This window comes from Bacillus sp. JZ109 (assembly GCF_053903135.1).
This window is the reverse complement of sequence record NZ_CP096388.1, coordinates 229,665-345,007: the sequence shown is the minus strand read 5'-3', so window position 1 is coordinate 345,007 and position 115,343 is coordinate 229,665. Positions and strand designations below refer to the sequence as shown.

114 protein-coding genes, 1 pseudogene and 1 other annotated feature (2 of these 116 cut by a window edge) are annotated in these 115,343 nt (G+C 45.8%); of the genes and pseudogenes, 33 read left to right on the top strand and 82 right to left on the bottom strand.

Annotated elements, in window-relative coordinates; all coding sequences use genetic code 11:
• The 4 genes from M1D94_RS01795 to pta all read right to left on the bottom strand — a co-directional run.
• Positions 1–390: the start of a carboxylate/amino acid/amine transporter gene (locus M1D94_RS01795; RefSeq protein WP_264379378.1), read on the bottom strand. It extends 501 nt beyond the left edge of the window; only the first 390 of its 891 coding nucleotides appear in the window; the start codon lies at positions 388–390; the stop codon falls past the left edge of the window.
• Between the two features lie 167 nt (positions 391–557).
• Entirely contained in the window at positions 558–1,403 is an 846-nt protein-coding gene (ywfL, locus tag M1D94_RS01790; RefSeq protein ID WP_021480904.1) for an octanoyl-[GcvH]:protein N-octanoyltransferase, read from the bottom strand.
• 48 nt (positions 1,404–1,451) lie between these two features.
• Positions 1,452–2,351, bottom strand: a complete 900-nt coding sequence (cysL, locus tag M1D94_RS01785) for a cysJI operon transcriptional regulator CysL (RefSeq protein WP_014481233.1) — start codon at positions 2,349–2,351, stop codon at positions 1,452–1,454.
• A 144-nt stretch (positions 2,352–2,495) separates the two neighbouring features.
• Positions 2,496–3,467, bottom strand: coding sequence for a phosphate acetyltransferase (pta, locus tag M1D94_RS01780; protein WP_003235941.1), 972 nt, complete (start codon positions 3,465–3,467; stop codon positions 2,496–2,498).
• Between the two features lie 269 nt (positions 3,468–3,736).
• Between pta and hemQ the strand changes: the two genes are divergently transcribed.
• Entirely contained in the window at positions 3,737–4,501 is a 765-nt protein-coding gene (hemQ, locus tag M1D94_RS01775) for a hydrogen peroxide-dependent heme synthase (RefSeq protein WP_003242896.1), read from the top strand.
• A 131-nt stretch (positions 4,502–4,632) separates the two neighbouring features.
• Positions 4,633–5,412 (top strand): NADPH-dependent reductase BacG, encoded by a 780-nt coding sequence (gene bacG, locus M1D94_RS01770; RefSeq protein ID WP_103803665.1) that lies wholly within the window; start codon positions 4,633–4,635, stop codon positions 5,410–5,412.
• Positions 5,413–5,426: 14 nt separating this feature from the next.
• Here bacG and bacF read toward each other — a convergent pair whose 3' ends face one another.
• The 23 genes and pseudogenes from bacF to spsA all read right to left on the bottom strand — a co-directional run bounded on the left by bacF (position 5,427) and on the right by spsA (position 30,263).
• On the bottom strand, positions 5,427–6,626 hold the full coding sequence (gene bacF, locus M1D94_RS01765; RefSeq protein WP_041850400.1) for a transaminase BacF: 1,200 nt from the start codon (positions 6,624–6,626) through the stop codon (positions 5,427–5,429).
• Positions 6,627–7,811 (bottom strand): bacilysin exporter BacE, encoded by a 1,185-nt coding sequence (gene bacE / locus M1D94_RS01760; RefSeq protein ID WP_019712823.1) that lies wholly within the window; start codon positions 7,809–7,811, stop codon positions 6,627–6,629. It lies immediately after the preceding gene.
• Positions 7,808–9,226, bottom strand: a complete 1,419-nt coding sequence (gene bacD / locus M1D94_RS01755) for an alanine--anticapsin ligase (RefSeq protein ID WP_003242921.1) — start codon at positions 9,224–9,226, stop codon at positions 7,808–7,810. Before bacD ends, bacE begins: the two co-directional genes overlap by 4 nt.
• 18 nt (positions 9,227–9,244) lie before the next feature.
• A complete protein-coding gene (gene bacC, locus M1D94_RS01750) occupies positions 9,245–10,006 on the bottom strand; it encodes a dihydroanticapsin 7-dehydrogenase (protein ID WP_003243359.1) in 762 nt (253 codons plus the stop codon).
• A gap of 2 nt (positions 10,007–10,008) precedes the next feature.
• A pseudogene (gene bacB, locus M1D94_RS01745) lies at positions 10,009–10,717 on the bottom strand (3-((4R)-4-hydroxycyclohexa-1,5-dien-1-yl)-2-oxopropanoate isomerase).
• Positions 10,707–11,321, bottom strand: a complete 615-nt coding sequence (gene bacA, locus M1D94_RS01740; RefSeq protein WP_009968341.1) for a prephenate decarboxylase — start codon at positions 11,319–11,321, stop codon at positions 10,707–10,709. Before bacA ends, bacB begins: the two are co-directional and overlap by 11 nt.
• Before the next feature lie 151 nt (positions 11,322–11,472).
• Positions 11,473–12,711, bottom strand: coding sequence for an MFS transporter (locus M1D94_RS01735; RefSeq protein ID WP_321541435.1), 1,239 nt, complete (start codon positions 12,709–12,711; stop codon positions 11,473–11,475).
• Positions 12,712–12,920: 209 nt separating this feature from the next.
• Entirely contained in the window at positions 12,921–14,333 is a 1,413-nt protein-coding gene (locus tag M1D94_RS01730; RefSeq protein ID WP_021480909.1) for an amino acid permease, read from the bottom strand.
• Complete coding sequence (locus M1D94_RS01725; protein WP_163138414.1) at positions 14,333–16,033, bottom strand: M20 family metallopeptidase; 1,701 nt, start codon at positions 16,031–16,033, stop codon at positions 14,333–14,335. Before M1D94_RS01725 ends, M1D94_RS01730 begins: the two co-directional genes overlap by 1 nt.
• Before the next feature lie 73 nt (positions 16,034–16,106).
• Complete coding sequence (pruA, locus tag M1D94_RS01720; protein ID WP_031315430.1) at positions 16,107–17,654, bottom strand: L-glutamate gamma-semialdehyde dehydrogenase; 1,548 nt, start codon at positions 17,652–17,654, stop codon at positions 16,107–16,109.
• Positions 17,655–17,880: 226 nt separating this feature from the next.
• On the bottom strand, positions 17,881–19,155 hold the full coding sequence (gene rocG / locus M1D94_RS01715) for a glutamate dehydrogenase (protein WP_456270395.1): 1,275 nt from the start codon (positions 19,153–19,155) through the stop codon (positions 17,881–17,883).
• A 176-nt stretch (positions 19,156–19,331) separates the two neighbouring features.
• Positions 19,332–19,796, bottom strand: coding sequence for a biofilm surface layer hydrophobin BslB (bslB, locus tag M1D94_RS01710; protein ID WP_014478326.1), 465 nt, complete (start codon positions 19,794–19,796; stop codon positions 19,332–19,334).
• Between the two features lie 324 nt (positions 19,797–20,120).
• Positions 20,121–20,576 carry a dTDP-4-dehydrorhamnose 3,5-epimerase family protein gene (locus M1D94_RS01705; protein WP_003222100.1) on the bottom strand — a complete coding sequence of 152 codons (456 nt, stop codon included), beginning with the start codon at positions 20,574–20,576 and terminating at the stop codon, positions 20,121–20,123.
• A complete protein-coding gene (rfbD, locus tag M1D94_RS01700; RefSeq protein WP_015250965.1) occupies positions 20,569–21,420 on the bottom strand; it encodes a dTDP-4-dehydrorhamnose reductase in 852 nt (283 codons plus the stop codon). The genes M1D94_RS01705 and rfbD overlap by 8 nt, the downstream gene beginning before the upstream one ends.
• A 13-nt stretch (positions 21,421–21,433) precedes the next feature.
• Positions 21,434–22,381, bottom strand: coding sequence for a dTDP-glucose 4,6-dehydratase (rfbB, locus tag M1D94_RS01695; protein ID WP_456270394.1), 948 nt, complete (start codon positions 22,379–22,381; stop codon positions 21,434–21,436).
• Positions 22,381–23,121, bottom strand: a complete 741-nt coding sequence (locus M1D94_RS01690) for a sugar phosphate nucleotidyltransferase (RefSeq protein ID WP_014478328.1) — start codon at positions 23,119–23,121, stop codon at positions 22,381–22,383. Before M1D94_RS01690 ends, rfbB begins: the two co-directional genes overlap by 1 nt.
• Before the next feature lie 24 nt (positions 23,122–23,145).
• Positions 23,146–24,165 (bottom strand): PseG/SpsG family protein, encoded by a 1,020-nt coding sequence (locus M1D94_RS01685; RefSeq protein WP_124047840.1) that lies wholly within the window; start codon positions 24,163–24,165, stop codon positions 23,146–23,148.
• Positions 24,166–24,167: 2 nt separating this feature from the next.
• On the bottom strand, positions 24,168–24,890 hold the full coding sequence (locus tag M1D94_RS01680) for a glycosyltransferase family protein (RefSeq protein WP_032725144.1): 723 nt from the start codon (positions 24,888–24,890) through the stop codon (positions 24,168–24,170).
• Positions 24,883–26,004 (bottom strand): N-acetylneuraminate synthase family protein, encoded by a 1,122-nt coding sequence (locus M1D94_RS01675; RefSeq protein ID WP_038828099.1) that lies wholly within the window; start codon positions 26,002–26,004, stop codon positions 24,883–24,885. The genes M1D94_RS01680 and M1D94_RS01675 overlap by 8 nt, the downstream gene beginning before the upstream one ends.
• On the bottom strand, positions 26,004–26,873 hold the full coding sequence (locus M1D94_RS01670) for a GNAT family N-acetyltransferase (protein ID WP_003243179.1): 870 nt from the start codon (positions 26,871–26,873) through the stop codon (positions 26,004–26,006). The genes M1D94_RS01675 and M1D94_RS01670 overlap by 1 nt, the downstream gene beginning before the upstream one ends.
• Positions 26,874–28,043, bottom strand: a complete 1,170-nt coding sequence (locus M1D94_RS01665) for a DegT/DnrJ/EryC1/StrS family aminotransferase (RefSeq protein ID WP_048654797.1) — start codon at positions 28,041–28,043, stop codon at positions 26,874–26,876.
• A gap of 20 nt (positions 28,044–28,063) precedes the next feature.
• Positions 28,064–29,488, bottom strand: coding sequence for a CDP-glycerol glycerophosphotransferase family protein (locus M1D94_RS01660; RefSeq protein ID WP_326153582.1), 1,425 nt, complete (start codon positions 29,486–29,488; stop codon positions 28,064–28,066).
• A gap of 4 nt (positions 29,489–29,492) precedes the next feature.
• Positions 29,493–30,263, bottom strand: coding sequence for a spore coat dTDP-glycosyltransferase SpsA (spsA, locus tag M1D94_RS01655; protein WP_070548022.1), 771 nt, complete (start codon positions 30,261–30,263; stop codon positions 29,493–29,495).
• A 319-nt stretch (positions 30,264–30,582) separates the two neighbouring features.
• On the opposite strand from spsA, the gene gerQ reads away from it, so the two are divergent.
• Positions 30,583–31,128, top strand: a complete 546-nt coding sequence (gene gerQ / locus M1D94_RS01650; RefSeq protein WP_014481253.1) for a spore coat protein GerQ — start codon at positions 30,583–30,585, stop codon at positions 31,126–31,128.
• Between the two features lie 43 nt (positions 31,129–31,171).
• Here the strand turns inward: gerQ and M1D94_RS01645 are convergent, their stop codons facing one another.
• The 3 genes from M1D94_RS01645 to M1D94_RS01635 all read right to left on the bottom strand — a co-directional run bounded on the left by M1D94_RS01645 (position 31,172) and on the right by M1D94_RS01635 (position 33,264).
• Positions 31,172–31,543: a DUF423 domain-containing protein gene (locus M1D94_RS01645; protein WP_003227446.1), complete on the bottom strand. Its 372-nt coding sequence runs from the start codon at positions 31,541–31,543 to the stop codon at positions 31,172–31,174.
• 61 nt (positions 31,544–31,604) lie between these two features.
• Positions 31,605–32,927: a purine/pyrimidine permease gene (locus tag M1D94_RS01640; protein WP_015384975.1), complete on the bottom strand. Its 1,323-nt coding sequence runs from the start codon at positions 32,925–32,927 to the stop codon at positions 31,605–31,607.
• 19 nt (positions 32,928–32,946) lie between these two features.
• The gene (locus M1D94_RS01635) at positions 32,947–33,264 is read right to left on the bottom strand and encodes a YwdI family protein (RefSeq protein ID WP_003243806.1); all 318 of its coding nucleotides are present in this window, start codon (positions 33,262–33,264) and stop codon (positions 32,947–32,949) included.
• Between the two features lie 167 nt (positions 33,265–33,431).
• Between M1D94_RS01635 and M1D94_RS01630 the strand changes: the two genes are divergently transcribed.
• Positions 33,432–34,802 carry an aldehyde dehydrogenase gene (locus M1D94_RS01630; RefSeq protein WP_456270393.1) on the top strand — a complete coding sequence of 457 codons (1,371 nt, stop codon included), beginning with the start codon at positions 33,432–33,434 and terminating at the stop codon, positions 34,800–34,802.
• A gap of 24 nt (positions 34,803–34,826) precedes the next feature.
• Here M1D94_RS01630 and M1D94_RS01625 read toward each other — a convergent pair whose 3' ends face one another.
• A complete protein-coding gene (locus M1D94_RS01625; protein WP_015384978.1) occupies positions 34,827–35,504 on the bottom strand; it encodes a uracil-DNA glycosylase in 678 nt (225 codons plus the stop codon).
• Positions 35,505–35,517: 13 nt separating this feature from the next.
• A complete protein-coding gene (locus M1D94_RS01620; protein WP_169037622.1) occupies positions 35,518–36,324 on the bottom strand; it encodes a glycosyltransferase family 2 protein in 807 nt (268 codons plus the stop codon).
• Between the two features lie 191 nt (positions 36,325–36,515).
• On the opposite strand from M1D94_RS01620, the gene M1D94_RS01615 reads away from it, so the two are divergent.
• Complete coding sequence (locus M1D94_RS01615) at positions 36,516–37,331, top strand: bifunctional hydroxymethylpyrimidine kinase/phosphomethylpyrimidine kinase (RefSeq protein ID WP_249852373.1); 816 nt, start codon at positions 36,516–36,518, stop codon at positions 37,329–37,331.
• Positions 37,332–37,420: 89 nt separating this feature from the next.
• Here M1D94_RS01615 and M1D94_RS01610 read toward each other — a convergent pair whose 3' ends face one another.
• The 3 genes from M1D94_RS01610 to scrA all read right to left on the bottom strand — a co-directional run bounded on the left by M1D94_RS01610 (position 37,421) and on the right by scrA (position 40,584).
• Positions 37,421–37,669 carry a hypothetical protein gene (locus M1D94_RS01610; protein ID WP_003243437.1) on the bottom strand — a complete coding sequence of 83 codons (249 nt, stop codon included), beginning with the start codon at positions 37,667–37,669 and terminating at the stop codon, positions 37,421–37,423.
• Between the two features lie 93 nt (positions 37,670–37,762).
• Positions 37,763–39,202, bottom strand: coding sequence for a sucrose-6-phosphate hydrolase (sacA, locus tag M1D94_RS01605; protein WP_456270392.1), 1,440 nt, complete (start codon positions 39,200–39,202; stop codon positions 37,763–37,765).
• Positions 39,199–40,584 carry a PTS system sucrose transporter subunit IIBC gene (gene scrA, locus M1D94_RS01600; RefSeq protein WP_029318665.1) on the bottom strand — a complete coding sequence of 462 codons (1,386 nt, stop codon included), beginning with the start codon at positions 40,582–40,584 and terminating at the stop codon, positions 39,199–39,201. Before scrA ends, sacA begins: the two co-directional genes overlap by 4 nt.
• A 301-nt stretch (positions 40,585–40,885) precedes the next feature.
• Here scrA and M1D94_RS01595 point away from each other — a divergent pair, with 301 nt between their 5' ends.
• Positions 40,886–41,656, top strand: coding sequence for a formate/nitrite transporter family protein (locus M1D94_RS01595; RefSeq protein WP_003243563.1), 771 nt, complete (start codon positions 40,886–40,888; stop codon positions 41,654–41,656).
• Between the two features lie 38 nt (positions 41,657–41,694).
• Here M1D94_RS01595 and sacT read toward each other — a convergent pair whose 3' ends face one another.
• On the bottom strand, positions 41,695–42,525 hold the full coding sequence (gene sacT / locus M1D94_RS01590) for a sac operon transcriptional antiterminator SacT (protein WP_032725139.1): 831 nt from the start codon (positions 42,523–42,525) through the stop codon (positions 41,695–41,697).
• 39 nt (positions 42,526–42,564) lie between these two features.
• Positions 42,565–42,867: a hypothetical protein gene (locus tag M1D94_RS01585; RefSeq protein WP_003222155.1), complete on the bottom strand. Its 303-nt coding sequence runs from the start codon at positions 42,865–42,867 to the stop codon at positions 42,565–42,567.
• Between the two features lie 529 nt (positions 42,868–43,396).
• On the opposite strand from M1D94_RS01585, the gene vpr reads away from it, so the two are divergent.
• The gene (gene vpr / locus M1D94_RS01580; protein WP_257434060.1) at positions 43,397–45,817 is read left to right on the top strand and encodes a serine protease Vpr; all 2,421 of its coding nucleotides are present in this window, start codon (positions 43,397–43,399) and stop codon (positions 45,815–45,817) included.
• Between the two features lie 37 nt (positions 45,818–45,854).
• Here vpr and M1D94_RS01575 read toward each other — a convergent pair whose 3' ends face one another.
• The 4 genes from M1D94_RS01575 to M1D94_RS01560 form a co-directional block, all read right to left on the bottom strand.
• Positions 45,855–46,856, bottom strand: a complete 1,002-nt coding sequence (locus M1D94_RS01575) for an LLM class flavin-dependent oxidoreductase (protein WP_064671804.1) — start codon at positions 46,854–46,856, stop codon at positions 45,855–45,857.
• A gap of 173 nt (positions 46,857–47,029) precedes the next feature.
• Positions 47,030–47,779 (bottom strand): oxygen-insensitive NADPH nitroreductase, encoded by a 750-nt coding sequence (gene nfsA / locus M1D94_RS01570; protein WP_003244098.1) that lies wholly within the window; start codon positions 47,777–47,779, stop codon positions 47,030–47,032.
• A 105-nt stretch (positions 47,780–47,884) separates the two neighbouring features.
• Positions 47,885–49,069 (bottom strand): FtsW/RodA/SpoVE family cell cycle protein, encoded by a 1,185-nt coding sequence (locus tag M1D94_RS01565; RefSeq protein ID WP_212128918.1) that lies wholly within the window; start codon positions 49,067–49,069, stop codon positions 47,885–47,887.
• Between the two features lie 208 nt (positions 49,070–49,277).
• Entirely contained in the window at positions 49,278–50,423 is a 1,146-nt protein-coding gene (locus tag M1D94_RS01560; RefSeq protein WP_321541432.1) for a GNAT family N-acetyltransferase, read from the bottom strand.
• A 225-nt stretch (positions 50,424–50,648) separates the two neighbouring features.
• On the opposite strand from M1D94_RS01560, the gene ywcE reads away from it, so the two are divergent.
• Positions 50,649–50,912 (top strand): spore morphogenesis/germination protein YwcE, encoded by a 264-nt coding sequence (ywcE, locus tag M1D94_RS01555; protein ID WP_003227411.1) that lies wholly within the window; start codon positions 50,649–50,651, stop codon positions 50,910–50,912.
• Between the two features lie 41 nt (positions 50,913–50,953).
• Here the strand turns inward: ywcE and qoxD are convergent, their stop codons facing one another.
• The 4 genes from qoxD to qoxA are packed head-to-tail and all read right to left on the bottom strand — an operon-like array spanning position 50,954 to position 54,900.
• Complete coding sequence (gene qoxD, locus M1D94_RS01550) at positions 50,954–51,328, bottom strand: cytochrome aa3 quinol oxidase subunit IV (RefSeq protein ID WP_003227410.1); 375 nt, start codon at positions 51,326–51,328, stop codon at positions 50,954–50,956.
• Position 51,329: 1 nt separating this feature from the next.
• Positions 51,330–51,944 (bottom strand): cytochrome aa3 quinol oxidase subunit III, encoded by a 615-nt coding sequence (qoxC, locus tag M1D94_RS01545; protein WP_003227409.1) that lies wholly within the window; start codon positions 51,942–51,944, stop codon positions 51,330–51,332.
• Between the two features lie 13 nt (positions 51,945–51,957).
• Positions 51,958–53,907 carry a cytochrome aa3 quinol oxidase subunit I gene (gene qoxB / locus M1D94_RS01540; protein ID WP_003227407.1) on the bottom strand — a complete coding sequence of 650 codons (1,950 nt, stop codon included), beginning with the start codon at positions 53,905–53,907 and terminating at the stop codon, positions 51,958–51,960.
• 27 nt (positions 53,908–53,934) lie between these two features.
• Positions 53,935–54,900: a cytochrome aa3 quinol oxidase subunit II gene (gene qoxA / locus M1D94_RS01535; protein ID WP_010886637.1), complete on the bottom strand. Its 966-nt coding sequence runs from the start codon at positions 54,898–54,900 to the stop codon at positions 53,935–53,937.
• Between the two features lie 515 nt (positions 54,901–55,415).
• Between qoxA and M1D94_RS01530 the strand changes: the two genes are divergently transcribed.
• On the top strand, positions 55,416–55,661 hold the full coding sequence (locus M1D94_RS01530; protein ID WP_009968363.1) for a GlsB/YeaQ/YmgE family stress response membrane protein: 246 nt from the start codon (positions 55,416–55,418) through the stop codon (positions 55,659–55,661).
• Between the two features lie 70 nt (positions 55,662–55,731).
• Here M1D94_RS01530 and galT read toward each other — a convergent pair whose 3' ends face one another.
• From galT to slrC, 4 genes are all read right to left on the bottom strand, one after another.
• Positions 55,732–57,273 carry a UDP-glucose--hexose-1-phosphate uridylyltransferase gene (gene galT / locus M1D94_RS01525; protein WP_321541431.1) on the bottom strand — a complete coding sequence of 514 codons (1,542 nt, stop codon included), beginning with the start codon at positions 57,271–57,273 and terminating at the stop codon, positions 55,732–55,734.
• A gap of 3 nt (positions 57,274–57,276) precedes the next feature.
• Complete coding sequence (locus tag M1D94_RS01520) at positions 57,277–58,449, bottom strand: galactokinase (RefSeq protein WP_161621135.1); 1,173 nt, start codon at positions 58,447–58,449, stop codon at positions 57,277–57,279.
• Between the two features lie 82 nt (positions 58,450–58,531).
• On the bottom strand, positions 58,532–58,915 hold the full coding sequence (locus M1D94_RS01515; protein ID WP_032725134.1) for a GtrA family protein: 384 nt from the start codon (positions 58,913–58,915) through the stop codon (positions 58,532–58,534).
• Between the two features lie 17 nt (positions 58,916–58,932).
• Complete coding sequence (gene slrC / locus M1D94_RS01510; protein ID WP_014478350.1) at positions 58,933–59,604, bottom strand: transcriptional regulator SlrC; 672 nt, start codon at positions 59,602–59,604, stop codon at positions 58,933–58,935.
• 354 nt (positions 59,605–59,958) lie between these two features.
• Between slrC and slrA the strand changes: the two genes are divergently transcribed.
• From slrA to M1D94_RS01495, 3 genes are all read left to right on the top strand, one after another.
• Complete coding sequence (slrA, locus tag M1D94_RS01505; RefSeq protein WP_014478351.1) at positions 59,959–60,117, top strand: transcriptional regulator SlrA; 159 nt, start codon at positions 59,959–59,961, stop codon at positions 60,115–60,117.
• Between the two features lie 442 nt (positions 60,118–60,559).
• Complete coding sequence (locus M1D94_RS01500; RefSeq protein ID WP_003222190.1) at positions 60,560–60,868, top strand: DUF485 domain-containing protein; 309 nt, start codon at positions 60,560–60,562, stop codon at positions 60,866–60,868.
• Complete coding sequence (locus M1D94_RS01495; RefSeq protein ID WP_003227390.1) at positions 60,865–62,406, top strand: solute symporter family protein; 1,542 nt, start codon at positions 60,865–60,867, stop codon at positions 62,404–62,406. The genes M1D94_RS01500 and M1D94_RS01495 overlap by 4 nt, the downstream gene beginning before the upstream one ends.
• Positions 62,407–62,417: 11 nt before the next feature.
• Here M1D94_RS01495 and M1D94_RS01490 read toward each other — a convergent pair whose 3' ends face one another.
• The 7 genes from M1D94_RS01490 to cidR form a co-directional block, all read right to left on the bottom strand.
• Positions 62,418–63,038, bottom strand: a complete 621-nt coding sequence (locus M1D94_RS01490) for a DsbA family oxidoreductase (protein WP_021480940.1) — start codon at positions 63,036–63,038, stop codon at positions 62,418–62,420.
• Positions 63,039–63,128: 90 nt separating this feature from the next.
• Positions 63,129–64,379, bottom strand: coding sequence for an iron uptake transporter deferrochelatase/peroxidase subunit (efeB, locus tag M1D94_RS01485; protein WP_305090735.1), 1,251 nt, complete (start codon positions 64,377–64,379; stop codon positions 63,129–63,131).
• A gap of 18 nt (positions 64,380–64,397) precedes the next feature.
• Positions 64,398–65,555: an iron uptake system lipoprotein EfeM gene (gene efeM, locus M1D94_RS01480; RefSeq protein ID WP_424934878.1), complete on the bottom strand. Its 1,158-nt coding sequence runs from the start codon at positions 65,553–65,555 to the stop codon at positions 64,398–64,400.
• On the bottom strand, positions 65,552–66,997 hold the full coding sequence (efeU, locus tag M1D94_RS01475) for a ferrous ion permease EfeU (protein ID WP_424934877.1): 1,446 nt from the start codon (positions 66,995–66,997) through the stop codon (positions 65,552–65,554). The genes efeM and efeU overlap by 4 nt, the downstream gene beginning before the upstream one ends.
• Positions 66,998–67,153: 156 nt before the next feature.
• On the bottom strand, positions 67,154–67,822 hold the full coding sequence (thiE, locus tag M1D94_RS01470) for a thiamine phosphate synthase (RefSeq protein ID WP_173614361.1): 669 nt from the start codon (positions 67,820–67,822) through the stop codon (positions 67,154–67,156).
• A complete protein-coding gene (gene thiM, locus M1D94_RS01465; RefSeq protein ID WP_456270391.1) occupies positions 67,819–68,637 on the bottom strand; it encodes a hydroxyethylthiazole kinase in 819 nt (272 codons plus the stop codon). Before thiM ends, thiE begins: the two co-directional genes overlap by 4 nt.
• 7 nt (positions 68,638–68,644) lie before the next feature.
• The gene (cidR, locus tag M1D94_RS01460) at positions 68,645–69,550 is read right to left on the bottom strand and encodes a cidABC operon transcriptional activator CidR (protein WP_456270390.1); all 906 of its coding nucleotides are present in this window, start codon (positions 69,548–69,550) and stop codon (positions 68,645–68,647) included.
• Between the two features lie 105 nt (positions 69,551–69,655).
• Here cidR and M1D94_RS01455 point away from each other — a divergent pair, with 105 nt between their 5' ends.
• The 4 genes from M1D94_RS01455 (at position 69,656) to M1D94_RS01440 (ending at position 72,238) form a co-directional block, all read left to right on the top strand.
• Complete coding sequence (locus M1D94_RS01455; protein ID WP_133954696.1) at positions 69,656–70,042, top strand: CidA/LrgA family holin-like protein; 387 nt, start codon at positions 69,656–69,658, stop codon at positions 70,040–70,042.
• Positions 70,024–70,701, top strand: coding sequence for a CidB/LrgB family autolysis modulator (locus M1D94_RS01450; RefSeq protein WP_003227371.1), 678 nt, complete (start codon positions 70,024–70,026; stop codon positions 70,699–70,701). Before M1D94_RS01455 ends, M1D94_RS01450 begins: the two co-directional genes overlap by 19 nt.
• A gap of 103 nt (positions 70,702–70,804) precedes the next feature.
• A complete protein-coding gene (locus tag M1D94_RS01445; protein WP_103803649.1) occupies positions 70,805–72,007 on the top strand; it encodes an MFS transporter in 1,203 nt (400 codons plus the stop codon).
• 33 nt (positions 72,008–72,040) lie between these two features.
• Positions 72,041–72,238 carry a YwbE family protein gene (locus tag M1D94_RS01440; protein WP_032725123.1) on the top strand — a complete coding sequence of 66 codons (198 nt, stop codon included), beginning with the start codon at positions 72,041–72,043 and terminating at the stop codon, positions 72,236–72,238.
• Positions 72,239–72,272: 34 nt separating this feature from the next.
• Here the strand turns inward: M1D94_RS01440 and M1D94_RS01435 are convergent, their stop codons facing one another.
• Positions 72,273–73,463: a class I SAM-dependent rRNA methyltransferase gene (locus tag M1D94_RS01435; protein ID WP_456270389.1), complete on the bottom strand. Its 1,191-nt coding sequence runs from the start codon at positions 73,461–73,463 to the stop codon at positions 72,273–72,275.
• A gap of 120 nt (positions 73,464–73,583) precedes the next feature.
• Between M1D94_RS01435 and glxA the strand changes: the two genes are divergently transcribed.
• Complete coding sequence (gene glxA / locus M1D94_RS01430) at positions 73,584–73,964, top strand: glyoxalase GlxA (protein ID WP_003243380.1); 381 nt, start codon at positions 73,584–73,586, stop codon at positions 73,962–73,964.
• Positions 73,965–74,001: 37 nt separating this feature from the next.
• Here the strand turns inward: glxA and M1D94_RS01425 are convergent, their stop codons facing one another.
• Complete coding sequence (locus M1D94_RS01425; RefSeq protein WP_456270388.1) at positions 74,002–74,679, bottom strand: DUF2711 domain-containing protein; 678 nt, start codon at positions 74,677–74,679, stop codon at positions 74,002–74,004.
• A 78-nt stretch (positions 74,680–74,757) separates the two neighbouring features.
• Positions 74,758–76,092, bottom strand: coding sequence for a PTS cellobiose transporter subunit IIC (gene celB, locus M1D94_RS01420; protein ID WP_153529934.1), 1,335 nt, complete (start codon positions 76,090–76,092; stop codon positions 74,758–74,760).
• Between the two features lie 227 nt (positions 76,093–76,319).
• Here celB and epr point away from each other — a divergent pair, with 227 nt between their 5' ends.
• From epr to sacY, 3 genes are all read left to right on the top strand, one after another.
• Positions 76,320–78,257, top strand: coding sequence for a minor protease Epr (gene epr, locus M1D94_RS01415; RefSeq protein ID WP_456270387.1), 1,938 nt, complete (start codon positions 76,320–76,322; stop codon positions 78,255–78,257).
• Between the two features lie 427 nt (positions 78,258–78,684).
• Positions 78,685–80,064 (top strand): SacY negative regulator SacX, encoded by a 1,380-nt coding sequence (sacX, locus tag M1D94_RS01410; protein ID WP_003243800.1) that lies wholly within the window; start codon positions 78,685–78,687, stop codon positions 80,062–80,064.
• Positions 80,065–80,117: 53 nt separating this feature from the next.
• Entirely contained in the window at positions 80,118–80,960 is an 843-nt protein-coding gene (sacY, locus tag M1D94_RS01405; protein WP_003227349.1) for a transcription antiterminator SacY, read from the top strand.
• A 52-nt stretch (positions 80,961–81,012) separates the two neighbouring features.
• On the opposite strand, the gene M1D94_RS01400 is transcribed toward sacY, so the two are convergent.
• Together M1D94_RS01400 and M1D94_RS01395 are read right to left on the bottom strand one after the other, a co-directional pair.
• Positions 81,013–81,873 carry a glycosyltransferase family 8 protein gene (locus tag M1D94_RS01400; protein WP_015250924.1) on the bottom strand — a complete coding sequence of 287 codons (861 nt, stop codon included), beginning with the start codon at positions 81,871–81,873 and terminating at the stop codon, positions 81,013–81,015.
• A gap of 109 nt (positions 81,874–81,982) precedes the next feature.
• Complete coding sequence (locus M1D94_RS01395; protein WP_003227346.1) at positions 81,983–82,696, bottom strand: YwaF family protein; 714 nt, start codon at positions 82,694–82,696, stop codon at positions 81,983–81,985.
• A gap of 149 nt (positions 82,697–82,845) precedes the next feature.
• Here M1D94_RS01395 and ywaE point away from each other — a divergent pair, with 149 nt between their 5' ends.
• The 3 genes from ywaE (at position 82,846) to ywaD (ending at position 86,376) form a co-directional block, all read left to right on the top strand.
• A complete protein-coding gene (gene ywaE, locus M1D94_RS01390; protein WP_019712840.1) occupies positions 82,846–83,361 on the top strand; it encodes a tyrZ transcriptional regulator YwaE in 516 nt (171 codons plus the stop codon).
• Positions 83,356–83,570: a binding site (T-box leader), on the top strand. Its footprint overlaps the gene before it by 6 nt.
• A 41-nt stretch (positions 83,571–83,611) precedes the next feature.
• Positions 83,612–84,853, top strand: coding sequence for a tyrosine--tRNA ligase (gene tyrS, locus M1D94_RS01385; RefSeq protein ID WP_080351463.1), 1,242 nt, complete (start codon positions 83,612–83,614; stop codon positions 84,851–84,853).
• A gap of 155 nt (positions 84,854–85,008) precedes the next feature.
• Positions 85,009–86,376 carry an aminopeptidase YwaD gene (gene ywaD, locus M1D94_RS01380; protein WP_456270386.1) on the top strand — a complete coding sequence of 456 codons (1,368 nt, stop codon included), beginning with the start codon at positions 85,009–85,011 and terminating at the stop codon, positions 86,374–86,376.
• 29 nt (positions 86,377–86,405) lie between these two features.
• On the opposite strand, the gene ywaC is transcribed toward ywaD, so the two are convergent.
• The 3 genes from ywaC to M1D94_RS01365 form a co-directional block, all read right to left on the bottom strand.
• The gene (gene ywaC / locus M1D94_RS01375; RefSeq protein ID WP_003244564.1) at positions 86,406–87,038 is read right to left on the bottom strand and encodes a GTP pyrophosphokinase YwaC; all 633 of its coding nucleotides are present in this window, start codon (positions 87,036–87,038) and stop codon (positions 86,406–86,408) included.
• Positions 87,039–87,179: 141 nt separating this feature from the next.
• Positions 87,180–88,115 (bottom strand): 1,4-dihydroxy-2-naphthoate polyprenyltransferase, encoded by a 936-nt coding sequence (locus M1D94_RS01370; protein WP_015250916.1) that lies wholly within the window; start codon positions 88,113–88,115, stop codon positions 87,180–87,182.
• Between the two features lie 162 nt (positions 88,116–88,277).
• Positions 88,278–88,412: a hypothetical protein gene (locus tag M1D94_RS01365; RefSeq protein ID WP_021480955.1), complete on the bottom strand. Its 135-nt coding sequence runs from the start codon at positions 88,410–88,412 to the stop codon at positions 88,278–88,280.
• 149 nt (positions 88,413–88,561) lie between these two features.
• Between M1D94_RS01365 and M1D94_RS01360 the strand changes: the two genes are divergently transcribed.
• The 7 genes from M1D94_RS01360 (at position 88,562) to M1D94_RS01330 (ending at position 94,937) form a co-directional block, all read left to right on the top strand.
• Positions 88,562–88,711 carry a teichoic acid D-Ala incorporation-associated protein DltX gene (locus M1D94_RS01360; RefSeq protein WP_003227330.1) on the top strand — a complete coding sequence of 50 codons (150 nt, stop codon included), beginning with the start codon at positions 88,562–88,564 and terminating at the stop codon, positions 88,709–88,711.
• 17 nt (positions 88,712–88,728) lie between these two features.
• Positions 88,729–90,240, top strand: coding sequence for a D-alanine--poly(phosphoribitol) ligase subunit DltA (dltA, locus tag M1D94_RS01355; RefSeq protein WP_085185439.1), 1,512 nt, complete (start codon positions 88,729–88,731; stop codon positions 90,238–90,240).
• Entirely contained in the window at positions 90,237–91,424 is a 1,188-nt protein-coding gene (gene dltB / locus M1D94_RS01350; protein WP_003227327.1) for a D-alanyl-lipoteichoic acid biosynthesis protein DltB, read from the top strand. The genes dltA and dltB overlap by 4 nt, the downstream gene beginning before the upstream one ends.
• Before the next feature lie 16 nt (positions 91,425–91,440).
• On the top strand, positions 91,441–91,677 hold the full coding sequence (gene dltC / locus M1D94_RS01345; RefSeq protein ID WP_003227325.1) for a D-alanine--poly(phosphoribitol) ligase subunit DltC: 237 nt from the start codon (positions 91,441–91,443) through the stop codon (positions 91,675–91,677).
• Entirely contained in the window at positions 91,677–92,855 is a 1,179-nt protein-coding gene (dltD, locus tag M1D94_RS01340) for a D-alanyl-lipoteichoic acid biosynthesis protein DltD (protein WP_003227323.1), read from the top strand. The genes dltC and dltD overlap by 1 nt, the downstream gene beginning before the upstream one ends.
• A 90-nt stretch (positions 92,856–92,945) precedes the next feature.
• The gene (locus tag M1D94_RS01335; RefSeq protein ID WP_003242574.1) at positions 92,946–93,704 is read left to right on the top strand and encodes an SDR family oxidoreductase; all 759 of its coding nucleotides are present in this window, start codon (positions 92,946–92,948) and stop codon (positions 93,702–93,704) included.
• A gap of 141 nt (positions 93,705–93,845) precedes the next feature.
• Positions 93,846–94,937, top strand: coding sequence for a branched-chain amino acid aminotransferase (locus tag M1D94_RS01330; protein WP_085185437.1), 1,092 nt, complete (start codon positions 93,846–93,848; stop codon positions 94,935–94,937).
• 33 nt (positions 94,938–94,970) lie between these two features.
• On the opposite strand, the gene licH is transcribed toward M1D94_RS01330, so the two are convergent.
• From licH to M1D94_RS01295, 7 genes are all read right to left on the bottom strand, one after another.
• A complete protein-coding gene (gene licH, locus M1D94_RS01325) occupies positions 94,971–96,299 on the bottom strand; it encodes a 6-phospho-beta-glucosidase LicH (RefSeq protein WP_085185435.1) in 1,329 nt (442 codons plus the stop codon).
• A complete protein-coding gene (licA, locus tag M1D94_RS01320) occupies positions 96,296–96,628 on the bottom strand; it encodes a PTS lichenan transporter subunit IIA (protein ID WP_014478379.1) in 333 nt (110 codons plus the stop codon). The genes licH and licA overlap by 4 nt, the downstream gene beginning before the upstream one ends.
• 18 nt (positions 96,629–96,646) lie before the next feature.
• A complete protein-coding gene (gene licC, locus M1D94_RS01315) occupies positions 96,647–98,005 on the bottom strand; it encodes a PTS lichenan transporter subunit IIC (RefSeq protein WP_003227311.1) in 1,359 nt (452 codons plus the stop codon).
• Positions 98,006–98,020: 15 nt separating this feature from the next.
• Positions 98,021–98,329 carry a PTS lichenan transporter subunit IIB gene (licB, locus tag M1D94_RS01310; protein ID WP_003218755.1) on the bottom strand — a complete coding sequence of 103 codons (309 nt, stop codon included), beginning with the start codon at positions 98,327–98,329 and terminating at the stop codon, positions 98,021–98,023.
• Between the two features lie 128 nt (positions 98,330–98,457).
• The gene (gene licR, locus M1D94_RS01305) at positions 98,458–100,383 is read right to left on the bottom strand and encodes a transcriptional regulator LicR (protein WP_283857100.1); all 1,926 of its coding nucleotides are present in this window, start codon (positions 100,381–100,383) and stop codon (positions 98,458–98,460) included.
• Positions 100,384–100,545: 162 nt separating this feature from the next.
• Complete coding sequence (locus tag M1D94_RS01300; RefSeq protein ID WP_009968374.1) at positions 100,546–100,704, bottom strand: hypothetical protein; 159 nt, start codon at positions 100,702–100,704, stop codon at positions 100,546–100,548.
• Between the two features lie 28 nt (positions 100,705–100,732).
• A complete protein-coding gene (locus tag M1D94_RS01295; protein ID WP_003227303.1) occupies positions 100,733–101,323 on the bottom strand; it encodes a DNA-3-methyladenine glycosylase in 591 nt (196 codons plus the stop codon).
• A 128-nt stretch (positions 101,324–101,451) separates the two neighbouring features.
• Between M1D94_RS01295 and katX the strand changes: the two genes are divergently transcribed.
• Together katX and M1D94_RS01285 are read left to right on the top strand one after the other, a co-directional pair.
• Entirely contained in the window at positions 101,452–103,095 is a 1,644-nt protein-coding gene (gene katX, locus M1D94_RS01290; RefSeq protein WP_032725113.1) for a catalase KatX, read from the top strand.
• Between the two features lie 104 nt (positions 103,096–103,199).
• Positions 103,200–104,402, top strand: coding sequence for an MFS transporter (locus M1D94_RS01285; RefSeq protein WP_032725112.1), 1,203 nt, complete (start codon positions 103,200–103,202; stop codon positions 104,400–104,402).
• Here M1D94_RS01285 and M1D94_RS01280 read toward each other — a convergent pair.
• From M1D94_RS01280 to sigY, 6 genes are read right to left on the bottom strand one after another with little or no spacing between them, the layout of a single operon-like run.
• Positions 104,399–105,175, bottom strand: a complete 777-nt coding sequence (locus M1D94_RS01280; RefSeq protein WP_032725110.1) for an ABC transporter permease — start codon at positions 105,173–105,175, stop codon at positions 104,399–104,401. The genes M1D94_RS01285 and M1D94_RS01280 overlap by 4 nt on opposite strands.
• Positions 105,172–106,059 (bottom strand): ABC transporter ATP-binding protein, encoded by an 888-nt coding sequence (locus M1D94_RS01275; protein WP_032725109.1) that lies wholly within the window; start codon positions 106,057–106,059, stop codon positions 105,172–105,174. Before M1D94_RS01275 ends, M1D94_RS01280 begins: the two co-directional genes overlap by 4 nt.
• Positions 106,060–106,065: 6 nt before the next feature.
• Positions 106,066–106,254, bottom strand: a complete 189-nt coding sequence (gene yxlE / locus M1D94_RS01270; RefSeq protein WP_003227293.1) for a sigma Y negative regulator YxlE — start codon at positions 106,252–106,254, stop codon at positions 106,066–106,068.
• Entirely contained in the window at positions 106,251–106,457 is a 207-nt protein-coding gene (gene yxlD, locus M1D94_RS01265; RefSeq protein WP_014481311.1) for a sigma Y negative regulator YxlD, read from the bottom strand. Before yxlD ends, yxlE begins: the two co-directional genes overlap by 4 nt.
• The gene (locus M1D94_RS01260; RefSeq protein WP_021480964.1) at positions 106,454–106,774 is read right to left on the bottom strand and encodes a YxlC family protein; all 321 of its coding nucleotides are present in this window, start codon (positions 106,772–106,774) and stop codon (positions 106,454–106,456) included. Before M1D94_RS01260 ends, yxlD begins: the two co-directional genes overlap by 4 nt.
• Positions 106,767–107,303, bottom strand: a complete 537-nt coding sequence (gene sigY / locus M1D94_RS01255; RefSeq protein ID WP_003243678.1) for an RNA polymerase sigma factor SigY — start codon at positions 107,301–107,303, stop codon at positions 106,767–106,769. Before sigY ends, M1D94_RS01260 begins: the two co-directional genes overlap by 8 nt.
• 211 nt (positions 107,304–107,514) lie before the next feature.
• Between sigY and M1D94_RS01250 the strand changes: the two genes are divergently transcribed.
• Positions 107,515–108,888 (top strand): cytosine permease, encoded by a 1,374-nt coding sequence (locus M1D94_RS01250; protein WP_032725108.1) that lies wholly within the window; start codon positions 107,515–107,517, stop codon positions 108,886–108,888.
• A gap of 14 nt (positions 108,889–108,902) precedes the next feature.
• On the opposite strand, the gene M1D94_RS01245 is transcribed toward M1D94_RS01250, so the two are convergent.
• The 5 genes from M1D94_RS01245 to cydA all read right to left on the bottom strand — a co-directional run.
• Positions 108,903–109,733, bottom strand: a complete 831-nt coding sequence (locus tag M1D94_RS01245) for an NAD(P)H-hydrate dehydratase (protein WP_003227282.1) — start codon at positions 109,731–109,733, stop codon at positions 108,903–108,905.
• Positions 109,734–109,818: 85 nt separating this feature from the next.
• Complete coding sequence (cydC, locus tag M1D94_RS01240; RefSeq protein ID WP_282627177.1) at positions 109,819–111,546, bottom strand: thiol reductant ABC exporter subunit CydC; 1,728 nt, start codon at positions 111,544–111,546, stop codon at positions 109,819–109,821.
• Positions 111,543–113,246 carry a thiol reductant ABC exporter subunit CydD gene (gene cydD / locus M1D94_RS01235; protein ID WP_167568432.1) on the bottom strand — a complete coding sequence of 568 codons (1,704 nt, stop codon included), beginning with the start codon at positions 113,244–113,246 and terminating at the stop codon, positions 111,543–111,545. The genes cydC and cydD overlap by 4 nt, the downstream gene beginning before the upstream one ends.
• Entirely contained in the window at positions 113,246–114,262 is a 1,017-nt protein-coding gene (cydB, locus tag M1D94_RS01230; protein ID WP_456270385.1) for a cytochrome d ubiquinol oxidase subunit II, read from the bottom strand. The genes cydD and cydB overlap by 1 nt, the downstream gene beginning before the upstream one ends.
• Positions 114,246–115,343, bottom strand: partial view of a cytochrome ubiquinol oxidase subunit I gene (gene cydA / locus M1D94_RS01225; RefSeq protein ID WP_003243795.1) — the 3' portion only. It continues 309 nt past the right edge of the window; only the last 1,098 of its 1,407 coding nucleotides appear in the window; its start codon lies beyond the right edge, outside the window — the gene reads right to left on this strand; its stop codon occupies positions 114,246–114,248. The genes cydB and cydA overlap by 17 nt, the downstream gene beginning before the upstream one ends.

Here is a 115,343-nt window from a genome sequence, read left to right as displayed (position 1 = left end):
TAAAGCCAGCACAGTCGCAATCCACCAGGAGTTTCGCGGGCGTTTCTTCAATACAGCCCATTCGAGGGTCCCGGCAATGATAGGCGCACTGCCGATGGCAATCACAGTTCCCACTGCAATTCCCGTTTCTTTAACCGCTGTGAAAAACAGCGGCTGGTAACACGCCATACAAACAGCGGCTAAAAATACGAGCGGCCATGACCAATTTTTCACGTGAAGCTCCCGGCTGATCCAAACCGCAAGCAGCATGGCGCTTCCTCCTATTAATAACCTGAACGCTCCAAATGCCAGCGGTGTGGCGCTTTCTGGAGCCAATGCCTGAACGGTTCCCGTGGTCCCCCAGAAAAAAGCCGCAATCAATACAAAAAGGCTGTAAATATTCCCTTTCATCTGCCTCTCCCCTTTAATATGGATGCTGATGTCATTTTATCGTTTTTCTTTTTGCTGTGGTTATCTGTATGTAAGAAGGATTTATCTGAAAATAAGATTATTGGGGTAAAATGCCGCTTGTGATAAAAAATGCATGCCGGCATATACAGCCGGCATGCGAAGAACGTTCACCCAAATACCTTTGCATTCCGCTCAGCCATCCGGACGAGGTTTTTCTCAAATTCCATTTCCTCATCAGTGGACAGTCCGGCAGAGTAAAGATGAGTGCTTAACGCTTTTAATTCCGTCAATAAAGCGAACATTAAGTCTTGTACGGAGATGTCTTTTTGCAGAAGCTCACTTAAGGACGCCATCGTTTCCGGACGTATTTCCGGATAGACGCCTTTTTTATCGTTTTGTTTGTCTTTCAGCGCCGCTTGATAGAATCGTCTGATCAAGTCGGCCCTTTCACTGCCGCTTTTATCCGCACAGAGATAAATTTGAACAGCGACTCCGCCGCGAACGCGTCTCTGAGAGATGCCGGCGAACTTTTTGCCATTTATACTGAGGTCATAGCTGCCGGGACAATAAGACCCTTCAATTTCATAGGCTTCGATCTTTGCGTTGTACGGTCTCAGCATTCGTCTCATCAGCTCGACCATCGCTTCATATCCTTTGTCTATATCGATGCCTTTCTTTTCGTCCTCGAATATGAGAGAGATATTTAAAACACCGTCATCCAATACGACGGCAAGACCGCCGGAATTGCGTACGATCACACGGTATCCTTCGCTCTCCAGCAAGGAGATGCCATCCTGCAAAAACGGGAGGCGTGTATCCTGTATTCCAAGGACAATTGTATCGTGGTGCACCCATGAGCGCGCTGTCGCCGGCGACACGCCTTTTCCGACGGACATGCACAGCGTATCATCCATTGCGAAGGATTGCTTCGCATCAAATAAAGGGCCGAGACTGGATTGGTCAATGACTCTCCATTTCGGCTGCATCAGTAAATCAATCGGTTGGTTTGCCATCTATGTAAAACCCTTTCATGTTAGGCTTATTGAACGAAAACTATTATATCATTTCAGCAGCTGTGATTGATAATTGCTTTTCAGCATCGTAATAAAAATTTCTTTATTTTTTGTATTCTCCATGAGAGGAGAATGAATGTAAGACAGCTTGCGCTTTAACGAGAAATCTTTAATATGCAGAATTGAAATTTCGCGGTGGATCAAATCCTTATGCAGTACGCTTCTGGATAGAACAGAAAGTCCCATGCCGTTAATCACCGCTTCCTTTACACCTTGATTGCTGCTGATGGTGAACATTGATTTCGGCCGAAGTCCATTTGAACTGAGTACATGATCGAGATATTCTCTCGTCCCGGAGCCTTTCTCTCTTGTCACCCACGCTTCGTTCTGCAAATCGCTGATCGAAATCTCTTTCCGCCCGGCGAGCGGATGCTGATTTGGAGCGGCAATGCACATTTCATCCTCCATGAACGGTTCAATTTCCAGCTCATTCTCGTTTGTATGTCCTTCAATCAGCCCGATATCAGCCTGAAGCATCCGCACACGCTCGCTGACCTCCTCTGTATTGCCAATCATGACATCGAGGTTCAGCTCTGGATACAGCTTTTGCAGCTGGGCCAATAGCGGCGGAAGAATATACTCACCGATTGTAAAGCTTGCAGCTATTTTCAATTCACCCTTCACATAGTGATGATGCGCATAGATTTCAGCCTTGGCTTGTTCGTAGAGAAACACCATTTGCTTTGCTCTTTGATATAAAATGTCTCCTGTCGGTGTTGTCGTAAAGTGTTTTGGCGACCTGTTCAGAAGAGCCGTTTGAAATTCTTTCTCAAGATTTTTGATATGCAGACTGACGCTGGGCTGGGAGATCATCAGCTTTTCCGCCGCTTTTGTGAAGTTTTTTTCTTCTACCACCGCTATAAACGTTTTCAGCACGTCGTAATACAAAAACCCCACCCCTGTCATTAATGAAATATATGGTTATGATTAGTTTTCTTTATTGTACTCATATCATCCGTCTTGGTAAAGAAGGCTATACGGAAGCGCAAAAAGGCAGCCCTCGGTCGAGAGCTGCCATCGTCTTCATTTTTATTACAGTGCTTGCGCCGCTGTAATTAATGCGAGATTGTAAACATCTTCAGCGTTACATCCTCTTGAAAGGTCGTTTACAGGCATATTTAAACCTTGCAGGATTGGTCCTACCGCTTCAAAGTTGCCCAAACGCTGAGCGATTTTATAGCCGATGTTTCCTGCTTCAAGGCTTGGGAATACGAATACGTTAGCGTCCCCTTTGATCTCAGAATCCGGCGCTTTTTTCTCAGCTACAGATGGAACAAATGCAGCATCAAATTGGAATTCGCCATCAAGAGTCAGTTCAGGCGCTTTTTCTTTCGCGATTTTCACTGCATCCGCTACTTTTTCTGTTTCATCAGATTTTGCTGAGCCTTTTGTAGAGAAGCTGAGCATTGCCACGCGAGGCTCAATGTCGAACATTTTTGCCGTATTGGCACTTTCGATCGCAATCTCGGCAAGATCTTGGCTGTCAGGCGCAATGTTGATCGCACAATCTGCGAATACGTATTGCTCTTCTCCGCGAGCCATGATGAACACGCCGGAAGTCTTTTTCACGCCTTCTTTTGTTTTGATGATTTGAAGAGCCGGGCGGACAGTGTCAGCAGTTGAGTGAGCAGCTCCGCTTACAAGTCCGTCTGCAAGTCCTTTATACACCAGCATTGTACCGAAGTAGTTCTCGTCTAATAATGCTTTACGAGCCTGTTCTTCAGTCGCTTTGCCTTTGCGGCGTTCTACGAATGCTTGTACAAGGTCTTCCATGCCTTCATATGTATGAGGATCATAAATCTTAACGCCGTCCAGCGTAAGGTTCAATTCTTTTGCTTTTGCTTGGATCTCATTTTCATTGCCGATCACAATCGGATTCAGCACTTTGTTTCCTGCAAGCTTGCTGACCGCTTCTAAAATACGCTCGTCTAAGCCTTCAGGAAATACAATTTTAACGTCTTTTCCAGCTACTTTTTCTTGCACTGTTGAAAATAAATCTGCCACAATAAAACCTCCTCAAAAAGTTACAAAAACGCTTTCTTTTACTAGCATACTCTTCTTCCAATCAAATTCAAACAGCCAACTTTCATTATAGCGCTTTCATAAAAAAATCTTATTTTTCTAACTAATTTAAGTGACTCAATCTTCCTTTATAGGTTCTTCTATTTTGTTGGAGTTATACGGAAGGGATGTTCAAGGTTTCTCCACAGTAGAATCGGATAAACTATGGTATAGTGAAGGCAATCATGAAAAGATAATGGGAGTGAAGATAAATGAGTGAACAGCAAATGACGAATGAAGCGGCAAAAACGCTTGACGGCTGGTATGCGCTTCATGATTTCCGCACAATGGATTGGGCTTCCTGGAAGCTTCTGTCCAGTGATGAGCGCCAATCTATCATACATGAATTCACCGGGTTGCTTGAAAAATGGGGCGTAGCCCAAAAAGAAGGAAAAGGATCGCAAACTCTTTACAGCATCGTCGGCCAAAAAGCTGATTTTATGCTGATGATCCTTCGTCCTACAATGGAAGAATTAAATCAAATTGAGCTTGAATTCAACAAATCAAGACTTGCTGAATTCACCATTCCGGCATACTCCTACGTATCAGTGGTAGAGCTGAGCAACTACTTGGCAAGCGGTGACGGCGATCCTTACGAAAATCCGCATGTGCGCGCGCGCCTTTACCCTGAACTGCCGGAATCAAAATATGTATGCTTCTATCCAATGGATAAAAGAAGATCCGGCAACGACAACTGGTATATGCTTTCAATGGAGGAACGCAGAAACTTGATGAGAAGCCACGGTTTAATCGGCCGCAGCTATGCGGGCAAAGTCAAACAGATCATCACCGGCTCTGTCGGCTTTGACGATTACGAGTGGGGCGTTACATTATTCAGCGATGATGTCCTTCAATTCAAGAAGCTAGTGTACGAAATGCGTTTTGACGAAGTCAGCGCTCGCTATGGCGAATTTGGTTCATTCTTTGTCGGCAATCACCTTTCGCTTGATACACTTCCTCAATTCCTATATGTATAATATCCCCTCCCGCCCATCCGGCGGGAGTTTTTTAATTCTCCTTTATCAGAATTTAAATAAAATTTGCTATTTTCTTCGTTTTTTCTTACGATGTAGATAATAATCCAATTTTTTCAAAGGGGTGCAGTTATTTGTCAAAACGAACCGCATTTGTTATGGGAGCCAGTCAAGGGATCGGGAAAGCAATCGCTCTGAAATTAGCAGACCAGCATTTTTCCCTCGTCATTAATTCGCGAAATTTGGATAATATTGAATCTGTCAAAGAAGACATTTTGGTCAAGCATCCTGAGGCGAGCGTCATTGTCCTTGCGGGCGATATGTCTGACCAGCATACGAGAGCGGCCATTTTTCAGGCAATCGAATCTCAATGCGAACGGCTTGATGTTCTGATTAATAATATCCCGGGCGGCGCGCCTGACACATTTGATAACTGCAATATAGAGGATATGACGGCCACGTTCACTCAAAAGACCGTTGCCTATATTGACGCAATCAAGCGTGCTTCCTCACTGATGAAACAAAACGAGTTTGGCAGAATCATCAACATTGTCGGAAATCTGTGGAAGGAACCCGGCGCCAACATGTTCACAAACAGTATGATGAATGCCGCTTTAATTAACGCCAGTAAAAATATTTCCATCCAGCTTGCTCCTCACAACATTACTGTCAACTGTCTGAATCCTGGTTTTATCGCTACAGACCGTTATCATCAATTTGTGGAAAATGTGATGAAAAAGAACAGCATATCCAAACAGAAAGCAGAAGAACAGATTGCTTCCGGGATTCCGATGAAACGGGTCGGATCAGCCGAAGAAACCGCAGCGCTCGCCGCATTTCTTGCCTCTGAGGAAGCCTCCTACATCACGGGACAGCAAATTTCCGCTGATGGCGGCAGCATGAAAAGCATATAAAAACATCCCGCTTTTTAGCGGGATGTTTCTTGTAATGACCCGAACGGCAGGTTCAGCTTTTGAATCCGCATGACAAATTCCCTCAGATCCTCCTGCTTCGACACCATTGAGATTCTGACATGCCTTTTTCCGTTGCTTCCAAAAATTTCGCCCGGTGTGACTACGACATGGGCATGCTCCAGCAAGTAATCGGAAAATTGGTGAGATGTCTCAAACGTATTCGGAATTTCAGCCCATACGTAAAAGGTTCCTTTTGGCTTTTCCATCTTCCAGCCCAGTTCCTTTTCGCAAAGCGCCGTAAAAAAGTCAATTCGTTCCTTATAAATTCGTTTCAACGATTCCGTATGCTCCGGATCTCCAGAAAGCGCCGCACTCGCTGCCTGCTGCAGCCCGCCGAACATGCCGACAAATACATGATCCTGAAATTCATTGACAGCCTGAATGATCTTTTCGTTCCCAACCGCAAACGCCATTCTCCAGCCGGCCATGTTAAATGTTTTTGAAAATGAATAAAGCTCTGCTCCGACAATTTTGGCATCCTCTGCCTCAAGAAAGCTGGCCGGTTTTTGATCGAATTCAAACGCTCCGTATGCAAAATCATGAATCAAATGGATATGATGCTCTTTTGCAAAAGCAGCAGCTCTTGCATAAAAAGCCGCATCAGCCACAGCTCCAGTGGGGTTGTTCGGATAGTTTAAAAACATAAGCTTCGCTTTTTCCAGCACGGCTGGATCAATCTTTTCAAAATCCGGCAGATAGCCATTTTCTTCATACAGCGGCATTTCGTAAAGCTCAGCTCGCGCCATCGTAATCCCTGATAAATATTCAGGGTAGCCTGGATTCGGGACTAAAGCGATGTCTCCCGGATTGAGCAGGCATTGTGTCAGCACATACAAACCGGCTTTCCCGCCTCCGAAAAGCGCGACCTCCGTTTCAGGATTGATTGTCACGCCGTATTCTCTTTTATAGAAAGCAGCGATTGCTTCCTTCAAAAAAGGATAGCCCCTGAAAGGGCCGTATCCATGAAACGAAGGATTCAAGGACGCCTCCCGCAAAGCCTCCACAATATGCGGCGGAGTGGGAAGGTCAGGGTTCCCCTGTCCGAGATTAATGATATGGGCCCCCGTTTTTTCCAATTCCTTTACCTTTTGAAAAACGAGAGAAAACTCCTGCCTTGGAAGTGTCTTGATGACATCGGACGGTGTTATTTCCATCTAAAAGACTCCTTTTTGCTCCGTTTTGTTATCCCGTTCCAAAAACGATTTGTTGACGAGCTTCGTATGCAGAAACAAACCGCATACGATCACGACAATCAGCCCCATAATGACCGGAGCGCTGAGGATGTTAATGAACATTGAACCAATAGAAATGCATAATCCGATAGACGCTTCAGCCACTGAAAAAATGCGCCCTTGAATCTGGTTTGCCGCATTTTCCTGAACCTTCACTTTTGCAAGCACTTCCCCGTATTCCATCGCGATGAAAAAGAGGATCGCCGCGATGACAGAAACAGCGAAAATCGGCGTGAATAAAAACAGCGCCAGCGAGACAATGGATAAAACGGTAAAGTACGTCAGGCCTCTATTATTGTTAAAGCCCCATTTGCCGACAAGCGCCGCTCCGATAAAGCCGCCGAAACCGATGCAGAACGTGAGAATAAAGTTGCCGATTTCCCCGTCACCCAAAAAGCGGCTGACAATCGGAAAATAGCTGTACACAACTCCCCACAGCAAAGCCATTGTAATCATCGTAAACATGGCGTTTAATACGAATGCATTGGTTTTGATTTCCTTGAGTCCTTCCTTAAAAGACTGAAAGGCCTCTTTAATGTTTTCAGATTGAATCGGCACAAATTGCAGCTTGATACGGCTGATAAAAAATGCCGAAACCAGGTATGTCACACCGTTAAAGGCAACAGCCAGCTCTACAGATCCCCCTAACAGAAAGAGCCCTCCGGCAGCCGCCCCGACGATAATGGAGATGGTTGTCGCTTTTGCAAATAACGTGTTGATGCTTTTAATATCTGATTCCAAGGACGACATGACAGCGAGACGGGCGGGATTAAAAAACACGCCGCTTCCATAAGAAATAAACAGCAGGGCCAGAAAAATCAGCGGATACTCGCCTTTTGGAAGAAATGTGAGCCCCAAAAAGATGATGCCTCTGATGATATCCGTCCACAGCATGATCTTAATTCTGTCTAACCGGTCGACCAGAACCCCCAAAAACGGCTGAAACACCATCGGAATGCTTCTGACCACGATGACCCCGGACGTCACCCAATAATCGTGATAATATGTAGACAAAATGAGCAGGGCAGGGAGAACACAATAGTCTCCCATGAACGATAGCGCCTGCCCGTAAAGCAAGTATTTAGAGTTGGGTTTCAGCTGTTTCATACTGGCAGCACATACTTTGCCGTCAGCTTTGCATGCTGCTGAATTTGTCTGATTGATTCAGCCACATCCTGTGAATTACTGCCTTTCAGTTCAAATGCAGCAATGGAATTGAAAGCTTCAAACAATGTCAAATCAACTGAAGTGCCTGGTGCTGCGGCCGAAAAAGAAACGATTTCAGTATCCCCTTTTAAAAGCCCGTCCGGAATATCGATCGCTTCAATGACCAAATCCTCAGCAGTTTCAGGAATTTGGCCATTTTGTTTGAAATGCTGCGGGTACAAATGGCAGTCGGCAACATAATAAGGCTCTTGATCCAATAATCCGTCCGGCAGATCGGCGTCTTTTCCGAAACAGAGGACATCTAATAATAATTGCGCCATATCAAGGCCGAAAACCTTTTTAATGTTAGGGATCATATTCCAGCCGGCAAATCTGGCTGCCGATTCAATTAAACCCGGTTCTCTGTTTTTCATTAGCTTGATCTCTGTATGTGTTGCGCAATTTTGCAGGCCAAGCCCTTCATTTGCCTTTTTGGCAGCTTCGACAATTTTCTTTTTTGCCTCTTCATCCAGAATGGACGGCGTAATGTGGGATGTCTCTGTAAACCCGATTTGCGGCGTTTTATCATGAATGGCGATCGGGAAATACTCACCGTCAGCCATGATGCCTTCTATACTGATATAGTCGGAGTACCCTTCTGTTTGATACCAGTCTCCGTACTCACCCTGTAAAAATTCTTCAGCGATAAACGGCGCTTCAAACGTAACCGCCTTTGGCACGTTAATTGATTTCAGATAGTCATTGACTCTGTTAAATTCATCTTCTGCCGTCTCAGTGTCCGTAATCAGCGTTACACCGATTGAACTCGCTAAGTATGTAGGCTTTAAGATAAGAGGTGTGCCGATCTCTTCAAGAGCAGCACGGAAATCTTCGAGAGTTGTGACTCGTTTGTTTTTGATCGATTTGACTCCGGCCTTATTAAAAGCGTCCCTCATTTTATTTTTATCTCTGGCATTTTCGGCTGCCTGCACGCCGGCACCTCTCAGGCCCAGACGTTCACAGGCTTTCGCCATCGGAGCAATGAATAATTCATTGTTTGTTGTGATGGCATCCGCCCCAAACATTTCGGCAACCTTGACGATTTGCTCGACGACCTCTTCCTCAGGCTTGTTATGATCCTCATGCGCCCAATAAATGGAGTCAGGATGCTCAAAATCAGCTAAACTCTTAAAATAGTCTTTATCTTTTATGACCGCGACCGAGTATTTTTCAATCAATGCTGCATGGGAGGCTGTAATTGCAAAAGGTCTTGGAATAAAGCTGACCAGGTTATATTTTTCAGCAGCGCTTTTATAAAACATGTGCGGCGGGCAGCCTCCAAGATCAGCGATGACCAATACTGTTTTTCTCTCCATATGTAAAACACTCCTTCTCTATTGTGCGGTGTATCCTCCGTCTGCGGTGATGGCGCTTCCGGTCATATAGCTTGATAAATCCGAGGCTAAAAACAGCATCACGTTTGCGATTTCTTCAGGTTTCCCAAGCCTCAGCAGCGGATTTACCTTCGCCTTTTCTTTTTTGATCTCTTCAAGTGTGCCTTCGTTATTTTCAAGGAATGATTTTTCATTCAGCGGTGTGTCGATGATCCCCGGGCATACGCAGTTCACGCGAATTTGATGCTTCGCATAATCAACGGCCATTGATTTAGTCAGCTGCAAAACCCCGCCTTTGCTGGCGTTATAGGCAGGAATATCAGGCCATGCCACGAGTCCGCCGACAGAGCACGTATTAATGATGTTGCCCTTGCCGGCGGCCAGCATATGCTTGAGTGCATGTTTGCTCATTAAAAACATGCCGGTCAAATTGACTTGCAGCACCTTGTTCCAATCGCTGAGCTCCATCTCGTGAATAGGCGCCACGATTTCGATGCCTGCATTATTAATCAAGACATCGAGTCCGCCAAATGTATGAACCGCCGATTCAACTGCGTGCTGGCAGGCAGCTTCGTCTGTAATGTCCGTTTGCACAAAGTGCAGCCTGTCATTATTTTCTTTTCGTACCATTGCTTCTCCCTGCGCTTCATCAATATCCGCCACAACCACATTGGCCTGCTGGCCCAAAAAAGCCTGAACCGCAGCATAACCAATGCCTGATGCGCCTCCTGTTATGAGGACGGTTTTATCGGTGAGGTTCATGATCATTCATCCGCCTTCATTTTTTTTTGCTTTTGCTCTGTTGTAGCGCGGCGGGAAGAAGATATTAATCGATTTTGATTCTTTTTCCGAACGGTTGATGGCACCGTGATCTTCACGAGGCTCACAGAAATAGGCTGTGCCGAATTTCATCTCGACTGTGCAGCCTTCGACCGTCATGTCATAGCCGCCGCCGATGCAGATGCCGATTTGTTCATTCCGATGTTTATGGAAAGGCATTTCTCCGCCATTTCCAGGGATTTTGGCAAGCATAATTTCTACCCAATCCTCAACAAAGAACGTGACTTCCATGCCCGGCAGCAGGTCTCTTGTTTTGAAAATATCCAAAAAGTAGTCCTCAGGACTTGTATATGTTTCATCAGCTTTCAGCCGCTTGATATCAATAGCAATCACTTCTTGGTCTGTGTCGTTTCTTGCCCCGTGAGGCACATGCGGCGGCGCGATATAGGCAGATTCCAAGGCTGTCATTTTTCTTGTCACATCTCCGACAGTCATCATCAGCTCGCCAGAAACGACCATGCCGATTTGGACCTCCTTATGCTGATGGGGTTCAACATTGGTATGCGGCGGGACGTAAGACATTAATACTTCAGTATCCCCTCGTACGGTTGAATACTGCCTCACTCCGTTTTCCCATTCAATTAATTTCGGTGTCGGGAAATAAAGCTCCTGCATATCTTCTTTAGTTTTCATCATCAACGTCTCCTTTTCCAAATAATGACCAGCTCATTGGAATGCTTTTGAATGTTTTTACAAAGGTTAGCCCGTACTTTTGCCGTGCAAGCTCATTGGTTAAGGCAATGTCATACAAACCTTCTTTTACTTTTCTTGCGGCTTGACTGGTTGAATTGACTAGTTTGAAACGAACATCTTTGCGGGTAAAATATTTTATTAAATTAATAGGTGAAGGATGTGAAACAATAACAGATGTATCAAGCATATCGTCTCTGAATTCAAAATCAGGACGAACAGCCAGGCCGTACATCGGTGTATCGCACCTGAAGATCTGCAATAGCTGCAAATCCGGCCTCATGTAGAAATGCTTAATGCCATCGTAAGCATGTGGGACGATGGTATATTCCAGCGGGCTTTGGAGCGTCCTTTCGATGCATGATTCAAAAGTATCATGCAAGGACAATTTACTGTTCAGCCCTTGTAGAAGAGTAAAATTGGAAATGAAATGCTTTGCTGCGTACTCACTGCTTGTCCCCTCAGGGCCGAGCGTGTTGACTGTAATGAGTTTGGATAGTGAATCAGTTCTTTTTTTTGTCTGAATGCTATTATCCAATATAATCATGAGCACCAACCAATCTTTTAAAATTTTAAGTAAATTTTATCCAGCGGCAATTGAACTGTCAATGTTTTTTGAAAATATTGATAATTATTCCCATACAAACAAAAAAACCCTTTATAAAGGGTTTTTAATTATAGGAGTTTAGAAACTTTGTTTATTGAGATAAGGACTGATCGGCCTTCTGCTCAAGTTTGCCGTACTTTTTATATGCGAATATACTGAGCACAAATCCGAGGACTGTGATGGCTGCGCAAATCAATCCGACAGCTGCATAGCCGTATGCCACATAAACGGGTCCCATTAAAGCAGAACCTAATGTCACGGCCAGATTCGAGGCGAGGCTGTAAAACACCATGACTTTTCCGCGATGACGCTCTGAGCAGTTACTCAAAATGGAGCTGAGCAGCGTCACCGTCAAACTTTGCATTAATCCCCAAATAAATAGGCTGACGATTAACAGAAACATTGACGCCGGCGCATATGGTAAACACGCCAGCAGTACGCTGATGACCCCCAACGCAATCAAAAGGGAGCGCATTTTTCCGATGCGGTCGGCTATCCTTCCTGTAATCACACTCATGGAAAACCCGATTCCATAAATCATGATAAATAAGCCCGCAGCCGTGTTTCCTCCGGTAAAAACGTCCTGAAGATAGGTGCCTAAAAAGGAATACATACCGTAAAAACCAATCATATTACAAAAGGTTATCGTGATATAAACAGGTACACGAGGAACTTTCAGCGCATCCCGGAATGTTCCTGCCGGCTCTTCTATTTCTTCCTTGCCGCTGTTTTTATGTTGGGCATGGCGGCGCATTTCAAGGAGAATCAGCAGGACAACTAAAACGCCCATCAAGGCGAAAATCCAAAACGTCCATCTCCAATGCAGGACGCCGCCGATAAATGATCCGAGCGGCACTCCGAAAATCAGCGCCAGCGACCAGCTTGAAACGATCAGTCCCATCACCTTGCCCCGGTATGTATAAGGAACACGATCACCGACAACTGCGTATGCGGTCGGAACAAACGCTCCCGCAGCCAATCCCGAGAGCGCCCGGCCTAAAAAGAAGAAAAAAATATTTTGAGCCAAAGCGCATATCACCGTTCCTATGATAAAGATCATAAGCCCGGCCAATAAGCTCAGTTCTCTGGAGTATTTATCGCCTAATGGAACCAAAAGCGGCGCACCGATAAAAATCATAATGCCGTAAATACTGATAGATAATGCAAGGACACTGACATCTGAGCTGAAGGCTTTTGCTAAATCCGGCAGCAGCGGTGAGATCACAAGCTCTTCAGATCCGGCTGCAAATACCCCCATCGTTAAAGCCAGTGCCAACAATAACGGAAAATGATGTTTTGTTTTGATGTCATTGTTTTGATTGCTGTTCATTCTTTCTCAAACACCTCTTCCATAATCTTCTTATCATAAAGTTGTATTATAGTTTAGCATTGTTTTTTCATTATTTACAATTCGAACGAAATCTTTATAACATTTATTATTTTCATTTAAACCCCATTATATATTTCTATATTTCATTCTAAAAATACATGAGGATGTAACACGTAGAAAAAGCTCTCCGGCCTCCCGGAGAGCTTTTTCTATTGCGCCTCTGTCTGCTTTTTTTCAATCGGTTCATGATTTATACGCTTTTTGATGCTTAGATGATAGTATGCATAGCAGAAAATAATGATCGGCACACCGCAGTATAAGCCGATTCTTTGATCCGGAATGAAAATAAGGCTGATCAACACGCAGCCATATAAACAAAATCCGAGCATCGGGACTAGCGGATAAAGCGGCGTTCTGAACTCCAGATCATTCACATTTCCGCCTTCAGCAAGGAAACGTCTGCGAAAGAAAAATTGCGACGCACAAATGGACATCCACGCGACAACTGTCACCATGCCCGAGATTGAGATACACCATAAATACACTGTTTCTGCGGCCATGACACTTGTCAGCAGCGAACAGCCTGAAATGCCCAACGTAATCAGCAGGGCATTCATCGGCACGCCTTTTTTTGTCAGTCTGGTGAGAAAGGATGGACCCATTTGATTTGATGAAAGTGACCACATCATACGCGACGCCGCATACAACCCCGAATTAGCAACAGATAAAATGGCTGTTAAGATGACAAAGTTCATGATATCTGCCGAAAATGGGATGCCGATTTGATCGAGTACCGCTACAAATGGGCTTTCAATCACCCCCGCCGTTTTGTACGGAAGGATGGCAACCAAGACGAACATAGCGAGCACAAAGAAAAACAGCGTGCGCCAAATGACATTTCGAATGGACTTTGGCAGTGTTTTTTCCGGGCTTTCACTTTCCCCTGCCGCAATGCCGACAAGCTCCGTTCCCTGAAAGGAGAAGTTCACCATGACCAGCGTAAACATAACGGCCAGCACCCCATTAGGGAAAAGTCCTCTATCAGTCATAAAGTTAGACAAAAAGGGTGTCTCCTGTCCGCCTTTAAAGTCAATCAAGCCAAACACAGCGGCTCCGCCAATCACAATAAATAATATGATCGCCGCCACTTTGATGCTTGAAAACCAAAATTCCATTTCTGCAAAGCTTCTGACAGAGAGCGCATTAATCAAAAAGATGACGATGCCGAACACGAGGCACCATATCCAGATCGGAACGGAGGGCAGCCACCTTTGCATCAAAATGCCTGCTGACGTCAGCTCTAACCCCACTGTATTCGCCCAGCTGAACCAATACAGCCAGCCAATCATAAAGCCTGTCGACGGTCCCAGAAATTTAGTGGCGTAGGCCTGAAACGATCCGGCCACCGGCATGGCAACAGCCAATTCTCCTAAACAAAGCATGACGAGATACATTAAAAATCCGCCGATGATATAAGCGGCAATGGCGCCGAGCGGTCCCGCCTGGCTAATGGTAAAGCCAGAGCCTAGAAACAGCCCAGTGCCAATCACCCCTCCCAAAGCAATCATAAACAAATGCCTGCTTTTCATGCTGCGCTGCAATTCATTTTTATGATTCTGCATCATCCTTCCCCCTTTGATTCTTTTGCCGTGATGGTCATCCGGTAGCTCTGCAAAAGGTGAACGGTGGTTTGCTGTATGAGGAGAGGCAATACATGAAATGTGTACGGTTTATAGACTCGTTCTGTCCATTTATGGCCGTCTTTTCCGTACACACCCATATTAATGGATGGAATATTCAGCTTGCGTATGTCTTTGAACGGAATGGTCCCAATCCTATTCCACCCAGGAAAGTTCCTGATAAAAGAATCAATTTCGCCATCGGTTTCGTGCAGTGATAAAAAACTGCCGTCTGCCAAGTAGGGGAAAAACTTTTTGAAGACAAATGTTTCGCCTGTCGATTCAGCTGTTTTGTCAGCCGCTTCTTTAATCACATGCTGCAAAAGCTGATCTCTTGTGCTATCTTCTTTCAAATAGTTATGCGGCAGGTAAGGAGGTGCGTAAAATAGAATGACTTTTGCGCCTTGATCGGGGTCAAGCTTTTGAAGCTCTTCGATTGCCTGAAAGCATCTCATGCGAAGTTCAAGGTGCTCGTTGGCTTTGAATGTCTGCTCGATACACTGCTCGGGATCAATCCCCCGGTTTCTCAGCTTTTCTAAGTATTGCTCCAGGCTATACACTTGAATGTCCCATGATAAATGTTTCTTTGGCAGGTTGGCTCTTTTTGCATATTCTTCATAATAATCTGATAATTTTTGTTGTGTCTCTCGGCATGCTTCCTCAGTGACTTCAATAAGCAAATCCATCATTTCTTTTGCTGTTCTTTCATAAATAAAACAATTGAAATACAAGCTGGTGCTGACAGCCGTTTGCACATTATAGGATTCCTTGTTATCACGCTGATACAAACAGGATGGTGGCAGAACCAACTCCCCTTCAACCTTTTCTGCCAGATGGATGTTATTGTGGAGACGGCTTGTGATTTCAGATGAAATGAAATTCGGGTCAATCCCTGCCAGTGTATCGCCAACATGGACTTCCCGCCCGTGGATGTAAAAGCACGGCAGCAGTTTTCCCGCGGCTCCGGTATAGATATATCTTGTCTGATCACCATCGTAAAGCGGGGTAATAAAATCCGTATTAATAGCAGCCAAATAGTGAAGCTGTTTTTCTTTTTTTAGCCGGTTCAGCTCTGAAATGCTGGCGAGAATGCCCGAATGCTGGCTCTCCTCATCGGGATTGGCCATAAACAATACATTTCCCGGCAACGTCTCAAGGTTCTCCGAAAAATGCAGGAGATTGGCTAAATGCACGGCGATGCCGCTTTGCATATCGACAGATCCTCTTCCGAACATCCAATCGCCTGATTTGGCATCCCGCTGAACATCCTGATCGAACTCATAGCGGCTGAAATACTCGGCCAATTTCTCACAATCAAAAGCGATATCCTTTAAAGGGCCGAAATCTTCAATTCCAACTGTATCCAGATGGGCATGGTAAATGACTGTATTTCGGCTTTCTCCATGTCCTTTAATAAACGCAAAAATATTTTTGCGATTGTATGGGTCATTGGGAATGGCCTGTTCCCACACATGACTGGGGTTTTCCTGAAAATATGGATAGCTCGTGATCACTTCTTTGATGAAATCTGCTTTTGTCCCTTCTCCAACGGTGCCGTTCACGCTGCTGAGGCTGACCAGAGATGCTGTCAGCGCCTCCACTCTTTCAGCCGGATTCATGTGACTGATTTTTGTATACTGCATAAATTGTCCTCCTGATCAAAAAGTTGAAATCGTGCGATCCTCTAAAGAATCGCACGATTTTATTTCTCTCAAATCAAAAAGCTTCGGACGTTGTTTTGGCTTGCATATGAAGAATTAAGTAATCGGGACCCCCTGCTTTTGAGTCTGTTCCTGACATATTAAAACCGCCGAACGGCTGATAGCCGACAATTGCTCCGGTACATCCTCTGTTAAAATATAGGTTTCCGACATGGAAATCCTCGCGCGCCCGTTCAATGTGCGCACGGTTTTTCGTCAGAAGCGCGCCTGTTAATCCGTATTCCGTGTTATTGGCAATCTCCAGCATATGATCGAAATCACGCGCTTTGCAAATCGCAACAACCGGACCGAAAATTTCTTCCTGCATCAAGCGGGCGTTTTCATCAACATCTGCAAAGATCGTCGGCTGAATAAAGTAGCCTTTTGAATCATCGCCTTCTCCGCCGGCCAATAGCTTGCCTTCAGATTTGCCGATTTCAATGTATTTCATCACTTTGTTGTAGGATGCTTCATGAATCACGGGACCCATATACGTATCAGGATCTTCTGGATTGCCGACAGTCAGCGTTTTGGTCAGCGCCACAGCTTTTTCCACCACATCATCATAAACATCCTGATGGATGACCGCGCGGGAGCCCGCAGAACACTTCTGTCCTGAATATCCAAATGCTGAATACACGATAGAGGATGCAGCAAGGTCAAGATCAGCGTCCTTGTCGACAAGCACTGTGTCTTTTCCGCCCATTTCTGCAATTACCCGTTTGAGCCATTTTTGGCCCGGCTGCACTTTGGCGGCTCGCTCATAAATCCGGCAGCCGACTGCACGGGAACCTGTAAATGAGACAAACCGTGTCTTCGGATGCTCAACTAAGAAATCACCGATCTCCGCTCCATCTCCCGGAATGTAATTCAGAACGCCGTTTGGCAGGCCCGCTTCCTCCATGACCTCGACAAATTTTGCTGCCACTACCGGGGCTGCGTCAGCCGGTTTTAAGAGAATCGTATTTCCTGTCACAATCGCTGCCGCCGCTGTTCCCGCCATAATTGCGAGCGGGAAGTTAAATGGAGAAATGACGATGCCGACGCCAAGCGCTTCGTAATGATATTGATTGAACTCGCCAGCACGGCTCTTCACCGGAGCCCCTTCCTTGAGCTTTAACATTTGGCGCGCATAGAACTCTAAAAAGTCTATCGCTTCAGCCGTGTCCGCATCTGCTTCCTTCCACGGTTTTCCCGCTTCCTTCACAAGATAGCTTGAAAATTCATGCTTTCTTCTGCGCAAAATAGCCGCTGCCTTAAAGAGAATATTCGCGCGGTGCTCCGGTCTTTGTTTTTTCCAGGAATCAAATGCCTGTAATGCGGCTTGCATTGCTTTTTCAGCAAGCTCTTGATCTGCTGTAGACGCGTACCCAATGATCTCTTCTTTATTTGCCGGGTTAATGGAAATGATTTTGCGGTCCGTTTCAATTTTTTCTCCATTTATGACAAGCGGATAATGTTTGCCGAGCTGAGTGTTTACAAAGGCCAATGACTCCCCAAATGCAGTTTTATTCTTTGCTTCCGTAAAATCGGTAAATGGTTCGTGCGCGTATGTGACTGTCATATGTAGTCCCCCTCGTGTTATGAAATATATCTTCGCATATGAATAAAAATGCAAGAATCATGCCATTTTCTTGTCTTTTGCTGAAAAAACTTGTTGAATCGAACAGAAATTTGTCTAACAGGTGATCATCTTTCTCTATTTCCGATCTTGAACGCAAATTTATTTTGCGATTTTTGCTCTTTAGGCAAAAAACAAACGCAAAATTATTTTGCGGAGGCTTCTCAAATTAGACCCATCCGCGGAATCGCGATGCTTCTGCCGATTTTCTGATGCCCGTCATGTAAGCCGCCAAACGCATATCCACTTTATGTGTTGCCGCTGTCTGATAAATTGTTTCGAACGAGCTGACCATGACGTTTCTCAGTTTTTCTGCAACCTCTTCTTCTGACCAATAATATCCTTGGTTGTTTTGCACCCATTCAAAATAAGAAACCGTGACGCCGCCAGCACTCGCCAGGATATCCGGCACAAGCAGCACGCCTCTTTCATTCAGGATCTTAGTGGCATCAATGGTTGTCGGGCCGTTCGCCGCTTCGACAACAATTGACGCCTGAATGTTATGTGCGTTTTTGGCTGTGATTTGATTGGAAATCGCGGCAGGCACTAAAATATCGCAATCCTTTTCAAGCAGCTCCTCATTTGTGATGATGTCAGTAAATAAGTTGGTGACCATACCGAAGCTGTCCCGTTTATCGAGCAAATAAGGAATATTAAGGCCGTCCGGGTTGTAGAGCCCGCCATTGGCATCAGAAATCCCGATCACCTTCGCGCCCGCATCGTGCATGAATTTGGCCAGGAAGCTACCCGCGTTTCCAAAGCCCTGTATGATGATGCGCGCGTTTTGCAGCTTGATCCCTTTTTTCTTCACCGCCTCTTCAATACAAATCGTGACGCCCTGTGCCGTCGCCGTTTCCCGTCCTTGCGATCCTCCCAAAACAAGCGGTTTACCTGTAATAAAGCCCGGAGAATCGAATTCCCGCAGCCGGCTGTACTCATCCATCATCCACGCCATAATCTGCGAATTTGTGTATACATCTGGAGCTGGAATATCCTTTGTCGGACCGACGATCTGGCTGATGGCACGGACATACCCCCTGCTCAGCCTTTCCAGTTCTCCAAATGACATTGTCCGCGGATCACAAATAATACCGCCCTTCCCGCCGCCGTAAGGAAGATTGGCAATCCCGCATTTGAGCGTCATCCAAATGGATAACGCCTTTACTTCCTCTTCATTGACTTCTGGATGGAAACGTACGCCCCCCTTTGTCGGACCGACAGCATCATTGTGCTGTGACCGGTAGCCTGTGAACACTTTGACGCTCCCATTGTCCATTTTGACCGGAATGCGGACAGTGAGCATTCTCTGCGGCTCTTTCATGAGTTCATACATATCGCCCGGATAACCCAGCTTCCGAAGGGCTTCCTTAATGATTGTTTGGGTAGACAGAAATAAATTTAGAGCTTCTTTTTCCTCATCTTTCGAGACTTGCTTTGCTGACATCTTTTTCACCTCATTGTTTTTTTGGCCGGCTGTAATGTAAGCGCTTTAAAAAATCAGCCCGCCAATTCCTTTCTGCATTGGATTCACCCTTATCATCATGCAAGATCCGTACCAGCTTTTTTTATCAACAAAAAAGAGACTGAAAACATCTCAGTCTCTGATTAAAAATCTATTTATTAACGAGGGTCAATCACAAGCTGCGTTTCAGCATTTAAACTGCCGATTCCCAAACCGTTTACTACATCGCCTTTAATCGTGTAAGTGCCTGCGCGCGGAAGGGTTTTGCGCACCATGACGAGGTCAAATTCGGATGCGCCTAACAAATCAAGCGTAAGCGGGAGTCTGACTGTTTTTCCATCGTTTAAAATCTGTGTTTCTTTCAGTGTTCTTCCATTCACTGAATCTCTTGTCGTAGCATGAAACCCGTCAGGAAATTGAAATTCTACCGCTCCGAGAGAAAGCACCGCATTTGGTTTATATGTCACTTCAATATCAGAAGTGGTCCACTCTTTCGTGCTGTTAATTGTTTTTGCCTCGATTGATGCAGACTGTGCATGAGCTTGGCCCGAAGGAAGTAAGATTGATAGTAAAACAGCTGAACTGATGAATAATGAAGATACGAATGAAGTTCTTTTTAACATGACATTTCCCCCTATTTGATTGTTGAAATTTGGCCAGAGCGTCCTCTGCAGAAAAAGCGCCTTTTCGTAATTCGCGAATTACCAGTTTCTTTTTCTTAAAAATTAATCTATCATCATTTTCCATGGAAGTAAATGCTTTTTAAGGAATATTAACACTTGGAATTCATTGAGAATTCCTTCCTGTTTATACAAGGTTCAAATGGACGATTTCTCTCTCTTTTTCTAGTAACATCCGCCTGACATTTCCTATCTTTTATCCTATTTTAAAAAAGGACAAAAAAAGTCGAAGATGCCTCTGCTCTTCGATTGATCACGTTCCTATTTTTATCTGAATTCAGTGTTCCAGTTAAAACCGATCGTCTCATCATTCCACGGAATTCTTTTTTCATCAGGCTGATCCGGGTTATACGACATGGTGGTAAAATAGATAATTGTCAGCGGCGTCTCTCCCAGCACTCTGTATCCGTGAGCCACCCCTTTTGGGATTAATAACAGCATCGGGTTGTCTTCGCCCATATAATAGACGTCCGTTTCTCCTTTTGTCTTTGAATCCTCTCGAAGATCGTATAGGACAACCTGAGCGTGGCCGGTTGGGAAGAACCAGAGATCATCCTGCTTCTCATGATAATGAAATGCCTTAATCACACCCGGATAGCTTTTCGACCAAGAGGCCTGCCCAAAATGCTCAAGGAGATTCTCATCGTCCCGGACCAGCTCAGCAAAAAAGCCTCTGTCATCGCTATGCTTCGTCAATTTTTTTACCTTGACTCCATCAATCACACGCACTGCTCCTTTCCTGCAAATACTCCCGTAACGCTTCCCGCCAGTGGCGGGGACGGATGCCGGCTTCTTCAATGGCCCGATGGCTCAGCACAGAGTAAGCCGGACGGGGCGTTTTGTTCCCGTATTCCTCTGTCGTTACAGGCAAAATGGCTGTTTCCAGCCCGCTTTCTTCCATAATTGCCGTCGCAAACTCATACCAGCTGCATATGCCTGAATTGCTGACATGATAGATGCCCGGCGGATGGCTGAACAGTTTGATGACCGCTTCTGCTAAATCCTTCGTATAAGTCGGCGAACCAATTTGATCGCTGACAACCCGAAGCTCTTGTTTCGTTTCAGCAAGCTTCAGCATGGTTTCAACGAAATTACTGCCGCCATGTCCGTACACCCACGATGTTCTGATGATCGTGCTGTCTTTTGTCGTTAATCGTATCAGTTCTTCTCCGAGCCTTTTGCTTTTGCCATAAATGGTTTTCGGATCGAGGGGATCGTCTTCCCTATATGGCTGGGTTCCTTTCCCATTGAATACATAGTCCGTGCTGATATGAACATATTGAGCTCCGATGCGGGTTGACTCAAGCGCTGTATAATAAGCGCCGATTCCGTTAATCAAGTACGCTTTATCAAGCTCTTTCTCGCATTGATCAACCGACGTAAACGCGGCGCTATTGACCACGATATCCGGCTGATAATGGCCAAACGAATGCCGTACTGAGCGCTGGTCAGCAATGTTCATCATCTTCTTTGTTAACGCAATGACCTCATATCCGGCTTGCTTCAGCTGGCGGCATAGTTCCAAGCCAAGCTGTCCTCCCGCCCCAGTCACCAATACCTTTGTCAATCAGATCACCTTCTCATCGGTCATTGTCTGTATACCACTGAATCGTACGCGCAATGCCTTCTTCAAACGTCACTTCCTGCCGCCAGCCCAGTTCGTTTTTCAGCTTTGATGCATTGATCGCATAGCGCCGGTCATGCCCTTTTCGGTCTTCCACGTGGGCGAACAATTCCTCACAGCCCAGATGCTTCAAAATGGCACTCGCCAGCTCTTTATTCGTGCGTTCATTTCCGCCTCCGATGTTATACACCTCGCCGTCGGTCCCTTTTTCTAAAATCAGCTTGATCGCGCGGCAATGATCCTCCGCAAACAGCCAGTCTCGGATCTGGAGTCCATCGCCATACAGCGGAACAGGCAGGCCCTGCTTCGCATGACGGATAATCGTCGGAATCATTTTTTCGCTGTGCTGATAAGGTCCGTAATTGTTGCTGCATCGTGTAATGATGGCCGGAAGCTTGTGGGTTTTCACATAAGACAACACGAGCAAATCAGAGCTTGCTTTGCTGGCTGAGTATGGGTTATTAGGAGAAAGCGGCGTCGTTTCTGTAAACGCGGGATCATCCGCTTTTAAATCCCCGTATACCTCATCTGTTGAAATATGAATCAGCTTCTTGGCTTTTCCTTTCAAGACCGCTTCCGCCAATCGGTATGTCCCCATGACATTTGTGGTGATAAACGGCTCCGCTTGGGAAATGCTTCTGTCCACATGCGATTCTGCTGCGAAGTGAATGACGCCATCGTAGGTCTCGTCAAAAGCGCGGTCGATATCCTCCTGAACGCTGATGTCCCCTTTTACAAAGCGAAAACGGCTGTTTTGCTTTAATTTTTCCATTTCCTCCGGGTGGCTGGCGTACGTCAGTTTATCTAAAACGGTAATGCGCGCTTCCGTTTCCCTCAGCATGAGCTTTGTAAACGTGAGCCCGATGAAGCCGGCCCCGCCTGTAATTAAATATGATTTTGCCATCACTTTTCGTCCTGTCCTTTCCGTAAAGCCTGGTGTACAAGCTGGGAAGCGAGATAAAGCGATTCGTGAGTTCCGGCATCTACCCACCAGCCTGATAACACATCATACGTAAGCTGGCTGTTTTCGATGTATAGATTATTCACATCGGTGATTTCCAGCTCGCCGCGCTTTGATGGTGATATTTGTTCAATATACGAAAACACCTCTGCATCATACATATAAATGCCGGTAACACAAAGGTTGGTCGGTGGCTGTTCGGGCTTTTCGATGATGGAACGAATCCGCTTGTTTTTCTCATCAATCTCAGCAATCCCGAAGCGTTCCGGGTCATCAACTTCTTTCAGAAGCACTTTTGCTCCTTTCCCCTGCTGTTCAAAGCGTTCTGTATAAGGCTTTAATGAATCTTCAAATATATTATCACCTAATAATAAAATGAAAGACTCTTTTTTCGTAAAGCGCTTTGCATAAGACAGCCCATCCGAAATGCCCGATGCTGCCGGCTGTACTTGATAAGTGATAGTAACGCCAAGCTCTTCTCCGTTTCCAAGCAGTTTATAAAATTGCGGCATATGCTCTTTTTGGCTGATGAGTAAAATGTCTTTTATTCCGGCTTCCTCCAGCTTCATAATCGACCAGTATATCATCGGATACGGGCCTACAGGAAGCAAATGCTTGTTGACGGCTTTCGTTAAGGGCATAAGGCGTGAGCCGTTTCCTCCGGCTAAAATAACACCTTTCACATTAACACTTCCTTACATGCATTTTTATATCTTTTGTTCATATAAATCTTGAAGAATAGCTGTTACCCGCATAATGCCTTTGCCATCCACGAGCGGCCTTCCTCCCTTATGCAAAGAAAGGCGAAGAGGATAGCTGCTCATAATGCGTGACATCTGATAGATGAGTGTTTCATCCGGTACAAGCTCACCCAAACCAAGATCAAGAGCGGCGCCTTGGCCAGCAAATGTTTTTGCTGTTGCCGTTTGATGCTCAACCTGAGAAAGAACAAGGCACGGCACGCCGATGCAAATGGCTTCATATAGAGAGATGCCGCCGGCGACAATGGCTGCGTCCGCTTGTTTCATCAAACCTGCCATATCATTTGTCTGTTCGATCATCTTGTACTGCGGCTTCTTTTCGATCCGCCTTCGGACTGCCTCTTGATGCGGTGAAGCGCTCCCCATTACAAACATTATGTTTTTGTCTTTTATGTCGGGGACTTGATCAGCGGCAGCCAGCACTTTAAAAATAAGCTGCTTCGGATCACTTCCTCCTAATGCAACAAGGATATTGCGGCAGTCTTTCTTAAGTGTGTAATCCTCTCTTGCGGCCTGAAAGGCGGGGTGAAGAATAAGATAGTCCGGGCCTTCATAGATGCGTGTGTTTCCCTGAACGTACACCCTGCTTCTGATGTCACCGTAAATTCCGTTAATGACTGAGTCACTATATTGAATCGATTTACCGTTTTTCTCTTCAAAAAGAACAATTTTCGCATCTGTCTCCGTCTTTATTTTCTTTAACAGCTCTGCAGGCGCGCCTAGAATATCAAACAAAAGCAAATCAAGCTTCTTGCTTTTTATTTCCCGGAGAATAAACTCGTGCTGCTGCAGCTCCGGCTTTACGATGACCTGCCAATGCTCTTCATGAAGAAACGCTTCAGAATCCTGATTCGTATAAAACGTAATCAAGCATCGCTGTTTGAGCCCCTCCGCAAGTCTCTTCATCCGGACAACATGGCCCATTCCCTTTTCATAGCCGCCGTCTGCGAAGATCCCAACATGCATGGCTATTCAGCCTCTCGTTCGATTGCCGCATCGGGATTCCGGTTCAGAAGGGTGATAAGCTCTGAGGCGGATACATCGGGGCGCTCGCCTGCTTTTTGATAGAGAGCCTTTATCGATTCATAGTCTTCCTTTGTATCAATGGTCAGCCGATATTGAGGGGCGCGAAATCGTTCCGGCGCCTCTAAAAACTGCACACGATAAAGAGCTGGATGATTCCTTATATATAACGTGACATGCTCCTGATATTGATCCTCCATATTCTGAATACGGCTGATGTCAATTAACAGGTTGGCGTTGACCACTTCGCCGCAAATCCCTAATGGGGCATTCAGGATATACGTATAATCCGACCCTTGATCAAAATGCGCCTTAATCATTACATCGAGCAGCTCCGGATCGACAAACGGATTATCACCCGTTAACCGGATGATGACTGACGGTTTAACAGCTTCTATGACCTTCACAAACCTATCGAGGACACGTTCTTCGCTCCCGCGGAAAACACGAAAGCCTTGTTTGATACAGTGCGCCTCTAATATGTCGTCAGTTTCTTTGTCAGACGTGGCGATGACAAGATTATCCCGATCCTTTTGGTAAAACGCGCTTTGCCGGACACGGTGAACGAGAATATCAAGTAAACGATTCGATCCGAGCGGCCGAAGCACTTTTCCCGGAAGCCTTGTTGAACCCATTCTTGCTTGAATGATAAAGAGAATATCATTCATGAAACGGGCTGTCCTTCAGTAAAATGTCATCCCAGACAATGCCTGTGTCGGCCGGAATGTCTCTTACAGCCCGAACACCGCTGGTCAGCAGTTCAAAAAATCTCGGGTGCAGCCCCTGCGGCTTTTGTCCGGGCCGAAGCACTGCGATATTGTCTTCACTAAAGGCTTCACCTTTTTGAATCGGAGCTGTTGTAAAAATGCCTCTGTATGCAAAGTTTCTGATTTCTCCTTCGATGGCGGTCGTTGTTTTGTATGAACTGCCAAGCAGTTTTTCTGAGACCGGCTTTGTGATCCCCTGTTTCAGCTCAGCTTCCGTTTTCCTGATGCCATTGACCATTTCTTTCAATTCATCCGGATTTAATGCAAACGAGTGGTCGGCACCCGGCAGATTTTTATCGATCGTAAAATGCTTTTCTATCAGTTTTGCTCCGAGCCGAACCGCGGCACACGGCGCTTCTGTCGGATGCTCGCTATGATCGGAGAAGCCGATTACCGCCTCAGGAAAAGCGGCGGCAAGCATCGGAATGACGCTGAGGTTGCTGTACTCCGGCGGTGCTGGGTATTTCGCCACACAATGCATTATGGCAATTTGATTGTTTCCCTCTGCCCTGATGGTGCGCCAAGCTTCGTGAACATCAGAGATTTCAGCTCCGGCTGTCGAGAAAATCATCGGCCTGTTCAGCCGGGCGACATATTTAAGCAGCGGGAGATGGTTAATTTCATAGGATGCGATTTTAAAAGCGCTCGGCGAGGTAGACTGAAGCAGATCAGCTGACCCCTCGTCACATACCGTACTTAAAAAGATCACCTGCTTTTCGCGGCAGTAATCCAATAGCGGTAAAATCCACTCAGCAGGCATTTCCATAGATTGAACCAAAGAAAAAATAGAGACGTCCTTGCCCGCTGCCGTCTTGTACAAACCAGGATCTTTCTGGTACATCCTATCAGCTTGGAACATTTGAAATTTCACGGCATCCGCTCCCGCTTCCGCCGCGGCGTCTATCAGCGCAAAAGCCTGATCAAGCTTCCCGTCATGATTAATCCCCGCCTCAGCAATAATAAAAACAGGAGCGTCTTTGCCTACAGTTTTATTCGCGATCTGAAACGCTGCCATTATTTCGCCTCCTTGCCCGGCCAAATATGATAATAGTAATACGATTGTTCAGCGGTGAAGCCCATTCGTTCATAAAGGCGGATCGCCCTTACATTGTGAAGCTGCGTCCCCGCTGTTACCGTTCTATGCTTCTGGGTCTCCGGTTGTTCTATGAGATTCGCCAATAAATGAAACGCAATACGTTTCCCTTCAAATCCCGGCTTTACAGCCATCAAATCGAGAATGCACTCATCATCTCTTGATAAGCCCTGAAGATAGCCGATGACCTCGCCATTGTGTTTAGCGACAATATTGACCGCCGCCCTTCCATTCAGATTGTTTCGTGTCCACTCCTGAAATATTTCGTTTGCTGCATCGCGGCTGAGATGAGGATCCTGAAAATATCTGCTTTTTGTAAACGAGTCTCGGGCCAGCTCACATATCGCTTCTGTGTCTCCGGGCTCAGGCGGGCCCAGTTCAAAAAATGGCGGTGTTTTGTCATAAAAAGACGGAGGCATCGCCAGCTTCAGCAAACTCCCGACAAAGTAAGAGGATGGCTGCTGTTGTATCACATGCGCGGCTCCGATATCTTCAGCCGGAACACGGACAAAGATAAAATCCGTTTCATCCATTTGGCGTACAGTATAAAAAGCTTCAAACAGCCTCTTTAGCTGCCCGGTACTATTTGCCGCAAGAAGTTTGACGTTCATGACTTTCTTCTGAAGCACCTTGCTTTCCCACAAAGAATCTTCGTAAAGCAATACGCCTTGGAGCCTGCTGTTTTCAAAAAGGCCGAGGGAAAATTGATACGGAACATCCAATGTAAGCTTTCTGCTTTGGAGAAATTCCTCAATTGCCTCTTTGGAGACATTTTCTTTTACCGTATACACTTAATCAGCCCCTTTTACGATATCCCGCACAGCTTCAATGACATCATCTACATCGTCGTCAGACATTGATGGATAGAGCGGGAGAGAAAGGGTTCGTTTATAGTAATTCATGGCATTCGGAAAGTCCGCTTCCTTATATCCAAATTGCTTTTGATAATACGGATGAATGTGTACTGGAATAAAATGAACGCTAGTGCCGATATTGTATTCATCCTTTAAAGCCGTAATCATTTCGCTGCGCGTAACCCCGGCCTTTTTTTCATCAACTTGCAGAACATATAGATGCCAGGCGTGCCTGCCGTCATCATGGACAAACGGCGTGATCAGCCCAGGAATCTGCTGAAAAGCGGTTTGATAGCGGCCGGCAATCTCTTCTCTCCGTTTCTGCATATCATCCAGCCGTTTCAGCTGATGAAGTCCGAGGGCCGCCTGCAAATCAAACATATTCATCTTATAGCCGGGCGATTCGACTTCATAGTACCAGCTGCCATTTGAAGAATAACGGTTCCATGCGGCTTTACTCATGCCGTGAAGACTTAGCACCCGGATCTTATCAGCAAGCTCCTCATCATCAGTCGTCAGCATGCCGCCTTCCCCTGTCGCGAGGTTTTTGGTGGCGTAAAAGCTGAATGCCGTTGCATCCCCGATAGAACCGATCATTCTTTGCTTATAAGTCGTATATACCGCATGTGCCGCATCCTCCAGCACGAATAAACCATGATTTTGGGCAATAGCCAATATTGCATCCATATCGCAGGACTGCCCGCCAAAGTGGACGGGCACAACTGCTTTCGTTCGCGGTGTGACGGCCGCCTCAAGCTTTACCGGGTCAATATTGAGCGTGTTTTCGTCAATATCCGCAAACACAGGCGTCGCTCCCGTATGAATAATCGTATTGGCGGTCGAGCTGAACGTAAGCGGAGAGGTAATGACCTCGTCCCCGGGCCCGATCCCTTTTGCTTTCAAAGCCAAAAATAAAGCTGCGGTACATGAATTCACCGCCACGGCGTGCTTCGCCCCGACAAACGCGGCAAACTCTTTTTCAAACTGCTGAACCTTCGGGCCTTTAGAGAGCCATCCCGATTCAAGCGTTTCTGTAACCTCCTGAATTTCTTCCTTACCGATTAACGGCAATGAGTAAGGGAGAAAATGATTTCTCTTTTGCACCATTTCTTTGCGCTCCTATCATTTTATTCAGTATCTTCCCGCCTGTAATCAACCCCTGTTTTGGCTTTCAGTTCCGCAAATAAAGCATTTGTTGATTCTGCCACCGGATAATTAGCCGCTATGAATGCCAGGCGCGCCTCTTCTGCTTTTTGATGCACGTCGGGCCTTCGAAGAACTTCAACCAAGGTGTGCGCTAGTTCATCCGGCTGGTCAAACATAAAATCGCCAAGAGACTCATAATACGGATACGAGCGATTTCCGGACGATTTTCCGATCAGCACAGGCTTTTGAAACAGCATGGCTTCAAGACCGACTGTCGAGGTTTGCGTCACTGCGGCATCAACATACGGCAGCAAATCATAAAGCTCCAGCTCCTTTTTGATGACTCTGCATGTTTTATGTTTTTTCGCCGCCTCGTGATACAGATCAAGCTTGTTTTTTCCGATTTCCCACGGGTGGGGTTTGATAATAATCTGCAGCTGCTTCTGATCAGAAAGCCCCTGCAGCACACCGGAATAAAAATCTTCTGAAAAGGGCTGAGTGGCAATGAGCACAATTTTTTTAGTCGGCTGAAAAGCAAGTTTTCGATAGAATATGGACATATCCATAGGCGTTCTGTTAAAAATCTGATCGAAGCGGGGATGTCCCGTTACGAGAATCTGCTCGGGTTTACAGCCTTTTCGTATGAACCACTCTGCTTCATACGCACCAAAAACAGCTTGATAGGTTGTAAAAACAGGAATGAAGGCTTCATCTCCCATCAATGCGCCATGCTGAAGACAAATGCTGACGGCCCCTTTTCTTTGACACATGAGAGCGAGCACCCTGCTGTAAATGTCTTCTGCCGTTCCGACAATAACAGCTGAAATCTTTTCCTGTTCAAACAGCGCATCAACTGTATCAATGGCCTCTATAAATAAAGGAATATCTTTGAAAAGCCGGTCGCGAAACGCTTGATCACCAAATGCCGGGTGATCATCATAAGGGGCGAGAAGCGAACAGGCTGTTTCGAGATACTGCTTCGAATCGCCTTTTTGGCATGAATCCGCAATCTCCCGCTTGCTAATTACAGGCAGATCACAATAATGCGGCAAACTCCATCTGGCCAAAACAGCCGTTTTTTCAGGATCAAATTGATAGTAATTTTCGTTTGAAAAACGCAGGTAATCAAAGTGCAAAATGACTTTCCCTTTAACAGGTTTGACATTTGTTTTAACGATTTTTCGGATTCTTTCTTCAAAAAACGGCTGAATCTGTCCCTCATCGATATGCTGATCCACCGATCCGAATAATTCCGGTTCTTCTTCCATCATCACCCTCAGCTCAGGGCTGATGTATTGATAAAAATTACTGATAAGCCCAAGCGGAATCCCTTTGTAGCGAAGTTTGTCAAAAAGCTCCACGTACTTCCGGTACAGCACCCAATAATTGCTTAAATAGGCCGACAAGCTCTCACCCCATTCCAAGCTTTTTTAATGATTCACGCAGCTCTCGGCAATTTCGCTGCGGAGGAAGGTTCCTGACAAATTCATTTTTTTCTGATTCAAACAGCTGAAAGTGAATCGATTGGTCGGTAATATAATTCAGGTCCAGCTCCTCATCCAGTGGGTAAAACGGATAAAAATGATTGACTCTCCAAAAGAACCGGGCATCTCCAATACGGTAAAACGCCGGGCTTTCATCCCAATAGGAGCCAAACTTCTCCTTTACCTTCTCAAGCACCGAATACCTGTGCATCACCGAGCAATGATCAATTGCACACGGCGCGTTCCATGTCACTTGAGCGGCAGGCCTGACAGTTTCTTTTACAATGTCGCGATTCTCGTTTAAATGATAGGTTTTGGAGGCTGAGTAAATCACAGCTTTTTCAGGATGGGTATCGAGCTCCCGCACCATTTTCAGGAGGCGGTCCGGCATATAGATGTTGTCATCCGTCGCATAGGTGATATATTCACCCTCCGCCATCTCAATCGCCTGATTGATCAGTGCCGCGTACCTCGTTTTTTCTGTTCTTTCCATCACTCCAGATACATCGCTTTGATAAAAACGCACTCGGTTATCATTCAAAAAAGGACGGATTACATTCAGCGTCTCTTCATTGGAATTGTCATCCATAATAAACAATTCAAAATCTGAAAACGTTTGTGAGAGTATGCTAGAAATGGACTTTGCCACATAATCGCTTTTGTTATAGCTCGTCATAATGACTGATACTTTCGGCAAATCCTACACCTCCTTCTTGGAACTTCACACCTGAAACTATCGTTATCTTATGTTGCTTATGCTCAAGTTGCGCTAGGGATACAAACCAATATGCGAAAAGTTTGTGTATGTCTCTGAAAAACAGCGGATGCCCAGAGCGAAATCTGATCGGTCCGCTGTTCTTTTTCAGCATAATCCAAGCATCAGCCTCATAAGGTGAAAGAGATAAAAATCGCACCAGCGACTAAGATCGTTTTCCATCGGAGGTGAGTCATCGCGGAGCGTTCACCTATACATCCAGAACATGTTTTGAATGGTTTTCATAAAAAGGAGGAACGATATGAAACCGAAAAAAAATCAATATCAGCAAATGCAGGCATTTGATAATATGCAGGGGTATCAGCCTCAGTTTGGTGCCAACCCGTACCCGCAGCAAGGCCAAGGCTCACAAATGCAGCCAATGGGGATGCAGCCAATGATGCCAATGCAGCAGGGACAGCAAGGACAACAAGGACAGCAGGGATTTGGATTCCCGGGCCAGCAGCAGGGCGGCGGTTTTCAAATTCCATCGGGGCCTACACCGTCAGGACCGGGCCAAAGCGTTCCCGGCATGCTGCCTGTTGAGGAATCTTACATCGAGAATATTTTGCGCCTGAATCGGGGAAAAACGGCCACCATTTATATGACATTTGAAAACAGCAAGGAATGGGGCTCGAAGATTTTTCGCGGCGTCATCGAAGCTGCGGGCCGGGATCACATTATTATCAGCGACCCGAAATCAGGAACACGCTACCTGCTCCTGACAATCTACCTCGATTACATTACATTTGATGAAGAAATTGCTTATACGTATCCATATTCCATGGCGTCCTATTCGCCAAGATAAGAAAAAAGCCAATCACTCATATGATGAGGATTGGCTTTTTTGTTTATAGATATTTGACGGCTGCGACAACGATCATAATCCAAGAAATAATAAACGCCACACCGCCGAGCGGGGTGATCGCTCCAAGAATAGAGATTTGCGTCACACTTAGAATATATAAGCTTCCGGAAAACAGCACAATTCCCGCAAACATCAGCCAGCCGGCTGTCGTGACACTGCCTATGCCGGATAATTTATCAGCCAGAAACGCGACAACGAATAACCCAAGGGCGTGATACATATGATACTGCACGCCTGTGTGCCAAACCTGAAGATATTTATCAGGTATTTTCCCTTCTAATCCGTGAGCGCCGAATGCTCCGAGTCCCACGGCAAGCAGGGCGTTAATGGCCCCTAATATGATAAAAACTTTCATCTATCTCTCCCGCCTTTTCGTTAAACTCATATCATTTATCTTATCGCACCTGCACCAAAATTCAATGTTTGTTCTCCGTTGACACGAGATTGTCGGATTTTCTCCTGCGCCAAAGCTGGAACTGGTCAGCCGCTATTGCAGCAAGCGTACCTAATACGAGCCCGTTGCTTAATAGAGAAATAAATACCGGATGCAATCCCTTTAACGCAGTTTCAGGAACAAACATGATACCGACCCCTGTCAGCAGCGAGATGCCGATGATAGACCTCACCCTTTTTGATTCTTCTTTCTCATATGAATCAAATTCGGCAAAGGCCAGACCGCCCATTGCGGAGAACACAACAAAATTCACCGCAAATCCAACGGGTGACGGCAGGCTCGCAAACGTATTCATAAAAAACGGGATTACGCTGATCACGATAACCAGAATACTGCCGAGCATAAACGGTTTTTTAGAAGGCATTTTGGTCGTTTCAATAAAACCCGCGGCTCCCGAAATCGGAACAGGCGCAATAGCTCCCGTCAAACCGCTAAGCAGATGGCTGAATGAAGCGGCAAAACCGGCATGGCGTTCATGATGCTTTCCATCAGGCTGTTTGCTGAATTTTTTCACGGCGATGTCCACGACCTTCATGCTCGCCAGCATATTCACGATCAGCAAGATGGTAATAAAAATAGAAGTGATGATCAGGCCGCTGTTAAATAATGGTGTCCCAAAAGGAAACAGAGAAGGCAGCTGAAACAGCCGGTCCGGCATTTCAATCGGCTTTGCCGCTCCGGCAGCCGCAAACAGCACCCATCCGCCGAACAAGGCTAATAAAATAGAATATTGCTTAAAAAACATGATGTTCGAATTTGTCATTATAAAGGCGGCAGCGATCACAACAAGCGCCAGGCCAAATACAAGACCGTCCACCCCGTCCTGTCGATAACCGATTCCGAGAATTCCTTTTATAATGGGCTGACTCAGCTGCATGACAAGAAGCAATAAATAGACGCCCGTTACAACCGGAGTAAACAATTTTGCAAGTCTGTCAATGACCTTGAAAACACTTAACAAAAAGAAACATACAGCGCTTACAAGAAGGGCTCCCTGCAACCCCCGCAGTGTGTCTCCATATGTCGCAAACACAGTTCCCGTCAGCCCTGCGTAAATCGTATACACTCCCCACCACAAGCCGGCTGGGCTTTCATTAATCGGCAGTCTGTGGCCTTTCAAACACTGAATGACGGCGGCAATTCCCAGTACAAAAAAAGTGCTTTGAATTAATCTCGCAGAATCTGAGTGATCCAGATGAAACGACTGGGCAACCGCCACCGGAACAACTATCGCCGCAGCAATAATAAACGCTGTCCATTGCAGCGCGCCAAGAACCAATTTCACGTAAGCTCAACCTCTCTCTTTAAAAATCAAATAAAGACTCTCCGTTTCCATCCTCTTCCTGCTTCTCTTTTTCTTGCTTTCGATATTTGTTTAATCCCGCGCTCCCCATCATTTTTTCCATCATCAGCTGGTCTGTCGATGGCGGCGCGGCAGGACTTGGCGTAACGCTCGGCTGTATGCGGGGCGCGCTCGCGTTCTCCGGCTGATCAAGCACGACATCACACAGAGAACGGACAACCGCTACATAACGCTTCAGCTCCTCATCCCGTTCAGCTGTTTTTGCTTTTTTCAGCTCCTCTTCCATCTTTTGAATTAATGCAGATATATGAATGTTCATGAAGCACCCTCCAAAAAAATAAATGTTGTCTTCCTGCATTTTATCAAATTCCTGCTGTAAACGCAGATATGAGTTTGTTATTTTTTCTGACAAACCTTGCGCGATTGACAAGCAGAAGAGATTTTTCACATAATAAATCACCATACCTTACAAAAAGGAGAAACGGAATGAACAGCATCCCCTCTATCATCAGCAAGCATAAAGCCTATTTTGCGGCGGGACATACGAGACCGCTTGAATCGAGACTGAACATTTTGCGAAAGCTGAAACAAGCCGTCAGAACTCATGAAGCCGATCTCATAGCCGCTCTCTACCAGGATCTCCATAAATCCGAGCAAGAAGCATACTCAACAGAAATCGGAATCGTCTTGGAGGAAATCAGCTTTGTCATGAAACGGCTGAGAAAATGGTCCAAGCCGAAACGAGTCAAAACGCCTCTGACTCATCTAGGCTCCAAAAGCATCATCATCCCTGAGCCGTATGGAACCGTTTTGGTGATTGCGCCTTGGAACTATCCCTTGCAGCTGGCGCTTTCTCCGTTGATTGGAGCCATTGCGGCGGGGAACACGGTCGTTCTCAAGCCATCAGAATATACGCCGGCTGTTTCTGCTATTCTTTCCAAACTCATCAGCAGCGTTTTTCCGACCGATTATGTCGCTATGGCAGAAGGCGGGCCCGATATCAGCACAGCATTATTACAGCAGCCCTTTGACTACATTTTCTTTACCGGCAGTGTAGCCGTGGGAAAAGTCGTCATGGAGGCCGCCGCCAAACAATTAATTCCCGTAACCTTGGAGCTCGGCGGCAAAAGCCCCTGTCTCGTCCATAAAGATGCTGACATTCAGCTTGCCGCCAAACGCATCGTCTTCGGGAAATTTACAAATGCGGGACAAACCTGCATCGCACCGGATTATTTATTTGTCCACGAGGACATCAAAACGAAGCTCACAGAAGAAATGAAGCGTGCGATCAGAGAATTTTACGGCCCTCAGCCGGAACGGAATCCGCAGTACGGCAAAATCGTCAGTGAACGGCACTATCAGCGGCTGCTCAGCTTTCTGAATGACGGCATCCCACTCACAGGCGGACAATCTGATCCCAATCATCACAAAATTGCGCCGACCATTCTCGAACAAGTGAGGGATGACTCTCCAGTGATGCAGGAGGAGATTTTCGGGCCGATTCTTCCGCTCTTTACATACCGCGATATCGGGGAAGTCATTGAAAAAGTCCAATCGCGCCCTAAGCCGCTCGCCCTGTATCTCTTCACCACAAACAAAGAAATTGAGCGCGCTGTTTTAGGAAATCTGTCGTTTGGCGGGGGCTGTGTCAATGATACGTTAATGCATGTGGCGACGCCGTATTTGCCATTCGGCGGCGTCGGGGAAAGCGGCATCGGCAGCTATCACGGGTTTGACAGTTTTAACACATTCACGCACAAAAAAAGCGTCGTCAAACAAACGAACCGCTTCGACTTCGCATTTCGTTATCCTTCCTCCAAAAACGGGCTGCGAATGATTCGAAAAATACTCAAATAAAAAAGCGCAGATCACCTGCGCTTTTTACAAATCCTTAATACACCAATCAATCGGCGCCTCTCCCATTTTCTCCAAATAGGCATTCGCCCGGGAAAACGGTCTGCTCCCGAAAAATCCGTTTCTCGCCGAAAACGGGCTGGGATGCGTCGATTCAATGATAAAATGCTTGGACGTGTCGATCCGTTCTTTTTTCATTTGGGCATGCCGTCCCCATAAAATAAAGATAACCGGCTGCTCCCTTTCATTCAGCACGTCAATAATTCGGTCCGTCAGTCGCTCCCAGCCTTTTCCCTTATGGGAATTCGCCTGTCCGCGCCTTACTGTCAGCACAGTATTCAGCAAAAGAACGCCTTGCTTTGCCCAGCTCACAAGCGACCCGTGATTCGGGATGCTGCACCCGATGTCCTGCTGCAGTTCAAGAAAAATATTTTTTAACGAAGGCGGCTGCTTTACACCGGGCTTGACAGAGAAGCTTAAACCTTGAGCCTGTCCCGGCCCGTGATACGGATCTTGTCCCAGAATGACGACCTTGACATCATCATATGATGTATAATGCAGCGCATTGAAAATATCCCGGCTGTCCGGATAAATCGTTTGCTCCGCGTATTCCCGCTTCAGCATTTCTCTGAGCTCTTGATAATACGGTTTCTCAAACTCTTCCTTTAGCTGATTCCACCAGCTGTCTTGTAAAAGCTGTTTCAAGATTCAGGCCCCCTTACGAACGATGAAGTCTGGAATAGACAGGCTCGCCATCCCAAACCATTTCACTTTTTGCTTCCCGCCTCTTCATCTCAGGCTCTTCAAGCAGGACGGCAAAGTTTTTCGTCGGCAGCTCCCCGAGTCCGTGCTTTTCACTTAAACGATCCAAATATTGCTTCCGCTTGGCGCCAAGGTCCGCAGACTGATTGTCTCCCGCGTCACTGAAGGCATAAATCACACTGGCGCAAGGGACACGCTTCACCCGGTAATCCTTGGCCGCGCGCAGATAAAAATCCCAATCCCAGTAATTGTGCACATCAGCATCGAAATACCCGATTTCATCATGCAGAAAACGTCTGTACATGCTGCCCGACGGCACGTATGTAGAAAACACTCTCATATCCTCATAGTCAGCGGTATAAGCAAACAATTTCCGTGACACTGGATACCTTGTTCCGTTTTTCTCTTCAAACGAAACTATTTCCGCATCAGAATGAACGAAGTCTGCCTTTTCTATTTCCTTTGCCATTTTCTCGATATGCCCTGGCGTAAAGAAATCATCGTCATCACACAGCATAATGCAATCCCCAGACGCCTCTTTTACACCGGCATTTCTCGCAGCCACATGCCCCGAGTTCTTTTCTAAATTGATGACAGCAATCGGCAGCTCCGGATACAGTGCTTTGACCGGCACGACCGATTCCCCGGCATCATTCACAATAATAATTTCATACGGCTTCAAGGTCTGGCGGGAAATCGACTCCAAAAGCTCACACAGAGCCGGAATCCGATTATAGGTCACAATTACGATAGAAATCTTCATGATGCTCTCCTTCTCATTTTCATAGTCATGTACTATTAAAACATATATTGGACGGGAGATCAGTGGGAATATCCTACTGAAACAGGATAAGGTGCTAATGAAAATACTAGATGAATTGCTAAGCCTTCTATATTGTGATACAGAGAAAATCTAACTATAATGAAAGACAAAACACGATGGAGGTTCAAGACATGTCTATGCATAAAGCACTCACCATTGCCGGCTCAGATTCCAGCGGCGGTGCTGGGATTCAAGCTGATTTAAAAACATTTCAAGAAAAAAACGTATACGGGATGACCGCCTTAACGGTGATCGTTGCGATGGACCCAAACAACAGCTGGGACCATCAGGTATTCCCGATCGATACTGATACAATCCGCGCCCAGCTTGCAACAATTACGGACGGCATCGGTGTGGACGCCATGAAAACAGGAATGCTGCCAACCGTTGATATTATCGAGCTTGCGGCAAAAACGATCAATGAAAAACAATTAAAAAATGTGGTAATTGACCCGGTTATGGTTTGCAAAGGTGCTAATGAAGTCCTTTATCCGGAGCACGCCCAAGCCCTGCGTGAGCAATTGGCTCCGCTAGCCACTGTCATTACGCCAAACTTGTTTGAAGCCAGCCAGCTCAGCGGCATGGATGAACTAAAAACAGTTGACGATATGATCGAAGCCGCGAAAAAAATTCACGCACTCGGCGCTCAATATGTCGTCATTACAGGCGGAGGCAAACTCAAACACGAGAAAGCCGTTGATGTTCTCTATGACGGAGAAACAGCGGAAGTCCTTGAAAGCGAAATGATCGATACGCCTTATACACATGGCGCAGGCTGTACATTCTCAGCAGCCGTGACAGCGGAGCTTGCCAAAGGTGCGGAAGTCAAAGAAGCCATTTACGCAGCGAAAGAATTCATCACAGCGGCCATTAAAGAATCCTTCCCGCTAAACCAGTATGTTGGTCCTACGAAGCATTCTGCACTGCGCCTGAATCAACAATCATAAAAAAAGGGGCTGCCTTACAGAGAGGCAGCCCTTTTTAAATCACCGAAGACTTTTCACAGAAAAAACTGCCGATCCCATCGGCAGCCTGTTTATTTGATTTTTAAATTGTTTGCAGATTTCCTCAAAAATGTTTCTATCGACTGAACAAAAAGTGCATATTCCTTCATTTGTTCATATGCCCGCGTGAGAATTTCCGCCGTTTCACTGTGCGGCGTTGTTCCGCCAAGCATTTTTTTCAGCTGAAGCAGCACATCCTTATATTCTTCTCGCTTATCTTCAACTTGGTTAGCAGCCTTTTCCAAACATTCCGGTGTTATCTTCTGTTCATGTATATTCAAGAAAACAACTCCTTTTACAGAAAAAAATAGTAGGTTATCGTTGAAGAATAGCACAGATGGCTCAGATTTCACATAAGAAAATAGAAGGATTTTCTACATAAGTGTCCAAATTCCGACATTCATTTCAGATTTCCCGGTCGCACTGGCTGTTACTTCATGATTTCCCGGGAAAGGAAAATATCTTGCACTAAAGACCTCTTCTCCGTTATTTATAAAGATTTCCATAGATGACGCGTCGAGAAACATGTGTACGGTATGCAAATCCTTGATGCGGCAATGTCTCGCTTCTGTTCTTTTTCCGTCAAAGCTCTTTCGTTCCAGCGTAACAATCCCCTCGTCTTTATGGAAGGAAAACGTAGCCGTTCCGCGGATACTGATTGAAAAGCCAGACTCCGTATGAATGTCTTCCAGTAGAATCTCAGTTCTTTCAGGCTTTTCCACTGGAAGCGCACCAGATGATCCATGCATGTTGATGTGTATTTTTTTCTCATTTCTGCGCATGGCTTTTAGCTCAGGCAGCGGCTGCTGAATCAGCTTCTGTCCTGAAAGCGTCAGCTGTCTCGGCAGCGTCATGCAGTGAATCCAGTGGCAGTCAATGGTCGGATGGGACCCTTCATCCTGATCAGGCACCGCCATCCATGCAAATAAAATCCGCCTTCCCTGATCGTCTTCAAGTGTTTGCGGCGCGTAAAAATCAAAACCTTGATCAAGCTCCGTAAATTCACCATGCTTCAGTTCAGGCTTGTTATAATCGAGGCGGCCGACAAAATAACCTGATTGATATACGTTCTGATAACGGAAACCGTCAGCCTCAAGCCCTTGAGGCGAAACAATCAGCACAGCCGATCCTTGAAGGGAAAACAAATCAGGGCATTCCCACATGTATCCAAAATCGTCAAGCCCGTTGAAGCCCGCGCCGGTTATCGGGCCAAGAAATCTCCACTCTGTCAGGTTATCAGAAGCAAACAACACAGCCTGCCCTTTCAAATTCTCTGTTTGCGCACCGATCACCATATACCATGTTCCTTCATGCTCCCATACCTTCGGATCGCGAAAATGCGGCGTGTATCCTTCAGGGAGGCGGGCGACAACACCCTTTTTCTCAAAGGACAGCCCGTCGTCAGAAACAGCAAGGCATTGATACGTTTCCCGGTTTCCATCCTGATCCCTGACATTTCCTGTGTAAAACAGATAGAGCCGATCGTCTTTCGTGACAGCGCTGCCCGAGTAGCAGCCGTTTTTATCAAACCAATCACTCGGAGCCAGCGCAATCTCTTCCCGCTTCCAATTCACAACATCCTGTGTCGTATAATGCCCCCAAAATTTTGCGCCGTGCCCCGTCTGAAACGGCTGCCACTGAAAGAATACATGATAGCTGCCCTTCCAATAAATCACGCCATTCGGGTCATTCAGCAGCCCAACCGGCGGCATGATGTGAAAATGCTGGCGGTGCGGATCGCTGTTAGCGATGGGCTCTTTTTTCTCCACTTCTTCATAAGCCCGGCGACGAAGCTCCTGGTCATGTGCTGTCATTTTTTCCTCTCCTCATCCTCATTAATCTTCATGACAAATGCTGCAATGAACGCTGACACTGCCGCAATCGCCATGCCAATCAGATAGTGAATCAAGTTGCTGACGCCAAACGGAGCCGCAATGGCGATCATCGGAATTCCCGTTAACCCGTAAGCGTTTGCAGCTACATGTGTAAAGACGACATATGCCCCACCCAATGCGCCTCCGATCATCGCAGCGATAAACGGTTTTCGGTAGCGAAGATTGACTCCGAATATGACGGGCTCAGTAATGCCGAGAAAAGCGGAAAATGCTGCCGGAAGCGCGATTTCTTTTGTCTTTGCCTTTTTCGCCATAAAGAAGACGGCAAGACCTGCCCCGCCCTGTGCGACATTCGCCATTGACCAGATCGGCAGCAAGTAGTTTTTGCCTATATCTGCAATAAGCCCAGCCTCAATCGCATGGAAGCTGTGATGAACACCTGTCAGCACGATGAGTGAATACGTGCCCCCGAAAATCAAACCTGCCACAAAACCGGCATGGTCATACACATAAGTTAAAGCAACCGTAATCCCGGAGCCAAGCGCTCTTCCCAGAGGGCCAATCGCGATAAAAGCAACAAACCCGGTGACAATTACAGTAACAAAAGGTGTAACAAGCAAATCTACCGCATGCGGAACCACTTTTCTCGTCCATTTCTCTACCTTGCTCATCACATACACCGCAAGCAGAACAGGGATGACAGTTCCCTGATAGCCTAGAAGCGCGATATCAAATCCGAAAAGATGCATATAATCAGGTGTCGCTTCAGCCAAACCCCATGGATTCAAAAGGTTTGGATGAATCATGATTCCCCCAATGACCGCTCCCAAGTACGGGTTGCTGCCAAATTCTTTTGAAGCGCTTACTCCGATTAGAATCGGCAAGAAAATGAATGCTGCACTTGAAAACATATCAAGCAGCTGAAAAACTGCAGAATCCTTGCTCATCCAATGAAACGCATTGATCATACCCAGCAATCCCATTAACAGGCCGCTGGCCACAATAGCCGGGATAATTGGGACAAAAATATTAGAAAGCGTTTTCGCAAATCTCGCAGCGGGATTCAGCTTTTCTTTTGCCGCATCCTGATGATTGACGTGTTCTTCACGCTCGATATCAGCTTCTTTAGAAAAGGCATCGAATACTTTATTCACAAGGCCTGTTCCGAAAATGATCTGGTACTGGCCAGAGCTGCTGAAAGCCCCTTTGACGCCATCAAGCTCTTCTACTTGTGCTTGATCTATCTTTGATTCATCTTTCATCACTAAACGCAGTCTTGTTGCACAATGAGCCGCGCTGATAATATTTTCTTTCCCTCCGAGAAGCTCAATGAGGCGTTTTGCAGTCTCTTTGTAATCCATCTATTTCTCCCCCTTTTATTTAAACAAAAAAGACCTAAAATTCGCCAACGAATAAAGGACACTGCGATCCTTTTTCATTTACGCAAATTTTAGGTCTTGCCTGCTTTACCAGTCACAATCCCGCTTATTCAGATTAAGAATACGCTTTCATAATAAATCATGATAGCGTTTTCGTCAACTATTTTTTTAGTTAAATAGTTTGATATAACATGTAGACAAAAATTCGTAAAAATTAATTGTGAAATACTTCACAATATCGTGCTATACTATGCTCAATCATGAAAGAAAGCAGGAAAAGACAATGGAAACTCAAGCATTACAAAAGGTTGAACAGTATGCTTTGAAAAAACAAAACATATTCGCTTCAAGCAAAATCCGTTATGTGCTTCGGTCCATTTTGGCCAGTATATTTATTGGTTTTGGCATTACAGCCGCAAGCAAAACAGGCAGCTATTTCTTTATGGCTGATTCTCCGTTTGCCTTTCCGGCAGCCGCTGTCACTTTCGGGGCCGCTATTCTGATGATTGCTTACGGAGGCGGAGATTTATTTACCGGCAACACCTTTTATTTCACCTATACCGCGCTCCGGAAAAAAATCAGCTGGCGCGACACCCTATACTTGTGGATGTCAAGCTATGCCGGCAATTTAATCGGCGCCATTCTGTTTGCCATCCTGATCAGCGCGACGGGACTTTTTGAGGAGCCTTCTGTTCATTCCTTTTTGATTCACTTGGCAGAGCACAAAATGGAGCCGCCGGCTTCCGAATTGTTTTTCAGAGGAATGCTGTGCAATTGGCTTGTGTGCCTCGCCTTTTTCATTCCAATGTCTCTCAAAGGGGAAGGAGCAAAGCTTTTTACCATGATGCTTTTCGTTTTCTGCTTCTTTATTTCCGGCTTTGAACACAGCATTGCCAATATGTGCACATTCGCCATCTCGCTTTTGATCGAGCACCCTGATACAGTGACACTGATGGGAGCAGTCAGAAACTTAATCCCCGTTACGCTCGGCAATCTGACCGCGGGAATAGTTATGATGGGCTGGATGTACTACACACTGAATCCTGATCAATAAAAAAACTTCCAGAGATCACTCCCTGCAAGTCAAAGCGGTTATTCCGAGAGATCTTGAAGACGCTGGACATGCAGCGTGATATAGCCGGCCTCGGATTCCGGCAAATGTAATTGATATTCATTTTTCAAAAACTTCGCCAGCTCCAGCGCACATTGATAGGCGAATGAATACTTTTTTTGGATGAAATAAAGCATCTCCTCGTCCATACGATGGAGCGCTTCATTTGATTCCAACCGGCTGACCGCGTATCGCAAATGCGTGACAAGGCGTTGATAGGAAATGCTGTTTTCATCCACCTTTCGATTAAAGTATTGTTCTATTTTCTCTATCATTTCTTTGATCATGGTCGTATGCTTCAGCGCTGAATACATGCTCTCCGCATCCATCTTCGCCGTATGGATGTGAAGGGCAATATAACCCGCTTCATCTTCAGGCAGAGACACGCCCAATGTCTCTTTTACATGTCCGATCGCCCACAGGCCGATCTCGTATTCTTTTTTATAGAGCGCCTTTATCTCATGCAGCAATTTATTCTGCACAAGCAGCCCATTTTGAATCCTTTCAATCGCAAAGGACAAATGGTCAGAAAGCGCGATATGAATGTGATCGCTCAGCGGCGCCGCGAGCTCTCCTTCCGCATAGCTGATGATATCCTCAGCTATTTCTATATGCTCCTCCGGCAGTGTTTGCAGGATTTGTTTGAACTTTTCATTCTCGTCGCGCACGACAAAGATTTTTTCCACTTTATTCATAGGGATGAGATCATTTTTCTTTTTTTGAAAAGCGATTCCCGGTCCCATCACGATTTTTTCCTGATCATCCTCTTTTATTAAAGCCGCATTGTTGTTTAATACTTTATAGATTTTCAAGAGGTTATCTCTCCCGCCAATTTGCTTTTGACTGGGATTTTACCTCCTTTTGACCGCCATGTAAAGATGCGGGCCCGCTCTCTCCTGCTTTGGCGATTCCTTGAAGGCTTGCAAACATCTTCTTTTATAAAGCGCGGCGGCTTTCGCTTTCTGCTTTTCTTCCTCATTCACAGCCATCCGCCATTCATAAAACGAAACGAGTCCTGCGGCCTGCACAGCCGCCTTTCTTTGGTATGTACGTTGAGCCGAATAGACCGCGGCAGCCGCAGTTTTTCTGTCCGGCGTCACCCAGTTCATCAAAAAGACCATCCACACCCGTAAAGATACAAGCAAACGTTTCATAGAAAAACATCCCTCCGCTTCTTTTTGGCAGGCAGCCTTTTTAGCAGCCCGTTTTCTCAGCCGCAGCCCGCAAGAAAAGACGGCCGATTTCTTTTCTCGCAAACTAGCGGCTCTAGCAAAACTCATGACTCTATGATAGACCGTGGAAAGAGAATTCTTTGTCACAATATGAGTGAAAAAACCAACTAGTTTTTAGAAGTTTTGTTGAAAGCTGAAAGAATTGAAATGAAAATTGGAGAACCGCTTTGAAAACTTTATACACAAGTTATCCCAAAGATAAGAACAACTTAATCACAAGAGATATCCACATGTCCACAAACTCTATCTATATTTTGTATACGAACGTATATTCCTAACTATATATATACACAGGTTTATTCACTTATACACAGGGTTCTGTGTATAACTCCTTCGTTATACACAAACAAAATCCAATAAATGGTCCAAATGACACAAGGATTTTTTTGAATTTTCAAGAAATATATACTAGATCTTTCACATTTTTTCTAAATACAAAGGGGGAAACACATTGAAAAAGGGGATCATTCGCTTTCTGCTTGTAAGTTTCGTCTTATTTTTTGCGTTATCCACAGGCATTACGGGCGTTCAGGCAGCTCCGGCTTCTTCAAAAACGTCGGCTGATCTGGAAAAAGCCGAGGTATTCGGTGATATCGACATGACGACAAGCAAAAAAACAACCGTTATAGTGGAATTAAAAGAAAAATCCTTGGCAGAAGCGAAGGAAGCGGGAGAAAGCCAATCGAAAAGCAAGCTGAAAACCGCTCGCACCAAAGCAAAAAACAAAGCAATCAAAGCGGTGAAAAACGGAAAAGTAAACCGGGAATATGAGCAGGTATTCTCAGGCTTCTCTATGAAGCTTCCAGCTAATGAGATTCCAAAACTTCTCGCGGTAAAAGACGTTAAGGCAGTGTACCCGAACGTCACATATAAAACAGACAATATGAAGGATAAAGACGTCACAATCTCCGAAGACGCCGTATCTCCGCAAATGGATGACAGTGCGCCTTATATCGGAGCAAACGATGCATGGGATTTAGGCTACACAGGAAAAGGCATCAAGGTGGCGATTATTGACACTGGGGTTGAATACAATCACCCAGATCTGAAGAAAAACTTTGGACAATATAAAGGATACGATTTTGTGGACAATGATTACGATCCAAAAGAAACACCAACCGGCGATCCGAGGGGCGAGGCAACTGACCATGGCACACACGTAGCCGGAACTGTGGCTGCAAACGGAACGATTAAAGGCGTAGCGCCTGATGCCACACTTCTTGCTTATCGTGTGTTAGGGCCTGGCGGAAGCGGCACAACGGAAAACGTCATCGCGGGCGTGGAACGTGCAGTGCAGGACGGGGCAGATGTGATGAACCTGTCTCTCGGAAACTCTTTAAACAACCCGGACTGGGCGACAAGCACAGCGCTTGACTGGGCCATGTCAGAAGGCGTTGTCGCTGTTACCTCAAACGGCAACAGCGGACCGAACGGCTGGACAGTCGGATCGCCGGGCACATCAAGAGAAGCGATTTCTGTCGGTGCGACTCAGCTGCCGCTCAATGAATACGCCGTCACTTTCGGCTCCTACTCTTCAGCAAAAGTGATGGGCTACAACAAAGAGGACGACGTCAAAGCGCTCAATAACAAAGAAATTGAGCTTGTCGAAGCGGGAATCGGTGAAGAAAAGGATTTTGAAGGGAAAGACCTGACAGGCAAAGTCGCCGTTGTCAAACGAGGCAGCATTGCATTTGTGGATAAAGCGGATAACGCTAAAAAAGCCGGTGCCATCGGCATGGTTGTGTATAACAATCTCTCTGGAGAAATTGAAGCCAATGTGCCAGGCATGTCTGTCCCAACGATTAAGCTTTCATTAGAAGACGGCGAAAAACTCGTCAGCGCCCTGAAAGCTGGTGAGACAAAAACAACATTCAAGTTGACGGTCTCAAAAGCGCTCGGTGAACAAGTGGCTGATTTCTCATCACGTGGCCCTGTTATGGATACGTGGATGATTAAGCCTGATATTTCGGCGCCAGGGGTCAATATCGTGAGCACGATCCCAACACACGATCCTGACCATCCATACGGCTACGGATCAAAACAAGGAACAAGCATGGCATCGCCTCATATCGCCGGAGCAGTTGCCGTCATTAAACAAGCCAAACCAAAATGGAGCGTTGAACAGATTAAAGCTGCCATCATGAATACCGCTGTCACTTTAAAGGATGGCGATGGGGAAGTATATCCGCATAATGCCCAAGGCGCGGGCAGCGCAAGAATTATGAACGCGATCAAAGCCGATTCGCTCGTCTCTCCTGGAAGCTATTCATACGGCACATTCTTGAAGGAAAACGGAAATGAAACGAAAAAAGAAACGTTTACGATTGAAAATCAATCTTCCATTAGAAAGTCATACACACTGGAATATTCATTTAACGGCAGCGGCATCTCCACATCCGGGACAAGCCGTGTTGTGATTCCGGCACATCAAACCGGAAAAGCCACTGCAAAAGTAAAAGTCAATACAAAGAAAACAAAAGCAGGCACCTATGAAGGAACGGTTATCGTCAGAGAAGGCGGAAAAACGGTCGCTAAGGTACCTACACTGCTGATTGTGAAAGAGCCCGATTATCCGAGAGTCACATCTGTCTCTGTAAGCGAAGGGTCTGTACAAGGTACCTATCAAATTGAAACCTACCTTCCTGCGGGAGCGGAAGAGCTGGCGTTCCTCGTCTATGACAGCAACCTTGATTTCGCAGGCCAAGCCGGCATTTATAAAAACCAAGATAAAGGTTACCAGTACTTTGACTGGGACGGCACGATTAATGGCGGAACCAAACTTCCGGCCGGAGAGTATTACTTGCTCGCATATGCCGCGAACAAAGGCAAGTCAAGCCAGGTTTTGACCGAAGAACCTTTCACTGTTGAATAAGAAAAAGCCCTGCCGATTCGGCAGGGCTTTTTAAAGATCAGTCAGCAAACGCCTCGTGCAATAATCGATACGATCGGAGCTTATCTTCAAAATGATGCGTGATGGTCACCACCATGATTTCCTCTGTTTCATACGCTTTACTCAAAGCTAACAGCCGCTCCTTAACCTGTTCTTTCGTACCGACAATCATTCGATTTCGATTATCAGCAATTCGTCTCTGTTCATAAGGAGAATACGTATTTTTCCGAACAGCTTCATACGAAGGAACTCCCTCTAAAGGAATACCCTGCTCTCCCGCCAAAAGTGTAAAATCAAGCACAGCCCCAAGCTCCTCTGCCTTCTCCTCCGTGTCAGCACAAAGAACAAAAACAGCAACTGCCGCTCGAGGCGTATCTCCTAACACAGACGGTTTGAATCGCCTCTTATACTGTCTGACAGTACCCTCTCCGCCCTCTCCATTGATAAAATGGGCAAACATATAGCCAGCGCCAGATTCAGCTGCGAGAAGCGCGCTTTCTCCAGATGAGCCGAGCAGCCACACATCCGGAGCTGTTGAAATATGCGGCGCAGCGGTCAGATTCGGAAAACGGTGTTTGTCATCCGCCAAATCATGCAAATACATGGTCAGCTCCTTAATTTGCTGCGGATACTGATCAGCATTGCGCTTACCGCCGTCATTCAGCGCCCATGATGCAATCGGCATTCCCCCCGGTGCTCTGCCAAGCCCCAGGTCAATTCTTCCTGGTGTCAGCCCCTCCAGAACACGAAAGTTTTCAGCTACTTTATAAGCACTGTAATGCGGCAGCATGACTCCTCCTGATCCAACACGGATTCGCTTTGTTTTCGCCGCTATATGACTGATTAGCACCTCAGGACTGGACCCTGCCAGCCGTTTTGAAAAGTGATGCTCAGAAACCCAGAATCTCTTATATCCAAGGTCCTCAGCAGCTTGGGCAAGCGCAACGGTTTGCTGTAAGGCCGTTTCTGCATTGCTGCCCTCTGATACTGGAGATTGATCTAATATACTTAATGAAACCATCCCTACCACCTCATCCTCATCGTATCACTGATCCCCTATTTTTTCTCCAAAGCCGCTCACACTGCTTATCAGTGTCCCCTATCATTCGCCATTTATTTGTGAAAGCATGTCCCTATTTGTCGGAATATGTTACACGTGAAACATAAAAACCCCTCCAGACGGAGAGGTTTGCTTTAGTTTTTATTAAAGCCCTTTTCTTTCACGTAGTCATTTAAATACGTACGCGGCTTTTGCTTCATAAAGTTCAGTATTTGATCGGACCACGTTTCTTCCCGCTTCCCGTTTGTTCTTTCTCTATAGTAATCAGAAATGGTTTTGTCATACGTATTCATAGTATGACGGAAATCGTCTGTGTTCACATTATACGTATTCTCATGATAAACGGCCTGCTTTGGCAATCTCGGTTTTTTGCCGGAAAGGTTCGCAGGATGGCCTACTGCCAGTCCGAAAAGCGGGAGCACATGGTCAGGCGTTTGCAGCACCTCTGTCACCTTGTCCAGTTCATTCCGAATGCCGCCGATATAGCAAATGCCAAGCCCCATGGATTCAGCGGCAATGCTCATATTTTGCGCTGCCAGCGCCGCATCAATCAAGCTAACCATAAACATTTCTGTATTCTCGAGCAGCTCAGAAATATGTTCACCTTTTTCCTCAGCCAGTTGTTGATGGCGGTACAAATCCGCACAAAATACAAAAAAGTGTCCGTTCTTCTCAACGTAAGGCTGATTCCCAGCAAGCACGGACAGCTCACGTTTTTTCTCAGGATCAGAAACCCCGATAATTGAATATGCCTGCACATAGCTGGATGTAGACGCAGCCTGCGCACTTTTCACTAATGTATCAATTTCTTCAGCTGTCAAAAGCTGATCAGTAAAAGACCGGATTGACCGATGATTCAAAATGGTTTCGATTGTGTTATTCATCACAAAAACCTCCTTATCTCTTTTTATCATATCCGAAAAAAAGTATTCCCAAAAGTGAAATGCTCTGCACAAAAAAAGACAACCTCTGAAAAGGCTGTCTTCATATTAAGAATTAAAGAGATAACTTCTGTATTTCGTCAGCTGCACACTCGCGTTATACACAATCCCGAAACCGATTAGCGTTGCAAGCGTCGAGCTTCCACCGTAGCTGACAAACAGCAACGGAATCCCGGTAACAGGCATAATGCCGATGTTCATTCCGATATTCTGGAATGTGTGGATGACAATTAAAGCCGTATAGCCAACGCAAAAGAAGGAAGCAAAACGGTTAAACGGATGTATTTTGTCTATCAGAACCACAAGCCTGTAGATTAAGAAGAAGAACATGATGACAACAATTGCACAGCCTATAAAGCCAAAGCTTTCACCTAAAATGGCGAAGATAAAGTCGGTCTGTCCTTCTGGTACATACACCTTCAAATTGTGAACGCCATTTCCGACAATGCCGCCTGAGCCGATAGCCATAACAGCCTGATCAACCTGCCAGCTGCTATTTGCATCTTCCTGAGTTGTTCCATTTGTATCAGAAACCCAGGATGTTACCCTCTTTATTTGATACTCTTGAATCCCAACTGATTTAGCAGCATCAGGAAAATTAATCATTACTAACAAGATAAGAGAAATAAGTAAGATACCAGAACCACCAATGATTGCGATCAGCTTCCAGTTTACTCCTGACATAAAGATCATGACAATCACAATAAACATACATATCCCGGCTGTACCAGCATCCTGAAGAAGGATAAGTCCGATCGGCACTACCGATACACCTGCAATCTTAAGCAAAAGATACACATCATCTCTGAGCGTTCGGATTTTTTTAGGGCTTGCTTTTGAAATCACTGAGGCTACCATCATCATGAGCCCGATTTTCATAAATTCAGAGGGCTGTAACGTTACAGAACCAAACTGAAACCAGCTTTTTGCACCGTTTTTCACTGGTGCAATAGACTCAGGACTGACTCTCAATATCAAAAGAAGCAAAATCCCGAATAAAAATACATATAAACTCAGTTTTTCAAGCTGCTCCAAATCGAAATACAGCAACACCGAAATGGCAATAGCCCCCAAAGCATAATAAATAATTTGTTTCGTCCAGGCATTATCTCCATACTGCCCAAACTGACCGGCAGCATAAATCGCCAATACGCTTATAATAAAAAACACACCAAATATAAAAATCAAATCCCCCTGGTAAAAGGGGCTTTGCTGTTTCTTATATCGACTCATTCTATCCCGCCTTACATTTTCATCGGAAAATCACTAATGTTTATTATACATGAACCACGTTCAAGATGACACGTGAAGCTCGCTTCCTTTTAAGTTTTTTCCGCACTTGTGGCGCTTTTCAGCTACACGAAATATGACGTATGATAAACCGAAATGTTTCGATTGACACAAAACTTTTCAAATAAAAAAACCCCTTTTAAATAAGGGGTTAAAAGAAATCCATAAGAAATGGAGGTTTTAGTTGAAAGTCGTCATCAAGCCGTTTGATTTCCGATACCGGCCCTTTTATCATGCCTGCTTCAAAAAGGAAACGGGCACTTCTGGCACCTAGGAAGAAAGCGGTTAAAGAAGATATGCTGCATTCTATTAGATGGTCAGATGACTCTTCTGGAATGATCTGCACCTGCTGCGAATCGACGCGGAAAGTCTGTTGATTCCACGGTGCCCATTGATCCGTTACCTTAAAGTCAAAGGGAGCTGTTATCCGAGATTTTGGATATTCCCGTAAAAAACCTTCAACGTCAACGATGCGCGCCATACTATAAGGATATATCTCTTGTTTGACCCGGGGTTCGGCAGTTAAAAAATCAAGATCTTCCTCCATCCGTACAGTCAGTTCCGCTTCATTTAGCATTGAATCATGCTGGCAAATAAAATTCCACAAGCCCCTCTGTGCCTCTCTGTTCAAATAAACAAATTCCTCAACTCGCATCGTTTTATTTTTGATGTCATACACAAGATATCCACAGGGCACCCCATCTTCAGAGATGTACATAGCTTTCATTCCATGGATCTTCTCTGTCCAATGCTCCTTTGAACGCTTCATCAGCCCATTATGCTTCGTTCTGTACTGATTATAGATGGCATTCACTGCATCTGTTTCATCCTTTTGAAGCCTCCTCACGTCCCCAAGGACATCGCCTAGTTTTTGAAACTGTTCTTTAAGGTAAGTCAGGCGTTTTTGATAGAAACAGAGTTCCCAGCCAAATTTGCGGTAAAAGGAGATCAGGAACGGATGCAAAAAGCTGATGGTTTGGTTTCTTTTCTTCATAACCGTTAGAGCGTCTAGAATAAGTTCCTTTACTGTTCCTTTTCTTCTGTATTCAGGCCAGGTTGCTACCCCGGCAATACCTCCCATCTTCATCTCCTGCTCTTCCAGCATGACAGAAAAGGGAATGATGTGAAGCTTAGAAAGGAGCTTCTCTTGTTCTTTGATTCCGATGATGTAATGGTTCTCTAAAGCTTTTACTTTCTCTTCTCGTTCCTCATCACTGAGTTCTTTCTGAAAAGCATATTCAGACATACTGATTACTTCTTGCCAGTCTTCTTTTTCAAGCTTTATTACCTGATACATCTACATCCCCCCTGTTCTAAGAAAGCTCCGTACAATCTCCTATCTTATAAAGCTTAAAAATAAGACAATAGGTCTAACTCATTTTCACGAAAACGTGTATCAATTTCTGGAAAACATGGTATAATAATTGTAACAGAATGTTCACAAAACAACCACAAAACAGACACAACTCAGTTCCTCTATTTCATTTTTGTAAACGCTATCACAAAATGAAAGGAGACGGGTATGATGGACATGTTTTTTGCTTACTTATTGGTTGCCAGCGCAACGCCTCTCTTTATTTGGCTTGATAACAAAAAAGTCGCACTCTCAGCTATTCCGCCAATCATCTTAATGTGGGTATTCTTCTTCTTTTACGCAACAGAAAGCCTTTCTCCACTAGGACACACTCTCATGATTATCTTGTTTGCCGTCAACGTCATTGTCGCTCATATCGCCGCATTTATCATTTACGGCCTTCCGTATCTTCGCAGAAAGCGAAGCAGCTGAAGACAGCAAAAAACCCTCTTCCAATGAAGAGGGTTTTTGTATTATTCGTTATGGCCTGAATGCTCTGAGTGTTCAGCGCCTCCAGGAGGATTTCCGTCCATATGGTCACCATGGTGATAGTGAGCCGCAAAAATCCAGATGGATCCAAGTACGATAACGATCGCGCCAAAGAATCCGAACAGCGTGTTTCCGACTTGGATCGTGCCGTTTTCGCTCTCTGTCATATGCATGAACATGAGAAGCTGCAGCGCCGCCTGAATGAAGGCGAAGCCGAAGATTATCCAAAGTTTTGCTGATGAGCTCAGGTCAGTATACACTGCAACCCATAGAGCCAGCAGGGTCAAAACGATAGACAGGATAAAACCTACAATGTGTTTCCATGGAAAGTGACTGTGTTCAGCAGATTTGTTTGCCATTTTACAGACCCCCCAATCCCATGAGATAGACACCTGTAAAGATGAAAATCCATACAACATCTAAGAAGTGCCAGTACAAGCTTGAGATAAAGATTTTAGATGAAGTTTGCGGAGTTAAGCCGCGTTTCTTCAACTGAATCAGAATTCCTGTGATCCAGAAAATCCCGATTGTTACGTGAGTTCCGTGAGTTCCAAGTAAAACAAAGAATCCAGACCAGAACGCACTTGTACTGAGAGCCGCTCCTTCATGTACATAGTGAACAAACTCGTTGATCTCGCATCCGACGAAGCCGGCACCGAGAAGAAGAGTGATAATTGTCCAAATGACTACGCCTTTTAAACTTCCGCGGCGCATTTCATGAACAGCGATCCCGCAGGTAAAGCTGCTGATCAGCAGCAAGAACGTCATAATCATTACCAGATTGACTTCAAATAGTTCGTCTGGCAAGACACCTCCAGCTGTTCTGTTTTTAAGAACGAAGAAGGTTGCAAATAGTGTTGAGAACAACACAATTTCTGCCCCTAAAAAGATCCAAAACCCGAGAATATTAAGTCTGCCGGTTTCAGATTGATATTCCATAGGCGCGTTAGAATTGCCGTGTTCTGCATGTTCCATAACTCACGCCTCCTTATTCGGAAATCTTTCTTTCCGTCTCTTTTATTTCATCAACACTAATGTAGTAGCCGTTGTCGTATTCGAATGAACGCAGAACCATGCAGAGCAGGACTCCGATCAATCCGACTACGCCCATCCAGTACCATTCAAATACCAGTCCAAAGCCAGCGAGACCGAAGGCAACAGACATAAAGAACGGTCTGCCTGAGTTGCTTGGCATATGGATTTTCTTGAATTTGCTTTCAGGGTATAATTCAGTTTTTTCTTCTTTCATATGCAGGAATGCATCTTGAGATTTGACTTCAGGAAGCACCGCAAAGTTGTAATGCGGCGGAATCGCAGAAGAAGTCGCCCAATCAAGCGTACGTCCCACACCCCATGAATCTCCGCTGATTTCACGAGTAGAGTAACGGAAGCTGTAGTAGATGTTATAGCAAAGGATTAAGAATCCTACACCCATCATGAAAGCTCCGACAGTTGAGATAAAGTTCAATGTTGTCCAGCCGTCGTTCGGTCCGTATGTGTAAATACGGCGAGGCATGCCTTGAAGCCCCAAGAAATATTGCGGGAAGAAACAAATATTGAACCCGATCATAAAGATCCAGAAGAACCATTTTCCGATTCTTTCGTTCAGCTTGTGGCCGAACATTTTTGGATACCAGAAAATAAATCCGGCGAAACAAGCAAATACAGTACCCGCGATCAGCACATAGTGGAAGTGAGATACAAGGAAGTACGTATTATGGTATTGATAATCCGCTGCTGCCATCGCAAGCATAACCCCTGTAACCCCGCCGATAACGAAGTTAGGAATGAACGCAAGCGCCCACAGCATAGGTGTTGTAAAGCTGATTCGGCCTTTATACATTGTAAAGAGCCAGTTAAAGATTTTAACCCCGGTTGGTATTGAGATTGCCATTGTCGTAATTGAGAAGAATGAGTTAACGGACGCACTGTTCCCCATTGTGAAGAAGTGGTGAGTCCAAACTAAGAAACTCAATACAGAGATGGCGATAATAGAACCAACCATCGCTTTGTAACCAAACAATTGTTTTCTTGCAAAGCTTGAGATGATTTCTGAGAAAATACCAAACGCCGGAAGAATAACGATATATACTTCAGGATGTCCCCAAATCCAGAACAAGTTAGCCCAAAGCATCGGCATACCGCCTGCTTCCAATGTGAAAAAGTGAGCGCCGAACAAACGATCAAATGATAAAAGTGCTAATGCTACTGTAAGTACAGGGAACGCAAACACGATAATAACCATTGTGATCAGTGTTGTCCATGTGAACATTGGCATACGCATTAATGTCATGCCTTTTGTTCTCATTTTTAAGATTGTTACCATAAAGTTGATCCCTGTCATCAGGGTACCGATACCGGCAATCTGAAGTCCGAGGAGGTAGTAGTTCTCACCCGGCCCAGGGCTCATGTCGTTACTTGCAAGCGGCATATAACTCGTCCAGCCTGCGTTCGGAGAACCTCCGATAACGAAAGAAATATTGAAAAGCATCGCCCCTACAAAGAACGTCCAGAAGCTCAGGTTGTTCAAGTAAGGGAACGCAACGTCGCGGGCACCGATTTGAAGAGGCACAACAACGTTGATAAGACCGATTAAGAACGGCATCGCCATGAAGATGATCATGATTGTACCGTGAGTTGTAAAAATTTCATTATAGTGGTTTGAGTCTAAAAAACTGTTATTCGGAAGCGCTAGCTGGGCACGCATCATCAGACCGTCGACACCGCCGCGGAATAACATAATTACAGCAGATATAATGTACATGATTCCGAGTTTTTTATGGTCAACAGTAGTTATCCATTCAGACCACAGCCATTTCCACTTTTTGAAGTAAGTCAGTACAAAAATAATGGCAATGGTTGAAAGCGCAATGGAAACTTGTGCGCCCAGAATTAATGGGTCACCAGTTACGAAAAATTCGTCCCATTTGAATTTCATGCAGGCTTCCTCCTTTCCTGATCAATATCATTCTTCTGTATCATCAGACTTCTTAAATTCGTTTTTCTTTACGTTTTCAAACGGATCTGTTTTAGAGTGCGGTGAAACGGCTTGATAGCCAAGGCGTTTGCGCGCCTCCATCGCGTACTCAGCGTCTTGTCCGTGATCAACGTATTTCAAGTGAGTAGAAGAGAACGTTAATTCGTCCACATTTTCAGGAAGCATCAATTCATCATACTTCTCTTTTGTCAGCTTAGGAGCCTCGTTCTGAGTCTTTTTCACCCAGCTGTTAAAGTCTTTTTCTGTAACTGCATTCACATCAAACTCTTGGTCTGCAAAATGTTCACCTGTGAAGTTCGCGTTGCGGCCTTCGTAAGTACCCACTTTGTCAGCCTGTAAGTATTGATCCATCAGCATTCCTGCCATCGCATATTTTTGCCCTCCAAGCTGAGGAATCCATAGCGAAGCCATTGAATCTGCAGATGAGATTTTGAACAAGATCGGGCGGTCGACAGGAATGTTTAAGTAGTTGACCGTTTCAATATCCTGTTCAGGGTAGCTGAATACCCATTTCCAGTCTACCGAAGTAGCATAAACAACAAGAGGCTCTTTATCTTTTGTTGCTTCAGGAGCTTTTTCTAACGAATATATCGTCTGTACTGTTGGCACAGAAAGTGCAATGACGATTAAAATTGGGATCACTGTCCAGACTACTTCTAAAAACGTGTTACCGTGAATTTCTGGGTTATAAGATCCATTATCTTTGCCTTTACGGTCGCGGTATTTTACTAAAATAATGGTAAATAGAACAAAGACGACCCCGACGATAAACAGCATAAATCCGATAGATAACAGGATTAAATCACTTTGCTGTTCAGCTACAGGTCCTTTCGGATCTAGTACTGAAGCATTGCTGCATCCCCCAAGGACGAAAACCACAGTTAACAGCGCTAATACAAGCAACGGTTTTAATGCTCTGAACAAGAAGATCACCATCCTTCCTATTGATGTAATAAATCTGAAGTGCATACTTCCTCAAAATCTTTTCTCTACTTTGTTATGCTATCAAAAACTTCACTTATTAGCTTTATTTTTTTATAAACTTCATCCCATTTTCGCTTAAATGTCATAAAATCGACAAAAATTGCTCCAACTTTATTCACATCTATCGCTTAAGATGAAAAGTTTCTAGTTATTTCCGCATATAAGTAAAGAAAAGATGATGAAGAACTAATTCTGACAAATAAAGGTTTACCACAATAAAAAACTTAGGTCAATCAAAAATTTCATTTTGTTAAACTTTCTAGATAGGAATTATTTTTTCCTCGTCTAGCATCTTTTCACACGGTTACCATTTTAACGCATCAAATATTGAAAGAAAAGGCGCAATGAAGAGCCAATATGCTCTGAATTGTCCGTATTTTTTAATGAGAGCATCCAGTTGTTTATCTTATACAAAAAAGAGGAATGATATAAGCAAATAAATAAAAAATAGGATGTGTTGAATGATGAGTTTTCTTATTTCACTTATCGTCGCTATTATTATCGGATGGCTTGGAAGCCTGTTTGTAAAAGGAGATATGCCCGGAGGAATTATCGGGTCTATGATCGCAGGTCTTATTGGCGCCTGGATCGGACACGGGCTGCTTGGAACATGGGGGCCGCACCTAGCCGGATTTGCCATTATTCCAGCGGTAATCGGCGCAGCCATTGTTGTCTTTCTAGTAAGCCTGTTAACCAGAAAAAGAGGATAAAAGCAGCAGCACCCGAAGCGTCAGCGCTTTGGGTGTTTGTTTTGCCATAAAAATCGAAAAAGCCTCAACCCTAGCGGTTGAGGCTTTTGACTGGTTTGACGCCCAACTGGTCGATAAACCTTCTGAAGGCCTGTTTTCCTTCTGTTGTCTGTTTAAACACACCGGCGTGTTCAAGAATGCGAGCGAATACATGTCCCAGCTCTTCTTTTATGACTAGATCTGCATTCTCTTTTGTTATGGTTCTTTTTTCCACCATCCGAATAGCCCACTCACTATGTTTTGCCGTGAGCGGATTTTGTTCTAAAGCTGTTTTCGGATCAGCAGAGCATAGCGCCGCTGCCGTTTCTTTCATTTCCTCCTGTAAGCGGCCCGGCAATATCGCCAATCCCATGACCTCAATCAGGCCGATATTTTCTTTTTTAATATGGTGAACTTCCTTATGGGGATGAAATATCCCTAATGGATGCTCCTCATCCGTCCGGTTGTTCCTCAGTACGATATCGAGTTCGTACAAGCCTCCCCTGCGCCGCGCAATCGGTGTGACCGTATTATGGGGCGTATCGCCTGTATAGGCGGCAATGGCGGCTTTTTCATCGGAATACGTCTGCCACGTGCGGAAGATATGGTCAGCAGCTTCGGCGACATGACCCGGTTCGTCTCCTTGGAGCCTGAGCACAGACATCGGCCACTTCACTAAGCCCAGCGACACGCCGGGATAATCTTTTAATTCATAAACGTCTTCCGCTTCTGCACGTGCCATTGGAAAATCATGCGCGCCGCCTTGGAAATGATCATGGCTTAGGATGCTGCCGCCGACAATCGGCAGATCCGCGTTTGAACCGATAAAATAATGCGGATATTGGCCAAGAAATGACAGCAGCCTTTCAAATGTTTTTTTGCTGATCTCCATCGGTTCATGTTCACCTTTTAAGACAATGCAGTGCTCCGGATAATAGACATATGGCGAGAATTGCAGGAACCATTGTTCGTCCTCAAGGATGACCGGAATGATTCTGTGATTTTGCCGGGCTGGATGATTCACGCTTCCCTCGAAGCCGACATTTTCTTTACACAGCAAACACATCGGATAATTTGTCTGTTCCTGCTCTTTTGCAGCCGCAATCGCTTTCGGGTCCTTTTCAGGCTTTGATAGGTTAATGGTCATTTCCAGCTCGCCATATTCGGTCGGCACCGTCCAATGAACATTTTTGGCGATTCTGTCAGTCCGTATATAATAGACATCCTCTGAATATTGATAGAATTCCTTTGTCGCCTGTTTTGGGCCGTATAATGCTTTTGTCTCTTCAAATTTGCGAATGACCTCGGACGGGGCAGGCACAAAACAGCCCATCAGCTTTGCGCTGAGCAGGTCACGGTACGTATCTGTATCCGCTTCCATTCGGCCGGTTTCGGCAGCCCATTTATAGATGGGAGCTAGCAAGTCCGGCAGGCTTTGTGACTGCTTGATGCTGGTGCTTGAGTTCGGCTCGGGATGTGTGATGCCCAGCGCTTCATAAAGACGGTTTCTCGTATATTCCCGATCCCAGATCGAAATCAATTTTCGTTCCAGGCCATACTCAAGCAGTTGTTCCAGATGTTCAATAATACTCATATGTCACTCCCCCTTTAGTTCTCTCGCTCCCTCTCCGATATCCGCGACATAAAAGTCCGCTCGGAGCCCTGTTTTTTCTTGATATCTGTCTCCAACCTTCTGAATAAAATCATCAACGAACTCATCTTTTACAATGCTGATGGTGCAGCCGCCAAAGCCTGCTCCCGTCATTCTTGATCCAATTACACCTTCGTGATCCCATGCCGCAAACACAAGCTCATCAAGTTCAGGGCATGTTACTTCATAATCATCCTTCAATGAAAGGTGGGATTCCTTCATTAACTGCCCGATTTCATCTATATTGTTCTCTTTGAACATATGGGCCGTCTTAATAGCACGATGATTTTCGTATACAGCGTGCTTTGCCCGGCGTCTGTTCGTTTCATTTTGGATCAGGCTGGAATGCGCATCGAAATCAGAAGGCTTGATGTCGCCCAGTGCGGCAATATCGAGGCCTTTTTTCAGATCAAGCAATGCATTATTGCATTCTTGGCGTCTCGTATTATAGCTGGAGTCAGCCAATGTCCTTTTTTTGTTCGTGTTCGCGATGACCAGCGCGAGGCCTGAGACATTGAGTTTGCTATATTCATAGTCAAGCGTGTCACAGTTCAGCAGCATCGCATGATGTTTTTTCCCCATTCCAATTGCAAATTGGTCCATAATTCCGCAATTGACGCCGATAAAATGGTTTTCCGCATGCTGCGCCATTTTCACAAGCTCAAGCGCATCTACTTCAGGATAAAAATAGCTTTGGAGCACAACCCCCATCAGCAGTTCAATAGAAGCGGAAGACGACAGCCCCGCCCCGTTTGGAATATTCCCTGAAAATACAATGTCAAAGCCATGGGGAACTGCATATCCCCTCTGTTGAAATTCATAAATAACGCCTTTTGGGTAGTTCGCCCAGTCGTCTTCTTTTTGATAGCGAATGTCGTCAAGGCTGCATTCCTTGATCCCCGCGTCTTTAAAGTTGTCTGAATACATCCGGACAACCCCGTCTTTTCTTTCTGCAACAGCAGCATATGTACCCATTGTCAGCGCGCACGGAAAGACATGCCCGCCGTTATAGTCTGTATGTTCTCCAATCAGATTCACTCTTCCAGGTGCGAAAAAAAACCGTAACCCCTCTTTTTCTCCGAATACACTTGCAAATATCCCCTTTAGCTCTTCCCGCATGTGCAATCACCTTTCTGGTTTTTATTTTTTATTCCCCTTATTTCTCCATAGAAAACGGCAGATCATATGCTGCTGTCCTCTGTCATACCCCTTCTTCTTTTGTTTTTTTAAAGACGAGCCATTTGCTCGCAACATAGTTGACGACAACAATGACCGCGTTGTCGAGTATTTTGGCCAAGGTTTCATTTGTATTGAACTGGCCGACAAGAATGATCATCATGCCTAAATCTATGCCGAGAGACAGGACCCGAACGCTGAAAAAAGCAGTGAGCTCTTTCAGCAGGCTCTGCAGATCATGTGTTTTTTGCTGAAACACATATAATTTATTTGTTATGTAAGCAAACAGCACGGACAAAATCCAAGCGGCGACAGTGGCTGCTTTGTAATCCACATTCATGATCTCTACCAATATATAAAAGCTGGCGATATTCACAATGGTTGTGAAAGCCCCCATAATGATATACATAATTATTTCTCTATACTTCACTGATGTTCCTCGCTTTCTGAAAAACTTTTCAAAATTCTTGGCGTCTCGTGCTCTCTGTCTAAAGTGAAAAATACCGAGAGTGCGTCTAAAAAGCTGCGGAAGGTGGCTGGCTGGCCCAATACATATGATTGTTTGATGATTCCGTCGAGGACTGCACATATTATTTTAGCCGTATATTCAGGATCAATACAGGCGTCAATCAGCTTTCTCTCCTTCAGCCACTTAATATATAACACATTTTCTTCCACCCACAATTCGTACAGCCGGACATAGGCCTTGCATTTCTTTAAGACTTTATACGTCGGCATGTTCATGGCAAACGAGGTGATGTCCCACGACGGCTTATTTATGTAATAGGAATAAAGCAGTTCTGCAGCGTGTTTTGCAGCCTCGTCCAATGTCAGCGATTTCACTGACTCCCGCTCCATTTGATCAAGATACCCTATAATGATCTTTTTTTTCATCTGACGTTTTTCTAGAAGATACAGCAGAAAATCGTCCTTGCTGACAAAATGAACATAAAATGCTCCTTTGCTGTACCCGGCGGCTCTGCTGATATCTTCTACAGAAACCGGATCATACGCTCGGTCAATCAACAAATTCACGCCAGCGTCTATAAAACTTTCAAATGTTGCTTCTCTTTTAATTTGAAATTTGTTTTTTTTCATATTTTTCTCCTGGCGGTAATGATTACCCTTATCTTACACCGGATCAATCTTTAGCGGTATTTATTTCTTTGAACGGTTATGCTATTCGGTTTCCCAGGGGTCATTTTTAATAGGCTAAATGATTTATTTTCATTTACATACTATCCAGTCAGTATTTAATTGTTTATTATTATAAATAAGGTCCATTGGTTATATTAGTCATTTTTTTAGGGAATAGGTAGGTGGTTTTTCCTTCAGTTTGTGAACACCGAGCAACTATGTGTGAAATTTGTTGTACTCGCCTCATCATCGCGCTGGCTTGTCTTTTATTGCCCGCATGTTGCAGGAAAACATTTTATACAATTGGAGGTTACTATGAAAACTCATGTTAAAAAAGATTTGGACAAAGATTGGCATATGTTAATTCAAGAAGCTAGATCCATTGGATTAGGCATTCATGATGTGAGGCAGTTTTTAGAATCTGAGACAGCATCGAGAAAGAAAAACCACAAAAAAACCGTCCGGCAAGACTAGTCCGAACAGGCGGATCTATTTACCTCTGGCTTTTCTATCACCTGATCTGAGTTTTCACCATATCCTCTATTCAAAAGCAAATCGCTGCGCTGAGCTTGAGGACAAACGGTGTGTCAGCTAACTACGACAGACAGCCGGTGATGCGATCACCTCTTGGCACATGCATTGTCATAAAGAGGTGATGCGAACATGATAACCGTGCTCTGGTAAACAGCAGCTTTGCTGAGAACAAGCTGCATTCGGTGAGGTTTTGAAAGCAAACTCGTTTATACACGGCCGAGCTTGAAAACCTTCGCCTGTCTTTAGACCACTGTGTTCACCTCTTCACGACCTCCTTCTTTTTTCATCCTCCAGATATTGTTCAACGCATAAATCGGACTTTCAGTACATACCTATTGGTGTACCTTTTTGCTTACGTTTAGCGAATAAAAGGAGGAAAGCCATGTACAAAGCTGATTATAAACAGATTGCTGCAACGCCGTCTTTTCAAGCTTTTTTAAAGCAGAAACGCGCTTTTATTGTTCCTTCTGCGATTTTCTTTTTTGTCTTTTATTTTTCACTCCCTGTTTTGACATCTTATTTCACCTTTTTGAATGCACCGGCCATTGGAGCTGTTTCATGGGCTTGGCTGTTCGCCATCGCCCAATTCGCTATGACCTGGATACTGAGTACTGTGTATTCCCGGAGAGCCGCTCATTTCGATCGGTATGTAAGCGCTTTAAAAGAGGATCTGAAGGGTGAACAGACATGAATATGACTGCTTTTTTATTGTTTTTGGCGATTGTTGGCCTGACGCTTATTATCACGTATTTTGCCGCGAAGCGGACGAAAACGACGAGTGAGTTTTATACGGCGGGCGGCGGGCTCACCGGCGTTCAGAATGGACTGGCAATTGCCGGTGACTACATGTCTGCCGCCTCGTTTCTCGGGATTGCCGGAATGATTGCGTTATATGGATTTGATGGCTTCTTTTACAGCATCGGTTTTCTGGTGGCTTATCTCGTTGTCTTGTACATCGTGGCGGAGCCGCTTCGGAATCTTGGAAAGTACACGATGGCAGACATGATTGCCGCTCGCTTTAAAGAAAAGAAAATCCGCGGTGTCGCGGCTCTCAATACCATTGCCATCTCTACTTTTTATATGATCGCCCAGCTCGTGGGGGCGGGAGCGCTGATCAAACTGCTTCTAGGGCTGGATTATACCGCGGCTGTCCTCATCGTCGGAGTGCTGATGACCATTTATGTCGTGTTTGGCGGCATGATCGCGACAAGCTGGGTTCAAATTATTAAAGCCGTTTTGCTGATGGCCGGTACACTCGTGATTTCGATTATCGTGTTTTCGAAATTCGGCTTTAGCCTTAATACCATGTTTGAACAGATGAAAACGGCTACTCCGCTGGGCGCTGATTTTTTGAATCCCGGAAATAAATACAAGGTGCCGCTTGAGACCTTGTCGTTAAACTTGGCACTCGTGCTGGGAACCGCCGGGCTTCCGCATATATTGATCCGGTTTTATACCGTTAAGGATGCCAAGACGGCCCGTACATCCGTTGTGTCAGCGACATGGATTATCGGTGTGTTTTACATTATGACGGTGTTTCTCGGCTTTGGTGCCGCGGCATTTGTCGGTTTTGACGCGATTACAGCGGCTGATCAAGCGGGAAATATGGCGGCTCCGCTTTTAGCAAAAGCGCTCGGAGGAGACTTTCTGTTCGCGTTTGTATCAGCCATCGCCTTTGCCACCATTTTGGCTGTCGTGACAGGGTTGGTGCTGTCTGCCGCCTCAGCATTTGCCCATGATATTTACAGCCAGATCATCAGAAAGGGAGAAGCAACTGAAAAAGAACAAATGAAAGCGGCCAGATGGGCTTCTGTCGCTGTGTCAGTACTCTCGATTCTCCTTGCGATTTTTGCACAATCCTTAAATGTGGCGTTCCTTGTTGCACTCGCGTTTGCGGTAGCCGCCAGCGCAAACCTTCCGCTGATTGTGTTTACAGTCTTCTGGAAACGATTCAATGCCTCAGGCGCTTTATGGGGCAGCCTGACAGGCCTGATCAGCGCGCTTGTGCTGGTATCGATGAGCCCTAGTGTGTGGGACCCGGCCGGAGGTGCTATTTTTACCGGTGATCCGCTCATTCCGCTGTCTAATCCAGGAATTATTTCCATCCCGCTCGGCTTTCTCGGCGCGTGGCTCGGAACGGTGCTGTCATCTGATAAAACAATTGATGAAGATACGTTTGCAGAAATTCAGGTGAAGGCGCATACTGGCGTCCATATGGAACAGGAATAAAAAAGCTCTCTTTATAGAGAGCTTTTTCCTTGTCTTTTCTTCTGTTCTTCAGAAATCGCTTTTTCAAATACATCCTTGCCGGCAGCACCTGGAATTACAGTGTCGCCAATAATAAAGGTTGGAACGGCTGTGATGTCAGCCTCTTCATAGGCGTGCTTCAAGGCTTGGCGCTGCACGTCCTGATATGTTCTTGTTTCCAGTGCTGATTTGAATGATGCACCGTCTAATCCCACTTCCTCGGCGAGCTTCGTCAAGATGTCAATATCGCCAATATTTTGGCCCTCCTGGAAAAACGCCTGAAAGACACGGGTGTTGTATTCATGTCCTTTATTGTATTCCTTCGCAAAATGGAAGCCTTCAAACGCGAGGTCTGTATACGGATGAGGCGAGACGTTTGGAAAATTGATCTCGACCCCTAATTTCTCCGCCATTGGCTGAATTGATGTCTGCCACATGTACTGTTTGGAAGGATCATTGACCGGATCAAGCTGAGGAGATGGGCTTGGGCGCAGTTCAAACGGCATCCACTCGACTTCAACATCCTTTCCTTTTATCGCTTCTTCAAAAGCGGCTTTTCCAACAAAACAAAATGGGCAGACGTAATCTGAATAAACTTTAATGTGTACTGTCATGATAATCTCCTTTCATACTAAATTGATTTTAAACTGTAACAATTAAAGTTACAACTGTTTTTTAAATAAAGAAGCCGATTTAGGCTTCTTTTATGATTCCAGCAAACGCTGGGCAATATATTCTCCTTTTTTGCAGCCGCCTGGGCATGCATATAAAGCAGAACCGATTGTTTGTGTATATTCGTTTAACGCATCCTTTGCTGAAAGAGCCTTCAGCATCGGGATAAACTGATTGTCGGGATTTTTTTGAAAACTGATAAACAGAAGACCTGCATCCATATAGCCGGTTTTCGGATCAAGTCCTTCTGTGTAAGAGAAAGCTCTTCTCAAAATTTGTTTTCCCGTAGATTTCGCTAGACTGACGTGTGAATTAGACGGAATTTGATTCAGCTTCACGGGATCTGTTTCCTTTTTCTGTCCGAAAGGCGCCCCCGAGCTTTTTCTGCGGCCGAAGGTATCCTCTTGGTCCTTGAGGGAAGAGCGGTCCCATATCTCAAGGAACATTTTGATTTTCCGAAAAGCCATATAGGTGCCGCCCGTCATCCAGTCAGGCTCACCAGACTGAATCCACACGATCGAGTTCATCAACGTGTCATCCTTCGTGCTCTGGTTGCCTGTTCCATCTTTAAACCCGAAGAGGTTGCGCGGTGTTTCACCATTTTTTCCACCGCTTAAAAAGCCTTTGTTCACAAAACGGACCTCACAAGTGCCGACCGCTTGATTTAGCAGGTTACGCAGCGCGTGAAACGCCACTTGCTCGTCGTCTGCACATACTTGAATGCAGATGTCCCCGCCTCCCTGCTTTTCATCCAGGTTGTCATTGGGCATCGCTGGAAGAGCGGCTAGGTGCTTCGGTTTTTTGCTTTTCAGTCCGAAGCGGTCCTTTCCGTCTTTTTCAAAAAAGCCAGGCCCGAATCCGAATGTGACCGTTAAGTTGGAAGGGGATAAATCAGCAGACTCACCTGTATCCTGCGGCGGCAGATACTGATTTCTCTGCTCAGCTGACATTTTCTTGCCAGACGTCAGCATCTGTGTGAGACTTGTCCAGTTTCTAAATAACGTAATGATGTCGCTTTTCTCTTTTGCTGTTACATCCAATGCAGCAAAATAGACATACGTCTGATGGGCAGTTGTGATTCCGGCCTGATGCTTTCCGTAAAACGGAACAATCTGCTCCTCCTCTTTTTCATCCTTTTTCGATGGCTTAGCCGCAGTCTGAACAAGCGGAGCGAGACCGCCGAGGCCGCTGGCACCGATCGCAACGGCTGCCCCCGCCATCGCTCCCCATTTTAAAATGTCCCGTCTATGAATTTGTTCTGGCTTTTTTTGTTCATCGCTCATGCTGTTACAAAACTCCTTTTATAGCACATTTGCAATCTTCGACATGGTTTCAGAAAGAGTCGTCAGCTTTGTGCTCAGCTCTCTGATTTGCTTTTCACTTAATTTATCATAAGACGTATAGGACTGATCATTTGTTTTGTATTTTGCCATTAAAACTTCAAATTCGCTGAACTCCGTATCCAGTTTTTCCGTCAAGTCGGAGTGATCTTTTACAAGCGCGCTTTTCACTGTTTGATAAACGGCTTCGGAGCCTTCCACATTTGCCATAAGGTCAACTAAATCAATTCGTGAGTAGCGTTCTTCTTCTCCCGTGATTTTCGAAATTCCGGCTTCGTTCAGAAGCTCCATCGCGCCTGCAACAATTTGTTCAGGGGTTAATTTCAGTGATTGAATTGAACCGTCAAGCTCTTTTACATCTTTGAGAAGCTGGTCAGCTGTTGCCTTTTCCCCGGAAATATCTTGATCCTTCCAAATGGCCTTCTCAAGCTTATGGAAGCCTGTCCATTTGTCTCCTTCTTCAACATCGTTTTCTCGTGCGTCAATTTTCGGATCAAGATCTCCGAGGCTTTCAGCGATCGGTTCGATTCGCTCGTAATAAACACGCGCTTTCGCATATAACGTTTTGGACTTTTCGATATCGCCGGATTTCACAGCACCCGTAAATGCTTCAGTCGCTCTGACAAGCTGGTCACTCTGCTCTTTGACATAGCCTTTATACTCATCCGCTGCTTTTGCCAGCTGATCGCTAGCCTTTTTGTCGCTCTTCTTCGCTTCTGTCAGGTCTTCTAAGGATGCTTTCAATGACTCGGATTCTGTCTTGATTTTTGCTGCATCCGGTTTGTCTTTTTGCGCTTCTGTGTAGATTGGCTGAAGATGCTTTTCGATTTCTGTATATTCGAATGGATAGTCGCTGCGAATATCGTTTTCAAAGGAAAGCCAGTAGCTGTTTAACTCTTTCCCCTTCTTTTCAATCTCTTTTTGGTCTCCTTTTTCCGCTGAGTCATTCAGCTTAGAAATGATGGTTTCCATTTTATTTACGGATGCGGTGATTTCTTTAGTGACCCCGCTTTTTTCAGATGAAGCTTTTTCTTTGGTTGAAGATGTGTCATTGGCTCCGCAGCCTGCGCACAGCGCAAGGATGCATCCGGCTGATACAGCGATTTTTGTGAAATTCATTTTGTCAGTTCCTTTCCGTTTGTAAAATGTTTTGCCGCTTCTGAAACAAGCGCAATCAGTAAAAAGAGGAAAATCAACATTTGCGGAATCGTGCTGTACACGGACGGATAAATTCCTAGCACCGATACAGACGGCAGCCAGCTTTCTGCATCAGACGGAAGAATGCCCGCCAGCTGAAGGCTGTGAACGCCGGTTCCGAGAAATTTCACGCACATATACAGGACAACCGCCATTGATAGAAGAAAAAACGGCTTCAATGGAATACGCATTCCGAGCTTGATCATCAGAACACCGACGATGACGAGAACGATAAGCCCTGCGGCAGTTCCGCCGATCAGTTCAGTGAGCGGGAGCTTCCCGACAAGCCCGATGAAAAAGATGACCGTTTCGAGACCTTCTCTTACAACTGCCAGAAATGCAATGAGCGCAAAGGAAAGCAGGCTTCGTTTTTTTAGTGCCTGTGACTTCTGGATATTGATTTTTTCTCTCCATTTATCCATTGAGGCGTTTCTGTGCAGCCACACCCCGACATACAAAAGCATGACAGCGGACAGTACGCCGGTAACGCCGCCAAGCAAGAAATTGTTTTCTCCGAATACACTGGAGGAGAACAGAACCGTGATACCGATGCCGGCTGCTAAGGAAACAGCCATGCCGGCGGACGCCCCGCCCCAGATCCATGTCGAGGAACGCGTAACCCGCGCTTTTTTTGTCATGGTTAATAGCGCTCCGATGACAAGGAGGGCCTCCATTCCTTCACGAACCGGGATCAGCGCCGCATCCCACCAGCTGTAGCTGCTTGAAGCGATCGGCTCGAGCAATTGAATTATTTCGTCAATTTGCTTTGATACCTTTTCAGGATGGCTGCCGATCTCCGCCTTCATCAGCGCCAGATTTTCCTCCGATGTCGTATAAGCTTCTTTCGATTGGGAAACGACGTCTCCCTCAACAGCGAGCCAGGATGTAACTAAATTGTCGATTGCGGATGACGCTTCATCCATTTGTTTTTTTTCTATGAACTGTTTTGTGTCTTTCAAGCTTTGTATATAGGCTGTTAAGGACGCCCTTGATTGACCTGAGGATGTCTTTTTCAGCACGACAGCCTGCTGGTAGGTTTCTAAATGAGACGAAAGCTCTTCAAGCTGTGTTTTGAGCTTGCCTGCGTCTTGATTGATAAAAGAAAGAGAAATCATCGCGATATTCGCGTCCATTTCACTGTGAGAAGAAAGGTTTTCTTTCTTAATAGAAGGTTCTTCTTTTTTCCACTTCGCTTTGAAGGTGTCAAACGTTTGTTGTGCCGAATCCATATCCCCGTCTTTTACGGATTTGATCATTTGCTTGTTTAATTGAATTAATGCGGCGATCGGATCATCTTCCGCATGTGCCGCAGAACCGAAAACCATCAACAAGCTGAATAGAATAAGTGCCAGCCCCCGAGCCATCATGTTCCTCCTATAATTGAAAATGATTATCATTGTATAACATAATCATAGCCAGTTCCTGTCCTTTGTCAATTAAAATTTGAAGGTCTGAAAACCTTGATGGACAGCAAAAAAGCTGTCCTTTTACAGAACAGCTCTTTGAAGGAAAATGAACGATTATCTTCCTGTTTTATACGTTTGAATTTCCTCACGAAACTTGCGTGCAGCACTCTCAGGATCCTCCGCCTGACTGATGGCGCTGATCATACTGACGCCATCGGCCCCCGCTTGGATAACAGGTGCGGCATTTTCTATTGTGATGCCGCCGATGCCGACAATTGGAATGCTGATGCCTTGGCGGCGCACTGCTTCAATAAGAGATACCCCTTGTACCGCTCTTGTATCCTTTTTCGTTTCAGTCGGATAGATCGGCCCAAGCCCGACATAATCCGCTCCGTCTTCTTCGGCTTGCTTCACCTCAGACATCGTATGGGCAGAAACGCCGAGAATCATATCACCTATGGCAGCTCTTACCTCTTTCGCATTTGCGTCTTCCTGGCCGATGTGGATACCGTCAGCTTTCAGCTTCAGAGCCAATTCCACATCATCATTGACAATGAACGGAATACCAGCTTCACGGCAAGCTGCCTGCGCTTTTTCAGCAAATTCAATCCGAGCCTCTCCTGTCAGCGCATCCCCGCCTTTTTCACGGAACTGGTACAGGGTGGCACCGCCTTTTAACGCTTTTTGTACAACTGTGACAGGATCGGCTTTCGTATTGTTTGACCCCATAATGAAGTATACAGATAATAACTCTTTCATCATTTCCCGAGAAATACGAGTCATGAGACAGTCACCCTTTCTATAGTCGCCCATTCTTGGACGTCTTGTTCAGTAACAGTTGAAAGCTTGTTCAGCAATTCAATCTGAAAGCTTCCAGGGCCTTTGTCAGCCGTCTGCTGTGCGGCAAGCTGAGCGGCGACCCCATACGAAGAAATGGCCGCAATAGCAGCAAACAATGGATTTTCTTCCACAGCGCAAAACGCACCGACGACGGAAGTCAGCAGGCAACCGGCGCCTGTCACTTTTGTCAGCAGCTTGTGGCCGTTATGAAGGGTGTATACATGTGACGTGTCGGCTATGACATCAACTTCACCAGTTATCGCAATGACCGTGTTTAGCTTTTGTGCCGCCTGCTGAGCCAGCCGGATGATGTCGCCTCCGCCTTCACCCGCATCAACACCTTTGATCAGCCAATCGGTCACGCCGACGGTATGGGCAATTTCCGCCGCATTTCCTCTGATTGCAGCAAGGCGCACCTCACGAATGATGTCACGTGCCGATTCAGTGCGGAACGGTGTTGCTCCGGCACCGACAGGATCAAGAATGACGGGAACGCCATGTTCATTAGCTGATTTCCCCGCGATGATCATCGCTTCGACTGACTCCTTGCTCAGCGTTCCGATATTTAAAACGAGTGCACCCGCAATCTTCGCCATATCGGCGACCTCTTCTTTCGCGTACGCCATAACGGGCGATGCGCCGAGCGCGAGCAGGCCGTTTGCTGTGAAATTCGTTACGACATTGTTGGTTATGCTATGCACCAGTGGGCTATGCCGGCGGACAGCCGTAAGACATTTTGCTACTGATTGTGCATCCATGTTTGCATCATCCTTTACTATCTTTTTTCGGGTCCCATAAATACGATTTCGTATGTTCGAGCCAAGCTCTGGCCGCAAACGACAAGTACCGGTCCTTTCTCCAAATAATGGCGAGGTGCCAAGGGATGACCGGATCGACAAGCGGAATGACTTTCACTTTTTCCGGGTCAAGGCCGCGGCAGATCCGTTCCGGCAAAAGCCCGATCCCAAGGTTGGCTGATACCATCTCACTAATAAAATCCCATTGTGATGTTTCATAAATGATATGGGGCCGGAACCCAGCCTTGATACATTCCGTCATAATTCGGTTGTGCAGGACAAAATCCTCCCTGAAGAAAATAAAAGGCTCGTCCTTCAACTCACGCAGCTGACATTCTTTCTCATCAGCCAGCCTGTGGGAAGGGTGAACGACAAGCATTAAGGTTTCTTTTACGATTGTAAACGAATGAAAGATATCTTCGTTTGCGGGAAGGACCACAACGCCGATATCAAGAGAGCCGTCCCCGACACCTTCTTGGACTTTTATAGAACCGTCTTCGACTAGCTGAAAGGTGACATTCGGATAGTTTTCACGGAAATCGCCGAGCACTCTGGGGAAAAACCCCGATCCGATCATCGGCGGCAGTCCAATCCGTACGTGCCCTTTCTTGACTTCCATAATATCATTTAATTCTGACGTCAGGTTTTGAAATGATTTAATGATTTCCTGCGCCTGCACATACATGCTATGACCGGCATCAGTCAGTTCCACCTGCCTGCCGTTTCGGTAAAACAGTTCAATCCCGAGGTCTTCTTCTAAATTTTTGATCATTTTTGATATCGTCGGCTGAGAAACATAAAGGGATTGGGAAGCCTTCGTAAAACTTTTTAAACGTGCGACTTCCAAGAAATATGTTAAATGGCGGATATCCATGCGCTTCACCCTTTCTATAGACAAAAGGAATACTTCTTATTCTTAATATATATTTTACCTATAGAGAGACCTTATGTACAATAAGTATATAAGGGAGGCATCAATATGAAAAAACTGTTGCTAACCGTTATTCAAATCGCTCTGTTATTTATATTTGCTCGGCTGATTAATTGGGCGACAGCCCTTCTTCATATAAATATTCCCGGCAGTATAATAGGGATTGTGATTCTTTTCACATTATTGCACTTTAACATTATCAAGCTTGAATGGATCGAGCTTGGTGCAGCGTGGCTTCTCGGGGAGCTGCTTTTATTTTTTATCCCGTCTGCCGTCGGAGTGATTGAATACGGAGACATTATGTCGAAATTTGGTGTCAGCATTCTGCTTGTTGTCATCATCAGCACGTTTGTCGTGATGGTGTCTACAGGAACGCTTACACAACTCATTGCAAAGAGAAAGGAGAAAAAGCATACGTGTTCATCGGAATTGTAAGTTTGTTTTTAACGGTTTTGGTGTATTTAGGAGCAAAAAAGGTATATCAACGCTTTCCGCGTGTTTATACGTCGCCGCTATTGGTGACGCCCGCCGTGTTAGTCGGTCTGCTGCTGCTGGTGAATGTCCCGTACGAGTCCTATAATCTCGGCGGCGGATTGCTGACCGATATGTTACAGCCGGCCACCGTGGCATTCGCGATCCCGCTATATAAATATTTCCCTGTTTTAAAGAAATACGCAGTGGAAATTATTTTGAATGTGGCCGTTGGTTCATGCATCGCGATTATTTCTACCGCTCTTATTGCGAAATGGCTTCACCTCGGCACCGGCTTAATTGACAGCCTCGTCCCGAGATCAGTGACAACGCCGATCGCGATGAACGTATCTGAAATGATCGGCGGAATGCCTGCCGTCACAGCCGTGTTTGTGATTTTAACCGCTTTGCTCGGCACAGTGATCGGCCCGATGGTCATCCGTTATTTCCGCATTGATAACGAAATTGCGCGGGGCGTGCTGCTCGGCACAAGCGCACACGGAGCGGGAACGTCTAAAGCATTTGAGCTCAGCTCTGTGTCCGGCACGATTTCCAGTGTGTCGATGATCTTAGCTGCGATTATGACGCTTTGCGCGGCGCCGTTTTTACTTTCATTTATGTAAAAAACTGTCCTCTCGAGGGCAGTTTTTTTTATGTGCTTCCCCTTATTGAAAAGCTGGCGAATTCCAATATAATGTATTTGTGGATACCAAAGGAGGCACCCTGATGCACAACTTGCAGGTGAGGCGGCATTATGCCGCGTTAAAAGGATTTTATTTGTTTGCTTTTCTCGGTACGGGCAGCATAATTCCCTTACTCAGTATGTATTTAACGAAGGAACAGCATTTAAGTGGATCACAGGTCGGCTTGATCATGTCACTGGGCCCGATTGTGATGATTTTCTTTCAGCCGTTTTGGGGCATGCTGAGCGACTATACGCAAAAAACGAAAGGCCTGCTGGCGGTTTGCACATCAATCACAGGCATCATTGGATTAGCCTATATTGCATTTGACAGTTTCCCTCTGTTTATTTTGATTGCGGCCTGTTTTGCAGCCTTTCAAAGCACGATTATTCCACTTTCGGACAGCATTTCACTAAGGTACACACAAGAAACAAACGGCAACTACGGCGGAATCCGCCTGTTTGGTTCTCTCGGCTTCGGTGTCGCGGTGTTTGCCATGGGACAGGTGACGAACCAGCTGTACCCCATTCACGTGATCTTTATCTTTGGCTGTGCCTTTCTGTGCATTGCCGCCATATTGGCTTCACAAATGCCCGGCCAGCAGAAAACAAAAACAAAGGTCAATATCCGCAAAGGATTCCGGGAGCTTATCAGCAACAAAACTTTCCTCATCTTTATGATCATCACCTTTACGACATTTGCTCCAAACTTAGCGAACAATACGTATTTCAGTCTTTTTCTGGACAAAAGCGGCGCGTCACTTTCCGCTATCGGCATTTTATTTTTCATCGGTGTCATTTCAGAAATTCCATTTATGAGATTCGCCCAAACATTTATAGATAAAATGGGGCTGCTCAACGTCATTATGCTGTCAGGCGGAGTCTCATTATTCAGGTGGGCGCTCTATTTCACGGCGCCTTCACTATGGATCATTTATGCGACGGTCTTTCTTCAGGGAGTGGCCATCGGTTTATTTATCCCGGCGGCGCTTCAATATGTGAAAAAGATTACCCCAAGACACGTTGAAGCGACGGCGCTGACCATGTACGCCGCCATTGGCAACGGGTTCGGCAACTGGTTCTGCACATTTGCAGGCGGGTACATTTTTGACTACGTGTCGATCTTCGCAGTCTACTTGCTTTTTGGCATTCTGAGCATAGCAGGCTTTGGCCTGACATTATATTTAATGAAGGCTGAAAAAAACAAACATACACTTCATCAGCCGGCTGTTACTTTTAAACCATAATGACTATAATGAACAAAAGAAAGGATGTGCGTTATGAACGGGCAAGAGCGAAACAGCATTTCGAAAGGGTTGCAGGTTGATATTGTATTGAAAGCAGATCAAAAAACAGGAAAACTGACGAGAGGGACAGTGAAGGATATTTTGACGAAATCAAACTTTCATCCGCATGGCATTAAAGTCCGTCTTGAAGATGGCCGCATCGGCCGCGTCCAGCAGATCGTTTCTACATAAAAAAAAGCTGCCCCTGAACAGGGCAGCTTTTTCATTATTTTTTCTGCAGAAGGACCACTTTCAGGTAGTTGCCTTCCGGAAATGCCGAAATCGTTTTGAAATCCTCCGGCAGCGTAAATTCCTCAATGATGGTGTAGCGTTCGTTTGTCTCTTTAAATGCGGCATCGATAAAGCCTTTGAATTTCTTCATGCCAAAGGCGCTGCTGTTTGTAGAGGCAACAATGACACCCTTGTCAGCAGTGATGGCGATCGTTTCCTTCAGCAGGTTTTTATAATCCTTGGCCGCGCTGAAGGTGCGTTTTTTTGTGCGCGCAAAGGAAGGCGGATCGAGAATAATCAGATCAAAGCGCAAATCCTTTTTTGCAGCATATGAAAAATAGTTAAAAACGTCCATCACTTTAATGTCGTGCGCTTCGTAATCCAGCTTGTTCACGCTGAATTGCTCGATCGTTTTGGCAAGACTTCGATTTGCCACGTCGACGCTTGTTGTTTTCTCCGCTCCGCCAAGCGCCGCCGCCACGGAGAATGCACCCGTATAAGAAAATGTATTTAAAACGGTTTTCCCGTTTGCATAGCGGTCTCTGATCGCCTTGCGCACATGTCTCTGATCCAAAAAGATGCCCGTCATGGCGCCTTCATTCAGATCCACCGCGTATTGAATGCCATTCTCTTGGATGATGATCGGGAACTCGCCCCTTCTCCCTTTCACGAAGTCATCATCTTCAACGTATTGTCCAGCCGTGTCGAAGCGTTTCTTCTCGTAAATCGCTTTATAATCAAGATCCATCTCATCCAATGCGGAAATCAGCATGTCTTTAAAGGTGTAAATTCCCTTGCTGTACCATTGAATCAGCAGGTAGCCGTCATAATAGTCGATGGTGACGCCGCCGACACCGTCACCCTCACCGTTGAACAGGCGGAAAGCTGTTGTATCTTGAGCCTCAAATAGTTTGGCGCGCGCTTGGGCCGCTTTTGTTAATTTGCTGAGAAAAAATGCTTGGTCAATCTGTTCATGTTTATTGCGGGTAAGCGTCCAGCCAACCCCTTTGTTTTGCAGGCCGTAATAGCCCCGCGCGAGAAACTCGCCGCCGCTCTCAGACACGATATCAACGAGGTCTCCTTCTTTCATGTGCCCCGCACTCCCTGCGAGAGCTTCTTTTTCAATAAGGGGATAGCCTTTTTTTATTTTGGCAGCGTGTGCTTTTTTTAGGGTGAGTAGCTTCATATATGTCGTCCTCTTTCCGTTTGCTTTCTCTTATGGTACCACAAAACGCCAAGATGTCTGCATTGACAGAAAGGAAAGGTTTTTCTACGATAGACAAAAAGAGTTACGAGGAGGAGCAGCATGGCAAAACGAATTGACCATACAGGCATCATGGTAAGAGATATTAACGCGTCCATCACATTTTATGAAGAGGTACTAGGCATGAAATTGAAGGATCGCATCACTCACACGAACGGTGTAATCGAGCTTGCATTTCTTGGCTTTGAAGACGGCCCGGAAACAGAAATTGAACTGATTCAAGGCTACAGCAGCGAGCTTCCTGCTGAAGGAAAAGTGCACCACATTGCCCTGCTGACGGATGACATCGCGGCTGAATATACAAAAGCGGAAAAAATGAACGCAAAATTTATCGACGAGGAGATCACAACACTTCCAAACGGATACCGTTATTTCTATATCGAAGGCCCTGACGGTGAGTGGATTGAGTTCTTTCAGCGGTAAAAATAAAGAACGTACATTTTGTGATGTACGTTCTTTTTTATCTATACCAACTGATATACGTTGACTCATCGCAAATCATAGCTTCCCAGCCCATACGCTCAACCAATTCATGGATGTTTTTATCTTTGGCTAAAAAGACATTAATGAATGAGTCATATACACTCATAAACACAAAGTCCATTTTCTCATCAGTTAAAACGAGCTCTGCTGCGGCTTCATCAAGAACCGTCCGCAAGTTGGCTTCAGTTATGTCCAAAACGCCGCGGTTTTCCACAATCGGTTCTGCGTAATAAAACCGATTGGATCCGTTCGCACCTAATACCTTTACCAAACTCGGAATATGAAAATTTGAAATATGATCCTCACTGGGATAATAGAGGTCTCCATTTATGTTTTCATATAACACCTCAGCCAAATCCTCTCTCGCGAACTCGTCCCTTAAAGCGCCTATCGACGTCATTAAAGCTAGCGCCAGCTCAGCATGTGTTTGAAAGCAACAAGAAGACATAACCTTCTTCCAGGAAACAGCCTTGCCTATTCCTCTTATTTCATCATCGTTTGGATAAATATGTTCATAATCATTTTTTCTTTTTGCATTTCCCCATCCTTCAGGCATTTGGATAAAAGGAGAAAAGATAATAGCAGCAGATGAGTATTCAACTGGTACTTGTTGTAAGGTTGGTGATTCGTCATCTAACCATATATAATCTAGCATGCGCACCTCCTTTACATATTCTAACATTCTCTTTCATTTAAAAGGAGATGATCAGCCCTATGACAGGCTGATCATCTATCACATCACATTTTTATCCCCAGATTCAACCGCACTCTCTTCCCGCCATTTTTGATGATCCCATATTCTGAAAAACGGATAGTAGATAGCACAGGTGATCAGCAGATTTACCAGCTGCATAACGGCGCCCGACACCTTTCCGCCTGTCGCCAGGTAACCTGATATGAGCGGCGGCATCGTCCATGGCACCGCGATTCCGGCCGGTCTTGCCACCAGCCCGGTGCTCATGCCGATATAAGTCGCGGTAATCGTGAGGAGAGGTGCGATGATAAATGGGACAATAAGGAGCGGATTCATGACAATCGGCATGCCGAAAATGATCGGCTCGTTGATATTAAATAGCGCAGGGCCGATTCCTAATCGTCCAAGCTGCTTCATTTGTTTGCTCCGGGAGCGCACAAGCATCGTCAGGACAAGCGCCAACGTCGCCCCGCTTCCGCCGACATTGATCCAAATTTGAAAAAACTGAGTCGTAAAAATACTCGGCAACGCCTCGCCCGCTTGGAAGGCAAGACGGTTGGCATCCATCGCGCCGTACCAAATCGGCGCCATGATTCCGCCAATGATGGAAGCCCCGTGAATCCCGCACGACCAAAGCAGCATCTGCACAAATTCAGCGATCAGGCTTCCGCCGAGACTGCCGCCAAGGATGGAAAGCGGTGTCCCAAGCAGGTCTCCTACGACATTGTGCAGACTCTGAAAAGGTGTCATTTCAATCAAAAGGCGCGCCAGCCACACGAGAAACACAATGATAAAGCCGGGAATCAGCGCGACAAACGATTTGCTTACCGCAGGCGGCACACCGTCTGGCATTTTGAAGACGATATTTTTTTGAATAATGTACCGATAGATTTCGGTTGAAAACAAGGCGATCAGCATGGCGACAAATAAGCCCTTGCTGCCGAGCAGCGTGATCGGGATTCCGCCCCCTACCATGATGGACTCCGTTGAGCCATGCGGTGTAAACGGCACCTCAAACGGCGTTGCCAGCAGAAATGCGGCAATTGAAATCGCTCCGGCAGAAAGGGCATCGACACCATAGCTTTCTGCCAGCCGATAGGCGATCCCAAAAGCGGCAATCATCGCCATAATATCAAACGATGCGTTAACAGGATATCCGAGCTTATCAGCCCACTCTTTCCCAAACACACTCGCCATGAAATCAGCATACCCCGGAATCGGCAGGCTCGTTAAAATCAAGAAGACAGACCCGATAATAATCAGCGGCATGGTCAGGATAATTCCGTCACGCAAAGCGCTGAGATGCCGCTGCCCGGCAATTTTCCCGGCGACAGGCATTATTTTTTCCTCCATCACCCGAGTGAATGTGCTCATCTTAAAAGCCCCCTTTTCTCATTGCTTTGTGAACAACCTCCGCAATGTTTTCTTTATCTTATTTTGAAAACGCTTACAAATTCATTTGGAAAATTTCCTGTTCATGCGGAAAAAATCTGTATTTTGCTAAACAACCCTGCCCATGAAAATTTTTTTCCTTCTTACTATTAATCTCTCTTTTTTTCTCCGATATATATATCAAACATCATAGAAAAAGGAGATGAATCATGAAAAACATGTCTTGCAAACTTGTTGTATCAGTCACTTTGTTTTTCAGTTTTCTCGCCATAGGCCCTCTCGCTCATGCGCAAAACAGCAGCGAGAAAGAGGTTATTGTGGTTTATAAAAACAAGGCCGGAAAGGAAACCATCCTGGATAGTGATGCTGATGTTGAACAGCAGTATAAGCATCTTCCCGCGGTAGCGGTCACAGCAGACCAGGAGACAGTAAAAGAATTAAAGCAGGATCCTGATATTTTGTATGTAGAAAACAACGTATCATTTACCGCAGCAGACAGCACGGATTTCAAAGTGCTGTCAGACGGCACTGACACCTCTGACAACTTTGAGCAATGGAACCTTGAGCCCATTCAGGTGAAACAGGCTTGGAAGGCAGGACTGACAGGAAAGAATATCAAAATTGCCGTCATTGACAGCGGGATCTCCCCCCACGATGACCTGTCGATTGCCGGCGGGTATTCAGCTGTCAGTTATACCTCTTCTTACAAAGATGATAACGGCCACGGAACACATGTCGCAGGGATTATCGGAGCCAAGCATAACGGCTACGGAATTGACGGCATCGCACCGGAAGCACAAATATACGCGGTTAAAGCGCTTGATCAGAACGGCTCGGGGGATCTTCAAAGTCTTCTCCAAGGAATTGACTGGTCGATCGCAAACGGGATGGACATCGTCAATATGAGCCTTGGCACGACGTCAGACAGCAAAATCCTTCATGAGGCCGTGAACAAAGCATATGAACAAGGTGTTCTGCTTGTTGCCGCAAGCGGTAACGACGGAAACGGCAAGCCAGTGAATTATCCGGCGGCATACAGCAGTGTCGTTGCGGTTTCAGCAACAAACGAAAAGAATCAGCTTGCCTCCTTTTCAACAACTGGAGATGAAGTTGAATTTTCAGCACCGGGGACAAACATCACAAGCACTTACTTAAACCAGTATTATGCAACGGGAAGCGGCACATCCCAAGCGACACCGCACGCCGCTGCCATGTTTGCCTTGTTAAAACAGCGTGGTCCTGCCGAGACCAACGTCCAGCTTCGCGAGGAAATGCGGAAAAACATCGTTGATCTTGGTACCGCAGGCCGCGATCAGCAATTTGGCTACGGCTTAATCCAGTATAAAGCACAGGCAACAGATTCAGCGTACGCGGCAGCAGAGCAAGCGGTGAAAAAAGCGGAACAAACAAAAGCACAAATCGATATCAACAAAGCGCGAGAACTCGTCAGCCAGCTGCCGGGCTCCGACGCCAAAACTGCCCTGCAAAAAAGACTAAATAAAGTACAGTCTTACAGAAATGTAAAAGATGCGAAAGACAAAGTCGCAAAGGCAGAAAAATATAAAACACAGCAAACTGTTGATACAGCACAAACTGCCATCAACAAGCTGCCAAACGGAACAGACAAAAAGAACCTTCAAAAACGCTTAGACCAAGTAAAACGCTACATCGCGTCAAAGCAAGCGAAAGACAAAGTTGCGAAAGCGGAAAAAAGCAAAAAGAAAACAGATGTGGACAGCGCACAATCAGCAATTGGCAAGCTGCCTGCAAGTTCAGAAAAAACGTCCCTGCAGAAACGCCTTAACAAAGTGAAGAGCACCAATTTGAAGACGGCACAGCAATCCGTATCTGCGGCTGAAAAGAAATCAACTGATGCAAATGCGGCAAAAGCACAATCAGCCGTCAATCAGCTTCAAGCAGGCAAGGACAAAACGGCATTGCAAAAACGGTTAGACAAAGTGAAGAAAAAGGTGGCGGCGGCTGAAGCAAAAAAAGTGGAAACTGCCAAGGCAAAAGTGAAGAAAGCGGAAAAAGACAAAACAAAGAAATCAAAGGCATCCGCTCAGTCTGCAGTGAATCAATTAAAAGCATCCAATGAAAAAACAAAGCTGCAAAAACAGCTGAACGCCGTCAAACCGAAAAAGTAACCAAAAACCTTTAAGACTTGAATTCCAGGTCTTAAAGGTTTTTTACATTCTAAGAAAATCGTACACAACCTTTTTCCCATCCGCCTCACAGGCTTTTCATACTATTGCTATACAGCCATGAACAGCATAAAATGAACGTTATTACAGTTATCACCACATATGGCGGGATTGTGACTGGGCAGGCAGGCAAGACCCAATGATGCAAAGGGAGTATTAATGCCTAAAAAGCAGGGCATTTTAACTCTTCTTTTCGTGTTGGGCTCATAACGGCGCCTTGGACAACCCCCTATTCTCATGCTCCGTCGTCGACGCGGGCATTTTTGTCATTTTCAGCCGGTATTTCTCACTTTTTTCATTTTGATTGTCAACTTTTCATTTGATACGATGAACAAGCCGACTTTTCTTCAGCAAAGGAGGTTTTGATTGCTTGCATAAAGAGATTGCAAAAGAATTACTGCTGCTCGCAGGAGGAAAAAACAATATTATCAGCATCAGCCATTGTACGACCCGTCTTCGTTTTGATGTAAAAGACGAGACGAAAATTGATATACATGCCATTGAGAACCTGCAAGGTGTGCAGGGCACCTTTTTCCGCTATGGGCTTTTCCAGATTATCTTCGGAGCAGGCGTCGTCAACAAAATATATAAAGAAGTCGTTCATGTATGGGAGACCGCGCCTTCTGAAGAGCCTGTCCACCAGAAAAAAGCCAGCCGGAAGCTGAACCCTGCCGCAGCTTTTGCGAAAACACTGTCCGATATTTTTGTGCCGATTATTCCGGCAATAACAGCAAGCGGCCTGCTCATGGGGCTGATCGGCATGATTAAGGTGTTTCATTGGTTCGCTGCCGGCAGCCCATGGATTAAAATGCTCGACCTCGTGTCCAGCACAGCCTTTATTTTACTGCCGATTTTAGTCGGATTCAGTGCTGCACGGCAATTTGGCAGCAACCCATACCTAGGGGCAGTGATTGCAGGGCTTTTGACGCATCCTGATCTGCTGGACCCGTCAATGCTCGGCAGCAAAACCCCGTCTTCTTTAGACATATGGGGGCTTCATATCCCAATGATGGGCTATCAGGGTTCCATGATACCGATTCTTCTTTCCGTTTTTGTCATGAGCAAAATTGAGAAGCTATTAAAATCGATTGTGCCGAAGTCGCTTGATGTCGTGATCATTCCCTTTATTACGGTCATGGTGACAGGATGCCTCGCGCTGATTGTGATGAATCCCGCCGCGTCCATCATCGGCCAGATCATGACACAATCGATCGTCTATATTTATGATCACGCCGGCATTGCCGCCGGAGCTCTTTTCGGCGGCATCTACTCCACCATCGTCCTATCTGGATTGCATCATAGCTTTTATGCAATTGAGGCAACGCTGCTTGCTAATCCGCATGTCGGTGTCAACTTTTTAGTGCCGATATGGTCGATGGCGAATGTGGCCCAAGGCGGAGCGGGGCTTGCGGTATTCCTCAAAACGAAACAATCAAGCCTGAAAAAAATTGCGCTCCCCGCTTCTCTGACCGCGTTTTTAGGCATTGTTGAGCCGATTGTATTCGGGGTAAATCTCAAATTGATCCGTCCCTTTATCGGAGCAGCCATCGGCGGTGCTATTGGCGGAGCATACGTGGTTGCGGTACAAGTTGTGGCAAATTCCTACGGGCTGACAGGCATTCCGATGATTTCAATTGTGCTGCCGTTTGGCGCCGCGAATTTTGTTCATTATATGATCGGTTTCTTGATCGCAGCCGTCTCTGCTTTTATAGCTACATTGTTTCTCGGGTTTAAAGAAGAGACAGAATAACTGGATTTATTCGTTTTCATTCATAAAACGGGGGATGAAAGGACAAAAAAGCTATGAAAATTAAAAGAATCTTAAATCATAATGCTATCGTCGTAAAAGATCAAAATGAAGAGAAGATTCTCTTGGGTGCAGGAATTGCGTTTAACAAAAAGAAGAATGATATTGTCGATCCGTCAAAAATAGAAAAAACCTTTATCAGAAAAGATACACCTGACTATAAGCAGTTCGAAGAGATTTTAGAAACATTGCCTGAAGACCACATTCAGATTTCTGAGCAAATTATCTCTCATGCCGAAAAAGAGCTGAACATCAAAATCAACGAGCGCATTCATGTCGCTTTTTCAGACCATCTTTCTTTTGCGATTGAACGCCTGAGCAATGGGATGGTTATCAAAAATCCGCTGCTGAATGAAATCAAAGTCCTTTATCCAAAGGAGTTCCAGATCGGCTTATGGGCCAGAACACTGATTAAAGATAAACTGGGGATTCACATTCCTGATGATGAAATCGGCAATATCGCCATGCATATCCACACAGCAAGAAACAATGCCGGCGATATGACACAAACGCTTGATATTACAACAATGATCCGTGATATTATCGAGATTATCGAAATTCAATTGTCTATTAATATCGTTGAAGATACCATCTCTTATGAAAGGCTCGTGACCCATCTCCGCTTTGCCATTCAGCATATCAAAGCAGGCGAATCCATTTACGAGCTGGACGCAGAAATGATCGACATCATTAAAGAGAAGTTTAAGGATGCCTTCCTGTGTGCCCTAAGCATCGGCACCTTTGTGAAGAAGGAATACGGCTTTGAGTTTCCTGAAAAAGAATTGTGCTACATCGCCATGCATATTCAGCGGTTCTACCAACGGTCAGTCGCACGCTGAGACAAACAAAAAACGCTTTTGATCATCTCAAAAGCGTTTTTTTATATCTGTATTATTGGTTGATCGCCGGGTTGCTGATCGTATTCCACTTCGTATAGGACATGTAATGGAAATACTCATCGCGATACGGATGTTTTGTATTGGAGTTCCAAGGCTTTTCTCCGCCGCAGAAGTGCACGATTGCCGGGTTTTCTCTCGTTTCATTATATTGCTTCCGCCCTAACAGAGTCGATGGGGTTTTCAGCTTTAACATGATATAGGTTTGAGCGTTCCAGCGCGGATGAAGTTCATACCACTGATCATACAAGATCGCATTCAGTGCATCTTGGTCATGCAGCACAAGAAAGTCTTCGTCTGGGTGTTCATTGATAAAGTTGATGACTTTTTCTGTGATGTTTTGCTTTCTCCAAGACTCAAAATCAATAATCATGATACCTGAGTTAAAATACTTCCCTGTATCAGTGACGTTCATTTCTTTCAGGCGTTCATGCTGCCCCGCATCCTCAACAGCGGCTACGGTGTATGGCGCAATGTCTAAGTCCCATAGCTTAGAAATATCCTCTAGGACAAGCGCATCGCAATCGATGTAAATCATTCGTTTGATGCTTTCATCCTTAATTAAGTCGGGAATCGAAATGCGGTAATACGCGGCTTTTGTAATATGGCTGCTCTCTACCGCATGTTCATACATTTTGGTATCCACTTCTAAAAACTCAATCGGCACTCCGAATTTCAAAGTGGTTTCTTCCAGTCTTTTTTTGTTATCAGGCTTAATTCCGCCATCAATGACGTATAATTTTACCTCTCTCTCCTGATCCATGTTAGTCAATAAAGAAACGAACATCCCACCTAAATGACGAGCATAATTATCATCTGCGCATGATACGATATGCATGATTTCATCTTTCCTCAATGGTATTCATCTCCCTTTTTGTTGTACAAGTTACATACCCTTTTTCAAAAAAATAAACACGTTCTCCGACATTTTTTTAAACAGAATGTGTGATACAACAAAAAAGGTGTCATTTTTTGAAGATGCGATAAAGCCAATAAAGAATGAAAAAGCTGGCGATCGTGATGGCTTCAGCCGAGACGATATACCAAGGCCATGGCCCGAGAACATCTAAGAGAGAGGATCCGCCCGGTTTTTTCGTCAAATACATATAATTCGCGCCAAGCCAGCGATCAATCAGAAAAATACAGACGCCGTACACATTAACAAGCAGGACTGTCACCCATAACGAGCGCTGGCCCATTCTGTAGGTGCCAATCACAGCCATCAGCAGACAGGATAAAAACACAGACCCGTGAGAAATAAAAAAGAGGATATATCGGATATGCGGAAATGAAAACATTCCGAGGTCAGGAGTGGCAAGAGCCTGAATCGAACTGCCGATGCCGACAAAAAACAAAAACACAAACAGCTTTCTGCTTTTTGTCACTAACATAATAGCTGACAAATACACCGACAGGTCACTAAGCTGGAGAGGCAATGAAGTGCGCACCGACCACCTGCCCGTGGCGACCATCCATATTTGATAGCCGATTTGCGAACCAAGCAAAAGAAACACAAACAGAGAACGTAAAAACCGGCTGGCCCTCGGCTGCTTGACCCCCTCTTGGAACAAAAACAACAGAATGGCCAAAAGGGCGATAATCGCTAACGTCACTACATGCTCTGTCGAAAACAGATGAAACGGATCATGCTTATAGACGGATTGAACATATTTTTGCAAAACTGCACCCCCGTTTGCGGGTTTTTGTTTATTTTGGCGTTGTTTGGGCTTTTTTTATTCACCGATATATGGGCTTGAAGTTCACATCAGAGTCTGTTACAATTCGTTTCATAGCTAATGATTCTGATAATTTAAGGCAGGCCTAAAAAATGGAACGTTCACATCAACATCAGCAGCTTCGGAAGGAAGAACACGATACACTTTCTAAGCTCAAACAAATGCCCGTCGAGTCACTCAACCTAGAAGCCATTTCGATCGCTACGAATCTGTATCGGTCTGCACAAAGGCTCCGTGTCAAAATGGAGACTGAGGTTCTTTCTTCCTATAACCTTTCTTGGACCGCTTTCTCCATTCTTTATGATCTATGGGTATGGGGAGCGCTCGAAACGAGAAAAATCGCTGAGCTGTCAGGGATATCTACAGCTACAGCAAGCAACGTGATCAAAACGCTCGAAAAAAAGAATTTTTGCCGTAAAAGCATCGACACAAGAGATCGGCGACTCGTGTTTGTCTCTATCACCGATTCCGGCAAACAAGCGATCGAAGAACTCTACCCGGAGTTTCACAAAGGGGAAACAGAGCTCATTGCGGGAATGACGAAGGACGAACAGAAAATATTGACAGGGCTGCTTAGAAAGGTAGCTGACAATCTTCATACAACATAAGCTTTGACGGGAATCCAGTAGCGGTTTGTCTCCCTGTTTCAGAGAGCCGGCGGAAGGTGCGAGCCGGCACACAGCAAACGTGAATTACCTCCCCGAGCTTTCTTTGTGAACCTTAAAAGTAGCAAAGAACGGGAAACCGTTATTCGAATGAGCGGAAGACAATGTCTTCAACCAGGGTGGTACCGCGTGCATTGAGCCACGTCCCTTATTGGGATGGGCTCTTTTTTGTGTTTGTAAAAAAGGAGGAAAAATGATGAGAACATTTGAGCAGCTCACAGCGTCACAACAAAAAGAGGTAGAAAGACAGCTTCAGCTATACATGACAGGCGCCCACGAAGTCATACCGCCGGAGGAATTAAAGGCAAAGCTCGTGAAATCAATTTCCACGGGCACGCCGCTTAAAATTAAGCTCGGATTAGATCCGTCTGCACCGGATGTACATTTGGGCCATACGGTTGTGTTAAATAAGCTTCGCCAATTTCAAGAAAACGGCCACATTGTCCAGCTGTTAATTGGGGATTTCACAGGAAAAATTGGTGATCCGACCGGAAAATCGGCAGCCAGAAAGCAACTGACTGATGAAGAAGTTCAGCACAATGCCAAAACCTACTTTGAGCAATTCGGAAAAGTGCTTGATCCAGAAAAAGTCGAGCTTCACTATAACTCAAAATGGCTGAAAACATTGAATCTAGAAGATGTCATTGAATTAGCAGGGAAAATAACGGTAGCCCGCCTGATGGAGCGCGACGACTTTGAAGAACGCATCGCCATGCAAAAACCAATCTCACTGCATGAATTCTTTTACCCATTGATGCAGGGCTATGATTCTGTCGTTCTCGAAAGTGATATTGAATTAGGCGGAACGGATCAGCATTTCAATGTCCTCATGGGACGGCATTTCCAAGAACGATACAACAAAGAAAAACAAGTCGTCATCCTTATGCCGCTCTTGGAAGGCTTGGATGGCGTCGAGAAAATGTCGAAGTCGAAACACAACTACATTGGCATTAACGAACATCCAAACGACATGTACGGAAAAACGATGTCACTGCCCGACAGCCTGATGAAAAAGTACATCCACTTGGCGACAGACTTAGAGCTTGAAGAGAAAAAACAGCTCGTAAAAGACTTAGAAACCGGCGCCGTTCATCCGCGTGATGCCAAAATGCTTTTAGCCAAAACAATCGTCCGAATGTATCACGGAGAGAAAGCAGCAGAAGCTGCCGAACACTCGTTTAAAACAGTCTTTCAGGAAAACAGCCTGCCGGAAGATATACCAGCCGTAAACTGGAAAGGCGAAAAAACGATAGCGATGATTGATCTGCTCGTCAAGCTAAAACTCCTCTCTTCGAAGAGCGAGGCGCGCCGCATGATTCAAAACGGCGGTGTACGCATCGACGGAGAGAAAATAACAGATGTTCACGCCAAAGCAGAGATAAGAGAGAATATGATCATCCAAGTCGGCAAACGCAAGTTTTTAAAGCTCCAATAGTTTGATATTCCGAAACGCTTATGACCCTTCATTCATAAGCGTTTTTTTGCAGGTATAAAGCACTGTCTTTTCAAAAACGCTCTCCATCTTGCAGGAAACTCCTTTAGCATCCCGAAATATTCCCCAACCATACATTTAGGGGAGGTTTATTTTTGATGAAAAAGCTTTTGACTGTCATGACGATGGCTGTTTTAACTGCCAGCACACTGCTCTTGCCGGCACAGAGTGTCACCCCTGCCGCGCACGCTTTACAAATATCAAATAGCGAGCGCGAGCTTCCATTCAAAGCAAAGCATGCGTACTCTACCATTTCTCAGCTAAGTGAAGCAATCGGCCCCAGAATAGCCGGAACTGCAGCTGAAAAAAAGAGTGCCCTATTGATCGCCTCATCCTTGAGAAAATTAAAGCTTGATGTGAAGGTTCAACGATTCAACATTCCTGACCGGCTTGAGGGTACACTGTCTTCAGCAGGACGCGATATTCTTCTCCAAGCGGCGTCGGGCTCAGCTCCGACTGAGGAACAAGGGCTGACGGCCCCGCTTTACAATGCGGGATTGGGCTATCAAAAGGACTTTACCGCTGACGCCAAGGGCAAAATCGCCTTGATTTCCAGAGGAGACCTGACTTATTACGAGAAAGCCAAAAATGCCGAAGCCGCCGGAGCGAAAGCTGTCATCATTTATAACAACAAAGAAAGCCTCGTGCCTATGACGCCAAACCTGTCGGGAAATAAAGTCGGCATTCCGGTCGTCGGCATTAAGAAAGAAGACGGCGAAGCACTTACCCAGCAAAAAGAAGCCACCTTAAAACTAAAAGCAATCACAAACCAAACCTCCCAGAATATCATCGGAATCAAAAAACCAAAGAACATCAAACATCCAGACATTGTGTACGTGACGGCCCATTACGACAGTGTTCCTTTTTCGCCCGGAGCAAATGACAACGGCTCAGGTACCTCTGTTATGCTGGAGATGGCGCGTGTCTTAAAAAGCGTTCCATCTGATAAAGAAATCCGCTTTATCGCTTTCGGCGCCGAAGAGCTCGGCCTGCTCGGCTCCTCTCACTATGTAGATCATCTATCGGAAAAAGAGCTGAAACGAAGCGAAGTGAACTTCAACTTAGATATGGTAGGCACAAGCTGGGAAAAAGCGTCTGAGTTGTATGTCAACACATTGGACGGCCAATCTAACTATGTTTGGGAATCCAGCCATACGGCTGCTGAAAAAATTGGGTTTGACAGCCTGTCTCTGACACAGGGAGGATCATCTGATCATGTGCCATTCCACGAAGCCGGCATTGATTCCGCCAACTTTATTTGGGGAGACCCGGAAACAGAAGAAGTTGAGCCGTGGTATCATACCCCTGAAGACTCGATCGAACATATCAGCAAAGAACGCCTCCAGCAAGCAGGCGATCTTGTGACAGCCGCTGTCTATGAGGCTGTGAAAAAAGAGAAGAAACCGAAAACCATTAAGAAACAAATGAAGGCGAAAGCATCTGACATTTTTGAAGATATCAAATAAAAAAAGACGGCACTTGGGTGCCGTCTTTTTTAATCCACTTCTTTCTTAATCCCCAGCATTTTCTCATCTAGGTAATGGGCAATCTCCGCGGCTTCCTTCAGCTCATCTGTTAGTTGCTTAGGAACGTCATTGTTCAATTTATAGTAAATTTTATGTTCAAGGCTCGCCCAGAAATCCATCGCGATTGTCCGGATTTGAATTTCTGCTTTGACGTATTCCACACGGTTCGTTAAATTCACAGGCATCTCAATGATTAAATGCAGGCTTCGATAGCCATTCGGTTTGGGTGTCTGGATATAATCCTTTACCTTTACGATTCTCAAATCTTCATGCTGCTTCAACACATTCACGACATTATAAATGTCAGAAATAAAGGAACAGATGATGCGCACGCCGGCAATGTCGTGAATATGCTCCTTCATTTCCTTCGTCGTAATCTCACAGCCCTTTCTCATTAACTTATTCACGATGCTTTCAAAGCTTTTGACACGGGATTTTGTATGTTCAATCGGGTTGTGTCCGTGAATGAGGTTATATTCCTGGCTGATAATTGAGAACTTTGTATCGAGCGCATCTAGCGCAAATTTATAAACTAATAACTCATTTTTCCAATCTTCCATTACTGTTTTTAAATCGTCCATATGTGTTACAGATAAATCCATGTTCGTCATCTCCTTTAACGGAACTTTATCCGCTGTCCATGTACTAGACGTCCCTGTCTGCTGCAAGGTTCTATGAATTTTTTTACAAAATGCGGTCGATTGTAACAAAAAAAGACCGCACGAAACGAGCGGTCTTTTTTATTATCGGAAATAGCTGATCAATAATCCGATCGAGAGCAGGAATCCGAAAAATGTATTTGTTTGGGCTGTTGATTTCATTGCAACAATCATGTTCATCGGCATTTCTTTTTGGACGAAACCCTTCACTGCTTGAACCGGCTTAGGCACGCTTAAAAAGACGACAAACAGCCATGGGCTTGCGGCACCGGTAATAACCAAACCGACAACCCAGATATAAGCGACGGCAAACGACGCAGCTAACAGAGTAACAGCTCCCTTATGCCCCATCAAAATCGCCAATGTTTTGCGTCCGCCTTTTTTGTCCTCTTCAATATCACGAATGTTGTTCGACAGGTTAATCGCGCCGACAAGAATCGCAATCGGGATGGAAATCAAAATGCTTTGCGTGTTGATCATATCTGTCTGAATGAAAAACGAAATCAGCACAAACACCGAACCCATGCAAATGCCTGAGAATAATTCACCGAACGGCGTGTACGCAATCGGCAGCGGCCCGCCTGTATACAGGTAGCCGATCGCCATGCCGACAAGGCCGATCAGCGCAAGCCACCAGCTGCTGCTTGCACAAATATAGACACCGAGCAAAATGGCAATCCCGTATGAGGCCAGAGCTAATTGCAAAATCGTTTTAGGCTTCATTCCGTGGCGTACAATGGCCCCTCCGATTCCGACTGATTCTGCTGTATCTAACCCGCGTTTAAAATCATAGTATTCATTAAATAAGTTCGTCGCGATCTGGATCCATAGGCAAGAAAACAGCATAGCCAAAAACAGCAGCAGATCAACCTTCACATAAAACATCGCCAAAACGGTTCCGAGCAGCACAGGCACAAACGATGCGGTTAACGTATGAGGACGGGTTAACTGCCAAAGGATCTGCCCCATGCTTTCTTTTTGCGGCGCTGTCTGACCCTCACCCTTATTTGTTTGGTTCATCTTCCTCTTCCTTTCTATTAAAAGGCTTACTTTTTTTCAGCCGGCAGCTTAATAAAAAACTCCTTTTGCTTCCTTATCTATCATAATGACTTCTCCCTTATTTCACAAGATACCGCAAGAAGGCGTTTTCTTTCTTATTATACGCTTCTCGCCCTGATTTCATTAGGTTTCTGCTTTCACTTGAACGAACAGGTACAGAAAAATTTTTTTAAGTACATTACACTTTTTAAAAGTTAAAAAGATCTTTTGACTCCAGCTATCTTTTCCTTTATTATGAATCAGCTCGAAACATTCCATTCTTGCCCTTGCAGGTATAAAGATTCATTTTCAAAAACATACGCCGATATATTAATTTGAGGGAGATTAGGGAAAAAATGAAACTTTTTGAGCATCTGATCGTCAAATAATCATGTGATTGTCGAAAAAACGGGAAGGGAATTTTTGATATGCTGCAATTAATGAAACAGCTGTATGAAAAACCCGCTGTCAAGTGGACATGTCATACAGGCTTTTATTTGATGATACTGCTTGTTTTGTTTTTTATGTATGGTTTTCACACCGCGAATACCGGTTCATATATTTATAACGATTTCTAATTGGAGAGAGAATAACTATGAAACTTTTACATGCTATTCAAACACATGCGGAAACTTATCCGCAAACCGATGCCTTCCGCTCTCAAGGCCAGTCGCTCACGTATCAGGAATTATGGGAGCAGTCTGACCGCGCGGCTGCCGCGATCCAAAAACGCATTTCTGGGGAAAAGAAATCTCCTATCCTTGTGTACGGCCACATGGAGCCGCACATGATCGTTTCCTTCTTGGGAAGTGTCAAAGCGGGACATCCTTATATTCCGGTTGACCTTTCTATTCCGTCCGAACGGATTGCGAAAATTATCGAAAGCTCTGGAGCAGAATTGCTGATCCATGCAGCAGGACTCTCAATTGATGCAGTCGGCCAGCAGATTCAGACAGTTTCTGCGGAAGAACTGCTGGAAAACGAAGGCGGCTCTGTCAGCCAAGATCAATGGGTCAAAGAACACGAAACGTTTTATATCATTTACACTTCCGGAAGCACAGGAAATCCGAAAGGCGTGCAGATTTCCGCTGCGAATCTTCAAAGCTTCACAGACTGGATTTGTGCAGACTTTCCAGTCAGCGGAGGAAAAATATTTTTAAACCAAGCGCCGTTCTCATTTGATTTGTCTGTCATGGACCTATATCCGTGCCTTCAATCAGGCGGGACATTACATTGCGTGACAAAGGATGCTGTGAACAAGCCGAAAGTCTTATTTGAAGAGCTGAAGAAGTCCGGGCTGAATGTGTGGACATCAACACCTTCCTTTGTGCAAATGTGCCTGATGGATCCGGGTTTTTCACAGGATCTGCTGCCTCATGCGGACACATTTATGTTTTGCGGAGAGGTTCTTCCGGTTTCTGTGGCAAAAGCGCTGCTTGATCGTTTTCCGAAAGCAAAGATTTTTAATACGTACGGCCCGACTGAAGCGACAGTGGCTGTCACATCGGTTGAAATTACGGATGACGTCATCAGCCGCAGCGAATCGCTTCCAGTGGGCTTCGCCAAACCAGATATGAACATTTTCATTATGGATGAACAGGGACAGCCGCTTCCTGATGGAGAAAAAGGAGAAATCGTCATTGCAGGGCCGAGTGTAAGCCGAGGCTACCTTGGTGAGCCAGAGCTGACGGAAAAAGCGTTTTTCTCTCATGAAGGCCAGTGGGCATACCGAACTGGCGATGCCGGCTTTATTCAAGACGGTCAGATTTTCTGCCAAGGACGTTTGGATTTTCAGATTAAACTTCACGGCTATCGAATGGAGCTGGAGGAAATCGAGTTCCATGTCAGACAGTCACAGTACGTTCGCTCTGCTGTCGTGATTCCTTATCAGCCAAACGGAACAGTTGAGTACTTGATCGCTGCTATTGTGCCTGAGGAGCATGAGTTCGAGAAGGAATTCCAGCTGACAAGCGCTATTAAAAAAGAGCTTGCCGCTTCCCTTCCGGCATATATGATCCCGAGAAAATTTATCTATCAGGATCACATTCAAATGACGGCTAACGGCAAAATTGACCGAAAACGCATTGGCGAAGAGGTTCTTGTATGACGCCTTACAGCTCGTTTTTATTCTTTATACTGCTTGGCATTCTTCTTCTGCCGACGATCATTCTCGGCTTAAACGGAAAAAGATTTCAAGCATACAACATGTTCATATCTATCATTATATTGGCTTTAATTTTTTCGCACGACTTACACGGGGTCATCGCGCTGTGCCTGTTTACAATATGGCAGGTGCTCCTGATCAGCGGCTATCTGGCATACCGGCAGAAAGCGAACAGCGGCTTTGTCTTTTGCGGAGCTGTTATCGCGTCTATTCTGCCTTTATTTCTGTCAAAAATATGGCCGTTTCTTTCGCACCCGCAGCCGCATCATCCGCCGCATAACCTGATCAGCTTTTTAGGGATTTCATATTTAACCTTTAAAGGCGTTCAGCTGATTATGGAAGCAAGAGACGGACTGCTGAAAGAACAGCTGCCATTGCACCGCCTGCTGTATTTCATCCTGTTTTTCCCGACGATTTCCTCCGGCCCGATCGACAGATACCGCCGGTTCGTCAAGGATGAACAGAAGGCTTGGACGAAAGAAGAATACGCCGACCTGCTGTATACGGGAATCCATAAAATCTTCATCGGTTTCCTGTATAAATTTATTATCGGCTACGCGATCAATACGTACTTCATCATGAATCTTCCCGCAATCACGCACAATAAGATTCTTGGGAACCTGCTGTACATGTACGGCTACAGCATGTATTTATTCTTTGATTTCGCCGGCTACACGATGTTTGCCGTCGGGGTCAGCTACATTATGGGCATTAAATCACCGGAAAACTTTAATAAACCGTTTATCAGTAAAAATATTAAAGATTTCTGGAATCGCTGGCATATGTCTCTGTCATTTTGGTTCAGAGATTATGTGTTTATGAGATTCGTATTTTGGATGACTAAGAAAAAGTGGATCAAAAACCGTATGGCCGTCTCAAACATCGGATATTTCCTGCTGTTTATGCTGATGGGGGTTTGGCACGGGCTCGCGCCGCAATATATCATTTACGGCCTCTATCACGCCGTTCTGATGACGTGTTACAACTTTTTCGAGAAGTGGAATAAGAAATATAAATGGCTGCCGTCCAACCGCTGGACAACCATTCTCGCGATTGTGATCACATTCCATTTCGTTTGCTTCGGGTTTTATATTTTCTCAGGAAAACCATTTCATCACCACCATTAAAGGAGATTAGAAAGCTATGGATTTTAAACAAGAGGTATTAGACGTTTTAGCAGAGGTTTGCCAGGATGACATCGTAAAGGAAAATCCTGATATTGAAATTTTTGAAGAAGGTTTGCTTGATTCTTTTGGAACAGTAGAATTGCTGCTTGCGATTGAAAACCGTTTTGATATTTTAGTGCCGATCACTGAATTTGACCGGGACGTTTGGAATACACCTAACAACATTGTAAATCAGCTGTCTGAGTTGAAATAATGAAAAAGCGTTTTTTCGGTCCAATTATTTTGGCGTTTATTCTATTCGCAGGCGCCATCGCAATTCCATCTTCATGGCTGACAGGCTTCATCACCGATAAGCGTGTGAAAGAGTCAGCAACAGCCTTGAATCCGAGTATGTTTCAAGGGCTATATTTACAAGATCAGATGCTCAAAGATCCGACATATCTTCCGATTTACGGGTCTTCTGAGCTTTCTCGGCTGGACGAGTTCCACCCATCTAATTATTTTCAGGTAAACAATGAGGGATTCACGCCATACCTTGTCGGCAAAGGCGGATCCCAGTCATTGATTCATTCTTTAAACTTCGCTGCCCATATGGATCAGCTGAAGGGCAAAAAAATCGTATTCATCGTGTCTCCGCAATGGTTTATTAAGCGCGGGTCTGATGAACAGCATTTCGCGCCGAACTATTCTGCGCTGCAAGGGCTTGATTTGGCATTTAACGATCAGATCGATCCTGAAATTAAAAAGAAAATGATGAAACGCATGCTGCGCTTTAAGGCTGTGCAAAACGATGCCATTCTTTCTGAGCTGTACAAAGCAATGGTAAACGGCCAGACGTGGAAAGTGAACGCGCTGAAGCCGGCGGCCAAAGTGTATTACAGCATGCTGGAAAAGAAAGATCTGTATTATTCAACGACAGAATCATCCGGGCCAAAGCGCTATATCTCGCAGTCAGTAAAGGATAAGTCATGGTCTGAATTGAATAAACTAGCGGATCAATCAGGCAAACGCCACTCCGGTTCTAACGATTTTCACATCGACAACCCTGTCTATAAAAAGCTGAAGCCGAAAGTGCCTAAGCTGAAAGGGAAAAACAAAGGAAGATCGTATGCGGTGTCACCGGAATATGGCGACTTTGAAATGATGCTCGATATCCTGAAGGATGCGGGCGCAGAGCCTATGTTTGTCACCATTCCTGTTAACGGGAAATGGTATGATTACACGGGCTTCCCGAAAAAAGGACGCACTGACTATTACAAAAAGGTAAATAAACAAATCAGAGCGAAGGGCTTCCAGGTTGCTGATTTCTCAGGGCATGAATATGACCCGTATTTCATGAAAGACACCATTCACATCGGCTGGAAAGGCTGGGTGTATGTCGATAAAGCAATTGACGAATTTTATAAAACCGGAAAAGTCACTTCATCCTGAGCATCTCATAGGACGCGGCTGCATATTTCCTGCTAAGATTTGAAATAGTAAAGGAATCACAGCCAACTTAATTAAGAGGTGTTACATCCAATGAAGATGACAAATAATACGGTTTTAATCACAGGGGGTTCTGCTGGCATCGGGCTTGAACTGGCCAAGCGCCTGCTGGAACTCGGCAATGAAGTTATCATTTGCGGACGCAGCGAAGCACGTCTTGCAGAAGCGAAGCAGCAGCTCCCAAACATCCATACAAAGCAATGTGATGTTGCAGACCGTTCGCAGCGGGAAGCATTGTATGAATGGGCTTTAAAGGAATATCCGAACTTGAATGTTCTCGTCAACAACGCCGGCATTCAAAAGGAAATTGACTTTAAAAAAGGGACAGAGGAGCTTTTTGTGGACGGTGATGAAATTGAACTTAATTTCCAAGCGCCTGTCCATTTATCCGCCCTTTTCACACCTCATTTGATGAAGCAGCCCGAGGCGGCAATCGTTCAGGTCACATCCGGGCTTGCGTTTAACCCGTTAGCTGTTTATCCGGTGTACTGCGCAACAAAAGCGGCACTTCACTCGTTCTCGCTTACGCTCAGACACCAGCTCCGCGACACGAGCGTGGAAGTGATTGAAATGGCACCGCCTATGGTGGACACGGGCTTAAACCAAAAATCACGCGATAAACAAGGCTTGACGTACCGGGGCATTTCATCTGAAGAATATGTTCAATATTTCTTGGACGGCTTGAAGGAAGGCAAACAGGAGATTACAAATGAACGTGTTGAAGGTCTTCGGGATGCCACTCGCGCCGACTATGACAGGTTATTCGAGCAAATGAACACGCAGGAGAATTAATTTCTCCTGCTTTTTTCATATGAATTTCTTACAAATTTGAGCAAACCTATTGCGATTATTTGTTGAAGGTATACAATAGAATATAAATTATTTTCAAATAAGTTTGATAATATAAACAATTTAACAGCAGGGAGATTGACCATGACTAAACAAACAATTCGCGTTGAATTGACATCAACAAAAAAACCGAAACCAGACCCAAATCAGCTTTCGTTCGGAAGAGTGTTTACAGACCACATGTTTGTAATGGACTATGCCGCAGATAAAGGTTGGTACGATCCAAGAATCATTCCTTATCAACCCTTATCAATGGATCCGGCCGCAATGGTCTATCACTACGGCCAAACCGTGTTTGAAGGGTTAAAGGCTTACGTGTCAGAGGATGACCATGTTCTGCTTTTCAGACCGGAAAAAAATATGGAACGCCTGAATCGATCAAACGACCGCCTCTGCATCCCGCAAATTGATGAAGAACAGGTTCTTGAAGGCTTAAAGCAGCTTGTCGCAATTGATAAAGACTGGATTCCAAATGCGGAGGGCACGTCCCTATACATCCGTCCGTTCATCATCGCAACCGAGCCTTTCCTTGGTGTTGCGGCATCTCATACGTATAAGCTCTTGATCATTCTTTCTCCGGTCGGCTCTTATTACAAAGAAGGCATTAAGCCGGTCAAAATCGCTGTTGAAAGTGAATTTGTCCGTGCGGTAAAAGGCGGGACAGGAAATGCCAAAACCGCAGGGAACTACGCTTCAAGCTTAAAAGCGCAGCAGGTCGCCGAAGAGAAAGGATTTTCCCAAGTGCTTTGGCTGGACGGCATTGAGAAGAAATACATCGAAGAAGTCGGAAGCATGAACATCTTCTTCAAAATCAACGGTGAAATCGTAACGCCGATGCTGAACGGAAGCATCCTAGAAGGCATTACGCGCAATTCAGTCATCGCCTTGCTTAAGCATTGGGGCCTTCAAGTATCAGAACGAAAAATTGCGATCGATGAGGTCATCCAAGCCCATAAAGACGGCATCCTGGAAGAAGCCTTCGGAACTGGTACAGCAGCTGTTATTTCCCCAGTCGGCGAGCTGATCTGGCAGAATGAAACACTTTCGATCAACAACGGTGAAACAGGAGAAATCGCAAAAAAACTATATGACACGATTACAGGCATTCAAAAAGGCGCTGTCGCAGACGAATTCGGATGGACGACCGAAGTTGCAGCGCTGACTGAAAGCAAGTAAGAAAAAAGCCGGCCCATTACAGGCCGGCTTTTTTTACGCTTCAATTTTGTTGAAAAACTGCGGCAGATACGCTTTGTGCGCCTCCAGCATTTCGTCTAAAATCTGTTTGGCCACAGTATCGGACGGGACAAGCGGGTTAATCGTCATGGCAAGGAGTGCGGTTTGATAGTCACCTGTAACTGCCGCTTCTGCCGCGACACGTTCAAAGGATTTGATTTGCTGGACGAGGCCGCGGACAGACACCGGCAAGTCACCGACAGCAATTGGCTTAGGGCCGGTTTTCGTCATCACACAGTTCACTTCAACTGCGGAATCGTCTGGAATGCTCGCTATCGCACCATTATTGATCGTGTTTACCGGCTGAATGTCATGTTTATCATTATAAATGGAGCTGATTAAGTTACATGCTGCATCACTGTAGTAAGCCCCGCCCCGTTTTTCCAGCTGCGGCGGTTTGATCGCAAGGTTCGGATCTTTATAAAGCTCGAACAGCTCTTTTTCGACCTTCTGTACGACTTCAGCGCGGGTGCCCTCCGTTTGTGATGCTTCCAGTTCGTGCTCCAGCATCTCTTTTGTTTTGAAATAGTAACGGTGATAGCCGCAAGGGATCACATTGAGCGCTTTTAAGAAATCTGGTTCCCATTCGGCGCCTGAGATATTTTTCATCGTCATCGCGTTTTTCGGGTCACCCATCGCCTCGATGACTTGCTCTTTCACACTTATGCCGTCCAAGAAAACATCCAGCCCGAATACCATATGGTTCAGTCCGGCAAATTGGACTTCTACGCGGTCCACATCTACATCAAGCGCTTTGGCTACGCCCATTTTGATGCCGATTGGAACATTGCAAAGACCGACGACTTTCTTCAGGTTGGAGTAGCGAAGCAAGGCTTCTGTTACCATGCCGGCAGGGTTTGTGAAGTTAACAAGCCAAGCGTTCGGGCAAAGCTCTTCTATGTCCTTTGCGATCTCAAGGATGACCGGAATTGTGCGCAATCCTTTAAACAGGCCTCCCGGGCCGTTTGTTTCCTGGCCTATTACACCGTATTTTAGCGGAATGCGCTCATCCTTTGCTCTTGCCTGCAAAAGTCCGACACGGAATTGGGTCGTAACAAAGTCTGCGTCTTTCAGCGCTTTTCTCCGGTCGAGCGTAAGATGAATGTCAATCGGGACGCCAGCTTTTTCAACCATCCGTTTGGCGAGTGTGCCGACAATATTCAGCTTTTCTTCACCCTCGGGGATATCGACAAGCCATAATTCACGGACAGGCAGCTCATCATACCGTTTAATGAACCCCTCCACTAGCTCGGGCGTGTAGCTTGAACCTCCGCCAATCGTTACAATCTTCAATCCTTTTGTCATATGCTTGCTCCCCTTTGCTCGGTGATTTTTTCATATAACTCAATGATCTCTGCAGCCATATCCTTCACTGTCATTGCATTCATTAAATGATCCTGTGCATGAACCATCAGAAGCGTCATTTCCGTCTTTTCTCCGCTCGCTTCATTTTGGATCAGCTCGGTCTGATAGTGATGGGCTTTTGACAATTCTTCAGCAGCGTCTTGAAGCTTTTTCCGCGCTTCTTCTGCGTCGCCGCTTTTCGCAGCGGCAATGGCCTCCATTGCGGAGCTCCTACCGTTTCCTCCGTGAAGGATGATTTGAAAAATAATTTGTTCCATTTCCTCATTCACGCGATTCACTTCCTTTCTCTACAGAGCCGCTTCTTTGTCATCTGATGCTGCAGGCGTTTGAACCAGCTCCAGATCGTTTTCTTCTTTCAGCTTCTGCTTATCCCACATTCTGAAGAACGGGTAGTAGACAACAAAGGATACGACAATATTAATGGCTTGCATGACCGCGCCTGAGACTTTTCCTCCTGTCGCCAAGTAGCCTGAAAAGATCGGCGGCATGGTCCACGGCACTGCGATACCCGCCGGTTTTGCGACAAGGCCGGTGCTCATTCCGATGTACGTAAGTGTCACTGTGACAAGCGGTGTGATGATAAACGGAAGTAAGAGCATTGGGTTCATGACGATCGGCATTCCGAATATAATCGGTTCGTTAATATTGAAGATGGCCGGGCCGACCGCAAGCTTCCCGAGCTGCTTCATTTGTTTGCTTCGGGCGCGCAGAAACATCGTGACAACCAGTGCCAATGTGGCGCCGCTTCCGCCGATATTGACCCAGATATCGAAAAATTGCTGGGTGAAAATCTTAGGAAGCTCCTCACCGGCTTGGAATGCGATCCGGTTGGCATCCATTGCGCCGTACCAAATTGGTGCCATGACGCCTCCGACAATGTTTGCACCGTGAAGGCCGCAGGCCCATAAAAGCATTTTGACGGCTTCGGCGACAAGGCTTCCTCCAAGGCTTCCTCCCAGAATGGAAAGCGGAGTCCCTAATAAAACGCTTACAATATTATGAAGGCTTTCAAACGGTGTCGCTTCAACAATCAGCCGGGCTGCCCAAATTAGGAAGATGACGGCAAAGCCGGGGATTAACGCGACAAATGACTTGCTTACCGCCGGCGGGACACCGTCCGGCATTTTGAAGACTAAATTGCGCTGGATAATAAGGCGGTAAATCTCTGTGGACACCATTGCGATAATCATGGCGACAAATAGGCCTTTGCTTCCCATGAGCGAAAGCGGAATCCCGCCGCCAACCATGATTTCTTTCGTCGCGCCATCCGGCATAAACGGCACTTGATAAGGTGTTGCTAATAAAAATGCCGCAAGGGAAATGGCTCCGGCCGACAAGGCATCAACACCGTATTTCTCGGCGAGCCGGTAGGCGATGCCGAACGCGGCGACAAGACCCATAATTTCAAAGGTCGCGTCGACTGGGTAGGCCAGTTTTTCAGACCAGGAGCTGCCAAACGTTTTTGCCATAAACTCAGCGTATCCCGGGATCGGGAGGTTGCCAATGATGAGGAAAAAGGAACCGATGATAATCAGGGGCATCGTGAGGATGATACCATCACGCAGCGCCTGCAAATGACGCTGTCCCGCAATTCTTCCCGCTATAGGCATGACCTTTTCTTCTAAGATCTGATTGACTTTATTCACATAGCCCGCCCCTCTCTATGACACATGTCCAAGCTGTTCAGCTGATTTCAGCACTTCCGCCCCGTTGCACGTGCCATAATGGACGGTATTAATGACGTCTACCGGAACCCCCTTTGACTCTCCTAATTTTTTGAGCTGCGGAAGCATGTAACGGACTTGCGGACCGAGAAGCAATACATCCGCTTTATCGATATGATTTTGTACAGAATCGCCTGAAACTGCCCAAATGGTATAGTCTTTTCCCTGTTCCTGCGCACTTTTTTCCATCTTGCTCACCAGTAAGCTAGTAGACATGCCTGCTGCACAAACGAGTAATATATTCATGTAAAAGACCCCCTAGAGTTTGATCAATTTTGTAATGTCCTGCTGTTGCTATCATCATATTATGAAATCGCTTTCATAAACACTCAGGGTTTTTCCGCAGGCAACGGAAAAAAGGTATATACAGGCTGTCAGCTCAGCATTTTTTGGTCAAACACATCCGAAAGCTCTTGATATGAACGACATTTGATCAGCTGGTTCACCGCCGCCGGGTCATCCAAAATGCTGCCAAGCAGTTTATACATGCTTTGCAAATCCGCTTTGTTCTCCTTTTCGACACAAAGCAGACAGACAAATTGAACTCGCTGACTCTCCCAATTGATCGGTTTTTTGAGCGTACAAACGGCCCAAAACGTTGTTTTCGTCTGCGGAACAAGCGGGTGCGGGATGGCAACAAGATTGCCAAAACACGTTGGCGACATGTCTTCTCTTTCAAAAATGGAATCTATGATTTCTTCATCGGCAAAGCCGCATTCGACCGCTTTCTGCCCTAAAAATTGAATCACTTCTTCTTTTGAGCGCAGATCCTCCTGAAAAAAAACGAGTTCTTTTTTTAGGTAGCGATTGGCTTTTTCCTTTTCATCACTCAGAATAGATTCTATTTTTGTAAAGTCAGTTCCGCCTAAGATGGTGTTAACCTTCAGTACTGGTACAGGGAGCTCTTTTTTAATCGGAATGGTGCTGATGACAAAATCAATTGATTCGTAGGACATTTGTTCAAGACTATAATACTCAGCCGTTCCAAGAATATCGAGCCGCTTGCCGAAATGGGAACGGAGTTTTTCGCGCAGAAGCTGGGCACTCCCGGCACCCGATGCGCATACAATGATACAGCGTTTCGGCGGGCTTTCTGTTTTTTTTCGTTCAATCGCGGCGCCAAAGTGAAGAGCCAAATATCCAATTTCGTTTTCATGAATCTCAATACCCGTTTGTTCCTTTATCACGATTCCGGCAATGATCCCGGCTTCAAAAGCGAGTGGATAATGTTCCTTGATCGCTGCCAGCATCGGATTTCGAAGATTCATGCCGTATCGGTTGCGGCTGATCGCCGGCTTCATATGCAGGGCCAAGCCGATTTTCAGCTCTTTGTCATGCAGGATGCCAAGCTTCAGTTCACGATCAACAGCTTTGATCATGGCAAGTGTCAGCTGATCGGTTTCCTCTTCTATTGAAAATGTGTCCTCTCCGCATTGTGATTGTGTCATTCGTTTTGTGCCAAGGAGATGCATGGTGATGTAGGCCGTCTCGTCTTTCGGAAACGTAACGGCAAGCGCTGATTCCAGCTCTTTTACGATGGCTTCTGCAGCCTGGTACTCCTTTTGATGCAGGATATGATCCATATCTTTCGGGAAAAGAGATACATAGTTTTCCGTTCTGATCCGTTTACAGGCGATAGCGATATGGATAATGAGGTTATTCAGTCCCATGTTGGACAGAGGGATGCGGTCGTTTTTCATTTTTTTCAAGATGGCGGAACGGATGATCTCAATTTCTTCTTTTGGCAAAATATCAGCCTTTTCATTTAAAACATCTATCTCCGTTTCTCTTTCATCGACAATGTACTCCGCCATGCAGTACCTCATCTGCACCTCGTCCCCGCGCAGCTTGAAGCCGTAATTCGGACGTGTTTCCATGACGATGCGGTAAGGCAGCAGACGTTTCTTTACTTCCTTTAAATCCGTTTGGAGTGTAGATTTTGAGATAAATAGTTCTTCAGCAAGTTCATCGAGCTTGAGATAATGGTCCGCCAGCAGCAGACGTTTCATAAGATAGGCCATTCTCTCCTCCGGCAATACCGGCAGGCCCTTTTTTTGCTGAAATACATCTTGCAGCAGTGTTTTGAATACTTGCTCGTCATCAATGCGGAGCTTGTAGCCGGAGCCTCTTACAGATTGTACAAAGGCACCGTGACCGCTTAGCACACCTTGAAGTTCCTTTATATCATTGCGGACTGTCCGCGTCGTTACGTTTAATTGCGCGGCAAAAAACGAACTTGTCACCGGGGCTTCAGCCGCCATCAGCAAGCGCAGAATATCACGTAGTCGCCCATGAAGCATGAGAAAAACCTCCTAACTAGTAGATGCAGGGATTCAGTGAATAGGCAGAAAGGATGATGAAGGGATGCGAAATGTATATAAATTCTATAATGGAGAGAATGGCAAGTCAATGAACATCCGGAGGACTAGAGGGAAAACTGACCTATAAAAAAACAGCCGGGATCAGCCGGCTGTTCTAGATGCGGACATATTCTTTTGTTTAGACGCTTTGCGGTCCTTCATGATTTTTCGAACAATCGGGTAAATGACCGGCGCCCATTTGATAACGGTTTTGATCATCTTTTTCAAAGCTCCGATTCTCCCTTCTTTTTTCTCAACCATTCCCCTGATTGCCTCTTCCTTAAACATTCTAACGCGACACGTACCTGTTTCCCGTCACCCAGAAACGCCATGGATAATCGCGTGCCTCCCCGCTGTTGTCAATGCCGATGCGCGGGCCGGTTGAAATTGCTTCCGGTGTGTACCCGCTTTCGATGTAAAGCGGCTGTTCCGTAATCCAGCGTCCGTAGTCATTCATCGTGACGCCAAGCGCTTTCGTCAGCTTTCCTGGTCCGTTTGTCCATTCCCTCGGACTCCTGCCCGGCCTTCTCTCCTCCATTAACAGCTGGCCTTCATGCGGCTCAATCGCCCTGATTAATACCGCTTGCGGGACATCCTCTTCCGCGGCAACGACATTCAGCAATGTATGGGTGTGCATCACGTATGTATATACCCGCCCAGCTTCTGCAAACATGATCTCAGTCCGCTTCGTCCGGCGGTTGTTAAAGCTGTGTGCCGCTCTGTCTCCAGCACCCATATAGGCCTCTGTTTCCACAATATAGCCTGACGCTGTGCCTTCGTCTGTTTCTTTTACAAGAAGGCAGCCCAGAAGCGATGGGGCAAGCTCAAGAGCGGTTTTTTGATAAAACGTGATGGGCAGCGGATTTTTTTCTCTCGTCACGAATCGACCTCTCCTTTTACCGATTTTTGTACATTGTACCATTCCCGAAGCAGATCAAAAAAAACGGCTGTTTTAAAATCTTTCCATTCAGGGAATATTGTTACCGTTCAAAAAAGGAGGGCCAACCATTGAAAGATGATCATCAAAACAAGCAGCACCAATCAAATGCCCAAGGGAGCGAGGAAGCGCTTTCCCACAAGACATCCGGGAAAAACGAGTCAGAGGATACCTTAACGAATAGGCAGGGGCATCCTGTTACTGACAACCAGAATGTGAGAACCGTCGGGAATAGAGGGCCTACAACACTTGAGAACTATGATTTTCTCGAAAAGATCAGCCACTTCGACCGGGAACGCATCCCTGAGCGGGTTGTTCATGCCAGGGGAGCAGGTGCACACGGGTATTTTGAAGCGTACGGAAGCTTCGGAGACGAACCGATTTCAAAATACACACGAGCCAAGCTCTTTCAGGAAAAAGGCAAGAAAACACCGGCATTTGTCCGTTTTTCAACTGTGAATCATGGAAAACACTCGCCTGAAACATTGAGAGACCCGCGCGGTTTTGCTGTAAAGCTATATACAGAAGACGGAAACTGGGATTTGGTCGGGAACAACCTAAAAATCTTTTTTATCCGCGACCCGCTGAAATTTCCGGATCTTGTACATGCATTTCAGCCTGATCCAGTGACCAACATCCAGGATGGTGAACGTATTTTCGATTTCATTTCTCAATCTCCTGAAGCGACACACATGATCACCTTCTTGTTTTCGCCTTGGGGCATTCCGGCCAACTACCGGCAAATGCAGGGTTCAGGCGTACATGCCTATAAATGGGTGAATGAGGAGGGCAAGGCCGTTCTCGTGAAATACCATTTTGAACCGAAGCAGGGCATCCGCAACCTGACACAGAAGGAAGCAGAAGAGATTCAAGGGAAAAACTTTAACCATGCCACACAGGATCTATATGACGCGATTGAAAATGGCGATTATCCAGAGTGGGAAGTATATGCTCAAATCATGAGCGATGATGAGCATCCTGAACTGGACTTTGATCCTCTTGATCCAACAAAACTGTGGTATAAAGACGATTTCCCATGGAAACCGATCGGCAAATTGGTGCTGAACAAAAATCCGGAAAACTACCATGCGGAAGTGGAGCAAGCTTCATTTGGAACGGGAGTGCTTGTCGACGGACTTGATTTTTCAGACGACAAATTGCTCCAGGGGCGTACGTTTGCCTACTCTGATACGCAGCGCTACCGTGTAGGCGCAAATTACCTGCAGCTTCCGATCAACTCGCCGAAAAAGCATGTCGCCACCAACCAGGAAGGCGGGCAGATGCAATATCGGGTCGATAGAGCAGAAGGACAAAACCCGCACGTCAACTACGAGCCATCCATTATGGGCGGGCTGAAGGAAGCGAAGCAGGACGGAAAAGACCATACGCCGCATGTCGAAGGCGATGTAAAGCGTGAAGCGATTGACAGAACAAACAACTTCGGACAGGCTGGAGAAACGTACCGGAGATTTACTGAATTTGAGCGGAACGAACTGATTACGAATTTGGTGAATACGCTTTCTACGTGCCGAAAAGAAATTCAGGATCAAATGATTGAGAACTTCACAAAAGCTGATCCTGACTACGGAAAACGCGTAGCGGAAGGGCTAAAAAAGGTTTCCGAAAACAACAGCAACGGGCCGATCGGCACAACTGAAACGGAACAGGCTGCAAAGCAGGCTGAACAGGAGAGCCATCCGTCTGATCCGTATTAACAACAGCGAACAGGGCTTTTTTAGAAGCCCTGTTTTTTTATTTTTCTATTGAAACGCTTTCAATAATTGTGTTGTACTTGGAAGGAAAGGGGTGGAGAGATACGATGGAATTACAGCAGGACTTGATTCCTCAGAAAAAAACAATCGGCGCTTTAGATCACGCCGTTTTTTTATGCATGGTATTTTGTTTCTGGTTTTCAGGCTATATTTACGTTCCTGTATTCAGTCTGTATTTGGAGGATCTGCACTTTTCATATGGCGCAATCGGTATCATTCTCGGCAGCTACGGGGTCACGCAAATCCTTCTGCGATTCCCGCTCGGCCTTGTGTCAGACATCCTGTTTTCCTTGCGCAAGCAATTGTTAATTGCCGGGTTCGGCTTTTCCGTCCTCAGCAGCCTGCTTTTTCTGATGTTTGATTCTTTCTTCTTCGTGCTGGCCGCCCGGCTTTTCGCGGGAATCACTGCTTCTATGTGGGTGATGGCGACCATTTTATACGCACATTATTTCAACAATGGCAATGCATCAAAAGCAATGGGCATCATGCAGTTTTTTACCGTCATGCCTCAGTTTGCCAGCATTGTGTTCTGCGGGCTTGCGGCAGCCCATTTAGGCAGGCAGGTCCCTTTTTGGATGGCGCTGGCAGCCTCGGTCGCAGGTCTGGTGATCTGCTGCTTTATTAAGGATCCGTCTGCTCCTCCCGCAAACCGTGACACCATTCGTGTCAATCAGTACATCAAAGATACATTGCGGCTGCCAAAGCTGAAGCTTTTCACCATCCTGTCTATGACGGCCCATGCCGTATTATTTATCACAGTGTTTGGTTTTACGCCTCTTTACATGAATCAGCTCGGAATGGGCGACGCGGAGCTGCTTTGGGTGATGAGCGCCTTTTTCCTCCCACACGCAGCCGCCACATTAAGCTTTGTGTTTCTGCGATTTACAAGCCGTATCGCTTACTCCGTGATGCTCATTAGTTTCGCAGTCACCGGGGTCTGTCTGCTATACGTTCCTTATTCAGCTGCATTGTTCACGGTTTGCATCACACACGCCTGTATTGGGCTGGCGCTCGGCTTCGTTTTTCCTCTGCTGCTAAGCCATGTCGTCGAAATCAGTTCTGCCCGTTTAAAAATGTCAGTGATGGGGTTTTATCAATCATTTTATGCGCTAGGCATCTTCCTCGGGCCCCTTCTTGCCGGAAAAATCGCACAGCTTATCGGGCTTGCGGGAGTTTTTTATGGAGCCGGGTCTCTGGCATTTGCCGCCTTTTTTGTGATGCTCGCGCAAAAACGTAACATGATCAATTAATAGCTTTCATACCGCCGGAAGCGCCACACAGAAAACACGGCCAGAAGCATGATGCACAGAATGGAGAAAGTGAGTGACCATCCGAAAAAATCTGCCTGCTCTCCATGAAGAAGGATATGCTCCGCCTGCTTGCAAATCTCAGCTGGAAGCCACTTCGCACCATCTGGAAATAGTGAAACAGCAAAGGAAACGGCTGCTGTGAGCCCGACCCCGCAAGCCGCAGCTGCTCCGACAGACCGGAATATCGTACTTCCCGCAAGGCCGGCGGTCACAATAAATATCACCCAAAGCGCGTAAAGGCCAAGGCTTGCGGCAAAGCGGCTGAATGATGCGTCCTCAAACAGCAGCCGAACGTAATAATAAGCAAGCCCGTATCCAGCTGCAAACGACATAATGCCGATCACGCTTTGGATGAGCCATTTACTCACGATATAATGGGCTGCCGTCACAGGCCGCGACATAATCAGCGCTGTTACCCCTTGATTTCTTTCATTGGCTACACTGCCCATCACGCTAAAGATGACCAGAGCCATGCCAAGCGTGTTGAATTGAGAAAGCGTGCTGACCATCACTTCAGACCCGGAGGGCGTCGTAAAACTAATTTTCATGCCGTCAGGAAGGTTCCCTCCATGTGCGATGATTTCCGGCATATAATAAATGGTCAGCGGCTGTGTCAGCCCGACGATCATCATCGCAATCGGCAGCCAAATCAGCTTGCCGCTTTTCCATCCTTCCAGCCACTCCTTCTGCAATAGCGCCATCATCACCTTCATGCGTGCACCACCTTTAGATAGACGTCTTCTAGAGACTCCGTTTTCTGTTCAAATCGGGTGACGGTCAATCCCTTTCGGATACAGTCACTTAATAATGACCGGCCAGCGTGTATATCAGGCAGCTCGAAAACAGCTTGGGACGGATTTTTATAGACAATAGCTGAGACGTAAGGCTTCTCTTCAAGCCAGCCTTCCAGCTTCTCTTTCACTGAAAGGGTAAAAACGTTCGTTTGCTGCTGTTGTTTCAGCTCCTGTAACTCGCCTTTCCATGAAATTTCACCGTTTTTCATAATCACCACTTGATCACACACCTGCTCTGCATCGTGCAAAACATGTGTAGAAAACAGAACGGCCATATGCTTTTTCAGCTCCCGCATCATGTCCAGCACCTCGAACCGCCCTGTCGGATCAAGTGCAGACACCGGTTCATCCAATATCAAAAACTTCGGTTTATGGAGCAGTGCCTGTGCCAGACCGAGTCTTTGTTTCATGCCTCCTGAATAGCCCCCGATCCTTTTGTGCGCCGCTTCGTGCAAACCGACAAATTCCAGCATCTCACCGATTTCCTCTTGGCATTTTCTCTTCGAAAGGCCGGACAGTCTCCCCGCAAATGTCAAAAATTCATTTGCGGTCATCCACGAATAAAAAGCAGGATACTGAGGGAGGTACCCAATCAAACGCCGATCCAGCTTTTTTTCTCCTAACAGCTTAATGTTTCCGGAGGTTGGCGAAAGCAGTCCGGCCAGCATTTGCAGAGTCGTGGTTTTGCCGGCTCCATTAGGTCCTAATAGTGCGACACACTCATTTTCATTCACGTGAAAACTGACATTCTTTACAGCTTCATGATGCCTGTACGATTTGCATAATGATTCAATAGACAGCATATCGGCTTACCTTTGCTTTCTGCCGACGGTAAAAAACAAAATCGGCCCGATAATATTGATACATACGATGATTGCAGCCCACATCCACTTTGGCCCGTTCGTCCGCTCTTCTTTTATACAGCTGATGAGGGCAAACACCGCCAAAGCCAGCTGTAATACAATCAGCGGCAAAATCATTTCCCAAGAAATATTCATTGCTTGATCCCCCTTTTCTTCCGATCTGGCCTAATGACAAAAAAGTAATAACAAATCAGAGGCATCGGTGCTGTAATCAGTCCGACAATCCCCCAAATCCATGCCATGCGATTTCGTTTTTTCGCATCAATAAATAAAAAGATTCCCTGCGCCAATACGATGAGATAAGCCGCAACCGTTATGACAATTTCTGTTTGTGTCATCTGCGTTTCACCTCGCATTCGCCGAGATGCCTTTTTTTCTCAGCCGCAATCAAAATCGGCAGCACCGCAAGCACACAAACCTGAAGCACAATAAACACAGCAGGAGCTTGAGTGAAAGCAAAGATTGCAGCACTCACAACCATCAGCGCACAAAATACAAATAAAATGATCTCTTGAAGAAGTTTTTTTCTGTATTCAGCTTTCATTTGTGACAGCTGGTGAAGCAGTTCTTTTTGAGTCGGTATAGAGGGATTGGCTGTTTGATCAATTTTTTTCCATTCTGACTTTAAATGATCAGGAAGCTTTTCTTTATTCATCGTCCCACTCCTTTCTGATTTGCTGGAGCCCTTTATGAACTCTGGACTTTACAGTGCCTTCTTTGATTTGAAGCATCACCCCGATTTCGGCGTAGGTATAGCCGTAGTAATGCCTTAATAAAACTGGTGTGCGCAGTTTAGGGTCCAGCTTTGAAAACAGATCGAGCGTTTCGCTCCACTCTGCCCCTTTCGCCGACACGTCCCACTTGATCTTGCGGATTGTTTCCTCCGTAACTGTCTGATTCCGTTTCCATTCTCTCTTTCTCTTTTTCTGGTGATCGAGATAGAGCCGCGATGCAATGGAGATCAGCCACGTGGAGAATTTTGAACGGCCCTGAAAGCTTCTTAAATGGATGTACCCTTTCAGAAAGGTTTCCTGAACAAGTTCCTCGCTGAGATCGGGGTGAAGGGAAAGCTTTAACAAATATTTATATAAAAAAGAATAGTGATAGTGGAAAAGGGCTGTAAACGCCTCGTCGTTTCCCTCTTTCGCCTGCTGTATCAGCCGCTGTTCTTCTTGTGTATCCAATGACCATCATCCCCCCTTTTTTGTTTTTCTGCCTTATGAGACGACACCGGATTCAAAAGCGTTCATCTTTTTTACAATTCTTTTCAGCCATTGACAGATCAAGCTTCCCGGCCGTTTGGCTGCATATCCTTATTTGTAAACCCCCTCATAGTCTGTTAAGCTATGACTTTATGTCGATTTCAAAAAAACATCCAATATGGAGGACGATGCATTGAAAGTAGAAAGGCGAACGATTGAATATATTCCGAATGAAGAAAGACATGGTAAAGCGAAAGATTTATTTCCCGTATGGTTCGGGGCTAATATGCATATCACCACGTTAGTGACCGGCACGATTCCCGTTGCAATGGGACTTAATCTGTTTTGGAGTGTTGCCGCTATTATTTGCGGAACCTTAATCGGTGCCATATTTATGGCGTCTCATTCCGCGCAAGGCCCTCAGCTAGGCATCCCGCAAATGATTCAAAGCCGTGCCCAATTCGGCGTAATCGGAGCGATTCTTCCCCTCTTCTTAGTCATGTTTATCTACCTTGGTTTCTTCGCAAGCAGCACGATTCTGGCGGCCGGAACCTTAAGCAGCTTTGTTCCCATCCCGGGAACATGGAGCATTATAGGCTTAAGCGCCGTATGTTTTTTACTCACCATTTTCGGCCATGATTTGATTCACAAAATGCAAAAAATCCTTTCTTGGACCTCTTTTGCTGTATTTTTTGCTGCAACGATTCTCATTTTTCAATTGCCGATTCCGGCAGGCAGCTGGATTCCCGGAGCGATTGATCTGCCAATTTTCTTGGTGGCAGTCAGCGCTGTTGCGACGTGGCAGCTTGCCTACGCGCCGTATGTTGCCGATTATTCAAGATATCTGCCAGTTAAAACACCGGCTTCAAAAACATTTTGGTACAGCTATGCAGGTACATCTGTCAGCTCCATCTGGATGATGCTGCTCGGCGCATTGCTGACAACCTCACTTCCTGACTTTACGGCAAACTCAGGCAGCCAGATTGTCCAATTGTTCGGTCCCTTCTCGTTTATTATGCTGATCATTGTGCTATTTGGGCAAATGGCAATCAATGTTTTTAACCTGTATGGGGCTTTCATGTCCACGACAACAACGCTGGAGCCGTTTCTGAAATTAAAAGTCACGCCCAAAGTCAGAATCATCATGATCCTGGGTGTCACGCTTGTCGGCACAGTCTTAAGCCTACTGGGACAGAGCAATTTTATGGAACTGTTTTTGAATTTTATCTTTTTCATCAGTTATTTCTTAATTCCGTGGACGGCAATCAATTTAGTCGATTACTACTTCGTCCGCCACGGAAAGTATCAAGTCAAAGCCATGTTCGACGTAAACGGGCCTTATGGAAAGGTCAATTGGATCACCACAATTGCGTTCGTTCTGTCTATCTTGCTGGAAATCCCGTTTATCAACACAAGCTTTTACATCGGACCGCTTGCCAAAATGTTTGGCGGCGGAGACATCGCATGGATTATCGGCTTGGCCGTGCCTTCTGTGCTTTACTATGCATTAATGAAACCGCGTCTGAAAAAACGGGCGGGGTATCAAGAAAAGCTGTCTTCTCTCTGAAGACAGCTTTTTTATCATTCAAATCGTTTCCACACGCGGGGCAGGATGTCAGATAGCTCATGAGCGAGCAACGTATGAGCGGAGTGCTCGTCCGTCCAGAGCTCGGCGCACGCACCATGCAAATAGACCGCGTTTAATATGGCGTGCTTTGGATCTTCATGGCAGCAGAGCATCCCCAATATCATGCCCGTCAGTGTGTCACCGGTTCCGCCCTTGGCGAGCGCCCCGTTTCCGGTTGGATTGAGCCAGCAGTCTCCATCAGGAAACGCGATGACGGTTTGGTTTCCTTTTAACACAATGACAGTCTGCAGCTGAGCCGCCCACTCCTTTGCATATTCCGCTCTTTTTTTCTGCAATTCGTTCACGGGCACCCCTGTCATTCGGGAAAACTCGCCCGGGTGCGGCGTGAGGATGACGGGGGCCTCCCGTTTCGGATATGTGCGCTTCGCCAGCGCTCCGGCATCCAAAATAACAGGACAATCAGCCGTAAGCACATGATCGACTGCCTGCTGTACGCTTTCCGTTTGCGGAAGGCCCGATCCGATGGCAATGGCTCGGTACGTCTCTTCAAGCTGAGCATCCGCCGCCTTTTTCCAGCCGTCACGCCAATAGGTCGCCTCGGGCAAAACAGGAACAATTAGCGGGATTACGCTTTCTGATGTACCGATGACAAGCTTGCCGAGACCGCTCCGCATGGCCCCAAGCCCTGCAAGCAGCGCTGCCCCCGGCATGTCGTCACTTCCAGCCAGCAGCAAAGCCGTACCGTACGTGCCTTTATGGCTCTCCGCATCTCTTTCAGGAAGCGTGGCCCTTACATGCTCTTCCGTCCAATATGGAACATTCATCTCTATCCCTCCTCTGCTTTCTTTTCCTATTTTTCCTGTCCCTTTTCTTTTTCAAACAAAAAAGACAGCCTTTTAGGGCTGTCTTCTATTTTACAGGAACATCAAGGTGATATAGACGGCGATATCGTTCGTTTGCCGCCAGCAGCTCCTCATGGGTTCCTTCCATTTCTGTTTTGCCGTTTTCGAGAAATACGATTTTATCAGCCGCTTCCACTCCCGCGAGATGGTGGGTAATCCATAAAATCGTTTTTCCTTTCAGCACCTCAAACACCGTTTCCATCAATTCACGTTCGGTAATAGGATCGAGGCCGACTGTTGGCTCATCGAGGATGATGATCGGTGTATCCTGCAGTAAAATCCTCGCAAGCGCGATCCGCTGGCGCTCTCCACCGGAAAAACGGATGCCCGTTTCCTGTACAGAGGTATGATATCCGTCAGGCAATGACTCAATGTAGTCATGCAGCTTGACCTGCTTTGCGGCGCGGCGCACATCCTCGTCGCTTGCTTCTCCGTTTCCGAGCCTGATGTTGTTCAAAATACTTGTATCAAACAGGTGCGGTTTTTGATTTAACACGGCCACCGCATCCGCAATCTGATCCTTTAACAGCGCTGTCTCCACTCCGTTTAACGTAACAGAACCGGAGTCCGGTTTCAAGGCGCCCTCGATTAATGCAAGCGATGTTGATTTCCCAGAGCCGCTTCGGCCGAGCAGCGCCATTTTTTCTCCTTGGCGCAGCGTAAAGGAAAAGTTGTCAAGCACTTGGCTGCTGTAATCATAAGAAAACGTCACATCACGAAAGGCCAAGGTGACATCTTGAAGATCGAGCATTTGAGCCCCTGATTCTGTTTGTGACGCCTCCGGCTGAGGAGCCACCTTGTTCATGCGTCTGATAGAATCCTGATAGCCCGGCACTTCGCCTAAGGCATCCGAAAGCGGCAAAAAGGCTTCCGTCAACGGAAACACCACTAGCACAAAAGCGGCAATCATTGTTTTAGCAAGCTCGCCGTCTGCTTGCTGTCCCGCCGTCCAAAACAGCATCAGCAAAATAAGGCCGGCGACAAGGCATTGCGCAGCAAAATCCCGCCATCTTGTAAAGCGTTGTTTTTTCCGTTCAAGCTCAAACCAATCATGTTCCTCTTTTTCATAAGCATCAATAAAAGCATGCCGGCGTCCGCTGAACATCCAGTCGCTGACACCCATCACAGCATCTGTCAGACGGCTGTACAGCACATTCCGCCCGCTTTTCAGCTTCGCATTCTTCGCTCTCGTTACGAGCAAAGACACAACCGGAAACAATACAACAAGAACAAACAAATAAAGCGCAAGCAATATGGCAAACGGCCAAGAGAAGAAGCCAAGCGCTATCACTGACACAGCATACAGGAACAAGGCTGAGATCGCAGGAAAAATCGTTTTTAAGAAAGCATCCTGCAAATGCTCAATATCCTCAGACAAAATGCCGAGCATATCCCCCGTGCGAAAACGGGAACGCAGCATCAAAGCACCCGGCTCAAGCATATTGTAAAGGCGGACGCGCATGTCGGATACGATTTTCAAAATGATGTGATGCCCGACGAGCCGTTCCACATATCGCGATACAGAGCGCGCAATCCCAAAGGTGCGCACTGCGACAATCGGCACATAAATGAGCAGAATGTTTTCCGGCCTTGTCGCCGCTTTAGAAATCAAAAACCCTGAGGTGAACATGAGAAAAGCAGCAGAAAAAATCGTCACCGCGCCCAAAAAGATAACCAGAACAAACAGGCGGGCATTTTGCTTGATATACGGCAAAATCCATTCTTCTTTCTTCATGCTCTTTCCCCCAGTTGTGCCTTCACGAGTTTGGTGTACACACCGTTTTTCTCCAGCAGTTCATTGTGTGTCCCGATTTCCGCAACCCTGCCTCCGTCCAGCACGATAATTTCGTCCATATCGAGCATCCAGTGAAGGCGGTGAGTCGCGAGAAAGACAAGCTTATCCTCAAATAAATCCAGCATCGTTTTTTTTATTTCATATTCTGTTTCGATATCAAGATGGGCGGTCGGCTCATCCAGCAGCAGGATCGGACGGTTTCCCAAAAAGGCGCGGGCCAGCGCGACACGCTGTGCCTGGCCGCCGCTGAGCGCCCGGCCGCCTTCCCCGATCCGCCCCTCTAATCCTTCAGGAAGGCTATCCACCAGCTCCGCCAGTCCCGCCGCCGCAGCAGCACGGGCTGTATCCTCTGCCGAAGCGCTTGGGTGGTAGAAGCGAATGTTATTGCCAAGCGTATCATCAAAAATGTACGGATGCTGGGGGATGTACAGAAGGTTCTTCTGCCAGCTGCCGTCCTGCAAATGGGACCGGCTTGTACCATTAACCTCAATCATCCCGCCATCCGGCTCCAAAAATCCGCCGAGAATATCAATTAATGTTGATTTTCCGGCGCCGCTTGCACCGATAATGCCGATTTTTTTCTTGCCCTTAAATGAGAGATGAATATCAGACACCGAACGGCCGACTGACACGCCTGACAGCTTCAGCTCATCCTGATCGGACCAATCCTCGAGCTGAAGCGGCGTCTCTTCTTTAAAACCTGGCTGCGACAAAATCTCTTGAATGGTTTTTCCTGCTTCCTGGCCGTTCAGCGTTGCATGATAATCATTCCCCACTTCCCGCACCGGCAAAAAATACTCAGGCGCCAGAATAAGCGCCGTTAAAGCGGGGCCAAGCAAAATATCGCCGTCAATAAGGCGCAGGCCCAGAAATACTGCGACTGTCGCCACCGACAGCATCGTGAAAAAATCGAGGGCGAATGATGACAAAAACGCCACCCGGAGTGTGCTCATCGTTGCCTTGCGATACCGCTCACTCACATAGAAAATATTTTTGCTGTGTGACTTGCTCAAACCTAGGAAACGCAATGTCTCCAGCCCGCGAAGAGAATCAACAAAATGATTGGAAAGTCTCTGATAGGATTTCCACTGACGATCCGCTTTTCTCTGCGCGACAAGGCCGAGGAGAATCATAAAGATGATCAGAATCGGCATAGCCGCCACTAAAATGATGGCTGATGTGCGATCCTGAAAAAACACATAAATGACAACCGCCGCAGGCACAATCGCCATGCTGACCATTTTCGGCAGAAACAGCTCCAGGTAGCGGCGGAACTGGCTGATGCCTTCCATCGCCAGCGTCACCATTTGCCCCGTCCCCTCTTTCTTTGCAAAGCGGGGGCCTAATCGGAACAGCTGATCAAGAAAACTTCTCCTCAAATCTGCTCCTGTCCGAGCGGCGTATTGATAGACGATTTTCTGTCGCGCCACCGTCACCCCGTGCCGGGCGATAAAAGCGATGAGGAAAAAGCTGATCACCGGAAAAAGAGAGGTAATGCCCTTCCCGTTGAACAGTCCGGTTACGGCCTCACTCAGCCACTCTGCCTGCATAATAATGGCAGCTGTCTGAATCAGCGTTAAACAAGTAATCACGGTGAGAATCCGCTTCATTCCTTTATATCGAAACAGGTCTTTTCCCATTAATAAGTCATAGGCTCCTTATGGCTGACGCGCTTCCGGAAGACATAATAGCTCCAGATCTGGCTGCCGATGACGAACGGCAGTAGCGTTAATGCTGCAATTGACATGACTTTAAGCGAATAATCTCCGGAAGAAGCGTTAGCTACTGTTAAATCGTATGTGCTATGAAGCGAGCTGACCATTACGCGGGGGAATAGGGAAATAAAGATCATTCCCACGGTCAGCGCCAGACCAGCGCCTGTCATCCCAAATGTCCAGCCGTCTTTTTTCTTGCGAATAAATACAGCCGCGAGCATAAAGCAGATGACAATCAAAACAGCGAGCGGAATGGTAATCTCGCCGCGGCGTGTAAACATGTCTGTCTGATACGCAGAAAGGGCCGCGAAGGCAAGAACCGCTACAAAAACAACACCCATTATCTTTTGCGCCATTTTCCGGGCGCGGTTTTGCAAATCACCAATCGTACGCAGCGTGATAAACATTAATCCATGCTGGAAGCAAAGAAGTGTTACTGTCACACCGCCAAGTATAGAATATACATTGATATAATCAGATACATGTGCGTGAATGTTCATGTCGGCATCAATCGGCATCCCGCGGAATAATGTCGTGAACAGCACACCAAGCACAAACGGAGGAATCAGACTGCCGAAGAAAACGACCCAGTCCCAAACCTTTACCCATTTTAAATGATCCACCTTGCCGCGGAACTCAAACGCGACCCCGCGGCCCATTAACGCAAGCAGCACTATGACAAACGGAATGTAATAACCGCTCAGCATCGTTGCATACCAGTTTGGGAATGCCGCGAAAATGGCGCCTGCGCCAGTCAAAAGCCAGACTTCATTCGCGTCCCAGAACGGCCCGATCGTGTTGATCAGCACTCTGCGTTCTAATTCATTATGGCCAAGAAAACGGGTCGCCATGCCGATCCCGAAATCAAAGCCTTCCAAAAAGAAGAATCCTACAAACAATACAGCAACGAGTATAAACCAAAGATCATGAAGAGATGCCATGGTATACCTCCTGACTAAATGGATCTGTTGATACAGGCACATCATGATGATTATCATGCTCCGCACCTTTTTTAATCTCACGGATAAACAAGAAGACAAGCAGCGCGCCCAGAATCATGTACATCACACCGAATGCGATGATTGAGAATAACAAGGAACCCGCTGTTACGTTAGGCGACACGGATTGAGCTGTTGTCATCAAGCCCATGACCGTCCAAGGCTGACGCCCGATTTCTGTCATAATCCAGCCCGCGGAATTCGCAAGAAACGGGAAGGAAATCAAAGCGATCATGATGCGCAAATACCATTTGCTGTTTTCAAGCTTTTTGCGGCGGTTTAACCAGAGGCCGCCTAACGCAGCAAGGATCATGACAACGCCTGCGCCAACCATGATACGGAAGCTCCAGAATGTCGTTTTCACTGGCGGAATGTAGTCGCCTTTACCGTATATTTTTTCGTACTCAGCCTGAAGGGTTTTCATCCCTTTGACACTTCCGCTGAATTTCTGATAAGCCAAGTAGCTCAAGGCATAAGGAACTTTGATTTCATTTGAGCTTTTTTCATTTTTTGTATCGATCGTCGCAAAAGCGGTCCAAGCAGCAGGGTCACCGCTGTCTTCCCATAGGCCTTCACTTGCAGCCATTTTCATCGGCTGTGATTCCATCAAGTGCTCAGCCTGCATGTGTCCGCTAAGGCCGACGCCAAGACCGGCACAAAGGCCGACGATCATTGCGAGTTTAAAAGATTGCTTAAAGAACGGCACTTCTTTTTTCTTCAGCAGTTTAAAAGCACTCACTCCGGCAATAAAGAAAGCTCCAGTGGCAAGCGCACCGAAAATGACGTGCGGGAATTCAACCCAAAGCTGAGGGTTTGTAATCAACGCGCCAAAATCATTCATTTCCGCGCGGCCGTTTTTGATCGTAAAGCCGACTGGCTCCTGCATAAAGGAGTTTGCTGTTAAAATCCAGAAAGATGACATGATCGTTCCGAATGATACGAGCCATATGCAGAGAGCGTGAATTTTCTTCGGCAGGCGGTCCCAGCCAAAAATCCATAATCCGATAAAAATAGACTCCATGAA

What these genes read in the sequence shown, in the direction of transcription:
- ywfL (WP_021480904.1), bottom strand. Translation starts at nt 1,403, where the DNA reads ATGGCAAACCAACCGATTGATTTACTGATGCAGCCGAAATGGAGAGTC.
- hemQ (WP_003242896.1), top strand. Translation starts at nt 3,737, where the DNA reads ATGAGTGAACAGCAAATGACGAATGAAGCGGCAAAAACGCTTGACGGC.
- bacF (WP_041850400.1), bottom strand. Translation starts at nt 6,626, where the DNA reads ATGGAAATAACACCGTCCGATGTCATCAAGACACTTCCAAGGCAGGAG.
- bacE (WP_019712823.1), bottom strand. Translation starts at nt 7,811, where the DNA reads ATGAAACAGCTGAAACCCAACTCTAAATACTTGCTTTACGGGCAGGCG.
- bacD (WP_003242921.1), bottom strand. Translation starts at nt 9,226, where the DNA reads ATGGAGAGAAAAACAGTATTGGTCATCGCTGATCTTGGAGGCTGCCCG.
- bacC (WP_003243359.1), bottom strand. Translation starts at nt 10,006, where the DNA reads ATGAACCTCACCGATAAAACCGTCCTCATAACAGGAGGCGCATCAGGC.
- bacA (WP_009968341.1), bottom strand. Translation starts at nt 11,321, where the DNA reads ATGATTATATTGGATAATAGCATTCAGACAAAAAAAAGAACTGATTCA.
- M1D94_RS01735 (WP_321541435.1), bottom strand. Translation starts at nt 12,711, where the DNA reads ATGAACAGCAATCAAAACAATGACATCAAAACAAAACATCATTTTCCG.
- M1D94_RS01730 (WP_021480909.1), bottom strand. Translation starts at nt 14,333, where the DNA reads ATGCAGAATCATAAAAATGAATTGCAGCGCAGCATGAAAAGCAGGCAT.
- M1D94_RS01725 (WP_163138414.1), bottom strand. Translation starts at nt 16,033, where the DNA reads ATGCAGTATACAAAAATCAGTCACATGAATCCGGCTGAAAGAGTGGAG.
- pruA (WP_031315430.1), bottom strand. Translation starts at nt 17,654, where the DNA reads ATGACAGTCACATACGCGCACGAACCATTTACCGATTTTACGGAAGCA.
- rocG (WP_456270395.1), bottom strand. Translation starts at nt 19,155, where the DNA reads ATGTCAGCAAAGCAAGTCTCGAAAGATGAGGAAAAAGAAGCTCTAAAT.
- bslB (WP_014478326.1), bottom strand. Translation starts at nt 19,796, where the DNA reads ATGTTAAAAAGAACTTCATTCGTATCTTCATTATTCATCAGTTCAGCT.
- rfbB (WP_456270394.1), bottom strand. Translation starts at nt 22,381, where the DNA reads ATGGCAAAATCATATTTAATTACAGGCGGGGCCGGCTTCATCGGGCTC.
- M1D94_RS01685 (WP_124047840.1), bottom strand. Translation starts at nt 24,165, where the DNA reads ATGCATGTTGGGATCTTCGCAGACGGCGGCTATGAAAAGGGAATGGGC.
- M1D94_RS01680 (WP_032725144.1), bottom strand. Translation starts at nt 24,890, where the DNA reads ATGAATGATATTCTCTTTATCATTCAAGCAAGAATGGGTTCAACAAGG.
- M1D94_RS01675 (WP_038828099.1), bottom strand. Translation starts at nt 26,004, where the DNA reads ATGGCAGCGTTTCAGATCGCGAATAAAACTGTAGGCAAAGACGCTCCT.
- M1D94_RS01665 (WP_048654797.1), bottom strand. Translation starts at nt 28,043, where the DNA reads ATGGTGCAAAAGAGAAATCATTTTCTCCCTTACTCATTGCCGTTAATC.
- gerQ (WP_014481253.1), top strand. Translation starts at nt 30,583, where the DNA reads ATGAAACCGAAAAAAAATCAATATCAGCAAATGCAGGCATTTGATAAT.
- M1D94_RS01645 (WP_003227446.1), bottom strand. Translation starts at nt 31,543, where the DNA reads ATGAAAGTTTTTATCATATTAGGGGCCATTAACGCCCTGCTTGCCGTG.
- M1D94_RS01635 (WP_003243806.1), bottom strand. Translation starts at nt 33,264, where the DNA reads ATGAACATTCATATATCTGCATTAATTCAAAAGATGGAAGAGGAGCTG.
- M1D94_RS01630 (WP_456270393.1), top strand. Translation starts at nt 33,432, where the DNA reads ATGAACAGCATCCCCTCTATCATCAGCAAGCATAAAGCCTATTTTGCG.
- M1D94_RS01620 (WP_169037622.1), bottom strand. Translation starts at nt 36,324, where the DNA reads ATGAAGATTTCTATCGTAATTGTGACCTATAATCGGATTCCGGCTCTG.
- M1D94_RS01615 (WP_249852373.1), top strand. Translation starts at nt 36,516, where the DNA reads ATGTCTATGCATAAAGCACTCACCATTGCCGGCTCAGATTCCAGCGGC.
- sacA (WP_456270392.1), bottom strand. Translation starts at nt 39,202, where the DNA reads ATGACAGCACATGACCAGGAGCTTCGTCGCCGGGCTTATGAAGAAGTG.
- scrA (WP_029318665.1), bottom strand. Translation starts at nt 40,584, where the DNA reads ATGGATTACAAAGAGACTGCAAAACGCCTCATTGAGCTTCTCGGAGGG.
- M1D94_RS01595 (WP_003243563.1), top strand. Translation starts at nt 40,886, where the DNA reads ATGGAAACTCAAGCATTACAAAAGGTTGAACAGTATGCTTTGAAAAAA.
- M1D94_RS01585 (WP_003222155.1), bottom strand. Translation starts at nt 42,867, where the DNA reads ATGAAACGTTTGCTTGTATCTTTACGGGTGTGGATGGTCTTTTTGATG.
- M1D94_RS01575 (WP_064671804.1), bottom strand. Translation starts at nt 46,856, where the DNA reads ATGGTTTCATTAAGTATATTAGATCAATCTCCAGTATCAGAGGGCAGC.
- nfsA (WP_003244098.1), bottom strand. Translation starts at nt 47,779, where the DNA reads ATGAATAACACAATCGAAACCATTTTGAATCATCGGTCAATCCGGTCT.
- M1D94_RS01565 (WP_212128918.1), bottom strand. Translation starts at nt 49,069, where the DNA reads ATGAGTCGATATAAGAAACAGCAAAGCCCCTTTTACCAGGGGGATTTG.
- M1D94_RS01560 (WP_321541432.1), bottom strand. Translation starts at nt 50,423, where the DNA reads ATGTATCAGGTAATAAAGCTTGAAAAAGAAGACTGGCAAGAAGTAATC.
- ywcE (WP_003227411.1), top strand. Translation starts at nt 50,649, where the DNA reads ATGATGGACATGTTTTTTGCTTACTTATTGGTTGCCAGCGCAACGCCT.
- qoxD (WP_003227410.1), bottom strand. Translation starts at nt 51,328, where the DNA reads ATGGCAAACAAATCTGCTGAACACAGTCACTTTCCATGGAAACACATT.
- qoxC (WP_003227409.1), bottom strand. Translation starts at nt 51,944, where the DNA reads ATGGAACATGCAGAACACGGCAATTCTAACGCGCCTATGGAATATCAA.
- qoxB (WP_003227407.1), bottom strand. Translation starts at nt 53,907, where the DNA reads ATGAAATTCAAATGGGACGAATTTTTCGTAACTGGTGACCCATTAATT.
- M1D94_RS01530 (WP_009968363.1), top strand. Translation starts at nt 55,416, where the DNA reads ATGAGTTTTCTTATTTCACTTATCGTCGCTATTATTATCGGATGGCTT.
- galT (WP_321541431.1), bottom strand. Translation starts at nt 57,273, where the DNA reads ATGAGTATTATTGAACATCTGGAACAACTGCTTGAGTATGGCCTGGAA.
- M1D94_RS01520 (WP_161621135.1), bottom strand. Translation starts at nt 58,449, where the DNA reads ATGCGGGAAGAGCTAAAGGGGATATTTGCAAGTGTATTCGGAGAAAAA.
- M1D94_RS01515 (WP_032725134.1), bottom strand. Translation starts at nt 58,915, where the DNA reads ATGTATATCATTATGGGGGCTTTCACAACCATTGTGAATATCGCCAGC.
- slrC (WP_014478350.1), bottom strand. Translation starts at nt 59,604, where the DNA reads ATGAAAAAAAACAAATTTCAAATTAAAAGAGAAGCAACATTTGAAAGT.
- slrA (WP_014478351.1), top strand. Translation starts at nt 59,959, where the DNA reads ATGAAAACTCATGTTAAAAAAGATTTGGACAAAGATTGGCATATGTTA.
- M1D94_RS01500 (WP_003222190.1), top strand. Translation starts at nt 60,560, where the DNA reads ATGTACAAAGCTGATTATAAACAGATTGCTGCAACGCCGTCTTTTCAA.
- M1D94_RS01495 (WP_003227390.1), top strand. Translation starts at nt 60,865, where the DNA reads ATGAATATGACTGCTTTTTTATTGTTTTTGGCGATTGTTGGCCTGACG.
- M1D94_RS01490 (WP_021480940.1), bottom strand. Translation starts at nt 63,038, where the DNA reads ATGACAGTACACATTAAAGTTTATTCAGATTACGTCTGCCCATTTTGT.
- efeB (WP_305090735.1), bottom strand. Translation starts at nt 64,379, where the DNA reads ATGAGCGATGAACAAAAAAAGCCAGAACAAATTCATAGACGGGACATT.
- efeM (WP_424934878.1), bottom strand. Translation starts at nt 65,555, where the DNA reads ATGAATTTCACAAAAATCGCTGTATCAGCCGGATGCATCCTTGCGCTG.
- efeU (WP_424934877.1), bottom strand. Translation starts at nt 66,997, where the DNA reads ATGGCTCGGGGGCTGGCACTTATTCTATTCAGCTTGTTGATGGTTTTC.
- thiE (WP_173614361.1), bottom strand. Translation starts at nt 67,822, where the DNA reads ATGACTCGTATTTCTCGGGAAATGATGAAAGAGTTATTATCTGTATAC.
- thiM (WP_456270391.1), bottom strand. Translation starts at nt 68,637, where the DNA reads ATGGATGCACAATCAGTAGCAAAATGTCTTACGGCTGTCCGCCGGCAT.
- cidR (WP_456270390.1), bottom strand. Translation starts at nt 69,550, where the DNA reads ATGGATATCCGCCATTTAACATATTTCTTGGAAGTCGCACGTTTAAAA.
- M1D94_RS01455 (WP_133954696.1), top strand. Translation starts at nt 69,656, where the DNA reads ATGAAAAAACTGTTGCTAACCGTTATTCAAATCGCTCTGTTATTTATA.
- M1D94_RS01445 (WP_103803649.1), top strand. Translation starts at nt 70,805, where the DNA reads ATGCACAACTTGCAGGTGAGGCGGCATTATGCCGCGTTAAAAGGATTT.
- M1D94_RS01440 (WP_032725123.1), top strand. Translation starts at nt 72,041, where the DNA reads ATGAACGGGCAAGAGCGAAACAGCATTTCGAAAGGGTTGCAGGTTGAT.
- M1D94_RS01435 (WP_456270389.1), bottom strand. Translation starts at nt 73,463, where the DNA reads ATGAAGCTACTCACCCTAAAAAAAGCACACGCTGCCAAAATAAAAAAA.
- glxA (WP_003243380.1), top strand. Translation starts at nt 73,584, where the DNA reads ATGGCAAAACGAATTGACCATACAGGCATCATGGTAAGAGATATTAAC.
- M1D94_RS01425 (WP_456270388.1), bottom strand. Translation starts at nt 74,679, where the DNA reads ATGCTAGATTATATATGGTTAGATGACGAATCACCAACCTTACAACAA.
- celB (WP_153529934.1), bottom strand. Translation starts at nt 76,092, where the DNA reads ATGAGCACATTCACTCGGGTGATGGAGGAAAAAATAATGCCTGTCGCC.
- epr (WP_456270387.1), top strand. Translation starts at nt 76,320, where the DNA reads ATGAAAAACATGTCTTGCAAACTTGTTGTATCAGTCACTTTGTTTTTC.
- sacY (WP_003227349.1), top strand. Translation starts at nt 80,118, where the DNA reads ATGAAAATTAAAAGAATCTTAAATCATAATGCTATCGTCGTAAAAGAT.
- ywaE (WP_019712840.1), top strand. Translation starts at nt 82,846, where the DNA reads ATGGAACGTTCACATCAACATCAGCAGCTTCGGAAGGAAGAACACGAT.
- tyrS (WP_080351463.1), top strand. Translation starts at nt 83,612, where the DNA reads ATGATGAGAACATTTGAGCAGCTCACAGCGTCACAACAAAAAGAGGTA.
- ywaD (WP_456270386.1), top strand. Translation starts at nt 85,009, where the DNA reads ATGAAAAAGCTTTTGACTGTCATGACGATGGCTGTTTTAACTGCCAGC.
- ywaC (WP_003244564.1), bottom strand. Translation starts at nt 87,038, where the DNA reads ATGGATTTATCTGTAACACATATGGACGATTTAAAAACAGTAATGGAA.
- M1D94_RS01370 (WP_015250916.1), bottom strand. Translation starts at nt 88,115, where the DNA reads ATGAACCAAACAAATAAGGGTGAGGGTCAGACAGCGCCGCAAAAAGAA.
- M1D94_RS01365 (WP_021480955.1), bottom strand. Translation starts at nt 88,412, where the DNA reads ATGGAATGTTTCGAGCTGATTCATAATAAAGGAAAAGATAGCTGGAGT.
- M1D94_RS01360 (WP_003227330.1), top strand. Translation starts at nt 88,562, where the DNA reads ATGCTGCAATTAATGAAACAGCTGTATGAAAAACCCGCTGTCAAGTGG.
- dltA (WP_085185439.1), top strand. Translation starts at nt 88,729, where the DNA reads ATGAAACTTTTACATGCTATTCAAACACATGCGGAAACTTATCCGCAA.
- dltB (WP_003227327.1), top strand. Translation starts at nt 90,237, where the DNA reads ATGACGCCTTACAGCTCGTTTTTATTCTTTATACTGCTTGGCATTCTT.
- dltC (WP_003227325.1), top strand. Translation starts at nt 91,441, where the DNA reads ATGGATTTTAAACAAGAGGTATTAGACGTTTTAGCAGAGGTTTGCCAG.
- dltD (WP_003227323.1), top strand. Translation starts at nt 91,677, where the DNA reads ATGAAAAAGCGTTTTTTCGGTCCAATTATTTTGGCGTTTATTCTATTC.
- M1D94_RS01335 (WP_003242574.1), top strand. Translation starts at nt 92,946, where the DNA reads ATGAAGATGACAAATAATACGGTTTTAATCACAGGGGGTTCTGCTGGC.
- M1D94_RS01330 (WP_085185437.1), top strand. Translation starts at nt 93,846, where the DNA reads ATGACTAAACAAACAATTCGCGTTGAATTGACATCAACAAAAAAACCG.
- licH (WP_085185435.1), bottom strand. Translation starts at nt 96,299, where the DNA reads ATGACAAAAGGATTGAAGATTGTAACGATTGGCGGAGGTTCAAGCTAC.
- licB (WP_003218755.1), bottom strand. Translation starts at nt 98,329, where the DNA reads ATGAATATATTACTCGTTTGTGCAGCAGGCATGTCTACTAGCTTACTG.
- licR (WP_283857100.1), bottom strand. Translation starts at nt 100,383, where the DNA reads ATGCTTCATGGGCGACTACGTGATATTCTGCGCTTGCTGATGGCGGCT.
- M1D94_RS01300 (WP_009968374.1), bottom strand. Translation starts at nt 100,704, where the DNA reads ATGGTTGAGAAAAAAGAAGGGAGAATCGGAGCTTTGAAAAAGATGATC.
- M1D94_RS01285 (WP_032725112.1), top strand. Translation starts at nt 103,200, where the DNA reads ATGGAATTACAGCAGGACTTGATTCCTCAGAAAAAAACAATCGGCGCT.
- M1D94_RS01280 (WP_032725110.1), bottom strand. Translation starts at nt 105,175, where the DNA reads ATGAAGGTGATGATGGCGCTATTGCAGAAGGAGTGGCTGGAAGGATGG.
- M1D94_RS01275 (WP_032725109.1), bottom strand. Translation starts at nt 106,059, where the DNA reads ATGCTGTCTATTGAATCATTATGCAAATCGTACAGGCATCATGAAGCT.
- yxlE (WP_003227293.1), bottom strand. Translation starts at nt 106,254, where the DNA reads ATGAATATTTCTTGGGAAATGATTTTGCCGCTGATTGTATTACAGCTG.
- yxlD (WP_014481311.1), bottom strand. Translation starts at nt 106,457, where the DNA reads ATGACACAAACAGAAATTGTCATAACGGTTGCGGCTTATCTCATCGTA.
- M1D94_RS01260 (WP_021480964.1), bottom strand. Translation starts at nt 106,774, where the DNA reads ATGAATAAAGAAAAGCTTCCTGATCATTTAAAGTCAGAATGGAAAAAA.
- M1D94_RS01245 (WP_003227282.1), bottom strand. Translation starts at nt 109,733, where the DNA reads ATGAATGTTCCATATTGGACGGAAGAGCATGTAAGGGCCACGCTTCCT.
- cydC (WP_282627177.1), bottom strand. Translation starts at nt 111,546, where the DNA reads ATGAAGAAAGAAGAATGGATTTTGCCGTATATCAAGCAAAATGCCCGC.
- cydD (WP_167568432.1), bottom strand. Translation starts at nt 113,246, where the DNA reads ATGGGAAAAGACCTGTTTCGATATAAAGGAATGAAGCGGATTCTCACC.
- cydB (WP_456270385.1), bottom strand. Translation starts at nt 114,262, where the DNA reads ATGGCATCTCTTCATGATCTTTGGTTTATACTCGTTGCTGTATTGTTT.